Source organism: Pseudoalteromonas espejiana DSM 9414, from assembly GCF_002221525.1.
GTDB lineage: Bacteria > Pseudomonadota > Gammaproteobacteria > Enterobacterales > Alteromonadaceae > Pseudoalteromonas > Pseudoalteromonas espejiana.
Map to the genome: position 1 here is coordinate 1 of NZ_CP011028.1, position 115343 is coordinate 115343.

The following is a 115343-nucleotide window of genomic DNA, read 5'->3' on the forward strand; positions in this document are numbered from 1 at the left end:
TCAACAATTTTATAAAAATCAATCTTTTACTTGTGGATAAAGTGCCTTCATAATACGCGGTCTTGGGTCGGGTAGCCGGCCAATTGAACGCAATAAATGCATGATTTTTAATCATTATTGATGTGCGGGAATAAAAATTATACCTCTGGGAGTTTAACTGTGTATCTGTCGGTTTGGCAAAGTTGTTTATATGTATTGCAAGATGAGTTGCCTTCGCAACAATTCAGTATGTGGGTTAGACCACTACAAGCAGAAAGTACCGAAGATACCTTAACGATTTACGCACCTAATCGCTTTGTTCTTGATTGGGTAAGAGAAAAGTATTTAAACCGCATTAATGAGTTGCTCGTAGAAATTTGCGGCGATGAAGCACCCGAACTACGTTTTGATGTAGGCAGCAAGCCATTGCTAAATACACAAGCTGCACAGCCGAGTGTTGAAGCACCAGCTTCACCTAGTTCGCAAGCGCCTGCAAAGCAGCAGCCTGTTCAACAAAAAGTGGCGGTAGAGCCGGCGCCTAAGTCAGGCTATAAATCTAATATTAAAGATAACTATACCTTTGACAGCTTTGTTGAGGGTAAATCTAACCAGTTGGCAAAAGCCGCCGCAACACAAGTTGCAGATAACCCTGGTTCTGCTTTTAACCCTGTATTTATATACGGCGGTACAGGCTTAGGTAAAACTCACTTATTACATGCTGTAGGCAATGGCATTATGGCAAATAAGCCAGATGCTAAAATTGTTTACATGCATTCTGAGCGCTTTGTACAAGATATGGTAAAGGCACTACAAAATAACGCGATTGAAGAATTTAAGCGTTATTATCGTAGTGTTGATGCGCTAATGATTGATGATATTCAATTTTTTGCTAACAAAGAGCGCTCACAAGAAGAATTTTTCCATACCTTTAATGCATTATTAGAAGGTAACCAACAAATCATTTTAACCTCTGATCGCTACCCTAAAGAAATAGAAGGCGTAGAAGATAGACTTAAATCTCGATTTGGTTGGGGCTTAACGATTGCTATTGAGCCACCTGAGCTTGAAACGCGCGTGGCTATTTTGATGAAAAAAGCCCAGCAGAGTAAAATTAATTTACCGCACGAAGTTGCTTTTTTTATCGCTAAAAAATTGCGTTCAAATGTACGTGAATTAGAAGGCGCACTTAACCGCGTAATCGCTAATGCTAATTTTACCGGGCGTCCTATTTCTATCGACTTTGTAAAAGAAGCGCTACGCGATTTATTAGCTCTACAAGACAAACTTGTCACCATAGATAATATACAACGTACCGTAGCGGAGTATTACCGAATACGTGTATCTGACTTGTTATCTAAGCGCCGTAGCCGCTCTATAGCAAGGCCGCGTCAGGTAGCCATGGCATTATCTAAAGAATTAACTAATCACAGCTTACCTGAGATTGGTGACGCATTTGGTGGTCGCGATCACACCACTGTATTACATGCGTGTCGTAAGGTTAAATCACTTCGTGATGAAAGCCACGAAATAAAAGAAGATTATCAAAATTTAATAAGAACGTTGTCATCTTAGGGCTGACTTTATTATGCAAATAACCATTTCAAGAGAACAATTTTTAAAGCCATTAGTGCAAGTATCGGGCGCCATTGAGCGCAAACATACGTTACCTATTTTATCTAATGTATTGTTAGTGGTAGAGAACGGCCAACTTTCAATGACAGGTACCGACCTCGAAATTGAACTCGTTGCCGGCGTATTTGTTGGTGATGATATTGCCGATACAAAACTTACGTTACCCGCTAAAAAATTACTCGATATTTGTAAAAGCTTACCTGATGGCTCAGATCTTACATTAAGCTTGCAAGAGCACCAGTTGCTTTTAACCAGTGGTAAAAGTCGTTTTTCACTTACGACACTTGCAGCAGAAGATTTTCCTAATTTAGAGCAATGGGATGGTGAGGTTGAGTTTCAACTAACGCGTTTAGAGTTACGTAAGTTACTTGAAAGCACGCATTTCTCAATGGCTAACCAAGATGTACGTTATTACTTAAATGGTATGTCGTTTGAAGTAGATAATACTGATATTAAAACAGTAGCCACCGATGGCCACCGTTTAGCTATTGCTCAAAAAGAATTAAGCCAATCTCTAAATACACAGCGCCAACTAATCATACCGCGCAAAGGTGTACAAGAAATTATGCGCCTTATGGTAGCCGACGAAGAGTTAGTTACTATTCAATTTGGTGCTAATCACATTCGTATTATTGATGTTGAATTTACATTTACGAGCAAGCTGGTAGATGGCCGATTCCCAGATTATCGTCGTGTATTACCACGTGGTGGTGACAAAGTAATTACAGCTAACCGTGAATGGTTACGTAATGCATTTCAACGTGTGTCTATTTTATCTAATGAAAAGTTTAGAGGCGTACGCCTAAACTTAGCTAACGGCCTACTTAAAATTACCGCTAACAACCCTGAGCAAGAAGAGGCTGAGGAAATAGTAGAGGTAATGTATGAAGGCGATGAGCTAGAAATTGGTTTTAACGTTTCATATGTATTAGATGTATTAAACACCTTAAAAACAGAAGACGTACTATTTACATTAGCCGACTCAAACAGCAGTGCACTTATTGAAGGTGCCGGTGATGAAGAAGCTATGTATGTGGTTATGCCTATGCGTTTATAAGATACCTAATATAAATGAGTTTAAGTCACTTGAGCCTCAAATATTTTCGTAATATTGAGGCACTGACGCTAGAACCAGTAAACGGCGTTAATATAATTTATGGTGAAAACGGCAGCGGAAAAACCAGCCTTTTAGAGGCTATTTATTACCTTTCTCACGGCAAATCTTTTCGAACACCTAAACACAAAAGTATTATTCAACATCAGCAAGAACAGTTTGTAATACATGGCCGAAAGGCACTGCATGACTTGTCTATTCCTATAGGAATTAGTAAAACCCAAAGTGGTGAAACTAATTTAAAAATACAGGGTAAGGCAAGCAGAAAAATATCAGAACTGGCGCAGCTAATGCCTGTGCAAATAATTACACCAGAAAGCTATTCGTTATTTTTTGGTGGCCCTAAAGAGCGAAGAAAATTTTTAGATTTAGGGTTGTTCCACGTGGAACATGAGTTTTTTTATTTATGGCAGTCGTTCAATAAAGTACTTAAACAACGTAATGCATTACTAAAAAGTAAGCCTAAGAATTATTTTGACCAAATTAGGTTTTGGGACAAAGAATTTGTTAGACTGGCAGAACAAATAAATAAATTAAGAATTGCGTATATAAGTAGGTTTAAGCAGCAGTTTTTTGATAAAATGTGTGCAGAATTAACGCTTATACGCGATTTAGAAATTAACTTTAATGCAGGCTGGAAAGAGAGTGAATCTCTTAGCGATGCGTTAGAGCAAAACTTTGAGCGAGATGCTCGCCAAGGTTTTACAAGTAAAGGGCCGCACAAGGCCGATTTTAGTTTTAGTGTCGCTGGCAACAGCGTAGAGAATACGTTCTCACGTGGTCAATTGAAGCTATTGCTTTATGCGTTAAAAGTAACGCAAAATAGTTTAATTGAGTCAGAGACAGATAAGCAATCAATATTGCTAATAGATGATCTACCTTCAGAGTTAGGCGAAGATACAAAAGAGAAAGTGGGACAATTACTGGCTCATTGTAGTTCTCAAATTTTTATTTCTTCAATTTTATCTGAAAGTATTTCTGCTGTGGTGGAACCCATGCAACGAGAACTACAAATGTTCCACGTGAAACATGGCAACCTAATAACAAGATAAGTGGGATTAACCATGTCTGAGAATTACGATTCGTCGAGTATTAAAGTACTTAAAGGATTAGACGCAGTAAGAAAGCGTCCTGGAATGTATATAGGGGACACCGATGATGGCACAGGCTTACACCACATGGTGTTTGAGGTCGTTGATAACTCTATCGATGAAGCCTTAGCAGGTCATTGTGATGATATTTATGTAACGATTCACTTAGACGGTTCAGTCTCTGTTCGAGATAACGGTCGTGGTATCCCAACTTCAATCCATGAAGAAGAAGGTGTATCAGCAGCCGAGGTTATCATGACGGTACTTCATGCTGGTGGTAAGTTTGATGATAACTCTTATAAAGTATCAGGCGGCTTACACGGTGTTGGTGTATCGGTAGTAAATGCATTATCAGAAAAACTAACGCTAACTATTCGCCGTGAAGGCAAGTTGCACGAACAAACATATAGCATGGGTGTACCAAATGCTCCTTTAGCTATTATTGGCGATGCTGACACAACAGGTACCGAACTACGTTTTTGGCCTAGTGGCGAAACATTTACAAACCTAGATTTTCATTACGATATTTTAGCTAAGCGTTTACGCGAGCTATCTTTCTTAAACTCTGGCGTTAGCATTATCCTAACCGACGAGCGTGAAGAAAATAAAAGTGACCACTTCAAATACGAAGGTGGTATTCAGGCGTTTGTTGAATACTTAAACCGTAATAAAACACCGGTACACAAAGGTGTATTCCACTTTACTCACGAACGTGAAGAAGATGGAATTAGCGTAGAAGTATCTATGCAGTGGAACGATGGCTTCCAAGAAAACATTTACTGTTTCACAAATAATATTCCACAGCGTGATGGTGGTACTCACTTAGCCGGTTTTAGATCTGCGCTAACACGTACGCTTAACAACTACATGGAAAAAGAAGGCTTTAACAAAAAAGCTAAAACAACCAGTAATGCAACGGGCGATGATGCACGTGAAGGCTTAACTGCAGTTGTTAGTGTTAAAGTACCCGATCCTAAGTTCTCATCACAAACCAAAGACAAGCTAGTATCAAGCGAAGTTAAATCTGCGGTTGAACAAGCAATGGCTGAAAAGTTCTCTGACTTCTTACTAGAGAACCCAATGGACGCTAAAATTGTTGTTGGTAAAATTATTGATGCAGCACGAGCACGTGAAGCGGCGCGTAAAGCCCGTGAAATGACTCGTCGTAAAGGCGCTATGGATTTAGCTGGTTTACCTGGTAAATTAGCCGACTGCCAAGAAAAAGACCCATCATTATCTGAACTATACATAGTGGAGGGTGACTCAGCTGGCGGTTCAGCCAAGCAGGGTCGTAACCGTAAAAACCAAGCCATTTTGCCACTTAAAGGTAAAATCTTGAACGTAGAGAAAGCACGTTTTGATAAAATGCTTTCTTCACAAGAGGTAGCAACGCTAATCACCGCGCTTGGTTGTGGTATTGGCCGCGATGAATATGACCCAGAAAAACTACGTTACCACAGCATCATAATCATGACCGATGCGGACGTGGATGGTTCTCACATTCGTACATTACTACTTACATTCTTTTACCGTCAAATGCCGGAAATTGTTGAGCGTGGTTACATTTATATTGCACAGCCACCACTTTACAAAGTGAAAAAAGGTAAGCAAGAGCGTTACATTAAAGATGATCCTGCTCTTGTAGATTACCTTACGTCGCTTGCTCTTAACAATGCAGCGCTTTACACAAGTGAAGATGCAACTGCAATTGAAGGCGAAGCGCTTGAACAAATAGTACAAGATTACCAAAACACAGTTAAAGTAATTGAGCGCTTAAAACGTAAATACCCTAACACGGTAATGGAGCGTTTAATTTACCAAAGCGAGTTAAAAGTAGAAGACTTATCTAACGAAGCTAAAGTAATTGAGTGGACTAAAGAGCTTGTTGATGACTTAGTTGAACGTGATGAAGATGCGACAATTTTCCATGCGGGTACTGAGCACGACGCAGAGCGTAACTTATACTTCCCGGTTGTGAATATTCGTCAGCACGGTGTTGATAAAGCCCATGTATTACACTACGACTTTATTGCATCACGTGACTACCAACGTATTGCTGTAACTGGCACGAAGATCGCTAACATCTTAAAAGAAGGCGCATATGTTCAACGTGGTGAGAAAACAAAACCTGTTGATAACTTTGTGGATGCTTTGGAATGGTTGATCACAGAATCTAAGCGCGGGATCTATATTCAACGCTATAAAGGATTAGGTGAAATGAACCCTAGCCAGCTGTGGGAAACAACAATGGATCCTAGCGCTCGTCGTATGTTACAAGTAACAATTGAAGATGCCGTTGCTGCGGATCAATTGTTTGCAACATTAATGGGCGATCAAGTTGAGCCGCGACGTGAGTTTATTGAAACTAACGCGCTACGCGTAGTTAATCTAGACGTGTAAAAAAATATACTTAGATCGTAAAAGGAGCCTTATGGCTCCTTTTTTATTTTAACAACCGCACAAACTGCTTAAAACCTGAGTGTGCACAAGGTATACTGAGGGTAATTTTCACGCTACTTTCAAATAGTAAAAAGCCAAATATGCAAAAATATGACGTTAAAACCTTTCAAGGTTTGATCCTGGCTTTACAGGATTATTGGGCGCAGCAAGGCTGTGTCATTATTCAACCACTTGATATGGAAGTGGGCGCAGGGACATTTCACCCGCAAACATTTTTAAAATCTATTGGCCCAGAGCCAATGTCGAGCGCATATGTTCAACCATGTCGTCGTCCTACTGATGGCCGCTACGGCGAAAACCCTAATCGCCTGCAACATTACTACCAATTTCAGGTAGTACTAAAGCCATCGCCAGATAACATTCAAGAGCTTTACTTAGGCTCTTTAGAAGCAATGGGCATTGATACCCTTACTCACGAAGTTCGCTTTGTAGAAGATAACTGGGAATCACCAACGCTAGGTGCATGGGGCTTAGGTTGGGAAATTTGGTTAAACGGTATGGAAGTAACGCAGTTTACTTACTTCCAGCAAGTAGGGGGCTTAGAGTGCTCACCAGTAACTGGCGAGATTACTTACGGCCTAGAGCGTTTAGCAATGTACATACAGGGCGTAGATAGCATTTACGACCTAGTATGGGCAGACGGTCCATTAGGACGTGTAACTTACGGCGACGTGTTCCACCAAAATGAAGTAGAGCAATCTACTTACAACTTTGAACACGCAAACGTAGAAGATTTATTTGCACAGTTTGATAAGTGTGAAGCTGAGAGCCAAAAGCTAATTGAAGCTAACTTACCCCTACCTGCATACGAGCAAGTAATGAAAGCATCGCACGCGTTTAACTTATTAGATGCGCGCCATGCAATCTCAGTAACCGAACGTCAGCGTTATATTTTACGCGTTCGAGCGTTATCAAAAGCGTGTGCACAAAGTTATTACGATGCACGTGAAGCGCTTGGTTTCCCGCTGTGTAAGGATAAGTAAGCATGTCAGCAGAAAATTTATTAGTAGAAATTGGCACCGAAGAGTTGCCACCAAAAGCACTGCGTAAACTAGCAGAAGCGTTTGCTGCAAATTTAACTCAAGAACTAGAAACACTAGAGCTAGCACACCAAGGCGTAAGCTGGTATGCATCGCCTCGTCGTTTGGGTTTACAAGTAAAAGCGCTTGAAGCTAAACAGCAAGACAAAGAAGTTGAAAAACGCGGCCCTGCAACAAAAGCAGCATTTGACAGCGAAGGTAATCCAACTAAAGCGGCAATGGGTTGGGCTCGTGGTTGTGGTATTGAAGTAAGTGAAGCTCAAACACTAGAAACCGATAAAGGTGCTTGGTTGTTGCATATTGCTAAAGTAGCAGGGCAAGAAACCAAAACACTAATGAGCGACGCTATTGCAAAGTCGTTAGCTAAATTACCAATCCCTAAACCTATGCGTTGGGGCGCGAATAAAACACAATTTATTCGCCCAGTTCATACAGTAACAATTTTATTTGGTAGCGAATTACTAGAAGGCGAAATACTTGGTAAGCAAGTAACTAACCAGTTACAAGGTCATCGTTTTCATCATCCAGAAAAAATTAGTATTAACCATGCAGACGACATTTTTGATGTATTAAAATCTGCTTACGTTATTGCTGACTACGAGCAGCGTAAAGCGCAAATTCGTGCACAAATAGAAGACGCTGCAAGCGCAGTGAATGCTGTTGTTGCAATGGATGAAGACTTACTAGAAGAAGTAACATCACTGGTAGAGTGGCCAGTTACTTTAACGGCAACATTTGAAGAAGCATTTTTAGATGTGCCAGCCGAAGCGCTAATTTACACCATGAAGGACGATCAAAAATACTTCCCGTTACTAGATCAAAACGGCAAACTTTTAAATAAGTTTTTATTTGTATCTAACATCGAAAGTAAAGATCCAAGTGTGGTAATTTCAGGTAACGAAAAAGTAGTGCGCCCGCGTTTAGCCGATGCGCAGTTCTTCTTTGAGACTGATAAAAAGAAAACATTAGAAAGCCGTTTAGAGTCGCTTGATACCGTTTTATTCCAAAAGCAGTTAGGTACGCTTAAAGATAAATCTGTACGTATTAGCGAACTTGCCGGATACATTGCTGAGCAACTAGGTGCCGATAAAGACCTAGCAAAACGTGCCGGCCTATTAAGTAAAACTGACTTAATGACCGAAATGGTAATGGAATTTACCGACGTACAAGGTGTAATGGGTATGCATTACGCACGCTTTGATGGTGAAGCAGAAGACGTAGCTATTGCGCAAAACGAGCAATACATGCCACGCTTTGCAGGCGATAACTTACCTACAAACCTAATTAGCTGTGCAGTAGCTATTGCTGATAAGTTTGATACGCTGGTGGGTATTTTTGGTATAGGCCAAGCACCAAAAGGCGACAAAGACCCATTTGCACTTCGTCGTGCTGCTATTGGTGCACTGCGCATCATGGTAGAAAAAGAACTTCCGCTGGATATTTTAGACCTAGTAGCAAAAGCACAAACTCTGTTTGGCGATAAACTAACTAACCTAAATGTATCAACTGATGTATTTGACTTTATGCTAGGGCGTTTCCGTGCATGGTATCAAGACGAAGGTATTGAAGTAGACGTAATTCAAGCTGTGCTTGCACGTCGTCCTACTAAACCTGTTGATTTTGATCGTCGTGTTAAAGCCGTAAGTCACTTCCGTACTTTAGAAGCCGCAGAAGCACTTGCAGCAGCGAACAAGCGTGTAGGTAATATATTGGCTAAAAATAACATTACCACCGCAGGTAATGTGAATGAGAGCTTGTTATCGGATGATGCAGAAATAGCACTTGCTTCACAAGTTGCTAAGTTTGCCACCGAACTTGCACCGCTTTACAGCGATGGTAACTACCAAGAAGCACTAAGCCAATTGGCAGGTATTCGTCAAAGTGTTGATAACTTTTTTGACAACGTTATGGTTATGGCCGACGATGAAGCTGTAAAGCAAAATCGCCTCGCGCTATTAAGCCAATTAAGCCGACTATTTTTAGATATTGCAGATATTTCTGTACTACAAAAATAACACTGCTTAGTTAAATAAAAAGCCAGCGTTTTGCTGGCTTTTTAGTTTTCACAGAACCAAGGACACTCATTAATGATACCAATGAAACGAATTTTAACCCTTGCCATTGCCGGTTTACTTACCGCGTGTACTAGCCAAGTGTCGATTAACGATGTATTACCACAGCAAGAACTTGATAAAACAATTTATCTAAGAGGCGACTTTACACTGTGGGATGCCGAACCACAGTATCAGTTTATGCCTGTTGGAGGCGCGCTTTATCAAGCCGAAGTTAAATTTAGTACGCCAGGTAAAGTGTACGAATTTAAAATAGCTGATGCTGATTTTAGTGAAGGTTATAACTGCGGTTACAGCGATGCACAACCTGCTGGGCAAAAACTCACACTTGGCCAACCTGTGCTTGCCGACTGTAATACCATTTATAATTATTTTAGCTACTCGCCCGCAATAAAAGGCACGTACATAGTAAGCATTGATTACAGTGACTATGATGAGCCGCGAGTGACGATTACTAAGAAATAGCTGTAAGCTATAAGTCGTAAACTTTCAGTTTCCGGAGTGAACTTACAGACTTGTGACAAGGACGTTTTATGAAGGCAAAAAGATTGGAACAAAGAAATAAATTTTTACGTAGGTCGAGAGCCCACAAATATAGAGGGTTTATGAAAAAGGACATTTGGTTTAATTACTCTGTTGCTGCTGGAGCGAGTTTCGCTTATTTTCTAATACTACCTAGTTTAGGTAGCGCTAAATTAGATAGGATATTACTTCTTGTAGCTAGCAATCTATTTGGCATTAGTCTGATATTGAACACAATGTTTACTATGGTATTAAGGAAAAGTAATCAATTTTCAACATTGGCACATAGAAATTTAAGTACAAGGATGTATAAAGCAATATTTATAGCACCGTTACTTTTATTCGCTGTAGCAATAGTTGTTTTTCTTGCTTCTATATCAGCTAGCTTAGCTTTAATTAGTTCTAGCTCAGCCTTTATCTTTTTGAGCTTACATAAATATTTAGAAATTAAAAATAAATCAGAGATAGATTCATTTTTTAAGATAAATGATAAAGCGGTACTTAAAGTTCTAATTTTTATTTCAGTAACTCTGGCTGCCATTGGCTTTATATATATATTCTAGCTTAAAGCCCTTTCTTCACCACATATCTATAGGGTGCTTCTTCAACGTCTTTAGCCACCAGCGTGTGATCCATAAACGTACAAAAACTTGGAATGTCACGGGTGGTTGATGGGTCGTCGGCAATGATAAGCAGTGTTTCGCCATCATTAATTTTGCGAATAGCAGCGCGAATCATCATTACAGGTTCTGGGCAGCGAAGGCCCATAGCGTCTAATTGGTGATCGGGATTATCAAAGCTCATAAAAAGTTACCTGTAAAAATAGTCGCGGCTTGGTTAGGTCGGGTAGTTTAGCGCAAATAAACCTGTGGGTTAACTATTTTGCATATAACGAATCAGCTCAATAAAGTAATAAATAATCTGGCATAAGTTTAATACGCCGATCACATTATTTATTTTAACCAGTAAAAGCTGGTGGCATAAAAAAAGGCGAACTGATTTGCATCAGTTCGCCTTTTTAATCACCAAGATGGTTTACATGTTTAAGCTAATAATTAGTCTTGAACACGTTCAAATACAGTAGCAATACCTTGGCCTAAACCAATACACATAGTTGCTAAACCGTATTTTGCATTTTTGTCTTCCATTAAGTGAATAAGCGAGGTGCTAATACGCGAACCCGAACAACCCAGAGGGTGGCCAAGAGCGATAGCGCCGCCGTTTAAATTCACTTTTTCGTCAACTACGTCTGCTAGACCTAAGTCTTTAAGAACAGGTAGTGACTGCGCTGCAAAGGCTTCGTTAAGCTCTGCTACGTCAATGTCATCAATAGTAATACCCGCTTGTGCAAGTGCTTTTTTACTTGCTGGTACTGGGCCGTAACCCATGATTGATGGATCGCAACCGGCAACAGCCATTGCTTTAACACGTGCACGAATTGGTAAACCTAGCTCTTTTGCTTTTTCTTCGCTCATTACTAACATCGCTGATGCGCCATCAGAAAGTGCAGAAGATGTACCCGCAGTAACCGAGCCAGAAGCCGGGTTAAATACTGGGCGTAGCTGAGATAAGCCTTCAACTGTTGTTTCAGGACGAATTACTTCATCATCTTCAACTAAAATAAGTGAACCATCTGCTGCGTGACCTTCCATTGCTAAAATTTCGCGGCGGAAACGTCCTTCAACTGTTGCAGCATGTGCACGTTGATGTGAGCGATATGCAAACTCGTCTTGCTGCTGACGGCTAATGCCGTGAATAGTAGCAAGGTATTCTGCTGTTAAACCCATAGAGCCCGATGCTTGTGCAATTGATGTAGCTAAGCCTGGGTGAAAGTCGTTACCGTGGGTCATAGGTACGTGGCCCATGTGCTCAACACCACCAATCAGGTAAGTATCGCCAGCGCCTGTCATAATAGCGCGTGCTGCGTCATGCAATGCTTGCATTGACGAGCCACATAAACGGTTAACGGTTGTAGCAGGTACTGAATGTGGAATACCAGCAAGTAACGATGCATTACGTGCAACGTTAAAGCCTTGCTCAAGTGTTTGCTGTACACAGCCCCAATAAATATCGTCAATTGATGCAGGATCAACAGCCGGGTTGCGCTCTAATAACCCTTTCATAAGGTGAGCACTTAAATCTTCCGCACGCTTGTTTTTAAATACGCCGCCTTTTGAGCGACCCATTGGTGTGCGGATACAATCTACAATTACTGGATTATTCATGATATTAACCTTCCACCTTATAGAAAACACGACCTTCTTCGGCCCATTTGCGAGTTTGTTCTGATACTTGGTAAATCGCACCTAGGTGAGCATATTTGTCTGCTGATGCAACAAAGTTAGCTAAACCAGTTTGATCTAAGTAACGGAACGCGCCGCCTCTAAATGGAGGGAAACCAACGCCGTATACAAGGGCCATATCTGCTTCTTGAGGAGAAGCAACAATGCCTTCTTGTAAACAAAGTAGTACTTCGTTGATCATTGGGATCATACAACGGTCAATGATTTCTTGTTTATCAAATTCTTTAGGTGCATCAGTAATTGGCGCTAGTAGCTCAACTGCTGTTGCATCGTTTGATTTTTTAAGACGACCACGGCGGTCTGTTTCGTACTTGTAGAAGCCCGCTTTGTTCTTTTGACCAAAACGTTTTTCGTTAGCAAAAACAGTGACCGGATCTTTTTCTGCACGTGCCATACGCTCAGGGAAACCGTCTGCCATTACGCCAGTACAGTGGTAAGCCGTATCAATACCTACAACATCAAGTAGGTAAGCTGGGCCCATTGGCCAGCCAAATACGTTTTCCATTACTTTATCTACTTTTGCAAAGTTAGCGCCTTCAACCACTAATTTGCTAAAGCCTGCAAAGTACGGGAATAAAACACGGTTTACAAAAAAGCCTGGGCAATCGTTAACAACAATTGGTGACTTGCCAAGTTTAAGGGCGTAATCAACTACTGCATTAATTGTTTTATCAGAGGTTTTTGCACCACGGATAATTTCTACTAATGGCATTTTTGGCACTGGGTTGAAAAAGTGCATACCACAGAAATTTTCTGGCTTATCAAGTGCTTCTGCCAGCAAATCAATACAAATAGTCGAAGTGTTTGATGTAAGTACAGTGCCTTCAGGCATGTTCTTTTCAAGGTTGGCTAATACTGATTGCTTAACTTTAGGGTTTTCTACTACGGCTTCAACAATAATGTTGGCGTTTTGTAGGTCTGCATCGTTAAGCGTTGGCTTAATTTTGCTAAGTGTTGCCAGCATTTTTTCCATTGGCATATGGCCGCGTTTAACTTTAGCACCAAGTAGTTTAGACGCTTCACCCATACCTAAATCTAGCGCATCCTGTTGGATGTCTTTCATTATGATTGGTGTGCCTTTATAAGCTGACTGGTATGCAATACCGCCGCCCATAATACCTGCGCCTAATACAGCAGCTTGTTTAATTTCAACATCGCTGTGCTTAGCAAGTTTACGTGCTTTGCCTTTAATGAACTGGTCATTTAAGAAAATGCCAGTTTGTGCAGCTGCTTCATTAGTGCGCGCAAGTTTTGCAAAGTTAGCATTTTCGATTGCCATTGCTTCATCGCGAGTACAGTTTGCCGCTGCTTTAATGGTACGTACTGCCATAACCGGTGCAGGATAGTGGCCTTTGGTTTTACCCATTACCATACCTTCTGCCATAGCAAAGCTCATGCCTTGCTCAACGCGGTTTAATTTAAGTGGCTGTAGTTTTACGTTGCGTTTTGCTTGCCAATCTAGCTTGCCAGCAATTGCTAATTCAAGTGTTGATAGGCTTGACTCTAGTAGTTTGTCAGCACTAACTACCGCGTCAAACGCACCTACTTTAAGGGCGTCAGCTGCACGGTTTTCTTTACCAGAGGTGATCCATAACATAGCGTTATCAGCACCAATAATGCGTGGTAGGCGCACTGTGCCACCAAAACCAGGCATTATGCCAAGTTTAACTTCTGGTAGGCCCATTTTAGCTGTTTCGCTTGCAACACGATAATCGGTAGCAAGTGCCCACTCACAACCGCCGCCAAGTGCCATGCCGTTTATAGCACTAAGGGTTGGGAATGGTAAATCTTCGATAGCGTCAAAAACGTCAGTTGCGTTTTTGATCCACGTTACTAATTCTTCTTCTGGTTTAGTAAATGTAGGTAAAAATTCGAAGATGTCGGCACCAATAATAAAGTGGTCTTTATCACTGGTAAAAATCATGCCTTTGATATCAGAATTAGCGGCTAATTCTTTTAATGCTGCTGCACAATCTGAAAGAGTTTGCTGAGATAGTGTGTTTACAGAACCTGCAACACAAAACTTAAACTCGGCGATGTTTTCCTTAAGGAAGCTAACTTCAAAGGAATCGCTTTTATATAACATTATTATTCTCCCTAGTTGACGAACTAAGACTGGTACGATGAGTTTGCATTTCGACCAGTGTGCTTGCTTTAAAAATAAAATGCAACGAAAAATTTAACTCGGTTACAAACGGTTGGTTAAAATATAGCTGGTTTGGTGCTAAGGTGTACTGGAATGTATTAAACGTAATAGTTAATTATTATGAGAGCGCGTATTAATTGCCGCTCATACTTTACTAAAGGCACCATTATTACTGCACTTGTGCCCCAAGCTGGAATTTTTAACCCTGACAGGTCATTAAACCTAAAGGACATTATGAAAAAACATGTATTAAGCGCTTTGGCAGCTGCATTTATTCTTCCTTTTAGTTCTGCCCAAGCAAGCTCAGATAACGACGCATTTTTAGATGCTGAAAAAAAAGTGCGTTACGGCAGCTACCAAGACTTTAAAGAAGCACTTAACGGGCTCGACCATCCGTTAAAGCCCTATGTAGAAAAAACATACTGGCAGCGCCATCCACATATTAAATATCAAAACGAAATAGAAAATTACCTCACTATTTACGAGCATACTCCGCTGGAGTGGCCGGTGCGAAAAGCATGGCTAACGTATCTTGAAAAAAATAATAAAAAAGCGGTTTATATAAAAAATTACCGAGAAACGTCTAACGCGGCATTAACCTGTACCTACTTAGATTACCAGCTTGATTTAGGTGCGCCAGAAAAGGCTATTTTAAATCAGGTAACTGATTTATGGACTGTGGGAAAATCGCAGCCCAATGAATGCGACTCGTTATTTTCGCTATGGCGTAAAAAAGGCTACATGAATAAAGACGCTGTTTGGCAGCGTATTACACTTGCCGCAGAAGGCGGCACACAAAGCCTGTTACCTTATTTAAAAACACTCTTACCTAAAAATGAGCGCTACTTAGCTGATTTATATTTAAAAGTACGCCGCGATCCAAGTGCAGCGGCTGGCTTGTATCGATATAAAAACAAATCGGCAAAAGAAGCGCAAATTGCCATTTATGGTGTAAAGCGCTTAATTTGGCGCGACAAAGCGCTGGCTTTACGAGCATGGCAAAAAATAGAGCAAATGTTTAACTACAGCGAAGACGCTAAGGCCGATTTATATTATTCATTTGCTTTATCGCTTGCTTCAAGCGGGCATAAGCAGGCCAGCTTTTGGTTAAACAAGGTGCCTAAAGCCCGCCAAGATAGAAAGCTAATACAGTGGCAACTAGGTAATATGCTTAAAACTCAAGACTGGGAAGGTATAGCTGCATTTTTTACAGGTAAAGATGATTTAAGTTTAGGGCAACAATATTGGCTTGCTTACAGTTATGCAAAACGAGGCGAGCAGCAAAAAGCGGACGAAATATGGACCAAGGTTGCTGCTAATCGCGATTACTATGGTTTTTTAGCTGCTGCTCGATTAGGGCTGCCGGTTGATTTGAATAATCAGCCGTTAGTGGTTGATCAAAAACTAGTAGATAAGGTAGTAAATGCGCCAGGCTTTAAACGTGCTAAAGCACTTTATGAGCTAGAGCGATTTACCTCAGCGCGCCGCGAGTGGAATTACTTAACTAACACCTCTACAGAAGAAGAAAAGCTAGCGGCATCAAAAGTCGCGGCTCAAAATGATTGGCACGACAATGTCATATTCACCTTAGCAAAAATTAAAGCATGGGATTATGTTGAGCTGCGTTTTCCGTTTGCGTTTCAAGATTTATTTGAGCGTTACAGTAAACGAAGCAAAATAGACCCAGCATGGAGTATTGCCATTGCAAGGCGAGAGAGCTCGTTTGCACCCGATGCCCGCTCGCACGCTAATGCCCGTGGCTTAATGCAATTACTCCCAAGTACTGCTGAATACGTTAATAAAGCCAGAGTGTCGAGCGCGCGGTTATATCAACCAAAAACAAATGTGCGTTTAGGTACTAGTTATTTACAGTATTTAAAAAAGAAAAACCATGGCAACGAAATACTAGCAACGGCGTCTTATAATGCGGGGTATCACCGTATTAAGCGTTGGTTACCCGATGAAGCAATACCCGCTGAACTATGGGTAGAGTTAATTCCATACCGAGAAACCCGCGACTATGTAAAAAATGTATTTGCATATAGGCAGGTGTATCACACCCGTATGGGCCGAGAAGGAAATGTGCTTGCGCCACTGCTTGAGATGGAAATGGGTGGTTGAATATATGATAGCAATCGATTAGTAACTTAACACGACTGGTATCAGTATTAAGAAGGGGGATATTTACATGTTAAATATCCCCCTTTTTTGAGCGCTTAGTGTTTAAGTGGTAGACTCAAAGCAAGTTAAATTTAATAGATGGATTAACAATGGATAAATTAGCCGTTTTATACGCCGAACATATCGCTACTCTGCAACAGCGCACTCGTACAATTTGCGAGAGAGAAGGGCTCGAAGGGTTAGTAATTCACTCAGGCCAAGCTAAGCGCCAGTTTTTAGACGATATGTATTACCCGTTTAAAGTTAATCCGCATTTTAAAGCTTGGTTGCCTGTAATTGATAACCCACATTGCTGGATTGTGGTAAACGGCAGCGATAAGCCAAAGCTTATTTTTTATCGCCCAATTGATTTTTGGCACAAAGTACCCGACGAGCCTCGTGATTTTTGGGCTGATTACTTTGATATAGAGTTATTACTGCAGCCTGATCAGGTTGAAAAGCTACTCCCATACGACAAAGCTAAGTACGCTTACATGGGAGAATACCTTGAAGTAGCCCAAGCGCTTGGTTTTAGTATTATGAACCCAGAGCCCGTACTTAATTACTTGCACTATAACCGCGCTTATAAGACGCAGTACGAGCTAGAGTGTTTAAGAAATGCCAACCGTATTGCAGTAGATGGCCACAAAGCTGCACGCGATACGTTTTTTAATGGTGGTAGCGAGTTTGATATTCAGCAAGCCTACCTAATGGCTACCCGCCAAAGCGAAAACGAAATGCCGTACGGCAACATAGTGGCGCTTAACGAAAACTGCGCTATTTTGCACTACACCCATTTTGAGCCTAAAGCGCCGTTAACGCATAACTCATTTTTAATAGATGCAGGTGCCAATTTTAATGGTTATGCGGCCGATATAACCCGTACCTACGATTTTAAAAAGCAGGGTGAATTTGCTGATCTGGTTAATGTGATGACGCAAACGCAAATTGAACTTGGTAAAGCATTAAAGCCTGGCATGCTATACGGTGAACTACATGTTGACTGTCATAACCGTATTGCGCAAATACTAAGTGATTTTAATATTGTAAATTTACCCGCTACCGAGATTGTGGAGCGTAAAATTACCTCCACGTTCTTCCCGCATGGTTTAGGGCATCATCTTGGTTTACAAGTACACGATATGGGCGGCTTTATGAGTGATGACAAGGGAGGGCATCAGCCATCGCCAGAAGGGCACCCGTTCCTGCGTTGTACTCGCCTAATCGAGAAAAACCAAGTGTTTACCATAGAGCCAGGGTTATACTTTATTGACTCACTACTAGGTGACTTAGCGCAAACCGACAATAAGCAGTTTATTAACTGGGACAAAGTTGAAGCGTTTAAACCTTATGGCGGTATTCGTATTGAAGACAACATTATTGTTCACGAAGACAGCTTAGAAAACATGACTCGTGATTTAGCACTCGACTAAATCCTTATAAAGACGAGTTAGCCAATACGCGCTAAAATACATAAATACAAAGGGGCCTTTTGGCCCCATTTTTAATTAAGCGTTTACTATGTCTGAATACAAATACCCTGCCGATGACGTGTTTCATCAAGAAGAAATTAAAAAAAGTACCTTTATTGTTCATATAGCTCATACACCTGATTTAAATGCAGCTAAAGCGTTTATTAAAAGCATTGAAGAAAAATACTCAGATGCTCGCCATAATTGTTGGGCACATGTAGCGGGTAACCCCGGTGGTAGCCATGTTTATGGTTTTTCGGATGATGGTGAGCCAAACGGCACCGCAGGCAAACCTATGTTAAATGTGCTGGTGGGATCGGGGCTTGGTGAAATTACTGCCGTAGTTACGCGTTACTTTGGCGGAATAAAACTAGGCACCGGTGGTTTAGTGCGAGCTTATGGTGGCTCACTTAACAATGCGTTATTAAAATTACAAACAGTAACTAAAGTACCTAGCGCAGAGATTGTTGGCCAAAGCGAATACAGTATGCAGGGGGCAATCGAGCAGCATTTAAAAACCAATTACCAAGTGCTTAATATAGAAAAACAATTTACTGCTAATATTGAATGGGTTATTACTATTGATAGCCGCCAAGCAAAACAAGCAATTAAAGATATTTTTGATTTAAGCCATGGCGCAGTTGAGTTAACCATCAAAGAGTAAGACAATAACTTACACACTTATATTTACTAATAATAAAAGCGATAAGCTAAATGCAATTTCGTACCATCATTAAAATCCTTGGCCAACTTGTTGCGCTGTTTAGTATTACCATGGTGCCACCTGCGGTGGTGTCTTTAATCTATAAAGATGGTGGTGGTGTACCGTTTGTTTTGGCATTTATTTTTAGTGTGATCATAGGGTTAACTGCCTATTACCCTAATAGGCATGAAAACGGCGATTTAAAAGCGCGCGAAGGCTTTTTAATTGTGGTTTTGTTTTGGTTAGTACTGGGAGCGTTTGCTTCCTTGCCGCTGATATTTTTACAAGAGCCTAATCTTTCTATGGCCGATGCGGTGTTTGAGGCATTTTCGGGGCTCACCACAACAGGTGCTACTGTATTAACGGGTATCGAATACTTACCTAAGTCGGTATTGTTTTATCGCCAACAACTACAGTGGTTTGGTGGTATGGGTATAATCGTACTTGCTGTAGCCATACTGCCAATGCTTGGTGTTGGTGGCATGCAGTTGTACCGCGCAGAAATTCCAGGCCCCGTAAAAGATTCAAAAATGACGCCGCGTATTGCCGATACCGCCAAACACCTTTGGTATATTTATGTATCGCTTACGGTTACTTGTATGTTGGCTTATTGGGCTGCAGGTATGGAGTGGTTTGATGCAATATGTCATGCGTTTTCTACCGTGGCGATTGGCGGTTTTTCTACTTATGATGCTTCAATAGGGCACTTTGACAGCCCTGTAATTAATTTTATTTGTGTATTCTTTTTAATTATTGCTGCGGTTAACTTTTCGTTGCACTACGCTGCGGTGGCAAGTCGTAATATTCAGGTGTATATACGCGACCCAGAATTTAAAGTGTTTTTGCTTATTCAGTTAGCGCTGGTGGTTATTTGTTTTACTGTGCTTTCATCCAACGAAATATTTGCTGATGGCGACGAAACCCTCGATCAGGCTTTATTTCAGGCTGTATCTATGAGTACCACGGCCGGTTTTGCCACCGATAACTTTTCGGCTTGGCCGCTGTTTTTACCAATATTACTTATATTTTCGAGCTTTATTGGTGGTTGTGCTGGCTCAACGGGTGGCGGTATGAAAGTAGTGCGCGTGTTTTTGCTTTACCTACAAGGCATACGTGAGCTTAACCGTTTGGTACATCCGCGGGCTATTTATTCTATTAAGCTTGGCCGCAAGGCACTCCCAGATAAAGTAGTGGAAGCCGTGTGGGGTTTTTTCTCAGCGTACGCATTAGTGTTTATTATTATTATGCTTGCCTTAATGGGGACCGGCATGGACAACATAACTGCGTTCTCTGCCACGGCTGCGTGTTTAAATAACTTAGGCCCAGGCTTAGGTGATGTTGCTTCGCATTATGGTGCCATTACCGATGGCGCTAAGTGGCTTTTAACCATTGCTATGGTGTTTGGTCGCCTCGAAATATTTACGCTACTCGTGTTATTTACGCCGACCTTTTGGCGTGGCTAAGTGCGCCTAATTAACGCAAGGATGGGATATGCCAGCTAACTTAAATAAATTACATCAACTAACTACAGGAGGGGTGGTTGAACTAGAAATACTCACGCCAACTAGTAGTAAACGCGTTAAAACAGAGTTTATAGGCTTACTTGATAAAAAGTTTATTATATTAAATTACCCAAGTACAAAGCGCTTACCTGGCGCAAACGATTATTTGCGTGATGGCGTAATGGTAGTAGTTAGAGCTGTTATAGAAGGTGGTGATGGGCAGGTTATAGCTTTTAGACAGCAAATTATGTCTATTGCATCACACCCCGCAAGGCTTATATTTATTAACTTTCCTAAACAAGTGCAGTCATTTGAGTTGCGCTCGCAAACTCGTATTCCTACTTTATTACCAGCAAAGCTAAAGCTTGATGACGACAAAGAGGTCGGCGGTATTATTAAAGATATATCTTTAACTGGGGTTATGTTTGAGTTTAACGAAAAGCAAAGCCTAGACAATCTCAAAGATAAAGAGTGCACTGTGAGCCTTAAAAACAGCAGCAACGAAACAAAAAACTTTCAAGGGCAGCTTTGCAGTATTAAAGAACAAGGCGACTCAATGAGCTGTGGCATTAAAATTTTAGCAAGCGAAAACGAAGTAAAAGACTTCATGAAAGAGAACTTTATAGACCCATCAATACTCGGCGCTGAGTTAGATTAGTTTGGGCTTTCGCTTTATGGCAACAAAAAAGCGAATATGCCGTAAATAATTAAAGTAATTTGTTTTAATAAATAAATAGTGTTTTTATTCAGTAAGTTAAAATATTAAAAAACTTTTAAAAATTAAGCTCAGCGAGAGGTTCAGCCAAGGTTTAATTTATTTAGCCTAAAAGTCATCCACCTTTTGTGTAAATTAAATAAGTTGTAGCTATTTAATTATATTTAAATTATTGTTTTTAAAGATAATTTATAAACCCTTCTAAAGCTTGTTGCTATAAAGCAACAAAAAAGCCGACCGTTTAAGCCCCTAACTCCCCATTTTTAATGTAACTAATTAATAAATATAACCTTTTAAAAGTTGGCACCTAAGTTGTAATAGTCTGGGTGTACTGAACAAATACGTGATTTAAAGTAAAACACTTAATCGCACACACATATACTTGAAGGAATTATATTATGAAAAGCATTAATAAAACTTTAGCACTTATCGCTCTTGCTTCATCGTCAGCTGCTTTTGCTGCAACCGACTTTGACACATTAGATGTGGATGGCAGCGGCACAATTAGCCAATCAGAAGCGTCAATCGATGCAAAACTGATGAGCATGTTCTCAGAATTAGATACTGACCAAAACGGTGAGCTATCAAAAGAAGAATTTTCAGAAGCGTAATTTTCGGTTAAAAATCCTGTGTTGCCAATGACAACCTAAGTAGGCAAGGGAGCTTACGAAAAAGGATAACAAGGATGTGTAACCACATAATTTACGAATACCACTTAGTGAACTTAAGTAACTTGTATATTGAAGGATTAAATTATGAAGCATTTAAATAAAGCACTCGCACTAATGGCAATTGCCTCTTCTTCTGCAGCATTTGCGGCATCTGATTTTGACACTTTAGATGTTGATGGTAGTGGCGCAATTAGCCAAGCTGAAGCGTCAGTAGATTCTGATTTAATGGCAGAATTTACTCAACTTGATACAGACGGTAATGGTGAGCTTTCAGAGCAAGAGTTCTCTAAATTTTAAGCTTTCGCTATTAATACATACCGTTAATTTTATACAAATGGATCTTTGAAAAGGACTTCCTCTTAATTAGGAAACTACTATGAAAACATTAAATACAGCACTTGCAGTTATCGTTTTAGCCTCTTCATCAGCAGCTTACGCTGCAGTAGATTTTGCCTCTTTTGATGCCGATGGCGATGGTGCAATTTCAAAACAAGAAGCACAAGTAAATTCACAACTAGTAAAGATTTTTGATGACCTAGATGCTGATGGCAATGGTGAAATTTCTAAGCAAGAGTTTTCAAAAGTACAGTAAAGATTAAGTGTAAAGCAGGGCTGCTTTGCACTGAAAAAACATACTCCACTAAAGCCGCCTTAGTCAGCGGCTTTTTTGTGTTTGTTTATAAAAATATAGCGCTAACTTGAAAGAGCTTTTCTACTACGTTAATGTGCTTTTTATCTATTAAAAACATAATCACGTGGTCACCCGACATAATAACGGTGTCGTCGTGAGCAATGAGCACATCATCGTTACGAACAATTGCACCAATAGTAGTACCTGCGGGGAGCTTTATATCGGCTATTGCACGGCCCACTACTTTTGAGGTGTTTTCATCGCCATGGGCAACGGCTTCAATAGCCTCTGCTGCGCCTTTACGCAATGAGTACACGTTAACAATATCGCCACGGCGTACATGAGTAAGCAAAGCTGAAATAGTTGCTTGCTGAGGAGATATAGCAATATCTATTTCGCCTCCTTGTACCAAATCTACATACGCGCCGCGCTGAATAAGCACCATGGTTTTTTGTGCGCCCATGCGTTTTGCAAGCATAGCCGACATAATATTTGCTTCATCGTCGTTGGTTACGGCAATAAACACGTCAACTTGCTCTATGTGTTCTTCTGAAAGCAGTTCTTGATCTGAGGCGTCACCACAAAATACAACGGTATTATCGAGCATTTCAGAGAGTTGCTCTGCACGCTCTTTACTACGCTCAAGTAACTTAACGCTGTGGTTTTTTTCTAATGAGCGAGCAAGGCCTGCACCGATGTTACCACCCCCTGCAATCATAATTTTTTTGTAAGAGCGCTCTAGCTTTTGAAGCTCGTTCATTACTGCGCGAATATGCTTAGTTGCGGCAATAAAAAACACTTCATCGTCGGCTTCTATTACCGTGGTACCCAGTGGCTTAATTGCTTTACCTTGGCGATAAATAGCTGCCACGCGAGTTTCTACATTTGGAATGTGCTCTTTTAATGCCGATAGCGCATAACCTACCAATAAACCACCGTAATACGCTTTTACAGCCACAAGAGAGAGCATGCCATCGGCAAACTGCAGCACCTGTAATGCGCCTGGGTAATCTATTAATCGACGAATATATTTGGTTACTAACGCTTCTGGGGCAATATAGTGATCGACAGGTAAGTCATCGTTATGAAATAGCTTTTCGCGGTATTTTAAATACTGCTCTGAACGAATACGGGCTATTTTAGTAGGGGTATTAAAAATACTGTATGCAACTTGGCACGCTACCATGTTTACTTCATCAGAGCTGGTCACCGCAATAATCATATCGGCGTCTTCAGCGCCTGCGCGTCTTAACACATCTGGGTGTGCACTGTGGCCAGTAACACCTTGTAAATCGTACTTATCTTGAAGCTCTCGTAGGCGATTACCATCGATATCAACAACGGTGATTTCGTTTTGTTCGCCAACTAAGTTCTCAGCAAGCGTGCCGCCTACTTGTCCGGCACCGAGTATGATTATTTTCATTATTTACCCGAATTACTGTTTAATTAAAAAAATAGCCATTTACTGTTTAATAAATGGCTATTAATAAGTGTACGGCTATTAAGCTTTTTTAACTAGCTTAGCGTAATAAAATCCGTCGCTTTCGCCTGGTAGTAATTGCAAGCCAGGGTTTGCTTGGGTGTCGTTATCGTGCAATGGAATATGCTCAACATCGTCGTTATTAGCTAAAAAGTTAGCCACTTGCTGTTGGTTTTCTTGCGGAAGTACCGAACAGGTTGCGTATATCATGGTGCCGCCTGGTTTAAGTAGCGGCCAAATGCTATTGAGTATATCGCTTTGTAACTTAGCTAAATCTTCAATGTCTGATGCTCGGCGTAACCATTTAATATCAGGGTGGCGGCGTATAACACCAGTTGCTGAACACGGCACATCTAACAAAATACGGTCAAATTGCTGCTCATCCCACCATGTATGTGGTTGTGATGCATCTGCGCATTGTAGGTCTGCACCTAAACCTATGCGGGTTAAGTTTTGCTTAACACGTTCTAGGCGAGTGGCATCGCTATCAAGGGCTAAAACCTCGGCATCGGCAAGTTCAAGTATATGACAGGTTTTTCCGCCAGGTGCGGCACAAGCATCTAAAATGTATTCATCGGCTTTAGGTGCTAAAAAGCGTGCAGCTAGTTGCGCTGCGGCATCTTGCACCGAACACGCACCTACATCAAACTCAGGTAACGAAAATACATCACGCGGCTTGGCAAGTTTAATACCGTCAGCAAACTCTGGGTTTAAAGTGTGTTCAATATCGTTAGCCGTTAACATTTCGCTGTATTCTTGCGTACTGTATTGAGCTTGATTTACACGTAACCACATTGGGGCTTGTTGCTGGTTTTCTTCAAGCAGTGCTTCCCAGTTGTCTGGGTAGGCAGCTTGCACCTGTTTAATAAACCAATTTGGGTGGTTGTATAAACACACTGGTATTTGCTTAGCTTTTTCTTCAAGTTCGCTTTGTTGGCGCTGAAAGCTACGTAAAATAGCGTTTATTAAGCCTTTTAAGCCCAGGGCGCGCATTTGACCTAGTGCATTTACTGTTTCAGAAATTGCGGCATGCGGAGGTACGCGCATGTGCTGTAGCTGGTAAATACCTACGTACAACAAAAACTGAAAAATACGGCGTTTACCTTTAAGCGGTTGTTCCACTAAATGTTGGCAATAGTTTTCAAGGCTTGGTAGGTAGCGTAATACGCCATAACAAATTTGCTGCAACAGGGCTTTATCTTTTGGTGGTAAACCTTGGCTTGCAAAGGGGAGCTCTTGATTAAGCGAAGCGCCTTTATCAACCACGTTATATAAAGTTTCAGCGGCTAGCGCGCGTACATTTGGAACATTACTCATTGTTTTCGCCTAATACGGTGCCAGGTGTTACCCAGTCACTACGACCATTTAAAAAGTCGTTAATTGCCATTGGTTTTTTGCCTTGTGGTTGCAGCTGTGTAATACACAATGCGTGTGTACCACATGCCACTACAATGCCGTTTTTATCGCTTGATAAAACTTCTCCGGCATTGCCTGCTTGCTCAATAACGTTAGCTTGGTAAATTTTTACAGTGTGCTCGCCCATTTGAGTAAAGCAAACGGGCCATGGATTAAAGGCACGAATGTTACGCTCAATTTGCGCTGCATCCATATTCCAATCAATGTTGGCTTCATCTTTAGAGAGCTTTTTAGCGTAATTAGCCAGCTCATCATTTTGAGGCTCAGCTGTTAGCTCGCCATTGGCTAACGTATTAACGGTTTCGATAAGCGCATCAGGGCCTAGCTCTGCCAGTTTAGTGTACAAGCTGGCGCTGGTTTCGTCGGCATTAATAGGGCAGCGGCTAATATGTAGCATATCGCCGGTATCTAGCCCTTCGTCCATTTGCATTATGGTTACGCCAGTTTGCTCATCGCCTGCCCAAATTGCGCGCTGAATAGGTGCAGCACCACGCCAGCGAGGCAAAATAGAGCCATGGACATTTAAGCAGCCTAAACGAGGCGCATCTAAAATAGCTTTTGGTAAAATTAAGCCATAAGCCACTACAATCATAATGTCGGCATTTAAGCTTTTAAGCTCTGTTAGGGCGTCTTCATTTTTTAATGATTGCGGTTGAAAAACCGGTAAGTCGTGTTCAAGCGCAAGCGCTTTAACTTCACTGGCTTTTAATTTTTTACCGCGCCCAGCAGGGCGATCGGGTTGGCTGTAAACACCAACAATTTGATGCTCGCTATTTATGAGTGCTTGTAAATGGCGAGCGGCAAAGTCCGGCGTACCGGCAAATATAATGCGTAGTGGTTTTGTCACTGAGTTTTCCTAAGGTGCTTATTACTGTGCTGCAAATTTAGCTTCTTTTTCAAGCTTTTTGCGAATACGTTGACGCTTTAACGGCGATAAGTAATCAATAAATAGCTTACCTTGTAAGTGATCTAACTCATGTTGAATACAAATAGCTAAAAGCTCATCTGCATCTAATACAAACTCTTCACCGTTTTCGTTAAGTGCAGCAACGGTTACGGTTTCAGCGCGGTCTACTTTTGCGTACGAGTTAGGTACTGATAAACAGCCTTCTTCGCTAATGGTAGAGCCATCTTTTTTGATAATTTGTGGGTTAATTAAAACCAGTGGTTCGTCGCGTTCTTCTGATACGTCGATCACCACAATACGTTGATGAATATCAACTTGTGTAGCAGCTAGCCCAATGCCGTTTTCGTCGTACATTGTCTCTAGCATGTCTTTTACAATTTGGCGAACGTTGTCATCAACTTGTGCAACTTCCTTTGCTACTGTACGTAAACGTTCATCTGGGAATCTTAAAACTTCTAACCTAGCCATAGTTACCTTTTTACACTTGTGCTTAATTTAGGGTATTGTATGCTCTTATTTTAGCCATTCGCGTTCCCCTTTAACAGGTTTTGGTCAATAATAATGAAAAAACAATACAAGGAAGCCCAATGAAATCTCAATTAGCCGCAATTATATTTGCGCTGAGTGCTGCTTTTCCTGCAGCCGCTGATGTTTTACAAATAAAAAAAGATGCTCCAAAACAGTACGTTGTAAAAAAAGGCGACACACTTTGGGATATTTCTGGCATTTATTTAGACGAACCTTGGCTATGGCCTGAGCTTTGGCAAATGAACCCGCAAATAGATAACCCTCACCTAATTTACCCAGGTGATGCCCTCGCTTTGGTGTACGATGCTGATGGTAATCCGCGTTTGGTTATCAATAAAGGCTACCGCAAACTATCTCCGCAAGGGCGAATTACGCCTAAAGGCACTAATGCAATAACTACGTTGCCGCTTGAAATGATCAAACCCTATTTAAGTTTTGAACAAGCTATAAACAGTGACGACATACAAGACAAGCCTTACATTTTAGGTGCTAACGAAAATACTAAAATGCAAACTCTTGGCCATATTTTATATGCTAAAGGCGACTTAAAAGTGCACCAAGCATATGCTATTTATCATCAAGGCAAGCCATATACAGACCCTCAAACGGGTGAAGTATTGGCAAACCGCGCTTCGTATGTGGGTATGGCAAGAGCGTTTAGAAAAGGCGATGAGAGTAACGGCGTGCCATCATCATTACGTGTTGAGTCAGCTAAACGAGAGATTCGCCAAGGGGATTTTTTATTGCCAGCAATGGAAGGGCAAATGTTACCCGCGTACTTTACTATGCACCGCCCAAAACAACCTATGTCGGGTAGTATAATTGCATCCCCTCGTGATGTTAGAGAATTCAGCACAATGGATGTAGTGGTACTAAACTTGGGTGCAAATCAAAATGTAGAAGTTGGTCATATTCTTGATTTAGAACGCCAATCGCCTACTGTTATTGATGGCCCTCGTGGTCCACGTTACCCAGAAGATTCTAGCAAGTATGAAAAACTGTTATCTACTGCAGGCGAGTTGTTTGGCGCTGAGCAAGACGAAAACAGCACTACGTGGACTATGCCAAAAGAAAAAGTAGGCGAGCTAATCGTATTTAAAGTGTATGACAAAGTAAGTTATGCGCTTATTACCGAAAATCAGCACCCAATTCGCGTTGGAGATAGTGTAGTTATTCATTAAGTTGTAGCGAGTCGGTGCTCTAGGAGAGAGCATGGATCAGTCATCTGGCAAGCTAGCCCACTGGCTTGCCTTTTATATGTGTAAAGGGTTGGGTATTAAAACCCTTTTAGCACTATCTCAAACTCAGCACCTCGAATCGTTATTTGATTTATCGAGTGATGAACTACAGCAACTTGGTTTAACGCCTAACCAAGCCTCTAATTTACTTAACACTAATTGGCAACAAGTTAGTTATTACGAGCAACAAATTCAGCAGAATAATATAACTGTTATATGTATATTTGATGCGCTTTACCCCGCCGACTTAAAACAAATAGCCAGTGCGCCCTTACTTTTATTTTGTAAAGGCGATATATCGTTACTATCGAGCCCGCAAATAGCTATTGTTGGTAGCCGAAACGCCACCCCTACGGGGTTAGAAATAGCCTCAGAGCTTGCGTATCAACTAACCATAGCGGGAATAACTGTTACCTCTGGTATGGCACGCGGTATAGATGGCGCAGCCCACAAAGGCGCATTAGCAAATAACGGCAAAACAATCGGTGTACTAGGCACTGGGGTTGATATTTACTACCCTAAACGCCATAAATTACTTACAGACCAAGTATTAGAGCAAGGCCTACTCGTTAGTGAGTTTTTACCTGGCACCGCCGCAAACGCACATAACTTTCCACGACGCAATCGTATTATATCTGGGCTATCGTTGGGCGTTGTTATTGTAGAGGCTGAAATTAAAAGCGGTTCACTTATTACTGTGCGCTACGCTATTGAACAAAACAAAGAGGTGTTTGCAGTACCCGGCTCTATTAAAAATCCACTCTCACAAGCGAGTCACTTTTTAATAAAGCAAGGGGCTAAGCTAGTCGAAAATGTTACCGATATTTTAGATGAAGTGAGCTTTTCTTATCAAAGCGGTCTATATAATAATGAAGAGCCTGTAAATAAACCGTCACAATGTGAGGTGCTAAATAGTATAGGGTATGAAGTAACGAGTGTTGACGAAATTGTACGCCGCGCTCAGTGGCCAATCGATAAAGTACTGGCAAGGTTGCTCGACTTAGAGTTAGACGATGAAATAGAGCGGGTGTTAGACGGTTATATAAAGCTAAGCACAGGAAGGTAATATGTTTGATATTCTCATGTATCTTTTTGAAAACTACATTCATAGCGAAGCCGACATTTATGTTGAGGAAAATGAGCTGACCGATGAATTACTGCGCGCGGGCTTTAACAAGACCGAAATTTTTAAAGCATTAAATTGGTTAGAACAACTTGCCGATTTACAACACAGCGACGAGTCGCCTTATTTAATTACCAAACCCCACCAAGCAATGCGTATTTTTACTGACAGTGAATGTAAAATGCTCAATGTAGAGTGCCGCGGCTTTTTAATGTTTGTAGAGCAAATAGGTGTTGTTAATAGCGTAACGCGCGAAATGGTTATGGACCGGCTCGCTGCGCTTGATAAGCCTTATATTTCGCTCGATGATTTAAAATGGGTCGTACTTATGGTGTTATTTAATGTACCCGGATCAGAAGAGGCCTACGAACAAATGGAAGACCTAATATTTGACGAACCCACCGAGTTACTTCATTAAAAACCAGTACCAAATTGCTTAAACATATATGCACAGCTTGTATCTTTAAGTGGTTTGGGTATATTAGGCGAAAATTCAGCAACCCATTAGGAACTCCATGAGTAAAATCGACCATTCGCTTTTCTCGGCGGATAAACACGCCCTAGAAAAAGAATACGAAGTATGTCCAAAGTGTGGTTCTGAATTAGTGATCCGCAATTCTAAAACAGGCCCATTTTTGGGCTGCGCAAGCTACCCAGCATGTGATTTTATTCGCCCTTTAGCGCATCACGATAGTAACGAAATTAAAATACTTGAAGACTCAGCCTGCCCTGAGTGTGCAAAGCCGCTGGTGGTTAAAAATGGCCGCTATGGTATGTTTATTGGTTGTACAGGCTACCCACAATGCCACTATATAGCCCATGATGACGAGCCAAAAAAAGATGAAGCTGAGCTACCTGCATGCCCTAAGTGTAAAAAAGGGCAGCTAGTAGCAAGAAGTAACAAGTTTGGTAAAACATTTTACTCATGCGACTGTTACCCAAGTTGTAAATATACCCTTAATAATAAGCCTGTAGCGCAGCCTTGCCCTAAATGTGACTGGCCAATTGTTATTGAGAAAAAAATGGCTAATGGCACGGTGCTACAATGCCCACAAAAAAGTTGCCTGCATAAACTAACAAATACTGATTAATATTAATTTCTGGAGCGTATTGTGTCAGACCTTTCTACACTGCCTACGGCAATATCTTGCTTAGAACAAGGCGACGTTATTTTATACCCAACTGAAGCTGTTTATGGGCTAGGTTGCGACCCTGACAATCAACAGGCGGTTGAGAAGCTACTAGCTATAAAGCAGCGCCCTGTAGAAAAAGGCCTTATTTTAATAGCCGACAATTACGGCCAATTATTAAAGTATGTTGATGATGCCAAACTACCTATGGATAAACGTGCCGATATATTTTCTAGTTGGCCCGGTGCAATAACTTGGGTTATGCCCGCGGCGAAAAACACACCTAAATGGTTAACGGGTCAGTTTGATACTATTGCAGTGCGTGTAACAAATCATCCAAGTGTTAAACGCTTATGCCAACAATTAGGTAAACCCCTTGTCTCTACTAGTGCTAATTTAACCGGTCAGCCTACGGTAACAAGTATTGACCAAGCTAAGCAGCAGTTTGAAGATAAAGTAGGTTGTTATATTGATGAGCCTTTAGGTGGCAATACACAACCAAGTACAATTAAAGATGCCATGACTGGCAAAGTGTTTAGAGGTTAATATGCAAAGCGAATTATTAGAACAAGTAAAAGCCTACTTTATGGCTTTGCAAGACACCATATGCAAAGGCTTGGAGCAGGCTGACGGCAGCGCAAAATTTGAAGAAGATAGCTGGCAGCGTGCAGAAGGCGGCGGCGGTCGTACCCGTGTTACCACAAATGGTAATGTAATTGAGCAAGGTGGCGTAAATTACTCCCATGTATTTGGGGCGTCTATGCCAGGCTCGGCGACTGCTCATAGGCCAGAACTTGCTGGGCGCAGCTTTCATGCTTGTGGTGTGTCGTTAGTTATTCATCCTAAAAATCCACATGTACCTACAAGTCACGCCAATGTGCGCTTTTTTATTGCTGAAAAAGAAGGTGAAGAGCCTATTTGGTGGTTTGGCGGCGGATTTGATTTAACGCCTTTTTATCCTGTATTTGAAGATGTACAGCACTGGCACCAAGTAGCTCACGATATTTGCGCACCCTTTGGTAGCGATGTTTACCCAAAATACAAAACGTGGTGCGATGAGTACTTTTACTTAAAACATCGCGACGAAACACGTGGTGTGGGTGGATTATTTTTTGATGATTTAAATGAGCTTGGGTTTGAGCAAAGCTTTGCATTTATGCAGTCGGTTGGTAATGGCTTTTTAGATGCATACTTACCTATAATCGAACGCCGTAAAAATGATGAATTTACACAGCAACAGCGCGACTTTCAGTTATACCGCCGTGGCCGCTACGTAGAATTCAACCTGGTGTGGGATAGAGGCACATTATTTGGCCTGCAAAGTGGTGGCCGAACCGAGTCTATATTAATGTCTATGCCGCCACTGGCGCGTTGGGAATATAACTATAAGCCAACGCCCGATAGCCCCGAGGCTGATTTATATCAATATTATTTACGCCCACAAGAGTGGCTAACAACTAAACCCACCGATTTGATAGCCAGGCAGTGGCAGTTATAAATATTAAATTGAGTTAAAAAGGCGCCTAACAGCGCCTTTTTGCTAAGTAATTACAATTAGTGCTCATTAATCATATGTGTAGCAAGTTGACCAAACGATTGCTTTAAGCCTTCGCGCAGTAGTGGGTTGTCTACTTCAATATCGAGCGCTTTATTCATACAGTACATCCACTGATCGCGTAATTCTTTATTTATAGCAAAAGGCATATGGCGTTTACGCAACATAGGTTGACCATGTTTTTCTGTAAATAGGCTTGGCCCGCCTAACCATCCCGATAAAAATTCAAAAAACACTTGGCGAATTCTATCTAATGGCAGAGGATGCATATCATATAACGGTTTAGCGTATTCATCGCTGGCCATAATGTCGTAGAATCTATTAGCAATAGCACGGGCGCCAGCTTCTCCACCAATTATTTCGTACGGTGTTTTTTCAGGAGTAGGGGCTTGCTGCTCAGGAGCTGGCTTAGATTTTGAAAAAAGTCGTTTAATCATATTACTTATCATCGTTAATAGGCAGTGTTATAGCTGCAAAGAGGTTGCTTTAAAATGGACAAATATGCGGTTTTTGGAAATCCAATAAAACATTCAAAATCCCCCGCGATACATAAACAATTTGCTGTATCTTTGGGTGAGCAAATCGACTACCGCGCAATATTAGCACCTATCGATAGTTTTGAAAAAACAGTATCCGCTTTTTTTGAACAAGGCGGTATAGGTGCAAACGTTACTATGCCATTTAAAGAGCAAGCCTTTGCAATGGCCGATGAGTTAACGCCGCTTGCAAAAATAGTCGGCGCGGTTAATACACTAAAAAAACGAGAAGACGGCTCATTATTGGGAGATAACACTGATGGCGTTGGGTTTGTTAACGACTTGCTCGCTAATAAAGTAGCACTAACAAACAAGCGTATTTTAATTATTGGTGCTGGTGGCGCAGCAAGAGGCGTAATTTTACCTTTACTTGAACACAACCCTTCAGAAATCATTATTGTTAATCGCACTGCCCAAAAAGCACAAGACTTAGCTCTGCTATTTGCTGAATATGGAAAAGTTTCAGGCTATGGTTTTGATGATTTACCAGTAAGCGATTACTCACTTATTGTTAACTCTACGTCAAGCAGTATGAATAATGAACTGCCAGCGCTCGATAAAAAACACTTAACACGCTGTGATGTTGCCTACGATATGTTTTACTCACTAGAAAATACTGTTTTTATGAACTGGGTTGCACAGCATAATACAAATACTAAGCTGTTAGATGGTAGCGGCATGTTAGTAGGCCAAGCCGCACAGGCATTTTTTGTATGGCGAAATAAAATGCCAGCAATACTTCCTGTTGTTAAAGCACTTAAACAAGGCTCACTTAAATGAACCAAGCAATACAGTTTATAGACAGGCTAGAATTTAGAGAGCCCGATCATCAACTGGTTTTTTTCGCGCAAGTATCGGGTATGCTCGTAGAGTGTGTTATTGATCTACGTAACCTAGACTTAAAAGATGAAAGTCACGTAACAGAGTATTTTGATAAGTACCGATTTGATTATGAAGAATGTGCCGAGCAACTCATAGAAGATGAAAGCTATAACTCGGCAGGGCAGATAGAAGTTAATCTAGCCAATCTCGGCTAAATACTCATCTTTTAATTGCACATAGTTATCCGCAGACACTTTTAAAAAGGCAAGCTCTTGCTCTGTTAACGGGCGAGCTTGCTTCACAGGGCTACCTACATATAAATAACCAGACTCCAATCGCTTGTTTGGTGGCACTAAAGACCCCCCACCAATAATCACGTCATCCTCTACAATTACATTATCCATAACAATGGCACCCATACCCACTAGTATACGGTTTTTAAGTACGCAGCCATGCAGCATTACTTTATGACCAACCGTTACGTCATCACCTAAAATAAGCGGGTAACCTTCAGGGTTACTTTTTGTTGCACGCGATAGATGAAGTACGCTGCCATCTTGTATATTAGTGCGCTTGCCAATACGTATATGGTTAACGTCTCCGCGTGCTGCCACTAATGGCCACACACTACTGTCCTCACCTATAGTAATATCACCTACTAATATAGAAGACTCATCAACATATACTGACGAATTAAAAGAAGGAGTAATACCTTTATAAGAACGGATTGCCATATCTACACCTTTTAAATAACTGTTGTTTAGGTTTGAGTGTAACAGCAACACTCAAATAAGGCCTATAAAAGGGTCGTTTTGGTTATAAAACTACCAGTTATATAGGGGTTAGTGCAGATAATGACCGAACGGTGCTTTTTTTTAGTTTTTCTTTAAAAAAGTGCTTGCGTAAAAATCTGTTCTCCCTATAATGCGACCCCACTGAGACGGGGAACGCCAACGCATAGCGAGGCACGAGCTGCTCACAGAGTTAAGTAAAACTTCGGTTTTAATCTTCTGAAAAGAAAGTTTAAAATTAAGTGTTGACTCGAAAAATAAAGGATGTATTATACGCATCCCTAGCGACAACGTCGCGACGTTCTTTAACAATATAAAGCAATCATCTGTGTGGGCACTCGTACAGATTGAGTTCTAACAGCCAAGCTACTTAGGTAGTGAGGCAAACAAATTTAGAGTCTCAATTGAACTGAGTGACCAACAGAATAATTACTTGGGTAGTTATTCAGCACAGTCAATTCAATATCGAAAGATATTAAATAAATTCAGAATTCATTGAGCTGTTCTTCGGAACATAAAAACTTTTTAATTGAAGAGTTTGATCATGGCTCAGATTGAACGCTGGCGGCAGGCCTAACACATGCAAGTCGAGCGGTAACAGAAAGTAGCTTGCTACTTTGCTGACGAGCGGCGGACGGGTGAGTAATGCTTGGGAACATGCCTTGAGGTGGGGGACAACAGTTGGAAACGACTGCTAATACCGCATAATGTCTACGGACCAAAGGGGGCTTCGGCTCTCGCCTTTAGATTGGCCCAAGTGGGATTAGCTAGTTGGTGAGGTAATGGCTCACCAAGGCAACGATCCCTAGCTGGTTTGAGAGGATGATCAGCCACACTGGGACTGAGACACGGCCCAGACTCCTACGGGAGGCAGCAGTGGGGAATATTGCACAATGGGCGCAAGCCTGATGCAGCCATGCCGCGTGTGTGAAGAAGGCCTTCGGGTTGTAAAGCACTTTCAGTCAGGAGGAAAGATTAGTAGTTAATACCTGCTAGTTGTGACGTTACTGACAGAAGAAGCACCGGCTAACTCCGTGCCAGCAGCCGCGGTAATACGGAGGGTGCGAGCGTTAATCGGAATTACTGGGCGTAAAGCGTACGCAGGCGGTTTGTTAAGCGAGATGTGAAAGCCCCGGGCTCAACCTGGGAACTGCATTTCGAACTGGCAAACTAGAGTGTGATAGAGGGTGGTAGAATTTCAGGTGTAGCGGTGAAATGCGTAGAGATCTGAAGGAATACCGATGGCGAAGGCAGCCACCTGGGTCAACACTGACGCTCATGTACGAAAGCGTGGGGAGCAAACAGGATTAGATACCCTGGTAGTCCACGCCGTAAACGATGTCTACTAGAAGCTCGGAGCCTCGGCTCTGTTTTTCAAAGCTAACGCATTAAGTAGACCGCCTGGGGAGTACGGCCGCAAGGTTAAAACTCAAATGAATTGACGGGGGCCCGCACAAGCGGTGGAGCATGTGGTTTAATTCGATGCAACGCGAAGAACCTTACCTACACTTGACATACAGAGAACTTACCAGAGATGGTTTGGTGCCTTCGGGAACTCTGATACAGGTGCTGCATGGCTGTCGTCAGCTCGTGTTGTGAGATGTTGGGTTAAGTCCCGCAACGAGCGCAACCCCTATCCTTAGTTGCTAGCAGGTAATGCTGAGAACTCTAAGGAGACTGCCGGTGATAAACCGGAGGAAGGTGGGGACGACGTCAAGTCATCATGGCCCTTACGTGTAGGGCTACACACGTGCTACAATGGCGCATACAGAGTGCTGCGAACTCGCGAGAGTAAGCGAATCACTTAAAGTGCGTCGTAGTCCGGATTGGAGTCTGCAACTCGACTCCATGAAGTCGGAATCGCTAGTAATCGCGTATCAGAATGACGCGGTGAATACGTTCCCGGGCCTTGTACACACCGCCCGTCACACCATGGGAGTGGGTTGCTCCAGAAGTAGATAGTCTAACCCTCGGGAGGACGTTTACCACGGAGTGATTCATGACTGGGGTGAAGTCGTAACAAGGTAGCCCTAGGGGAACCTGGGGCTGGATCACCTCCTTATACGATTTAGAACTTATTTGTTCGTAGTGTCCACACAGATGATTGTTAATTGTAAAGAGAACAACACTTATTGTTTGGGTCTGTAGCTCAGTTGGTTAGAGCGCACCCCTGATAAGGGTGAGGTCGGTGGTTCAAATCCACCCAGACCCACCACTTCTTTTGAAGTGTCATAACAGACAATAAGACCAGCATATGTGGGGCTATAGCTCAGCTGGGAGAGCGCCTGCCTTGCACGCAGGAGGTCAGCAGTTCGATCCTGCTTAGCTCCACCACTTTACTTCTTAAAAATAAATATTCTTTATCGGGTAGCAACATCACCTGAGAATAGAGTGTGTTTAATTTTGAGAAGTTTTTGATTCTCTGCTCTTTAAAAATTTGGAAAAGCTGATAATAAAATTCTGATAAATATTTATATTTATCAAGAGTTTTCAAAAGTAAAAAAGAATGATAGCAGTATCATTCAGTGCCATTTAATCACTCTTATGAGTTGATTGATTGGTATCTACTTTAGTATTCAATATTAACTTCTGGCGAAGTTAAACTGTCACATAACAAAGACCCGTTTGGGTTGTATGGTTAAGTGACTAAGCGTACACGGTGGATGCCTTGGCAGTTGGAGGCGATGAAGGACGTATTAACTTGCGATAAGCCTAGTCAAGCTAGTAAAAAGCGCTTGAGACTAGGATTTCCGAATGGGGAAACCCACCTGCTTGCAGGTATCGTTAACTGAATACATAGGTTAACGAGGCGAACGCGGAGAACTGAAACATCTAAGTACCCGTAGGAAAAGAAATCAACCGAGATTCCGATAGTAGCGGCGAGCGAAATCGGAACAGCCCTTAAGCTTATTATGTGTTAATGGAAGGCTCTGGAAAGTGCCGCGATACAGGGTGATAGTCCCGTACATGAAAAGACATTTTAAGTGAAATCGAGTAGGTCGGAGCACGTGAAACTTTGACTGAATATAGGTGGACCATCATCTAAGGCTAAATACTCCCAACTGACCGATAGTGAACCAGTACCGTGAGGGAAAGGCGAAAAGAACCCCTGTGAGGGGAGTGAAATAGAACCTGAAACCGTGTACGTACAAGCAGTAGGAGCCTACTTGTTAGGTGACTGCGTACCTTTTGTATAATGGGTCAGCGACTTATATTTTGTAGCGAGGTTAACCGTTTAGGGTAGCCGTAGGGAAACCGAGTCTTAACTGGGCGAATAGTTGCAAGGTATAGACCCGAAACCCGGTGATCTAGCCATGGGCAGGTTGAAGGTTGAGTAACATCAACTGGAGGACCGAACCCACTAACGTTGAAAAGTTAGGGGATGACCTGTGGCTAGGAGTGAAAGGCTAATCAAACCGGGAGATAGCTGGTTCTCCCCGAAATCTATTTAGGTAGAGCCTCGGACGAATACTTACGGGGGTAGAGCACTGTTAAGGCTAGGGGGTCATCCCGACTTACCAACCCTTTGCAAACTCCGAATACCGTAAAGTAATATCCGGGAGACACACGGCGGGTGCTAACGTCCGTCGTGAAGAGGGAAACAACCCAGACCGCCAGCTAAGGTCCCAAAGTCATAGTTAAGTGGGAAACGATGTGGAAAGGCCCAGACAGCCAGGAGGTTGGCTTAGAAGCAGCCATCCTTTAAAGAAAGCGTAATAGCTCACTGGTCGAGTCGGTCTGCGCGGAAGATGTAACGGGGCTAAACTATGCACCGAAGCTGCGGATTCATCTTAGGATGAGTGGTAGGGGAGCGTTCTGTAAGCGGTTGAAGGTGTACCGGGAGGTATGCTGGACGTATCAGAAGTGCGAATGCTGACATGAGTAACGATAATGCGGGTGAAAAACCCGCACGCCGGAAGACCAAGGGTTCCTATCCCATGTTAATCAGGGTAGGGTAAGTCGACCCCTAAGGCGAGGCCGAAAGGCGTAGTCGATGGGAAACGGATTAATATTTCCGTACTTGGTATAATTGCGATGGGGGGACGGAGAAGGCTAAGCAAGCATGGCGATGGTTGTCCATGTGAAAGTGAGTAGGCTAGCGACTTAGGTAAATCCGGGTTGCTGTTAGGCTGAGACACGAGACGAGCACCCAAGGGTGTGAAGTTGCTGATGCCATACTTCCAGGAAAAGCCTCTAAGCTTCAGATTATACCGAATCGTACCCCAAACCGACACAGGTGGTCAGGTAGAGAATACTAAGGCGCTTGAGAGAACTCGGGTGAAGGAACTAGGCAAAATCGTACCGTAACTTCGGGAGAAGGTACGCTCCTATCTGTGATGAGACTTGCTCTCTAAGCGGACGGGAGCCGCAGTGACCAGGTGGCTGGGACTGTTTATTAAAAACACAGCACTGTGCAAAATCGCAAGATGACGTATACGGTGTGACACCTGCCCGGTGCCGGAAGGTTAATTGATGGGGTTATCCTTAGGGAGAAGCTCTTGATCGAAGCCCCGGTAAACGGCGGCCGTAACTATAACGGTCCTAAGGTAGCGAAATTCCTTGTCGGGTAAGTTCCGACCTGCACGAATGGTGTAACCATGGCCACGCTGTCTCCACCCGAGACTCAGTGAAATTGAAATCGCAGTGAAGATGCTGTGTACCCGCGGCTAGACGGAAAGACCCCGTGAACCTTTACTACAGCTTGGCACTGAACATTGAACCTACATGTGTAGGATAGGTGGGAGACTTTGAAGCAGCGACGCTAGTTGTTGTGGAGTCGTCCTTGAAATACCACCCTTGTAGTTTTGATGTTCTAACGTTGGCCCCTGAATCGGGGTTACGGACAGTGCCTGGTGGGTAGTTTGACTGGGGCGGTCTCCTCCCAAAGAGTAACGGAGGAGCACGAAGGTTGGCTAAGTACGGTCGGACATCGTACGGTTAGTGTAATGGTAGAAGCCAGCTTAACTGCGAGACAGACACGTCGAGCAGGTACGAAAGTAGGTCATAGTGATCCGGTGGTTCTGAATGGAAGGGCCATCGCTCAACGGATAAAAGGTACTCCGGGGATAACAGGCTGATACCGCCCAAGAGTTCATATCGACGGCGGTGTTTGGCACCTCGATGTCGGCTCATCACATCCTGGGGCTGAAGTCGGTCCCAAGGGTATGGCTGTTCGCCATTTAAAGTGGTACGCGAGCTGGGTTTAGAACGTCGTGAGACAGTTCGGTCCCTATCTGCCGTGGGCGTTTGAGAATTGAGAGGGGTTGCTCCTAGTACGAGAGGACCGGAGTGAACGAACCGCTGGTGTTCGGGTTGTCATGCCAATGGCATTGCCCGGTAGCTACGTTCGGAACTGATAAGCGCTGAAAGCATCTAAGCGCGAAGCAGGCCTCGAGATGATTTCTCACTAGACTTTTAAAGTCTCTGAAGGGCCGTTGAAGACTACAACGTTGATAGGCAAGATGTGGAAGTGGTGTGAGCCATTAAGCTAACTTGTACTAATTACCCGTGAGGCTTAACCATACAACGCCAAACGCGTTTTGTGACAGAAACAAGCGACAGAAGTTAATAGCTAAAGTAGATATTACTTAGAAAGACTTAAAAAATATTATCAGATATTTTCCAGATTTAGTTGGTACGTAAAAACGGACTGACGACCAAATTTGCTTGGTAACCATAGCGTTTTGGACCCACCTGACCCCATGCCGAACTCAGTAGTGAAACGAAACAGCGCCGATGATAGTGTAGCATTTGCTATGTGAAAGTAGGACATTGCCAGGCTCCAAATACGAGAAAGCCGCTTCAGAAATGAAGCGGCTTTTTTGCGTCTGTAGAAAAGTAGATTAGAGCAACTCTAATCTGCTTAGATATACCCAATAGCTTGAGTTAAGTGCTATGAACCCTTTTTATCCTAAAGCCGCAGTCGTTACGGCAATACTAAACTTTGCATGATGCAGTGCTGCAAATATTAATCGTCGAATTTAACAATTAACAAGGAAAGCGCTACTTAATTCATTTATATCATTTTGTTGCAATTTGATTCTTGGTTTAATAAGTGACCTGTGTAAAACTGTTGCGGTTATTTTTTAAATCAGGTGACATGAATGTCGAATATAAAAGCTTGGAAACTTATGAGCCTGTTTTGTTTGTTTGCAGTGCTTATGGGTTGTCAATCTAAAGAAGAACAACTACAACAAACAATTCAGGAGTCTCTTAAAAAGGCAGATGTTGAGCTAACACAGCTTGGAACTGCACTCGATAATGGGACTTTACGTAATGCTGTATTACTTAAAGAATATGGCAGCCTTCTTAAGCAGCAGCAACCAGAGCTTAGTAAAGTTGTTGATGTAATTACCCTTGATGCGACAAAGCAAGGCGCACTTTATAGCGGTTTAACACAGCGCTTAAAAGACCTCAAAGGGACTTATTTAATTCCACCCTACGAAGACACACTACACAGTATTGATTTACTGCGCGAAGCGGCAAAGCCCACTTTGTTTACAGATGCGTTAACCGATCCTATTAATATGCTTGCTGATATGTCTAAGGGTAGCCTTGCGCGCATTGGAGCTATTAGTCAGCAAGCAGAGGGTGCTGGTGAGGGCAACCAACTTGTAGGTAATCCTAATTACGGTAACTGGCAAACCAATAGTAACGGTATTAGCTTTTGGCAGTGGTATGGCATGTATCGTATTTTAGGTGATGTGTTTGATCGCGTTGAATATGGGCGCTGGAGCAGTCGCCGTAAATATAGTTACTACAATGATTATGGTCGCTACCGCTACTCAAGCCCTAAACAAATAAAAACGCAAAGTGCCCTAGAAACACGCACTCGCCAATCATACCAACGTCAAGGTAAACAGTTTACAAGCCCATATGCGAGCAAAAAAACGGGTGCCTCAGGTTTGAGCCGCAGCAGTTATACACCACCTAAAAGCCGCAGTAGTTACTCGCGCTCGAGCAGTTATAGCAATAGCTCCGGATCGGTACGTAATAGTGGCAGCAGAACCTCTCGTGGCGTGAGCCGTGGTAAGTAAAGAATAAGTTGGAGTTAGAAATATGTACGAATTTAATGGAATAACTATGTGGTCGCTACAAGCATTAGCGATTGATTTTGCAATTATTGTGTTGCTATTTGTAAGCCTTAAATACATTAAAGGCTGGGTTTCAAATTTACATGCGAATGATGAAATAACAGAGCGTGATAACTTTGCGTTTGGTATTAGCTTTGCTGCAGGCTTAGTGGCACTAGCGATTGTATTAACCGGTGTAAGCAGCGGAGCATTTGCAGCAACTCTTGAGCAAGAAGCATTGCAAATGTTTGCCTATGGCGTGCTAGCTATTGCACTTATTAAGCTTGGTCACTTTTTTCAAGATAAAGTAGCCCTACGTAAAGTAAGCCTGCACGACGAAATCGTAAAAGGTAATGTTACTGCCTCTGTTATTGATTTTGGCCACGTAGTCAGTGTTGCTATTGTTATTCGTTCTGCGCTTTTATGGGTAGCAACAGAAGGCTGGCATGGTATACCAATAGTTATTGCAGCCTTTATTATTGGCAGCGTTGCACTTTTGCTGGTAAGCCAATACCGCGTTCAGTTATTTAAGCGTACTAATAAAAGCGGTGATTGTTTACAACAAGCAATTATTGATGGAAATCTAGCAGTAGGTATTCGCTACGCTGGCTTTTTAGTTGGTAGTGCATTAGCGATTACAGCCGCGTCGGGTATTGCTCCGTATGCAGCGGATAACATTAACGCAAGTTTACTTTATTGGGCTGTTAGCGCCATTGTATGCTTAGTGGCGTTTATTATTTTGCACTTGGTGACAATAAAAATAATTTTATCGGGGTGTGATATTTCAGATGAAGTTAATCGTCAAAAAAATGTAGGTGTAGGCGCTATTTCTGCGGCGGTTTCGTTTGCTGTTGGTCTTACTATGGCAACTTTATTAGGCGCATAATCAGTGTCATCAACTCAAGCCAGCCCAAGTAAAACACGTTTACTTGGGCACGATATTTTACTTATCACTGTTATGGCCGTACTCGCTGGGTGCGGCCTTATTTATGAATACTTACTTTCGCATTACGCAGGGCGTGTACTTGGCTCTGTAGAAAGCGCTATTTACGCCATGATTGGCACTATGATAGTTGCCATGGGTTTAGGGGCTTTTTTAGCGCGTTGGTTTAAAGATGCATTCACCGCTTTTGCATGGCTTGAAAGTATAATTGCATTAGTGGGTATGGGCTGCATTTTAGCGATTGCTGGTGTAATTGCTGTAAGTTATTCGCTCCCGCATGTGTTCTCTAGTATTTTTAATTTACCTCCAGATGTGATCCTCAATGGCTATGTATTTCAAAAGCTACAAGAGTGGTCACGGTTTCTACCTTATGTGTTTGGCCTAATACTGGGTTTATTTATTGGTATGGAAATACCGTTAATAGCGCGTATTCGCCAACATGTGTACGGGCGCTTTTTAGAAAATAACGCAGGAACTATTTACGGTGCTGATTATATTGGAGCAGGTATTGGAGCTGCAATTTGGGTAAGCATTATGCTTTCAATGCCCATAATGCAAGCTGCTGCATGGACTGCACTTTTTAATATAATTGCAGGGCTGGCATTTTTATGGCGTTACCACACACATGTTCGCTTTGCTAAAGTGCTATTAGTTTGCCATTTACTGCTACTAGCGCTGTTTGCGTTTATATTATTATTTGGCAGTAGCTGGATGAACAGCCTTAGCAATGTGTTATACAAAGATAAGGTAATATATTCACAAGCCACTAAATACCAACATGTTGTATTAACCGAGCGCTTAAGCAAAAACCAACCAGAGCCAATAACCGACCTATATTTAAATGGGCGTTTACAGTTCTCAAGTATTGATGAGCAAATATATCATTCAATGCTGGTTTACCCGGCCATGTTGGCGTCTAACCGCCACGATAAGGTATTAATTATTGGTGGTGGCGACGGACTTGCCCTTAGAGATGTTTTAAAGTGGCCGGTTAGCGATGTAACACTGATTGACTTAGATGCGCAGCTGCTTAATTTATTTGGCCATGAAGACGGTAATTATGACGTACCAACACATATTAACGAGCGTTTATTAAAGTTAAATAACAACGCAATGCAAGACCCTCGTGCGCATATTATTGTGGGCGATGCGTTTTTAGAAGTCGAAAAACTGCTTGACCAAAGCAAGCAATTTGACACTATTTTAATTGATTTACCCGACCCTAATCATCCAGATCTTAACAAAATGTACAGCGATTATTTTTATAATCATGTACGTCAATTGTTAGCACCTGATGGGGCAATGGCAGTGCAATCTACCTCGCCTTATCATGCTAAAAAAGCATTTTTGAGTATCGCTAAAACGGTTAAAGCAGCAGGGTTTGATTATGTTGAGCAGTACCAACAAAACATCCCCTCGTTTGGCCAATGGGGCTGGACCATAGCCACAAAAATGGGCCAACCTGCAAGTGGGCGAATAAACGATGTGACGACTATGCCGGTACAGTCTAGGTGGATAAGCAGAAAATATTTACTAGCCAGCTTTGTATTTCCAAGCCAATATTTTGAGCAAGTGAAAAGTATTGAGATCAACAGGTTGGGGTCTGGTCAATTGTACGATTACTATCGAAATGCATGGCAAATAGAAAGTGAATTGTATAAAAATTAATAAAACATGGTTGACATAATATGTCGACCATGCGAATCTTAACTCAGACATAATATGTCAAACAACAAAAAGGCAGAGACATGGAATTAAACGAACTTTCAATTAAATTAGCTTCTTTTGAAACTGAAGGCGCTAACTTTGAGTCTTTCTTGATTGCCAATCCAGGTGAGCAAGATGTTTTACAAGTCATTGTTGATGGAAATGATGAGCTTCCAATTTTTGTTACGCAAACTCAAGAGCAGTTGTTATGTATTAGCTACTTGTTTGGCGAAGACGAAGTAAAAAGTGAATTACGCAACGAATTAAACGAAACACTATTACGTTTAAACGTGCCAATTCCACTGAGTGCATTTGCTAAAATCGATAACAAATACGCGATTTTTGGTGCACTGTCGGTAAACTCATCATTAGATGACGTTACCCACGAACTAGTGACATTAGCTGACAACGCGATAGATGCACTAGAAGCCGTGACCTTGTATTTAAACGATTAGTAATTACTTAGCGGAGTTAAGATTATGAGTATTTTAAAAAAATTATTTACAGCAGTACGTGGCGGCGCTCGTGAAGCAGGCGAAGCAATTGTAGATGCAAACGGTATTCGCATTTTTGAACAAGAAATTGCTGATGCACAAAATGCACTACACCGTGCTAAAAAAAGCCTTACAGAAGTAATGGCTAAAGAAATGCAAACTAAGCGTAAAATTAGCGCAGTAGATGCATCAATTGCTGAGCACGAAGCGTATGCAGGCCAAGCACTAGAAAAAGGTAATGAAGCCTTAGCATTAGAAATTGCCGAAAAAATTGGTGACTTTGAAGCTGAAAAAGTAGAAAACGAGCAAGTATTAGCAGGTTTTAGTAATCACATTGTAGCGCTTAAACAACAAGTTAAAGACGCTGAAAAGTCGATTAAAGAAAACCAACGTCAGCTTACTATGGTTAAAACCACAGAAAGCGTACAGCAGGCAACTATGGCTGTTAACAGCACGCTTAATACTAATAGCTCGTCAATGACATCGGCTCGTCAGTCGCTTGAGCGTATTAAGCAACGCCAACAAGATCGTAGTGATCAACTAGGTGCTGCAAAGCAACTTGAGTCAGACGTAAATGGCGACGACTTAAAAGCAAAAATGGCTGAAGCCGGTATTGGCGATACAAGCCCAAAAAGCGCTGATATTTTAGCGCGCATTAAAGCCAAGCAAAACGGCTAATAATTAGTACATTAATTACAAAAGGTAATTAAGCTTAGCTTAGTTACCTTTTTTGCTTAGGGATGCCTCATTATGTTTAATTTTTTCAAATCTAAAAAAGAACCAGAACGTCAGCTTAATCATGCGAGCGAGCTTAAAAAAGGCGATATGTTTACCGTTATAGATTCGTTTGCTTACCCGTCGTGGTTAAAAGGGCAAAGCTTGCGTGTTATTGATATTCAAACATATCAGTACCAGCACAGTAGCGACACTGAGTTTGTACTAGAGACGAACAGCGGACAGGTTGTATTTTTACAAATTGAGCAAGATGATGGTGAGCAGTTTGCTAACTTTTCAATAAAAATTCAGCGTGATGAAGTAGAGCAAATATTTGGATTAGATGACTTTGCGCGTATTTTTGATGAAGAATCACTAACTAATATTCAAGTACAAAACACACCCGAGCGTTTTACACAGTTTTTAGCTAAAAGCTATCAACAAACTGAATCGCCATACGTGTGTTACTTTCATAATAAAGACTTTCGTGGTCAGTCATTACCGCGCTATGAGCAAGAAGGTGGTGAGCCATGTGAAATGATTTGCTTAGCATCGCCTGACGAAGGGCATGGTTTAAATATCGAAATATGGGATGGTGGCGAAACAGAGGTTTCACTAACGCTTACGCGTCCAATAACCGATATCGTCGATTTATTTCCAGGAGATGCGAAGTGAGTGATGCTAAAGATAAGTGGTTACGGCAAGAACAAGCTGTGCGGGCCACGCAAATGGCATTTGATTTAAGTAGCGAAGTGCAAAAGTCGATAAAAAAACAAGCCATCGATCAAGAGCTCACACCTTCAGACATGATCCGTAAAATTTTAGGTCTTGATGTAAAGTCTAAAAAAACGCGTCAGCGTTTGTCGTTTAATTTAAATGACGAAGAAATAGCGCAACTAGCCACGCGGTTTGATGTACCAAGCGATGATAAACGAGCGGTAAAGCAACAAGTGGCAGAGTTATTAATTGCTCATACTAAGAAAGCTAAATAGGTTGGCGTTTTATTATATGAGTAAAAGTATTAACTAGTTAAAAGCAGTGCTTTTGCGTTCTTTGTATTAAGCCCTTACACTAAGAGCAACAATAATAAAGAAGTACTGTTTTGAATATAATACTGATCACCCACCTAATTATTTTTGCCTTATTTGGCACGGCTGCTAGCTACTTTGTGCGCTTTATTTATGCGTACTGGGTAAAACAAGAAATGCCAATGAAATACATTGTTAAAGCAGGTATTTGCGTGGTGCTAGTCGTGATTATTTCAGCGTTAATTCCGTTATTAAATTAACGCTCTGTTGTACTGATTAACCGTATCGCTATTTTATATCAAACGATTGGCATTGCTGGTTAATACACAGCGATTGCACTTCAAGTACTGGCGAACAATCGGTTAGGCCTTGTGCTTTGTTTTTTGCCTTTTGCTCGTCGGTGATTTGCTGGGCTACTTGTTCGGCTCGTTCTTGCGAGGTGTTAAGTGTAGAGTAAACAACATATTTACTTGGCCCACCACATGCGCGTGCCCCTACCTCTAAAACCTTACATTGAAAGCTTGCAGTACAGCTGTTATCGCTAACAATACTATTTAACTCACTGTTTAAGCCTGATAAATCCGTTTGCTGATTATTGTTTGAAGCTGGCGTGCTAGCACATCCACTAAGTAATAAAATACTGGTGGCTAAACTGGCAATAGATAGCTTAATTGCTGATGGCAAACAACTCATAATGTTATCCTTAAAATACACTTACCGCTGAGCCTTCAAGTTTAACACATTTATTTTCAACACACTGCGTGCTTGGTGTGGTTAAATGCTGACAAATACTCATCATTTCATTCTGTGCGTTGTAGTTGCTTTCAAGGGCTGTGATTTTTTTACTTAATGTCAAAACGTCAGCATCATTAGCGGTTTTAGTTGAGTAAACAACAAAGCTACTAGGGCCGCCGCACGCACGGCTACCCACAGGAGTAACTTTGCACTGTTCGTTAGTATCACACTGATTATTAGCAACAAGTGAATTTAATTCGGCTTTAACTGATTTTATATCCTCTACAGATACGCTTTTTGAGTCAGTTTTTGTAAGCGATTGCACAGTATCTTTGGTGTGTGCTTTTTTATTCTCAGGCAGCGCTGTTGCTTGTGGTACTTCTTTTAATTGATTTTCCGTGGTTTGCTTTTCATTGTTTGATGCTGTTTCTAGGCATGCAGTTAAACAAAGAGGAAGAAGTAGAGCTAATAGTGGAGTACGCATAACAAACCTTGATAGTGATGAATTATTCATCACTATCATACACGGTGCATTTTTAACGGCAATAAAAACTATAATATCAAGTAATTAAAGCCGTTATTTGGTTTGCTTTTATAAACCGCCTTGGGTGAGTTTTGTTGGGTTTAATAGCTTTTCGAGCTCTTCGCGCGGTAAATCGGTTGCTTGCTCTGCTACATCAATAATAGGGCGAGCTTCTTTGTAAGCTTGCTTAGCTATTTTTGCGGCTTTTTCGTAACCGATTACCGGATTAAGCGCTGTTACTAAAATTGGGTTTTTAGCTAATACTTTATCTATATTGCTTTGGTTTACTTTAAAGCTGGCAATGGCTTTATCTGCAAGTGCTTGGGCGCTATTAGCAAGTAGCTCAATACTTTGTAAAATATTATGCGCAATAACAGGCAACATAACGTTAAGCTCAAAATTACCGGCTTGGCCAGCAACAGTAATTGTTGCATCGTTTCCGATTACTTGAGCGCTAACCATGGCTGCCGCTTCTGGGATCACCGGGTTTACTTTACCAGGCATAATAGATGAGCCAGGCTGTAGTGCTTCAAGCTCTATTTCGCCAAGTCCTGCAAGTGGGCCTGAGTTCATCCAGCGTAGGTCGTTGGCTATTTTCATTTGTGCTACAGCAAGTACTTTTAACTGCCCCGATAGCGCGACTATGGCATCTTGTGAGCCAATATTGTAAAAAAAGTTACTGCTTGGTTTAAAGCCAATACCTACATTAGCGCTTAAGTTTTTAGCAAACTGACTCGCAAACTCTGGGTCAGCGTTAATGCCTGTGCCTACAGCTGTACCGCCTTGCGCAAGCTCGCACACGCGCTCAAGAGTATGGCGAATGCCAGAGGCTGCATGGTTTACTTGCGATTGCCATGCGCTGAGGGTTTGCTCAAACGTAACAGGCATTGCATCCATTAAGTGTGTGCGGCCAGTTTTTACTATTGCGCCAACTTCTGATTTTTTTTGCTCTAAACTTTGCGAAAGTTTTTCAAGTGATGGTAGTAGCTCATACACCACATTTATAGCGCTACTCAGGGCAATTGCCGTAGGTACAACATCATTGGAGCTTTGCCCCATATTTACATCGTCATTGGGGTGTATTGGTTCATCGCCAATACGGCTAGCAAGGGTTGCTATTACTTCATTGGCGTTCATGTTTGAACTGGTGCCTGAGCCTGTTTGAAAAATATCGACTGGAAAGTGTTCGTAATGCTGCCCATCAATAATTTGTTGGCAAGCTTGTTCAATTGCATCAGCTTTACTTTTACTTAAGTGGTTTAGTTCGTAATTACTTTGTGCGGCAGCTTGTTTTATATAAGCAAGGGCGGTTATAAACTGTTTTGGCATGGCCAGGCCACTAATGGCAAAGTTATTCACTGCACGTTGTGTTTGTGCTTGGTAAAGCGCATCGGTTGGGACTTTAAGTTCGCCCATGCTGTCTGATTCGGTTCTAAATTTGCTCATAATTGACTCCTTAAAAAGGGTTGAATTCGTGACTGAGTACGCGAGCTTCGCGCTCTAGTGTTAAAAATTTACCGGTATCGTTATGTGCATAATAAAAGCGTTTTAATGCCAATAGAGGCTTATAAAGCTGCTCTAAACATTGTTTTCTAATGGCATTATGAATAAGAGGGTCGCACATTTTATTGATAATTTCATGGTGAGTGCGTAATAAATATAGTTCTTGAAGTAGAGGATTACGTTGTTTTTCAAAGCTTTTTGCAACGTTTAAGGCGGTTTCTATGTACTGTGCAACAACCATAGGCGCATGAAGCCCTGGGCGTAAGCAGTTACAAGCAAGTTCATGATGATAAGGCTGTAATGCCTGATATGGAGACATAAAAAAACCGACTCAAGTTAACGATAATAGTTATCATTACATTTAATCGGTTTCAGTGTAAATAGTTATTATAAAAATTATTTACGGCTTTAAATTTAATATCAATTGTAGCCAAGAATGAATATTTGATCCGTTTCATGTTTTTTTAGCGCCTGTTGATTTTGGTTACAGTGAGAAAGTAAGTCGATTACAGTGGCTCTACTATCACAGGTGCTACTTGGCTTTTCGATGTTTTTTTCGGTTACCGAGACAACAGCGTCTACGGCGGTATACGGGGGAGTATGCATAATTTTATCCTCTTAATTAAATTATTAGCTAACCCTAAAGGTCAATATTATTAAAGCATAATACATACCATTGTATTAAGTTGACGCTAATGCACTGAATTACTGCGTGTTTATTTAAATTGAGTGAAACTTTAATTGTCTTGCATCATTTTTTTGCGTTAATGTTGTGCAATAAATTTCAATTATGGTGCACGGTGATGATCAAACCTTTCTCTCAAGCATGTGAAAACAATAAGGGACCTATTTTAGAGGTACTTAAAGCTGTTTTTAAAAATACGCAATCTGTACTTGAGGTTGGCTCTGGTACGGGGCAGCACAGTGTGTTTTTTGCCAAGAAGTTACCTCACTTGCAGTGGTATACCAGCGACAGAGCAATTAACCATGAAGGTATAAGTTTGTGGCACAATGAGGCGAATCTCAGTAATTTGCATGCACCGCTAGAACTTGATTTAAACTATACGTGGCCAATTAATAAAGTAGATGCCATTTTTACGGCTAATACGTTTCATATAGTAAGCTGGGAATTGGTAGAGGCGTTTTTTAAAGGCGTTGCCACGCATTTAGAAAGCCAAGGTGTAGTGTGTATTTACGGCCCTTTCAAATACCAAGGGCAATTTACCAGCGCTAGTAATAATGAGTTTAATCAATTTTTAACTGAGCGAGACCCTCACAGTGGCATTCGCGATTTTGAGGCGGTGGAGTTATTAGCTAAACAGGCAGGGCTTGTGCTTATTAGCGATACAGCTATGCCTGCCAATAACCAGTTACTCGTTTTTAAACGGCAGTAACTCAGCACACTGATCTTTATAGATATGAATGTGTTGGCGTTCTTTTTTAAGGTAATCACTAATAGCATTACTAAAGTCGCCTTCAACGATGTGGTGAGCAGAGTAGGTAAGTACGGGCTCAAACCCGCGCGCTATTTTATGCTCGCCTTGAGCCCCTGAGTGAAAGCAGCTTAAATTATGCTTTATCGCAAACTCAATACCTTGGTAATAACACAGCTCAAAATGCAGTGAATCTACCTCTTCGTTTGCGCCCCAGTATCGCCCGTAAAGTGTGCTTTCACCAATTAAACTAAGTGTTGCTGCTATTACTTTATCGTCTTTTTTGGCGAGCATAATAACGAGCTGTTCGCTCATTAGCGCATGTAACAGTATAAAAAACTCCATATTTAAATACCCTAAATGCCCAGAGCGTTTTAAATAAGTACGCTGATAAAATTCGCAAAATAACTGCATGGTTTCGGGCGTTATTTGCGAGCCTTTAAGCCATTCAATAGTTATGTTTTGCTGAGCTATTTTAGCGCGTTCTTTTTTAAGTGTTTTTCGTTTTCGCGCAGTGAGGGTTTGTAAAAAGTCATCAAAGGTTTTAAAGCCTTTATTAAACCACTGAAATTGCACACCCACTCTTTGCATTACTTGATCTGTACAAAGTGAATCTACCTGTGCTTGGTCACAAAAATTTATATGCCAGCCAGACCAACCTTGCTCAATACTGTGTGTGTTTAGCTGATCTTTTATGTAGTGATATACCAAGTTGTGATCGTTATGCTCTATAGCAATTCGTTTACCTTCAATAGGGCTAAAAGGTACACCACTTAGCCACTTAGGGTAATAGGCAAGTCCATGTTGTTCGTATGCTTCTGCCCATGCCCAGTCAAATACATATTCGCCATACGAGTGGCTTTTTAAATAACCGGGCGCAAGCGCTATAAGCTTACTGTTTTCGTAAATGGCTAAATGGTGAGGCTGCCAACCGGTTTGCTCGTTTACACATTGGCTTTGCTCTAAAGCATATAAAAATGCATGGCGTGTAAAGGGCTCATTGCCAAATAAACGAGTCCATTCATTAGCGTCTATTTGGTTAATATTATTAAACCATTGGTGGGTAAAAGTTGCCATTACTGCTTACCTTGGGCTGCTTTAAGGAGGAGGTGCACCTTAAATATTTAAGGTGCTAAAATTTTATGCTTAATTAAGTGGTGCTAGTGTGCATCATCTTCAACATACAAAGCTAAGCATTCGGTTAGCTTAACTAGTTCAAGCGGTTTTGCAAGGTGCTCATTAAAGCCAACAGCTTGTGCGTGAGCTTTGTCTTCAGGCATTACATCGGCTGTAAGCGCAATAATAGGAAGCTCTAGTTTATTTTTAAATTGCCTAATTAAAGCGGTTGCGCGGTAACCATCCATTATTGGCATTTGGCAGTCCATTAAAATTAAGTCAAAGCTTTGTGCTTTTGCAGCTTCTACCGCGGCTTCACCGTTTTCTACAATATGCGCAATAATGCCTAGTGAGCCAAGCATGGCTTTAATCACCATTTGGTTTACTGGGTTATCTTCTGCAACTAATACTTTTAAGGCTGCAAGCTTAGTACCTGAATACACTAAAGCCGCGCTTTCTTGAACGGAGGCTGCAGTAAAAGGCACATTAAACGAAAAGGTAGAGCCTACATTAGGTTCACTTTTTAATGTGACTTTTCCGCCCATTAGTTTACTTAGCTCTTTTACAACAGTTAATCCTAGGCCTGTGCCACCATAACGCCTTGAGGTAGAGTCATCGGCTTGTGTAAAGGCGCTAAATAACTTTCCTTGTTGAGAAGGTTCAATGCCAATACCTGTATCGGTTACCGTAACAGTTATTTGTACATTTTCTGCATTGATAAACTCGCCATTAAAGGAAACGGTAACTTCACCCTTATCTGTAAACTTAATCGCGTTGCTGCACAAGTTAAATACCACTTGCTCAAATCGCATTGGGTCGCCCATATACCAAGTATCAACCGGCAGGTGGCTATTTACTTGCCAGTTAATTCCTTTATTTAACGCGCTAGTTTCAAACATTGTATTAATGCGTTTAATAATGACCTGTAGGTCAAAGGCGGTGTTTTCTAATTTAAGCTTATGCGACTCTATTTTAGAAATATCGAGTATGTCGTTTATGAGGCTAAGTAAACTTTTGGACGAAGAATTTATTTTATCTAAATAACCTATGAGTGTTTGGGCGTTGTCTTCCTTACGAGCTAGCGATGAAAAACCAATAACTGCGTTTAATGGGGTGCGTATCTCATGGCTCATATTAGCTAAAAAGCGACTTTTAGCCAGATTAGCTAAATCTGATTGCTTTTTGGCTTGAGCAAGTGAGTGTGTGCGCTCTGCGACTTTACGGGTAAGCGCGATTTGCTGTTGGTTAAATAGTAACAGTACAATTAAAATTAATGCGCACACTGCAACCTGTAATGCCATAAGAAACAACGTTAGTTGGTTATTATGTGGTGCTAAAAATTTCTCTTTTAGGGCAAGAGATACATTCCACGTTTGCCCCCCAAAACTTAGTTTCAAGGGCATAATGCGGCTACCGTGAGCCATATCGAGGTCTTTGGCATAATTGCTATAAAAAGCGGGCTTATTTACGTCTTCATATAGCGCAATCGAAAACATTTCAGATTGCTGCTCATTAATTGCCTGCTCAATAATACTACGCACCAAAAATACACCTGTAGCATAACCTTCAATAATTGTTTTTTGTTGCTCTTGTTTATAAACAGGCGCAAATAATAAGTAGGCGGGTTCTGGTGTGGTTGTTTGCACCAACTGAATTATTTTAGTACTTACTGGTTGGTATTTTATTGAAGGGTCGGTTAATGACGCTTTTCTGTCAGGGTTCGAGTAAACGTTAAATCCGACCGCTTTTTGATTACCGTTAAAAGGAGCAATATATTTAACAATGACCATAGGGTCATCTGCTTCCAATGGTTCGCCCACTACTTCAAAGTCTAAGTGGTATATATTGGCAACCTCTTGTGTAAACGATTCGCGCTCAGACTGCTCAATTTTTTTGTTCCACGAAAGCGCTTTTATAAAGAAATGCTGTGCTAATAGCTCGCTGGCATAAGCGTAAAAGTCTTGTTGGTTTAAATTAGGGTTCGATTGAACTTGGCTTGCTAAGCTTTGAACTGCAATTAGGCTTTGGTTAATGTAGCGATATAAGCTGTTTTCTATAATATGGCTTTCGCGTTCTGCTATTTTAAAAGTATGTTGTCTGTTCTCTCGGTCATATAGTTGTGTAGTAAGCGCGACAGATACAAACAAAATGCTACATACAGCCAATGTAGGTAAAGGGGTAATGGCATGATTTTGCTCTTTTAGTGGTAATAAAATTAATAAAAATGGTGTGGCAATAATTACACCTAACGAGTCTCCTAACCACCAATAGATAACATTTTGCCAATGATCTTCAATTGCATATGCAGGGTTGAACTGACTGAGTGCAAACACACCAAAGTTTGCTGAAATTAAGCAAACACCAACCCCAACAATCAAAATAAAGTAAATAATGCTCGCGCGCTTTTTAAAGCGCAGCGGGTGCCCTAACCAGTATCTTAGTAAACCAGCTCCTACCATGGCCTGAAGTACTATGCCTATAGCAATGTACATAGCTTGATTAAATGTGCTACCAACAAGCACCATATCGTGAGCGGTACTATCAAAAATATTAAAATTAAACGCAAAGGCAGCTATAAATAAAGCGGGTATAAAACGCCACCACCATATAAAGCAGCCAACTAGGGCAATACCCGCAGGGATCCATACCGGAATAATTTGAGAGTTAAAGGCGAGCTTAGTAAGTGAAATACCAATTAAAAAGTACGCTAAAGAAAAAATTATGTAAAAGATAACTGAATGATATTTTGAGTTAAAAATTTTCACATAGCTCCCTGACTTTTTAAAAGTGCGTAATTTTAAATATCAGTATAGCGAACAGTAAGTTATTTGCGGTATTTTTTATAAGTGTAATTTTAAGAGGTAAGAAAAAGCTATTTAAAGAGGTATAAATAGCGGTTCTGCTTGGTGTACTTATTACGGCTGTGAGCTAAGTTGCCTTTTTTGTTGCTGTAAAATATCTATCTGTTGCTGAACAGCAGAAATTAAGCCGTTATAGCGATTTTGAATTGCAGCTGTTTTTGTTGCGATAGCATCAGCTATAGATTCAGCGCCCATACGATTAGCCTGATCTTGGTTAACATAACTCGCTTGTTGTGTTGCGTGAGCTAAATCTTCTTTATAATTTTTTATTGAGAGCTGGTGGCGCTTAATTTCGCGCTCAATTTTTTGTATCTCTATATAGTTATCAACTGAAGATGTACCAGGTAGCGATGCAGCTGAGCCATTGTTACTTTGTTTGTCGGCTATAAGTGGTTGCTTGAGCTTAATTACTTCTGCATTTTTTGCGCAAGGAGTTTGGCTAAAGGTAGCAATGCCCTTAATTGTGCACTTGTATACGGTGATGTCTTCAGCGGCCTGCGTGTTAAACGACAATAAACACGCAAGTGCTACAAATGAGCGGATCATAATTAAACTTATTTTAGTCTAAACCTAGGCTAATAATGCCGCAACTAACGAGGCGGTTCAATGTGTTTTAAAGTGAACAAAGAATTAGCTTAACTATTTACACTATAAGTATGAGTTAATTTTGGTGTGGTAGATATTTTATACCTAGGCTAAGGGCACACTACTTCTAAGCCAATTGAGGATGCTCACCCTCCTTGGGTACATCGGTTTTTAAATTTCAGGCATAAAAAAACCGCAATTAAGCGGTTTCTAAATTAGAAATGGTGGAGAAGGAGGGATTCGAACCCTCGATAGAGCTACAAACTCTATACTCCCTTAGCAGGGGAGCTCCTTCGGCCACTCGGACACCTCTCCAACGCATAACAGATTGTATTAATGGTAATAAACTCACACCATTAATTTAAATAGTGGTGGAGAGATAGGGATTTGAACCCTAGATAGGCTACAAACCTATGCCGGTTTTCAAGACCGGTGCATTCGACCACTCTGCCATCTCTCCGTGACGCAGAATAATACTTAGGTGATACCGTCGTGTAAATAGCAAATAAACTGTTTGCTTAAAAAGTAGGCGTAATTGAGGTTTTTTTTGTAAATATAGGGGAATTAGGCAGATTTAAACTAAAAATAAAGCAGTGGCAGTAAATTTAGGGAGCTAAAGAAGTGCTTTCAATAGTGTTTTATTTTTACTGCCTTTGCAAAGTATTCAAAACTTACATGACTATTTGTATTGAGCAGCGCTATTAAGCGCTAATCTTTTACCCATGCGATTTAATTTAGCAAGCATTTTAGCTTTACGGTTAGTTGGTTTAACGCTCACGTGAGAGGCTGCATTTTGGTTTAGGGTATTTATAGGGTTCATCTTTTTGCTCCAAGGTAAATGTGTTTAAAACGCGAGCATTTTGCATGTTATTTGTCTAAAAATAAAACAATATAAATTGAGTCTTAGCTATTAGTTATTTTTATCCGAAATTATAATTTTTAGTTTTAGCTAAATTTATAAAATGTGAGATATGCATAATTATTTAATAGTACTTTTTATGCTAAACCTTATTTTTATTGGTTTTAGCCTTTATTTAAATGAAACTTTTAAATTTATAATCGTTTATGTGACTAGTTATTCAGATTAAATATTTTTAACTAACTTTAAATTTATGGCTTTAGGTTGGCTATTTAGGGAGATATTACTTGCAGTTGTTAATAATTGTTAAACCTAGCGTAAAAAAACAAGCAGTAAAGCATGTTAATTGGCTAAAAAAAATCTGTAAAATTAAAAATATCGAATGTAAAACAATTAAAACGACAGGTAATTTTGAATACGACCTTTCAAAAATTAAAGTGTCTGCGCTAAACAGTCAAATTGCGGTTGCGATTGGAGGTGATGGCACCATTAATTTAGCTGTAAATGGTTTAATGCAAAGCCGTTGTAGTTTAGCAATATTGCCTTGTGGCACAGGAAACGACTTTGCGCGTGGTTTTAATTGCACAGCTAAACAGTGGCAGGACGCTGTTTTTAATGCACCTGCGCAGCAAATAGATATAGGTTTAGTTAATACGCGTTATTTTATAAACATTGCGGGTGTGGGCTTTGATGCGCATGTAATCAATAAATTAAGTTGCGTACAAAACTTATCAGCTTGGCTCTACAGCTGGACAAGTTTTAAGGCGCTTTTTAAATACCAAGCCAGTACGTTAGAAGGTGTGTTTTTAAATAAAACGTATACATATAAAAATTTAATTACTGTATTTGCCAATCATCAATACTTTGGTGGTGGCTTAAAAATAGCGCCTAAAGCTAAAATTGATGATGGTTTATTAGAGTGCTACCAAATGCCGGCAGGTAACTTATTTAATAACCTTGCTAGCTTTATTAAATTAATTTTTAAGCGCCACCACGCAATAAGTACATTAACCTACAGCCAATTAGATACAGCACATATTAAAACACCAAACTTAATTATTGAGGCTGACGGAGAGCTAGTTGGTGTGACGCCGGCCTTAGTTACGATTAAAAAACACGCGTTAGCTTTTCATAAGCCAATAAAAAAGCGCCTACAGTAGGGTAGGCGCTTTTGTGTTAGTGCGTTAAAAACGCCTCTAACTGGGGATGGAGCCATTTTTAGCGATTAAACGGTTTGCTAAATAGGCGTTAATTCTTTTTGTTGGGGTAAGTACAATGGCATTACCTAGTAACACTAAGCTAAAACCGGCAAAGGTATTTGCATGCCACTCAAAGCCTTCAAAAAAACTACTTAGGGTTACGGCTACGAGTGGAAATAACACAATGGCGTAGCTTGCTTTTTCAGGCCCTATATTTTTAAGTAGCGCAAAGTAGCAGCCAAAGGCAATAACAGTTCCAAATACCGATAAATAAAGTAATGAAAGCCAGTAGCTAGTAGGTGCATTAAAGCTTACGGTTATATCGTTTAGTAGCACATAAATAGCCAAACCTAATGCGCTATATAACATGCCCCAAGCGTTACCTTGTACAACACCAATTTGTTGATTGGAGTTACGAACGCTAATCATGTTGCCCAATGAAGCCACAAAGGTACCGCCAAGGGCAAGTAGTAACCCGACCAACGCACCATTACTCAAGTCGAATTGCTGTAAATGAGGCCAAAACAAACAAATAATACCCAAAACACCCATTAAAGCGCCGCCGTATATTCGTTTCGCAATTGGCTTACCAAAAAACAAACGAGTATTTACTATGTTCATTATTAGCAACATTGAAAATGCGATAGAGGCCATTGCTGAAGAGAGATAATTTTGCGCCCAATATAGTAATAAATAATTTAAGCCAAAGTTAGATGCAGCCAGCAAAACAAAAAAGCCATGGTCGAGTAATGTAAATCGCATATCGGGCTTTTTAATCGCAACAAATAACCACATAAATGCTGCGGCTATGGCAAAACGATAAAATAATGATAGCTCAACAGCTATGTCGCCTAGCTGAAAAGAAATAGCGAGCCAAGTAGAGCCCCAAATTAAAACGGTGGTGAGATATAGCGCTGCGCTTTTCATGGCAAACCTCTAAAAATAGATTAAGTGGTTATTTTAAAGTCTATCTGTATACTTACCATATACAGAAAAGTATAAATGTAACCTGTACAGATTTAAGGTGTGTTATGCAGCAAACAGTAACCAAGCAAAAGGCCGAATTTTTATATCAGCAAGTTATTGAGCTAATTAAAGATATGCAAGCGCAGCAAGTATTGCTCCCAGGTGAAAAGCTACCGTCGCTGCGTAAAATGGCAGATAATTTAAATATAAGTATTCCTACGGTTAAGCAGGCGTATCAGGCACTTGAAGATCAGGGGTTAGTAGAGGCACGTGAAAAATCGGGCTATTTTTTAAAGGTAATAAATACCGCTTACAGTTTGCCAAAGCGCGTAAAGCTAAGCCGTGAGCCCGTTACTGTAAATAAACAAGAATTAATAGAACAAGTTTACAGTGCCATACATCAGCCCAATATAATCCCTTTTGGTATTGCAAACCCTGTTGCTGCCGCACCCACCGATAAAGCATTAGCGCGAACGATGCGCCGAGTAATGACAATTGCAGGCTCAAGCGTTATAAATTACGGCCCAATAGATGGTTTTGCGCCATTAAAAAAGCAGCTAGTGCATCGGTATTTAGGGTTTGGCATAGGAGTAAACATAGACGAGCTTGTAATTACCAACGGAGCACAAGAAGCGCTGGCGATAGCACTTAAATGTGTAACTAAGCCTGGTGATATAGTGGCAATAGAAACTCCGTGTTACCACGGCATTATTGAGCTAATTGAAAGCTTGGGTTTAAAAGCGCTAGAGGTGCCGCTGTGTCCAGATAACGGTATTTGGTTAAACGATTTAGCGCATGCACTTGAGCAACACGATATAAAAGCGTGTTTATTCTCTACGGCTATAAATAACCCAGTTGGCAGCTTCATGAGTAATGACAGTCGCCAGCAAATGGTTGATCTTATTGAGTCTCACAATGTTGTGCTTATTGAGGATGATGTTTATGGCGATCTGCATTTTACCCCTAAGCGTGGCACACCCGCACTCGCTTACTCAAAAAAAGGGTTAGTAATAAGTTGTGCGTCGTTTTCAAAAACGGCAGCACCCAGTTATCGAATAGGATGGTTAATAGCTGGCAAATTTGCAGGGCAGGCACGTAGGCATAAACGCGCTTTAAGCTGTTCAGCCTCGCTTATAAATCAATGGACGTTATCTGAATTTATAGCCAGCGGAGAATACGACCGGAATTTAAAAGTGCTGAGACAACGTTTACGTAATAATAAAGAGCGCATGCGTTGGTGCTTGTTAAACGCCATGCCTGCCAATACCCGTATTAGTGATCCTAAAGGTGGGTGTGTTATTTGGCTCGACTTTGGACAAGGTGTAGATAGCCAAAAACTCTTTTTACTCGCTCTTGAGGCTGGAATAAGCATAACGCCTGGGCTTATATTTTCAGCCAGTAATAAGTATAAAAGCTGTATTAGATTAAGTTATGGTGTGCAATGGAGCGATGAAATTGAACAGGCTATTACTCAATTAGGCGTACTTGCCCATAACTTAAAATAAAAAAGCAGCACAGTAAGTGCTGCCAAAGGGATGTTAAATATAGTGCTGTGTATCAGTTTTGTTTAATGGTAAATAGCTCATAGCCTTTTAACTGAGGTAATTGTGCTACTAATTGTTGCTCTTGCTGGGCAATATCGGCAAAGTTATCACACAAGGCGTGAGCACGTTGTTCAAGCTTATTTGCATGTAACTCTACTTTTTCTTCTATTTGTTCACCCATGTTTTCCATGCGCTGCTCAAATGCATCCATATCGCCACCCGAACCCATTAATTCAGACCCTAGCGCAACTAAAATGCTGCCCATAGACTGCATAACGGCAGACTCAACAACAGTTTCTATTTGTTGTTCGAACTGCTGCTCAAAGTTTTCGCCAAATTGATCAAAACTCTGCTGGCCCATAACAAATGTACCTTGTTGGTAAAATGTATTTTCTACTTCAACTTTTATGCCGTCCATTAGGCCTGATAAATCATTGAGGCCATCAATATTAAATGCGTTTGCCACTTCCTCTAGCGCTACGCCTGCTATTTTTACCCCGTCTAAGGCAATATTAGCGACTTCGGGTAATTGTGTACGTAAAGTGTCTGAGTATTGGGTAAGGGCCTGGCGCTGTTCGCTATTAATTGAAACTTCTTCGCCATTTACAGTTAAATTACCGTTGTTGTTAAAACGCATAAATTGATTAGATGCAGTGAAAATTTCTAACTCGCTAGGCTTAATGCGCACGTCGTTTTTAAATTCTACATTACACTGTTCATTACTAAACGAAATGCCAGAATCATTATCGTTATGTGCCATTGCAGCCGGTGTACAAATTAAAGCGCTCACTAAAAGTAATTTTTTCATGTTTTTCTCGAATAATTGTTGATGACAGGTATGTATTAACAAGTTTGGTGCCATTATTTTATTTTGTTAAATTACAAATGCTTATGGTTTTTGGTTGCGTGCGTAATTTAATAATTAAGCTAATTTTTAGTCAAATTTACTAAATATAAATAAATGATAAATTATATTTGTCGATACGATAAAAAACTCTCACTTCCCACTTTCTTAATTTAGCGCTATTTATTCACAATACTGACATGAAGGCTATTTACGATAGTCACGTGGCTTTATTTTGGCGCTTATTTATACCTAAATTAGTGCTGAACATTTTTAATTTCACCAACGACAGCAAATAACCTGAGTTGGTCTCAAACACTTTATGGAGTGGGTTGTGGGTAAAACATTTAGTTACGATGCGCTAGATGATGATTTTGTTGAAGACGAGTACGAAATGGTCGGGCGTAATCAGCATGATAAAAAAAAGCAAAAGGTAAAAAAGAAGCTTGAAGATTACCTTGAGCAAAAACGTTTGCGTAAAAATCTAGGCGAAGACGACTTAAACGATTACATAGACTAAATTGTGCTAGTAAAAATAACGCGCCACTATGAGGGCTTTAATGTGCTTTTAAGCATGTTAAAAAGCTAAATAATGGCAATAAAGGGGCTATTTGCCTCTTTATTACTTTTAAGCGCTTAATTTATTGAGTGCTTTTTGAATGGTGGTTTCTAGCTTTTCTGGTTTAGTAAAAGGGGCATAACGCTTTATAGGTGTGCCATCGCCCGCAATTAAAAACTTAGTGAAGTTCCACTTTATTTTTCGGGTTAAAAACCCAGGTAGTGCAGACTTTAAGTATCTAAATACTGGGTGTGCGTGCTCGCCATTAACGTCTACCTTAGCGGCCATTAAAAAGCTCACACCAAAGTTAATTAAGCACCCTTGTTGTATTTGTCTCGCGTCGCCCGGCTCTTGTTTGCCAAATTGATTACACGGAAAACCAATAATAACCAAACCACTTTGCGCGTATTTAGTATGTAGCGCTTGTAGTGATTCATATTGTTTTGTAAATCCACATTCACTCGCTGTGTTAACGATAAGCACAACCTTACCTTCAAAATCACTAAAGTTAATTGGTTTACCTTGTAAGGAGGTAGCGCTTAATTGATGAAATTCATGCATGATAGAGGCTTTTTTATTATTGTTAGCAACATTCTACCCGTTGTAGGGTATTACTAAAAGCCTAATTATTAACCTGGTTATTGCTGTTAGTAATTGCAGTGCTACTAGGGCGTGTTGATCTTTGTTGAAAAAGTAAACGGCATAGCAACAAGGTATAATTGGTTTCGCCAAAAATCAAACATACCACCGAGAACGGATGTTGCTATGCCAAGAACAATGTTAACAGATAAACGCTGGTTAAAGCTCAAAGAATTAATGCTCAATAGTGGTCGAGTTTATAATAAATTTGACCACCGAATGACGCTAGAAGGTATTTTGTATCGAATGCGCACAGGAATTCCTTGGCGAGATTTACCACCACACTTTGGGCTTTGGAGTACTGTGTTTAGGCGCTTTAACTTATGGTCTAAGAAAGGCATTTTAAATACTATTTTTAAACATTTAGCCCTCATCACTGATTCTGAATGGCTATTCATTGATGGCAGTATTGTGCGAGCACATCAACATAGTAGTGGTGCAAAGAGCGACAAAGATGAGTCGATAGGTAAAAGTCGGGGTGGCTTTTCAACTAAGATTCATCTGGCCGTTGATAGCTATGGATACCCAGTACACTTTGAATTAACAGGTGGTCAGCGAAATGACTTTGTTATGGCAGAAAGCCTAATAAAACATTCGCCTAAAAGTGACTATGTGATTGCTGATAAGGGCTACGATAGCCAATCAATTCGTGACTATGTAACTGAGCATGGAAGTGAGCCACTAATCCCTCGGCGTAAAGATAACACCAAGAAAAACAATGATATGGATTGGGATCTATACAAGTATCGACACTTAGTTGAAAATGCGTTTGCACGAATAAAGCACTTCAGAGCAGTATCAACTCGGTACGATAAATTAGAAAGGAACTATGCATCAATGGTTTCATTAGCATTCGCTATTATGTGGTTATCGATGCATACCTGACTAAAATACAAACAAAGATCAACAACCCCTAGGGCGTGTTGACCTTTGTGGATTGAAATTTGTTCAATCTAGGGGCGATCTAATCGCGGCGCGAGGTTTGTAACCTAGTGGGCTAAGTAAAAACCGAGCAACAAAGAGTTAATCGTCCCTAGAAAGGATCCAAAGGGCAGCGCATGTTTGGCATTTATGCTGCGTTATCGCCTATTTATGGGGAATAACCACACTTCATAAGCTCTGTCTTGCCTAAAAACCAAACAAACTGCTGTAAAATCAACCACTAAAGGTTAGCACGCCCTAAGCTAGCTTTAATTTAAAATTAAAAACAGCCCCATACTAGCAAGTGTTGTGTAATAAATATTATGTGTTTTATAAGCAACTATAATGGCCACAATGGCTGCGCTTAAATAAGGGTTATGCCAATTTAAGTTGATACTGCCTTCATTTAAAAAAATAATCGGCACCCATATAGCTGTTAGCACCGCTGGTGCGCTAAAACTTAAAAACTGTTGCATTTTAGGGCCAACTTTAAAGCCAAGACGTTGATGTAAAAATAAATAACGAGTAAAAAAGGTGATACAGGCCATCAATAGTATAGTTAACATCATACTGAGTGCTCCTGCTTATTTGTTGCTCTTGCAGTAAAATAACCAGAGGTCATAGCAAGCAGTGCTGCACATACAAGCCAAAGCTCAAAGCCGGTACTTTTTAGCAATGTAGCACTTACCCCAGCCACGATAACGGTAACAAGTGAGGCAATATTTTTTATACCCGGCACAACTAACGCAATAAACGTAGCGGCAATAGCAAAGTCGAGCCCTAAATTGGTTAAATCAGGCAATACGCTACCTGCAACTATGCCAATCAGAGTCCAAAGATTCCACGCTATATAAAAACTAAAGCCCGCACTGAGTGCATAAATTAATCGTGGTGTGGTTTTATACGCTTTACGGTGATGAGAAAACGCAAATAGCTCATCGGTAAGTACAAAGCTAATAGGTAACCGCCACCTTAATGGCTGGTTAATAACTTTATGGCGCACAGCTAAACCATATAAAAAATGCCGAGAGCTAATAATAAATGTGGTAAATAAAATGGTTAATAATGGGGTGTTACCCGCCATAAGCTCTATAGCAACTAATTGGGCTGAACCTGCAAACACAAGTAAAGACATTGCTTGTGTTTCAAAAGCACTAAAACCATTTTGAATAGCTAAAGAGCCACATAAAATTCCCCAAGGTACGACCGCTAAGCAAAGCGGAAGCATATCAAAAAAGCCTTTTAAAACTGCGCGTTTAGTTATATTCATTTATACATAGGTGTTAAAAATGTGTGTGTTTAGTGTGCCATAAATACTGCATTATGTAATATCATTAATGCAGTGGTAGTAAAACTTTGGAATAATAGCTTTTAGTATCGTCAAGTCATTGAAAGAGCATGCTGAGTGTTGTTTTAAAAAGCGTAAATTGAGGAATTGTATGGCAAATATAAAAGTATGGGATGGCTTTATAAGAAGCTTTCATTGGTTGTTGGTGATTAATATTGCTGTACTGTATTTTAGCATTGAAGAGGGCATGATTGAGCTACATTTTGTAGCTGGTTTTTTTGCCATTGCGTTACTTGCGACACGTTTAATATGGGGTGTAATAGGAAGCCGAACGGCAAAACTAAGTGCGCTGTTTCATTCCCCAAAAGAAGTATTTAAAGAGTTTAAAAGCCCAAGTAAAAATATAGGGCACTCCGCACCTGGCAGTTATATGGTGTTATTGTTTTTTACCCTCATTATTATTCAATTAGTTACAGGGCTTATGAGTAGCGATGGAATTTTAACTGACGGACCGTTAGTTGAATATGTATCGAGTGATACAGTTGATTTTGCCAATTGGCTGCACCACCTAAACTTTGATATTTTGTTTTATGCAATTTGTCTGCATGTGGCTGCTATTTTAGTGTATAAAATTAAAGGTAAGCCGTTGGTAAAAGCAATGATCACCGGTAAACAGTCGCACCATGAGAGCACAAACCAAGTTAACACTAAATCACCTTGGTTAGCGTGGATTGTTTTTTTCGCTCTTTTGGCACTACTCGCCGTAACCTGGGGTGAAGAGCCACTTAGCTATTTGTTAAGTTAAGTATGCTGAAAAATAAAAACGGCGCTTAAATAAGCGCCGTTTTTGTAACTATTAAAATTAAAGGTATTAGTCTTTAAATTGCTTATGGCAATCTTTACAACCTTTGGCCCATGCACCAAACGCTTTACCAATTACAGCTTTGTCACCCGATTGCGCAGCTAGCGCTAGCTTATCGGCATTAGCAGCAAAGGCATTGGCTTTTTTAACGAAAGTTGCGTTGTCAGCCCATACGTCAGCAAGTGCTGCAGTATCACCTTTATCAGTACCTTCGTAAAACGCTTCCCATGGCATTTTAGACAGCGCAGCTGCATTGTTAGCGCGCATTTTAAACTGCTCAGCATCAAAAGGTACTTTACCTTTTAGCATTGCGCCCATGTCGCTAATTTGTACTGAAAGCATAGAGAATGCAGATTGACGGTATTCAATAGCATCGCCGGGCTCTTTAAATGCAGTATTAGCAGATACGCTAAGTGTACATGCTGCGAAAGCAGCCCCAGCTAAAATTTGTTTTAATTTCATGTTTGTTAATCTCTGTAATTTATTTCTCGACTACTGCTTTTGTATCTTAGCCACTGCTTTTATTCAAGCGAATACGGTAAAATTAATCAAAAGTTAATCGTTTGAATCTATATCTGCAAATATCATCCCTCGGCGCATACTGCGGGTTGCCAAAAAGACCTCGCCAAGTAACGACATAAAACCACATATTAATAAAGCCATGGCAGCAACAAAACAGCTTGCAATAGTTACCCCTAAATTAATAGATTGAATATGGGACAAAAACAGCAGCATAACTACAGCGCATACAAGTAAGGCGCTTAGCACACTCATACTAAAAGCGATATGAATGCAGCGAGAGCGCTTTAACAGTGCCCTTAACTCAGTAGCAAGCGACTTATTAAAATCTTCATCGATACTTATTTTTAGCTTTCGCTCAAGCTGGCGAGCTCGGTCAGTGATGCGGGCTAAACGGTTTGACAAAACACCTAAGGTGGCGGCAATACCGGTAATTAAAAATACGGGGGCAACGGCTGTTTGAATAACTTTGGCCATGGTTAAAATGTTTATAACGTCGTTATTCATGAGTTTTCCATAGAAAATCGGGTTTGGTTTACAGTTGTTTACAAATGCAAATTTAAATAAAAGTCTTTTAAATACATAACCCTACGATTTTATAAGGGCTTTAATATCTCTAGTTGTAAATTACTTGTAATCCCACTGTTGCTAGCATAGGTGCTGAAGTTTTATATTAAAATTGCAATTCTAACAATGTTGAATTGAGTAATTACAATAATATAAAACTCATCCTAGGGGAAATAATGTCTCATATAACAATGAAAAGAACCGCTCTTTCATCAGCTATCGGTTTAGCCATGATGTCATACGGTGCCGTTGCCGCACCTGATTTATCTAAAGGTTACGTGCCAGAAACATCTAGTGTTAAAACGTACTCTCAAGATAAAACAATTTCTACTAAAGCACGTTATATCATTCAGCTTGAAGACGAGCCGCTAGCAACTTACAAAGGTGGGATTGCAGGGCTTGAAGCAACATCTGCTGCAGTAACTGGTGATAGCAAAATAAAACTATCTTCAGCGCCAGCTTTAAAATATAGCAGCTACTTAAAAGCGAAACAAAAAAGCGTAGCGCAAGTTGCAGCATCAGTAAGTGGTGGCTCTGTATCACATTCGTTTAGCACGTTGTTTAACGGTATTGTTATTGAGGGCGAGCAAGGTCAACGCGAAGCGCTTGCTAAGCTTTCGGGCGTAAAAAAAGTATTTTTAGATACCGAGTACCATACTTTAATGGATGCCTCTATTGACGTTATTAAAGGCGTACAAGCATGGCAGGCTTTAGGAGGCCAATCTGAAGCAGGTAAAGGCATTAAAGTTGCTATTATTGACTCGGGTATTCGCCCAGAAAACCCTATGTTTTCAGATGTTGGTTTTACAGCTGCAGAATTTAGTGAAGAAGAAGCTGCTTATATAGCTGAAAATCCTGATTACTGTCGTATTGAAGGCGGTGAAGCAAATTTTTGTAATAACAAACTAATTGTAGCACGTGCATTTGGTCCAACTCCTAATGATGTTCACCCAGATGAATACATTGGATCTCCTTTAGGCTATGACGGCCACGGTACTCACGTAGCGGGTACTGCAGTTGGTAATCCTATTGAAATTACTTATCAAGATAACAACGTATCAATTACAGGTGTTGCACCAGCGGCGCAGTTAATGGCTTATAAAGCGCTTTGGCACACAGCCGATGGCCGTGGTAGCGGTACAACTGTTGCACTAATGGGGGCATTAGAAGCGGCCATTAAAGATGGCGCAGACGTAATTAATAACTCGTGGGGCGGCGGTGCTGGTGGTAACCCTTCAAGCAGTGCATACAGTGATTTATTCACCGCAGCTGAAGAAGCGGGTGTGGTAGTTGTAACTGCTGCAGGTAATGATGGTAACGGCGCACAAACTATTGGTTGTCCTAGCTGTATTGAATCTGGGATAACAGTTGCGAATACGCAAACGGGTCGATTCTTTTCTCAGCAAGTTGAAGTTGCTGGCGAAACATATTTAAGTCTTGAAGGGAGCAATGGTTTATTAACAGACCCTATTTCACTTCCTATTATTTCTGCGCAGGTGATTGCCCCTGATAACTTTGAAGGCTGTGAAGAGTTTGCAGAAAATATATCATTTGCTGACTCTGTAGCATTAATTTCTCGTGGTAGCTGTGCATTTTCAGCTAAAGTTGCAAATGCTGAGAAAGCAGGTGCAACAGCAGTAATTATCCACAACAACGTTGCTGGTGGCGCAATGGGCATGTCTATGGATGATGCTACAATCCCAGCCTCAGCAATTAGCCAAGAAGATGGTTTAAGCTTAGTTGAACTTTTAACTGATGCTGAAGAGCCGATTATTGCTTCTTTAGATCCGAGTGTTAAAAGAACTATTCAAGAGAAATTTACTGATGCAGTAAATTCTTCAAGCTCGCGCGGACCTAATGGAGAGCCTAGCTTCTTAAAACCTGATATTGCAGCGCCAGGTACCGATATTCTTTCTGCGTACTCTCCAGATGAAGGTAATGGGATTTCCTTTAATGCAATTTCGGGTACAAGTATGGCAAGCCCTCATGTTGCAGGTGCAGCAGCATTAATGAAACAAGCTCACCCAGAGTGGAATGCAGTACAAATTAAAACAGCGCTAATGAGCTCATCTAAAATGGATGGTTTACATAAAGAGGACTTAGTCACCAAAGCTGATGCCTTTGATGTAGGTGCTGGCCGATTAGATATGCCAAGTGCACTAGACGCTGCACTTACATTTAGCCATGGCTCTTACGCTGACCCGAGTTGTTTAAGTGTTTGTAGCTTTTCTAACACAGTTCAAAATATGACAGACATTGCTGGCGAGTGGACTGCAAAAGTAGTAACCGATATGGAAGGGGCTGAAATTACAGTTTCTCCTAGCACTGTTATGCTTGGCGCACATGGTTCTACTTCAACAGATGCAGAAGGTACAGAAACAAGTACTGATGTAGCTGAGTTTAACCTTGATATTGACTCAACGTTTAATGATGTTAAAGGCTGGAACTTTGGTCATGTGGTATGGACTCACAGTGAGACAGGACAAGTAGCGCATTTACCATTTGCTGTTTATGATAACGAAGCAACCAATAGCAGTGTATTTAGCGCAACAGTAGATGCAGATTCTTTAAACTCTTCTACTCCTGCAAAAGTAGGTGTGCGATTTAATAATACTCTATTTACCGATGAGCTATCAGTAAATGTGAAGCTTGATGAAAATGCTGAGTTACTAACTGGTGCGGCTCCTGTAGTTGAAGTAACAAATGGTGCTGGTGAGGTAACATTAAGTGAAGACAATAAAGAGTTAACTTGGACTGGTACACTTGGGGCAAAAGAATTTGCTATTAACAGTAGTGACTTTTTAGATACATTATCACTTGCAGATGAAGGCTTTGAGCCACAATCTTGCCCTGATGGATGTGATGAGATAACGATTACTGTAGAAGCTGACTTTATTTTTGATGGTAAAGAGTACTCAGCATTTACAATCTCAGATAATGGCTTTATAGCTGTTGGTGCAGATGTAAATACTGATGGATCTTATGCGCCCCAAGCAATGCCAAACTCAAAATCACCAAGTGGTGTAATTGCTCCATTATGGGCTGACTTCGACTTAGCGGGTGGAACTGGTGGCGGTGAAATATATGTTGCGCAGTTTGAGAGTGGTTACGTAGTAGTTGAGTGGCATGATGTTGAGCTTTGGAATAGCGCTACTGGCGATAAGTACACGTTCCAAGTAATTCTCAAAGAAGGTACAGATGAAGTACGTATAAATTACATCGATGTTCCTGCTTTACCAGCGCCGTATTCTGCGGGTGTGGAGTCTGCTGATGGTAATGTCGGCGCAATGCTAGACACTGTCCCTACAGGAACAGGTATTGGTAGTGGTTACCTAGTTGATCAGATTAAAGGCGGAACTGTTGATATTCAGTACCAAGCTTTTGCAAAAGATCGTAGCCATTATACTGCTGCAGACTCAGTGGAAGTTGATGAAGAGCAAACTATTAATATTGATGTGTTAGCTAACGATATGGCTGAATCTCGTTTTGTGTTTGATGCAGTTGCATCATCAGAAACAGAAAATGCGGAATTCTCTGCGCATAAAGGTGTAAGAATTAAGGGGAGTCTTGTAGCGTCGACTGTTGAAGTTGTATCTGCACCTGCAAATGGTTCAACAGCAGTAAAAGAAGATGGCACTATTGACTACACACCTAATGCACAGTTCTCTGGTGAAGATAGCTTTACATACACAGTACGTGAAGCATCGGGAACTACTGCAGAGGAGACAACAGTATCAATCGTTGTTAACGATACGATTGCCGACCCTCAACCAGTGACTCCAACGCCAGAGCCTGAAAGCAATGGCTCTTCTGGTTCACTAGCATGGTTAACTTTACTTGCTGCGCCGTTTGCATTTATGCGTCGTCGTAAACAAAAGTAATTTTATAACTACTTAGTTATTTTAAAGGGAGCTTCGGCTCCCTTTTTACATAGCTTCACAAACTAAATTTCACCACGCTTTTTTATTAGGTATATTTAACAGTACAAATAATAAAAATGACCGAGAGTTTAAACATGATCCGTTCTTCATTCACACTAGCCGCATTATCACTAGCTGTTTTAGTTGGGTGTGACAAAGCACCACAAAGTACATCTACCGACACTTCAACAACAAACACTATGCAAACACAGCAAGCACCTAAAACAGTTAATGCAGTGGCGCCTATCGCTAAAAAAGTACCTCACGAAATGACGATTCATGGCGACACGCGTATTGATGATTACTACTGGTTACGAGATGACGAGCGCAAAGCGCCAGAGGTTATTAGTTACCTAGAAGCTGAAAACACTTACACAAACACCATGCTCGCGCATACTAAAACCCTGCAAAGTGAGTTATTTGAAGAGCTAAAAGAGCGTATTCAAAAAGATGATGACTCAGTACCAGTAAAAAGAGGCGACTATTTTTACTCATCACAAACCCGTGGCGATAACGAATATCCAACCTACGTACGCAGTAGTGACTTTAAAGGCGCTGATCAACAAGTTATTTTAGATGTGAACGAGTTGGCAAAAGCGCACGATTACTTTGCTGTAAGTGGCTTATCAGTAAGTACAAATAATAATTTAATGGCATACGGTGAAGATACGGTTAGCCGTAGAATTTACACCATAAAAGTAAAAGATTTAAGCACCGGTAAATTATTAGAAGACACGCTTGAGGGCACAAATGGTGGTGTTATTTGGGCAAACGATAATAAAACTTTTTATTACATTAAAAAAGATGCGCAAACGTTATTAGGCTATCAAGTTTACCGCCATACATTAGGCACACCACAAAGTGATGATGAACTAGTTTACGAAGAAACCGATACCAGCTATTACACGGGGATTAGTAAAAGCAAAGATGGTTCACAGATTTATATTTGGCACAGCAGCACAAATGCATCGGGTATGTCGGTACTAAATGCTGATGATAGCAAAGCAAAACCTGAGCGCTTAATTGAGCGTGAGGACGACCTTGAGTACAGTGTTTCAAAGCTTGGTAATACGTATTACATAGTGACTAACTTAAACGCGGTTAACTTTCAGCTAATGAAGGTAGATGTTGATAAAGCGCATGATAAAGCCAACTGGCAAACGGTTATTGCCCCGCGTGATGATATTAAGCTAGAAGGCATTGATTTATTTAAAGACTACCTCGTTTACCAAGAGCGTGAAATGGGTCAGTCTCGTCTTATAGCGCGAAGCCTTACAACCGGCGATGAACAAACACTTAGCTTTAATGACAGTGCGTACACCATTGCAAGTTATGGTAACAACGAAATGGATACCGACATGCTGCGCGTTTACTATACCAGCATGACTACCCCAGGCACGTCGTACGATATTAACCTTACAACAGGTGATAAAACACAGCTTAAGCAGCAGGCAGTATTAGGTGACTTTAATGCCGATAATTATGCGTCTGAGCGTATTTTTGTAGAAGCGCGCGATGGCATAAAAGTACCGGTAAGCATAGTTTATAGAAAAGATGCATTTAAAAAAGATGGCACAAACCCATTACTACAATACGGTTATGGCTCGTATGGCGCCACCATGGATCCTACTTTTTCAAGCTCGCGTTTAAGTTTGCTAGACCGTGGTTTTGTCTATGCTATTGCCCATGTACGCGGCTCGCAAATGTTAGGTCGCCCTTGGTATGAAGATGGTAAATTACTAACTAAAAAGAATACCTTTAATGACTTTGTTGATGTAACTAAAGCTTTAGTGGCACAAGGCTATGGCGCTAAAGATGAAATATTTGCTTATGGTGGTAGTGCTGGTGGCTTATTAATGGGCGCGGTAGCAAACCAAGCTCCTGAGCTTTATAAAGGTATGGTTGCCGCCGTACCGTTTGTTGATGTAGTTACCACCATGCTTGATGCCAGCATTCCGCTTACCACCAATGAATATGGCGAGTGGGGTAACCCAAATGAAAAAGAGTACTACGACTATATGCTTTCGTACTCGCCATACGACCAAGTATCTAAGCAAGCATATCCAAATATGTTAGTGACAACCGGCTTGCATGACTCACAAGTTCAATACTTTGAGCCAGCTAAATGGGTTGCTAAGCTGCGTGATTACAAAACAGATGATAATAAACTGCTGTTTAAAATAGATATGGAAGCAGGGCATGGCGGCGCATCGGGTCGCTTTAAGCGCTTAGAAGATACTGCGTTTAATTATGCTTTTATGCTTGATTTAGCGGGTATTAAAAACTAGATAACCCGCCCTAATAACAATAAAATTAAGTAATGTTTAAAGGTATAGCCAATGGCTATACCTTTATTTTTTGTGGCAAGTTAAAGCTAAACATAGTGCCTTTGCCCAGCTCACTTTGTACATTTATTTCGCTGTCCATAAGTTTTAATAAGCCCTTACAAATAGCAAGCCCTAAGCCACCTTGTTGCCGGCCTTCGTTATTAGAGTTTGAAGCCTGATAATGCGGATTAAAAATAGCGTTTAGCTCATCATGCTTAATACCCACACCAGTATCAGAAACCTGCACAAATAACTGCGCTTTATCAATATGCTTAACGTGTACCGCTATACTGCCGCCTTTAGGTGTGTGCCTTATTGCGTTATCAATTAAATTACTCAATACACGCTCAAGTTTTGCAATATCGGCTACAACAGGGAAATCGCAAATTGCCGGTTTTACTGTTAAGTTGAGGCCTTTTTTCTCGGCGGTAAGAGAAAACTTAGCAATGCAATCGTAAATAAGCTCACCTAAATTAAAGGTTTCTTTGTGTATGCTTATTTCACCGTTTTCTAAATGAGCAAGCTCAAAAATTTGCTCAATAAGCTGTTTAAGTTGATCGCAGTTATTAAGAGAAACATGCAAGTACTCTCGTTGTTCTTTAGCGCTTAACTGTGCGCCTGACTGATTAAGCACTTCTAAAAAACCCTGCAAAGAGGCAAGGGGCGTACGTAAGTCGTGCGATAAATGGGTAAGTAGCTCTTTGCGCTGTTTATCGCTTTGCTCTAGTGCTTTAAATTGCTCGTCAATGCGGGTAATCATAGCTTGAATACTGCGGCCTAAACTGTGCACTTCGTTGCTTTTTTGGGTTGAATAGTTACTGAGCTTTGTATCGGTAATACTGTAATTAGCCGCTTCAATTTTACTTACATCGCGCGCTAATCGCTGAATCGGGTTAGTAAAAAAGCGCAGTAAAATTAGCATAGCAATCAATAAACAAACTAAGGCGGCCCCAAGCCACAGTGCGGTAAGCCAAAGCTGGTCGTTGTTTTTAATTGTATTTAAAGATGTATCGTATGCTTCACCACCAATAATTACATATAAATAACCTTGCAGGGACTTTTGGTTATAAACCGGTGCAACAGAAAATATTTTTTTACCTTGAGTGTTACGCGGATCGTCGCCATAAACCGGAGCGCTTTTAGGATTAATTATAAGCTGTTTAAGTGGGTCTAAATTAATATGGCTTCGTTTTACTTTTCCGGGTTTTGCAGAGTAGGTTAATATTTTTCCGGTTTCATCTACAAAATAAAACTCAAACGCTGGGCCTAGTAACATTAAAGTATGAAATAGATTTTCCAGTGCTTTGTAATCGTAAACACCTTCTTTTATTAACGGGTTATCTTGAACCAGATGCTCGGCAAGTTGCAGGTGGAGGTTTTGCTCCCCATGATGCTGCGAGGTAAGCTCAAGCTGTTTACTCCAGCTATAAACTAAGGCGCAAATAATGCCAAAAATAACCATAATAGAAAGCGCAAGCTTTTGATACAGCGATAAGTTCATTAAGTATATTACCCAAGTTGGCTTGGGTTAAGCTTGTAGCCTACACCCCAAACGGTTTCAATAAATGGCGCTTGGTGGTGCTGTTCAAGCTTGGCGCGTAAGCGGTTTATATGCGAATTAACGGTATGCTCGTACCCGCTGTGTTGATACCCCCATACTTTGTCGAGTAATTGCTGGCGGCTAAAAACATGGTTTGGATGGCGAGCAAAATAAACCAGTAAATCAAATTCAGTGGCGGTGAGGTTAAGCGCTTGTTCGTCTAAATAAACTTGGTGTGAGCTAAATTCAATATTGAGTGAGCCTATATTTAGCGTTTGTTCATTGCATGGACTGTCACTTTCGTTATTTTGAATTGCTAGAAGCTGTGAGCGATGGCGTAATTGTGTTTTAACGCGGGCTTGCAGTTCGCGAGCAAAAAAAGGTTTGCAAATATAGTCATCAGCGCCCATTTCAAGGCCAATTACACGGTCCATATCGCTACTCAACGCGGTAAGTAAAATAACGGAGATGGTAGGGTAGTGCTCTTTAATTTTACGGCATAGGCTTAAGCCATCCATTAGTGGCAGGTTTATATCCAGTAAAATAAGCCCGTATGGTTGTTTTGATATTTTTTTTAGTGCTAGCTCAGCGCTTACAACATGATCAACATGCAAATTTAACGAAGCAAGTTGAGTTGTTATTAATTGCCCTATTTCTCTGTCGTCTTCTACTACCAGTATTTTTTCGTGCCGCATAGTTAACCTCGTAAAAAAGGGACATCCGTGTCGCCTCACTTCCCCATTACAAGCTGTTTTACTGTGTACGAGTAATCACGATTTTCGATACTGGGTTATCAAACTTTTGTTCAGCACCTAGTGCAGAGGTTGATAAGCCATCTTGATTAGACACAATGCCTGGGTGCATTGTGATTATATCGGCAATATCGTCGCGTATTTCGTTAAACCCTTCGCCGCCAGCTGCGGGACCAGGCACAGTGTCAGCTGTTTCTGTATTTGCTTCCGTACCTGCATCGTAAGCAGGCGTTGTTCTTGATATTGAACTGCCTACTTCCAATGTTGATACATCTACAGAACTAAGACCGGTAAAAGCGTCATTTGTATTCCCAAGCATTGCAGCAAAAGATAAATTAAGCATATCTTGTGCATCAACTAAGAGCGTTACAGAGGTTGTTTCGCCAGGGCCAATACCGCCTTCAGCCGAGACTGAAGCAAGTGCATTTTCGTCGCTCAAGTACTGCTCATTAGCGCCGCTTTCTGCAATCATTTCTAAACCGACAGAAGCCGACTCACCAAACATCCATGGTGGGGTTTCATCAAATGCAATTACAGATAGGGGAGAGAGCGGTTGACCGGCCGTTAAGTTACTAAAAGTGATAGTAAATTCATAAACAACAGGCTCAGGCTCAACCACCACCACAGGTTCTTGATCTTCAATAGGGTCGCTATTGTCGTTGTCGCTACATGCAGCTAATGAGCCGGCTAACATTAAAATAAGGGCGCTTTTTTTAAAATTAGAAAGAGATGACATAATTAACTCTCCTATTTAACCGTCACAGTTAATTTTGCAACTGGGTTTAACCATCTGTGTACAGTGTTATTTAAATCACTATTTCCACCTTCTAGGTCATCATCGCCTAGGGCACCTGGGTGAATGTGCACCATAGTATTTGTATCGCCAGTTGTAATGCCTGTGCCGTTAGTGCCTGCTTGGCCGCCTGGTGCTGCAGGAATACCTAATACACCAGGTGCACCAGACCCATCTACAACGAGTTCGTTATTTTCTTCTGTACCAGCATCATAGCCATTTAAGTAAACAGTATAGGTGCCAGCTTCTGTTGGGATTTTCCAGCTATCTAGGCCTACAAATCCGTCATTAGTTGGTAGTAGCATAGCCGTTACAGATAGGTATTCGTTGCCATCGGTAGTTGTTAATTCTGCTGTTGCAGACGCTGCTGGTGCTAATAAGCCCTCAGCTGGATTTTCTGCGATATCGCTGCTCGACGCTGACGCTTGAGTAACAAGTGCTGATATATCGCCGCCTTCAGCCATTGCCTGCAATGCCGCAGAGGCTTCGGTTGCTACTTCAAAAAGTTTATCTTCGCTATCGTGTGCTGTTATTAGTACTGGTGTAAAGTAAAGGCCTTGAGTAAGGTTAGTAATTTCTACATCTAGCTCTGCTGCCACTGTTGATTGGCTAGCGACTGCTAAAAGGGTTGCAACTGTAAATGCTGAAGCTTTCATTATTATTTCCTGTAAGTGATGATTCAAGGTAAGTATTGAATACCGAGCTCAAGAAACTCTCACAAAGTTATCACTTTTTTATCACAGCAGTTTTGAACGCGATTTAATTTATAATATGTTTGTTTTATGGACAGTTGCTGCCTTTGCAGGCACTATAATTAAAACTAAAAAGGAGAATGTTATGGACGAAAATCAACAGCTTGAACCAGTTAATAAAGATGATAGAACATGGGCAATGCTCTGTCATTTAAGCGCCGTAGCAGGGTTTGTTATTCCCTTTGGCTCTATACTTGGGCCATTAGTGGTATGGCTAATTAAAAAAGATGAAATGCCAATAGTGGACTTACATGGTAAAAAATCGCTTAATTTTCAAATTACTATGGCTATAGCTTACTTTGTGTGTTTTTTACTAGTCTTTGCCGTAATAGGCTTAGTTTTATTACCTTTAGTGGCTATCTTTTCTTTTATAATGGTTGTGTTAGCAAGTATTAAAGCCAACGAAGGTAAAGAGTTTAACTACCCGTTTAGCCTAAATTTGATAAAATAAAGCGTCAGCTATTATTCTGCAAACCCAGCTATAAGCTGGGTTTTTACGTTTAGCCTAAGGGCATTATGCTTTATTTAACTTTATTTATTAGTGCGTTTATATCGGCCACTTTATTACCAAGCTCTTCAGAAGTTGTTTTAATAACGATGATTACCCAAGCAAAAGCAAACATTTGGCTTTTATGGTGTGCAGCTACGCTTGGAAATGTATTGGGCAGTTGTGTGAATTACTGGTTGGGTACGCAAGTATTACGCTTTAAAAATAAAAAGTGGTTTCCGGTATCGGCTAAGGGGCTTGAAAAAGCGCAAAATCAGTTTAATAAATACGGTGTGTATAGTTTGCTGTTTGCATGGCTGCCCATTGTGGGCGACCCACTCACCGTGATTGGTGGCATATTTAAAGTACGTTTTAGTGTGTTTTTATTACTAGTAACACTTGGCAAAGGCGCACGCTATTTAGCGGTTATAGCCCTTGCCATAGGTATAGATAAAATAATTTAAGTTATTTAACCCAATCAAGCGTGAGTGATACCGAATCGGCAAAACGCAGCGCATGTGGCTTATCTACACGTGCTTTGGCGTAATGCACGCTTGGGTGTTTATGGCAAACAGCAAGAATTTCCGCAACGAGCTTTTCAAGTAATAAAAAGTGCCCTTGCTCTACTAAGTTAATTACCTCTTTGGTGATCACTTTATAGTTAAGCGCTTGCTCTACTTCATCAGTTTTACACGCATCGTCAGCAGGGTAATGAATCTCTAAGTTGATCACTACATCTTGCTTTTTTTCACGTTCATCAGGGTTAAAGCCAATAAATGTACGCAGGCGTAAATTAGTTACGTTAATAATTGCGTTAGCCATAATTAGTTAGCCCTTAATAAGCTGTAAAAACTCGTTGCGTGTTTTAGAGTCGCTTCTAAAGTTACCTAGCATTACAGAGGTACGCATGCTTGAATTTTGCTTTTCTACACCGCGCATCATCATACACATGTGTTTAGCTTCAACAATAACACCCACGCCTTTAGCACCTGTTACTTCTTCAACTGCTTTGGCAATTTGGTGAGTAAGTTGCTCTTGAATTTGAAAGCGACGAGCAAACATATCAACAATGCGCGCGAACTTAGATAAACCAAGTACTTTGCCATCTGGAATATAAGCAATATGGCAGCGACCAATAAACGGCAATAAATGGTGCTCACACATAGAGTAAAGTTCTATATCTTGCACCAGTACCATGTCATCAGCGTCAGAGGTAAATACCGCATTGTTAGTAATTTCATCAAGCGTTTGACGATAGCCTTTAGTTAAATATTCCATTGCTTTGGCTGCGCGCTTTGGTGTGTCTAATAAGCCTTCACGATTAGCATCTTCGCCTACAGCAGTAATAATGTTTTGGTAGCTTTGTTTTAATTCGTCATGCATAAATTTCTCAGTCTAGTGTGTTCTACTTTAAATGGCGTCCGCCATCTACGGGCAAAGCGCGGCCTGTGATGTAGTGGCTTTGCAGTAATAAATCAATACTATTAATAATCTCTTGGCAACCGGGCTCAATACCCATTAATGATTTTTTCAGCGTTTTAGCGCGATAAGCTTCATCGTCATGTTCATTAAAAATGATTAATGATGGTGCTACCGAGTTTACTTTTATATTAGGCGCATATTTAGCACTAAATGACTTTGTGAGGTTATCGAGCGCAGCTTTACTTGCGGCATAAGCAATGTGTTTAGGGCTGCCTGTTTCTACTACGTAATCGGTTAAATGAATAATATCAGCAGGGGCTTTAGACGCTAATTGGTAAGCAAGTAATAAATCTGCGCATTTGTTATTAATTAAATACGGTGTTTTGGCATGAATGCGCATCATGTTATCGAATAACGCCTCAAAGTCAGGGTTATTTGCTTCGCAATCCCAGCTAGAGGCGTTGTGTACTATCGCGCGCAATGAATCCGTATGTTGCTTAAGTGCATCTATAAAAGTAGAAATGCCGGCATCAGTACTAAAATCGGCATAAATACATACCGCACCTTGTTGCTCGAGTAAATCAACAGCGCGGTGGCGCGTGCGATAGGTAATAATAATTGCTTGGTCTTGCGATAAAAAATGTTTAGCAAGTGCAAGGCCGATGCGTTGTCCTGCACCCGTTATTAAAATAGGCGATGTCATGTAATGCTGTTATCTCTTTGGCAGGCGTTAAATTTAACTATAAATCAATTCAATAGGTTTACGTAATTAAGTAACAATTAGATCAGCAAGTGCAGGGCTGCACTTGCTGTTAACGCGTTTATAATTCGTCGTAAATAGTCGGTATTGGCTGGCGCTTGTGCTGAGTGCGTATATATATGTCAGTAAGCTTTTGCTCAACCTCGGCAGATACAGGTTTACCTTCTAAAAAGTCATCTATTTGTTCATAGCTCAAGCCTAAGGCTTCTTCGTCAGTAAGGCCTGGACGGTCGCTTTCTAAATCGGCGGTAGGCGCTTTTGTAACGAGTAAGTCGGGTGCACCTAAAGCGCTCGCAAGTGCGCGTACTTGGCGTTTTGATAAGCCAAATAACGGCGCTAAATCGCAGGCACCATCGCCAAATTTAGTGTAAAAGCCAGTAATGTTTTCAGCGCTGTGGTCGGTACCTACAACTAGGCCTTGGCAAAAGCCTGCTATTTCATACTGCGCTACCATGCGTTGGCGCGCTTTTACATTACCCTTAACAAAATCTACTTTAGCTTGGTCGGGCAAGCTTTCGCCACTACCAACAACCGCGGCCATGGCTTGCTCATGAAGCGCATCGGCAGCCGGTTTTACGTTTACGGTCATACGTTTGCTTGGCTTAATAAAATCAACGGCCATTTGCGCTTCATCTTCATCGGCTTGTATACCGTATGGCAAGCGTACCGCTATAAATTGATATTTGTCGGTACTTTGTTCGGCATTTAGCTCATCTACCGCCAACTGACATAAACGCCCGCAGGTTGATGAGTCAACACCACCGCTAATACCAAGCACAAGCGAGACTGAATGAGCTGCCACTAAACGTGCTTTGATAAAGCTAACTCGACGGGTAATTTCGGCGTTTACATCTATAGTTGGCTGAACTTTCATTTCAGCCATAATTTCGGCGCGCATGGCCAGCTCCTCATTATTTAATAATCTGGTTTAAATACAGTTATATTATCTGGTTTCGTTATTATTTATTAAAGCCCTAAATGTGCTTTTATACGGCTTAGTTCGGCTTTTAGCTCCTCAATTTCTGCAAGTAGTTCGTTAATTTCATCATTTTTAATTTCTTCTACTGCAGTAGTGGGTTGGCTAGTGGCTTCAATGGTTAAATCGGCAAAAAGGTGCATATAGCGGCTTTCACGCTTACCTGGTTCGCGGTCTAGTTTAATTACATAATCATCGTTTGCTAAACCATCAAGCGCGGTTTCAACTTCGCTTACGTTGTTAAATTCGGCTAGGCGTGAGCTGCGCGTTCTAAGCTCCCCTGGAGTTTGTGCGCCGCGCAATAGCAGTAAACAAATAATAGCGCGTTGTTGACTGCTAAACTGCAAATTACTAAATTCGGTGTTGCAAAAACGGTGGTCGTATTTATTTACACGACCTGAAAGGCCTTCATCAAGGGTTACTAAACGCAAGCTTACAAGCTCATCTAGTGCCGATTGAACTTCACTTTCGCTAAGGCTTAGCACTGGGTCGCGGTTAGATTTTTGATTACACGCGTTAGTTAATGCGTTTAACGATAGCGGGTAATGCTCTGGCGTTGTGCTTTGTTTTTCTAAAAGGCAGCCAATAACGCGCTGCTGATTTGCTGATAATTGCATGGCTTTTCTTTATTAATAAACAGTGTTTTTAGCTTACACCTTTATTGTGTGCCAAGCCATTGTTGTAATTTAGGTTCAAGTGCAGCTAAATCAAGCGGTTTGGTTAAATAGTCATTCATACCAGCATCTAAGCATTTTTCTTTGTCTCCTTGCATGGCATTGGCAGTAAGGGCAATAATAGTAATGTGCTTGTTATGTTGGCCAGCTTTGCCTTCTCTAATAGCATGTGTGGCTTGGTAGCCATCCATTTCGGGCATTTGGCAGTCCATTAAAATCAGCTGGTATTTTTTTTCTTGAACACTGTTGAGTTTATCTATGGCGTCTTTGCCGTTTTCTGCAATATCGAATGTAAGTCCAATTTGCTTTAATAATGCAGATGCAACTACCTGATTAACTTTATTATCTTCTACTAGTAGCACTTGTGCTTGCGCTGAAATTTCTTTTTCTGCTTCAGTTAACTTATTTTGTAATTGCGCTTGGCGCTGTTGTTGCTCAATGTATTTGTCATTGGTGAGAGAATCAAATAAATCAGACGGTGTTAACGGCTTAAATATGAGGCAATCTATATTTATGCCTATGTTGTTATGCTCTTTTGAATAGCTCATAGGTGCCATAACAACGAGTTTACTCTGCTTGCTAATTACTCTATTTTTTAGGGCGTTAACTTGAGGATGAGCTGCCTGTTCAAAAAAGTGATAATCAACGAGTAATGCATCTGGTGGGTTATCGCAGTGATCAAAATAATTAATTATATCGCTGTAATCATTTAAAATATTTACGTGCGCACCCCATACTCTTAATTGTTTTGCTGCAATATTGGCATTAAGTGAACACGTATCAATAATTAAAATATGCTTATTGTTAATTAAATGGCTTGGTAAATCTTGCGCTTTAGTAAGGCGTGGCTGTATTTTAATTGAAAACGAAAAAGTACTCCCTTCATCAAGCATACTGGTTACATTTACTTCGCCTTCCATAAGCTCACAAAGCTGCTTAACAATTGCAAGCCCTAAGCCTGTGCCGCCAAATTGTCGCGTTGTTGAGGTGTCAGCTTGCGTAAATGAATCAAACAATGTTTGCTGCTTTTGAGCATCTATTCCTATTCCTGTATCTATAATTGAGCAAAGTAAAAAGCTGCCATCGGTGGTTTCATCAATTTGTGCTGTAACAAGAATTTGCCCATCTAAGGTAAATTTAACTGCGTTACCAATTAAGTTGTTTAGTATTTGGCGTAATCGGTTAGGGTCACTAATTATTTCGCTAACCGTTATTTGTGTGGCATCTAAAATAAGGTTGGTATTGTTTTGCTCAACTTTTAAGGCAAACGATTCAACAACCTCACCAAGTAATTTAGGTAAGTTAAATTGTACGTTTTCAATATCGAGCTTACCGGCTTCAATTTTAGAAAAGTCTAAAATATCGTTAATAATATTTAATAACGATTGCGCCGATGACTGCGCTAACTCGATGTGGTGCTCTTGTTGCTGATCAAGCTTGGTGCGTTTAATAATATTAAGCATGCCAAGCACACCGTTCATAGGGGTTCTTATTTCGTGACTCATGCTGGCTAAAAATTCACTTTTAGCCATAACGGCTTGTTCGGCTGCTTCTTTGGCGGTAACTAGCTGCTGCTCGGTTTCTATACGTTGTTGGCTGGAGTACAAGCTACCAATAAGGGCTGCAACTGCAATTAAAAAGCTTTCTTCATTGCGTGACCAGGGGCGCATAGATTTACATTGCTCAGCACATAAAATACCTATCGTGCCGTTGCCTGCTGGAATAATAACGCACAACATGGCATTTATATTTAGTGGTGCTAAATAACTCGCTCGTAGTGGTTTTAATAAAGGGTGTTTTTGGGCATCTGTAACGCTAAAAACAGCTTGTTTTTCTATGGCTTCAAAAAAGTCAGGGGCGTCTTCTCTTAACCAAATTGCATTGTTATTACCCACGGCGTTATGAGTATTATGTGAGGCTATGGGGCTAAGTTTACTTTTGGCAGAGTTAAAAAACCAAATACTTGCTTGTTCAATATTTAAAGCATTGCAAATAGACTCAGTAATTATTTGTTTAGACTGACTTAGTTGGCCACTTAAAATGAGTTCATTAGCTGTTAGCGAGGCCAAAATTTCGTTATGTAATGCTATTTTACTATTTTCGAGCTCAATACGTTTACGGGCATCAATGTTTTGTAGTGAGCCAAATATTCTTATGCATCGGCCATTTTTTTGCTCTGCCTCACCATGAACAAGCACCCACATTTCATGCCCTTCAGAGTCTATAACTTCTAGTTCTGCCTCGTAACTTTTACCTTCTTTTATTGCTTGTTCGACCAATTTTGTTATGAGGTTTCTGCTTTCACCGGCTTTAAAATAGTTTAAATTTAGAGGCCAAGAAGGTTGTTTATTTAATGGGTATTTAAATATTTTTTTAGTCATTTCTGACCAATATGCTTGCTTCGTCTCTAAGTTAAATGACCAAGCACCAATTTGTGCGAGATCACTCATCGCTTCTAGCATTTTTTCATTTTGCTGCTGGCGATTGAGCATTTTTAAAAAGAATAAAAAAGCCCACACAAGTAACCCACAAATAATAAAAATAGCAGCACGTAACGGCCATATTGTAGAAGGGGCTGGGTCCCACCCTTGTTTTGGTGCTACGTATAATTGCCAGTTCCCACCTTGAAAGCTCAGGGTGAATTCAAGTGGTTCTTGCTCTGTAATATTTTGAGAACCATAAAAAAACTCGCCTTTTTTACCTAAACCATGGCGCCCTTGTAAGGCAACATTATATTCATTTTCGAGCTCTTTAATGCCTGAGTTTTTATATACTTTTCCAATATCAAGCACTACCGAGAGCAACCCCCAAAAACGATTTTCAGGAGGTATGTAAACAGGTACCCGTGCTATTAAAGCTATATCACCTTGTACTAACTTTAACGGCCCAGCCATGACTATTGAATTAGTATCGCGCGCTCTAATTGCATCTTCGCGTTGGTTTTTTGCTTCTAAAAAGTTTAAGCCGAGTGCTTTTTCATTGCCTTTAAGCGGGTAGGTCATACGAATTACCATATCGGGTGCGCCGCCAATATTGCGAAGCTCGTTCGAGGTTTTAAATAAAGGCTCGGCAATTTGCTCAAAGCGATCTTGTTGTAAATTTGGCTCTGCTGAAACAGCCACAGCTAAGCCCCTTACAAGTTGAATATTAGAGACCAAGGTGGCTTCTAGTTGAGCGCGGTAGGTGCTGACCTCAGATAAAATTTGTAGGCGGTGGGCGTCTTTGGCGCGATTATAGTTAATCCTATCCAATACAATACTGACTAATATTATTAGCGTAAGCGAAAGCCAAAAGGTTAGCTTAAAGTTATCAACTTTATTTTTTTTATTATTCTCTGGCGGCATTTATAGGTATCGTGCTGTTATTTTAGGCATATTAACTATAGCCAATTAATTGCACAAATAAAAATGGCGCTAATAAATTAGCGCCATTTTATTTTTATAATTAGTAGTTTAGCTATATTAGCTCAACTATTAGTATTAACTATCGGCAACTTCACGTGCCCAGTGGTTTTGCTTAGCTACATGTAACTTACGGTAGCCATCAAGTAAAGCTGCGTGCTTTTTAAAGCCTTCAAGCGATAAACCAGGGAAGGTTAAACCATTAAATAATTTACGGCCTTCGGCAATTTCAATTGCAAGCGTTACGTTGTCGCTACCAAACATTAAACCAAGTGCATCTTGGTAGTCGGCGTATTCACGCTCGTCATCGTATTTAATTTCAAGAATGGCTTTTAAGCAGCGGAAATGGCGCATTGCCTCTTCGTTTACTTGGCCTGTATGTAGTATCCAATCAACCCAATCGATTGCTTCTTCGCTGCCTGCGGCTAAACATAGGTGCGCTTTAAGCTCACCAATACGCAGTGTGTGCCAAGGTGTATCGGCATCAGTTGCAAGGCCAATAAACTCTGCTGCGCGAATAATATCACTGTGGCCGGCTTCTTCTAGGCTGTCGTAAATATCCATCCATTGCTCAGCATCGTACTGATCAAGCGATAGGAATGCTTCACGGAATTTAGCGCCTTCGTTGTTGTTACGCCAAATAAGCTCATCTACTGGGTAAATGTCTGACATGCCCGGTACTAAAATTCGACATGCATACACGTTTAGGTGCGTGTAATCCATAATATAAATGTCGTGGTTCATGCTATGAATTAAATCTGTACAGAAGTTGTATTCTTGCTCTGTTGTACCGCTAAAGTCCCAGTGTACAAAGTCAAAATCTGCTTCGGCACGGAAGAAATCATGCGAAATCAAACCGCTAGAATCAATGAAGTGCAGTTCAATGTTTTCAGGCGTTGCTACTTCGTCGTTATCGAACGTGGCTGGTTGGAACACATCAAGCTGATCAAGGCGACGACCTTGTAGTAACTCAGTAACAGTACGCTCAAGGGCTACTTCAAATGAAGGGTGAGCACCAAACGAGGCAAATACAGAGCCATCTGTTGGGTTAATCAGCGTTACGCTCATTACTGGGTATTTACCGCCTAGTGATGCATCGGCAATACGTAAATGAAAACCATGGCTGCGTAGTTCTTCACATGCTTCGTGAATTTGTGGGTACTGTTTAACAACGTCTTCAGGCACGATTGGTAAACAAATACCTTCTGCGATGATGCGGTTTTTTATAGCGCGTTCAAATACTTCTGATAAACCTTGTACACGCGCTTCAAACTTGGTGTTACCTGCGCTCATACCGTTAGATACAAAAATATTACCAATCACGTTTACCGGAATGTACACGTCTTGATTATCGCGTTGGCGCGTGTATGGCAATGTACAAATGCCGCGCTCGTTATTACCTGAGTTAAAATCAAAAAGGTGTGATGCGTTAAGTTCGCGCTCTGGGTCAAAATAATCCCACAGGCTTTCGTCCATTATGCCTTCAGGCACTTCTTCACCTTCAACTTTAAACCATTTTTCGCTTGGGTAATGAGTAAACTCGCCGTTGGCAAATTCTTCACCTAAGTAAAAGTCAGCAAAAAAGTAGTTACAGCTTAAACGCTCAAAGTATTCACCTAGCGCAGAGGCAATAGATGCTTTATCGGTTGCGCCTTTACCATTGGTAAACATAACACCGCAGTCGCTGTCTTTAATATGAACCGAATAACAGTTAGCTACAGGATTAAGCCAAAGCGCTTCCTCAACGTTAATGTTAAGGGCTTTAAGCTTGTTTTGCATGGTAGAGATTGACGATTCTAGGTCGCGGTCTTTACCTTTGATAAATGTTTTTTCAGTCATATTAATCTCAACTAGTTCTGCACATGATGTGGAAGCGACATTATCGTGGATTTTGATGTTTATTTCACCCTTTGTGAGCAAGAACATTATTATTTAATAAAACTGTGGTTATTATATGCTCATACTGCGTAGTATAAATTTTTATAGGGAAGGTTGATGTTTAGAGTAATCAAACGGTTATTGTTATTAATTGTGATTTTAGCGCTTGCAGGCACAGCGGTAGTATATGGTGTGCTGACTTTGAGCCTGCCTGCACTTGATGGCAAAGGTCAAAGTAGTCACGTAAGTAATAACGTTAAAATATCGCGCGACTTACTAGGCCAGGCTGTTATTAATGCCAATAATAGAAACGATGCCGCTTATGGATTAGGTTATGCGCACGGACAAGATCGATTTTTTCAAATGGATTTATTAAGGCGCAACGCCGCAGGTGAGCTAAGTGAGTTATTTGGCAAAGTGGCCCTTGGGCTTGATAAAAAAATGCGCTTTCATCAATTACGCAAACGCAGCCGCGCTATTTTACAAACCCTCACAAAAGCCGATAAGCAATTATTAACAAGCTACGCACAAGGCGTGAATGAAGGGTTGGCACAAGTAGGGTATGCAAGCTTTGAATACCTACTAACAGGCGGTGTGCAAAAACCTTGGCAAAGTGAAGACAGCTTATTGGTTATATTTAGCATGTATCTTGATTTACAAAGTGCAACGTTTGAGCGTGACCAAGCGCTAATACAGATTGAGCAAGCTTACGGGCAAAAAATGGTTGAGTTTTTAACGCAACCAAGCCAATACCAAGCGGCGCTTGATGGCAGTAAACTTACGCCTTTTACAGATGATATACCTACACTTCCAGCGCAAGCACAACACCCGGTTAAAAATATTCAAGCAAACGAAGAGCGCGGCAGTAATAACTGGGCCGTAACCGGTGCGCATACGCAAACGGGTGCAGCAATGCTCTCTGACGATATGCATTTATCGATGGCGGTGCCGGTTATTTGGTACAGAGCACAGCTTAATTACACGCAAAATACTAAGGAATTTCAAATAACAGGCGTATCGCTGCCTGGTGCACCCGCTATTGTGGTGGGTAGTAATAATAAAATTGCTTGGGGCTTTACTAATGGCTACATAGATACCGCTGATTGGATAGCGCTAAATGATGAGAGTAAAACATGGCAGGTAAATGAGCCAATAGCGTTGCCAAATGATGAAGTTGAAAACTACCCATTAACGTTAAGCGAATACGGCCCAGTAAAATACATTAATAAAAAACCCTACGCACTTAGTTGGGCGGCGCATCAGCCTTACGCCGTTAATATGGAATTAGTAAAACTTGAACAATCAAATACGGTTGATGATGCATTAGCAATAGCGAGCAGTGTGGGTATTCCGGTGCAAAACTTAATGGTGGTTGATAATAAAGGCAGTGCAGCGTGGAAGCATATGGGCGGCATACCTGCACGTAAAACCCCAAGCGAATTAAGTGTAAACACAAAACAATATTCTACGCTTTTTGAGCAAAATGAAAATGAACGCCCGTTTGTTAAAAACCCGCAAAATGGGCGATTATGGACAGGTAACTCACGTGTTGTATCGGCCATAGATAACAGCCGGTTTGGTAACGGTGGTTATGCACTAGGGGCACGTTCAAGCCAAATACGCGATAGATTATTTGAAAAACAAACCTTTGCTGAAAGCGACTTTTACGCGCTACAGCTTGATAACCAAGCCCGCTTTTTAATGCCTTGGCATACATTAGTACTTAATCAGCTTAAAAAAGATAAAAGCAAAAATAAGCAATACATTAGCGAGCTTGAAAACTGGCAGCAGTGCGCATGTGCAAGCTCTGTAGGTTATACCTTAGTTAAGCGCTATAGAAGTGCATTAATAAATACTGTTTTTGCAAGCATGGAGAATAAGCTCAATGAGCAAAGCGGTACACTTAAATACGTAAAACGCGATCTTGAGCCGGCAATATGGCAGCTTATTAATACACGGCCCGATTCGTGGGTAAACCCTGAGTATAAAAGTTGGGATGAGCAGTTATCAGGTGCATTTAACCAAACAGTGACAGCGCTTAGGGCAGAGTATGGAGATAACTTACAAAATTGGCAGTGGGGCAAAGTAAATGCGCTTAACATTGAGCACCCGTTTGCTAAACAAATACCAATACTGGCTAAGTTTTTAAATATGCCAATAGCGCCTGGGTTCGGCGATAGCTACATGCCCGCAGTGCAAGGTAAAAGCTTTGGTGCATCGCAGCGCTTTATTGCCCAGCCTGGGCATTTAGAAAATGCCATTATGACAGTACCGGGTGGGCAATCGGGGCATCCTCTATCTGAGTTTTACCGTGCAGGCTTTAGTGATTATGTAGAGGGTAAACACACGCCTTTATTGCCACAAACGCTTATACATCAAATAATAATAGAGTCCGCTCAATGAACTAAAATATAGCTAAATACGTTCTTTATTTATTAATTCATATAACAGGTAAAAAATAATGAAAAAAATACTACCCGCATTAATCACAGGCTTATTACTAAGTAGTACAGCGCATGCAGATGAAAGCCCAGTAACCGCTGAAAAGTTAAGTGACCACGTATACGTATTATTTGGGCAAGGCGGCAACATTGCAGCAAGTGTTGGGGACGATGGTATTTATATTATTGACGACCAATTTGCCAAGTTATCAGACGAAATTAAAAAAACCATTAGCGATTTAAAACCCGGTAGCGCAGAGTTTGTAATTAATACGCATCATCATGGCGATCATACTGGTGGTAACGAAAACTTTGCCAAAGCCGGTGCGCATGTTATTGCGCACGACAACGTGCATAAGCGATTAGAAGAAAAACACGGTGCAAACTCAGATTACCTGCCACGTATTAGTTTTGGCCACGATTTAAAGCTGCATTTTAATAACGAACATGCGCATGTAGTGCATTATGCGCATGCACATACCGATGGTGACTCGGTTATATTTTTTAATAACGATAACATAGTACACATGGGCGATATTTACTTTAACTTTGGCAGCTTGCCGTTTGTTGATGTAGATAGCGGTGGCAGTGTTGACGGAATACTAGCAGCCGTAAATGACGTTATTAAGCAAATAGACGAGCGCACCATAGTGATACCCGGGCATGGTCCGGTAAGTGACCGTTCAGGGCTAGTAACGTATGCTAAACTTGTTCAAAAAGCTAAAGGTTTAATGTTAAATGCAATGCAAAATAACGCAAGCCTAGAGCAAGTAATTAAAGCCGATCCATTGGCAGAACTTGGCCTTGAATACGCAGGCTGGTTGCCAAAAGAGAAAGTGACTACACTTTTTTATCGCAGCTTAAAGTAGTACGCGTAACGTAAAAAACATGATACAAAGCTGAGTGTACTTTAGCGTACATTCGGCTTTTATTTATTATGCCCAAAGGAGTTGTGTATGTCGGCAGAAAAAACCCACCTAGAAATTTGTAACTTAACAAAAGAGCAGTATCCGCAAATTAAAACCTTGATGGATCAGGCTTATCCCGATTTAGGTGGCGCATGGCCAAGCCATACTATTTTTAGATTGATAGATCAGTTCCCTGAAGGGCAAATAGGCATAGTGGATGATGGTGTGCTTGTGGGCTTAGCGCTGAGCGTACAAGTAGACTACACGCGTTTTTCAAACCCACATACCTACGAAGACATAGCCGATGGCCATGATCGCGTATTTAGCGATACCGATGGCGATGCTTTATATGGCTTAGATGTTGCTATTAGCGAAACTCACCGAGGCATGCGTTTAGGGCGTCGCCTTTATGATGCCCGTAAAGAATTGTGCCGCCAATATAACTTACGCGCTATTTTAGCCGGTGGCCGTATTCCACGTTATTACAATCACAGCAGTGAAATGACGCCAATGGAATACATTGAAAAGGTTGACCAAAAAGAGCTTTACGACCCAATTTTAAGCTTTCAGCTTTCTAACGACTTTCAGGTAAAGCGGTTACTTAAAAAGTATCTGCCGGAGGATCAAGAGTCTGTAGGTTACGCCACGTTACTTGAGTGGAATAACATAATGTATGAGCCAACCGATACGGTGCTCGAATCTACTAAATCAATCGTGCGTATAGGCGCGGTGCAATGGCAAATGCGCTGCGTTGAGTCGGTTGAAGAAATGCTAAAGCAGGTTGAATACTTTGTAGATACGGTATCTGACTACAAAAGCGATTTTATATTATTTCCTGAGTTTTTTAACGCGCCACTTATGGGCTTAGGCGATCAAAATAATCAAACCGAAGCAATCCGCTATTTAGCGGAATATACCGAAACGTTTAAAAACGCGATGTCGCGTATGGCAATAGAATACAACGCCAATATTATTACCGGTTCTATGCCGCTTGCCGAAGACGATAAAATTTATAACGTAAGTTACTTATGCCACCGTAGCGGTAAAATAGACGAGCAGCGCAAAATACACATAACCCCGCATGAGCAAAATGATTGGGTTATTCAAGGCGGCGACAAAATTGCCGTGTTTGATACCGATGCTGGGCGTGTAGGTATTCAAATTTGTTACGATGTAGAGTTTCCAGAGCTTTCGCGCATACTAGCTAAGCAAGGGCTTGATATACTCTTTGTACCGTTTTGGACCGACACTAAAAATAGTTATTTACGGGTTCGCCATTGTGCGCAAGCGCGCGCAATCGAAAACGAATGTTATGTGGTTATTGCAGGCTCAGTGGGTAACTTACCTGAGGTAGAAAGCTTAGACGTACAGTACTCGCAATCGGCAGTATTGACCCCGTCTGACTTTTCTTTTCCGCACGATGCAACATTAAATGAAGCCACACCTAATACCGAAATGTTATTATTTAGCGACCTTGATATGGATAAACTAAAAATTCTTCATAGCGAAGGTACGGTGCGCAATTTAAAAGATCGCCGCGAAGATTTATACGACGTAATTTTGAAAAAGAGAGATGTTTAATGGCATGGGTTTATTTAGTCATTGCAGGCCTGCTTGAAATAGGCTGGCCAATTGGTTTAAAAATTTCACAACAACCCGATACTCGCTGGCAGGGTATTGCAATGGCTGTGGCGTTTTTAACAGCCAGTGGCTTTATGTTGTGGCTTGCACAAAAGCAAATATCAATGGGTACTTCCTACGCAGTATGGACCGGCATTGGCGCTGCAGGAACGTTTTTAGTGGGTATATTATTTTACGGTGATGCAGCCACGTTTGGCCGTATTGCAGGTGTACTCATGATTATTTGCGGTGTGATAACGCTAAAAATTAGCTCTTAAAAAGAGCGCTTAAAACTCGCTTTAAAAGTTATAAGCAGCTTTATAGTAGCGCAGGATTAAAAGCCTGCGCTTTTTTATATTCTCAATTTGGCAGCATCACTAAAATAGCGGCAATGGCTATTAGGATTAAGCCTGCGGTGTCTGGCTTTTTGAGTGGTTGCTTTAGCCAAAGTACAGCAATTAGCATAGTAAAAAATACTTCAACCTGCCCAAGCGTTTTAACATACGCCACGTGCTGTAAACTCATTGCACTAAACCAGCCAATAGAGCCCACACAACTAAAAATACTAATCGCTGTTGTAATGCCTTTATATTGCCAAAGTTTACTAAGAGTATGCGGCTCTTTTAGTAATAAATAGCCAAGTAATATAAGTGTTTGTAGGCTTATTACAAACAGTAAAACCCATGCAGCCGAGTGCGGAAATAATAACCCTGAATTTAAACTCGCTTCACGTACCCAAAGGGATGTAAGAGCAAAGCTTGTGCCGCAGGCAAGGCCAAGTAACGCTGTTTTAGCATCAAAGTGTTTTACGCTGGTTATACCGCTAAGTAAAAGCACTGCTATGGCCCCTAAAAATACCCCTAACCAACCAAATACACTAAGCGCAGAGCCAAAAAATAATACCCCTAAAATAGCCGCGACTAACGCCTCACTTTTAGCAAGTCCTGCACCTACGGCGTAATTATTCATTTTAAATAGCTTTACCATTAAACTCGTGGCAAGTATTTGCATAACGCTTGCGCCAAAAATAAATCCCCAAAAGGCATTATTAAATGTAGGCATGGCTGTATCTTGATATTGATAAAGGCCATATAAATAAACTGCAGCAATGGGGCCTGCTAAAATAAAACGTGAAAGGGTTACGCCAGCAACACTTACATTGTTACTTAATTTACTTTGCAGAGCATTACGCCAGGCTTGCATAAAGGCGGCTAAAAAAGTGAAAAAGATCCAAGTCATGGTATTCGTCGATTAAAAATAAGGTCTTTAAGTTAACAATCTTTAGTTATTAATGCGATGCATTAAGGGTGATAGTGAATATTCATCATCTGCGATATTATGCCGCACTGCTTTATGAGTAAACTTAGCTATAGTCAATATGATGTTATTGTTTAGCCGCCAGCGTATGTCATAAAACGTTTGGGCGGCTTTTTTTATGCGTGTATGTTATATGTATTGCTCAAATAATCAGGATTTATAATAAGAGAATAAATTATGACAACATTAGTGGTGTGTGCATTATTAGCTGTATTAATGCCTTATTTTGCAAAAGTACCCGTGGCCGTTGCGATGGCAAAGCTTGGACGGTACGACAATAAACACCCACGTTCACAACAAGCAAAACTAACGGGTTTTGGTGCTCGGGCGCTCGCTGCTCATCAAAATTGTTTTGAATCACTTGCAGTGTTTGCCATTGCTATTGCTGCTGTACTTGGTACTAACTCAGTAAATGCAGTAACCGAAACCTTGGCGGTTACTCATATAGTTTCGCGAACTTTGTATTGTATTTTTTATTGGTTGAACCTAGATATTATACGTTCGCTTGTATGGTTTATTGGCTTAGGTACTGCCATTGCCATTATTATAGTGAGTATCTAATTTATTGTTAAAACCACAAAGCAAGCGGCCTAAAAGGGCGCTTGCTTTGTGCTCTTGTATAACTTAATAGCATAACTCAATAGTATTAATGCGATACTTTAATTCGCTCGATTAAATCGGTATTAGCAACCTCGCTGTTTATAGCAAAGTCTAACTGTACGAGTACATCATTAAAGCCTGCCTCAGACATTTTATATTCCCACTTTGCCAAGGCTTCCTTCGCTGATTTATCAAAAACGTCTGATGGCTTAGATTGAATTACGCTAATGTTTTTTGTTCTGCCATTGGCGGCAATATCGTATTTTAATACTACCGAGCCGCTAATGCCTTGCTTAGCTGCTTGGGCAGGGTAGACAGGTTCAATGCGTATTGTTGGTGAAATATGATCCTCTTTCGTTATTTCAGCTTGGGGCTGTTTTGCAATGGCTAAACCGCTAAGCATGCTTGCCGCTATTAGCAGTAAGCCACCTTTGGCAAAGCGAGAGTGATTACCACTGTGCTTTATATTGGTAAGTCGTTGTAACATGGTTTTTTTATCTCCGTAGTGTGAATAAGCCATTAGGCCTGCGGGAGTTGCTGCCGCGCAGTTAACTAAGGCTTTGCTGTATAAAATGTGTTGGTGTGTGGTTTTATTGGCAAGTACCCGTTCATCACAAGTCAGCTCTTGTAATCGGCGCATGCTTGCGTAACAAAACCAAGCAAGTGGGTTAAACCAAAGTAAAATAGTGGGTAGTAGCATGAATGCGTTTGTTAAGTTGTCTTTGCGTTTAATGTGTACGTTTTCGTGCTCTAAAATAAGCGCCAATGTGGCTCTATCAAACTGGGTATTATAGTTGCTCGGCAGCACTAGTTTACTGTTTAAAATACCCACCACCATTGGCGTGGCTACATGTTGGCTGATATAAGTTTTAGCACTTGTAGTAAGTGTATGGTTAAAGTGTGTTAGCTCTGTTAGCTGCAGGCTTTTAACAAAGCGAGTATGTGTAATAAAGCTGGCTATTAATAACCCCGCGGTAATAAGTACATACATAAGTGCCCAGCTAATACCCATTTCATGTGTAAAAGGCTGGTTAGGGGTAATTAAGTAATGGCTAATGTTGCTATTTTGCAGTGGTTTAATCGCATTGGGTAAATTAGCGATAACTAATGCCGCAGGCAATAACCACGCTAACTTGTATACAAACCGCGCGCCAAGGATTTTTAAACCAAATCGCTCGAGTAAAATAAATCCACAAAACAAAATACTTAATAGTAGTTGTTGCTCAATTAACCAATTAAACCCAGTTTGAATAACCATATTAATCCCTTACTTTTGGTTTTTTTCCCAGTCATCAATGACTTTTTTAAGCTCGTTTATATCTTGCTGAGAAAGCTGCTCCGATTTAGCAAAACCGCTTACCAGCGGGGCTATGCGACCACTAAAAAAGCGCTCAATAAAGTTTTGGCTCTCTTTTAGGGTGTAGTCGGCGCGCTCCATGCAGGGGGTATAAATATATTGGCGACCGTCTTTTTCAAACGACAGTGCGCCTTTTTTAACTAATCGACCCAGTAAGGTTTTAATGGTTTTTTCGTGCCATTGCTTATCATCGCTTAAGCGCTCAATAATTTGGTTGGCGGTTGCTGGGTAATTAACCCAAAGTGCATCAAGTACTTCAAATTCTGCTTTTGATAACTCAATCATTTTATTGCCTACAAATGTAATCTTTAATTTAAGACTACACCTGTAATCTATTTTTGCAAGGTTATTTTTTAACTTTTTTATGCGCTATTTAAACGAAGGTTAGATTTTTGAAATATCAGTTTTATTAATTTGTATGTAGTGGTTTTCAGGGAGGTTTAGTTTTGAAAGAGCGAGTTCGCTAAATTGCACTCTAAATAAATCAGTTACTTTAAAGCCGCAGTAATGCGCCATTTTACGTATTTGCCTGTTAAGCCCTTGCTTTAAAATAATACTAAACTGGTTGTCAGCTATTTTAGTTACTTCACACGGCAAGGTTACTTGCTTATCTACAGGCACCCCAGCGGCCATTATTTCACAAAACTCATTATTAATAGGTTTATTTACCGTCACTAAATAACGTTTGGGCTGGTGGAAGTCAGGGTGAATAAGTTGATTACAAAAATCACCGTCGTTGGTCAAAATAAGTAAGCCCCGAGAGTCTTTATCTAATCGGCCAATAGGATAAACACGGGTAAGTGTAGGCAAATGGTGAATAAGGCTGGCAGGGTCATCTTTATTTAATTTGCAGTCAATACCTACAGGTTTGTGGTACGCAAAATAAACTAGCTCGGCTGCGCCTTTAACTGCTTGGCCATTAACTATTACTAAGTCTTGCTCATCAACGTGATCAATATGATTAGCAGGGCGATCATTTACCGTTACTACCCCTTCATCTATTAAGCGCGATGCCTGTTTGCGTGAGCAAACACCGGCGTGAGCAATGTATTTAGCGAGTCGAATTTTATTGCTCATAAGCTTAAAAAGGCAGTGATGTAATAATTTGATCGCGATTATAGCAAAGGTGCGTATCTATAAAGTTACTTTTTATAAAAAGGCGATTGTTATGGGTATGAAATTTTCTGAACTAAAAAAACACGAACCATTACAAAAAGTGGTGGCGCACTCCCTAGAAATGGCGCTCTATCAGGTGTCTGTCATTATAAATAACGTAGAGTATTATATTACTGAAGAAAATGGCGAATTTGTAAAAGCGCTCAGCCCGCTGCATATTCAAAAACGTTTTGAAAAAATAGCCTACGCCGAAATGGTGCTACGACACACGAGTGCCTACGACGAAATGTGCGGCCAACCCGAAAAAACAAGCAGCAATTTACTAGAAGTACCTTATGGTAAAAATAACCTTTTTTAATTAAGTTAGTTTGCTAGTATCTGCTTCTTTAAGGGCGGTACATGTATCAATTTAAAGCAGATAATACCGATGCGTTAAACTCAGCGCTTCGCACTAAAATAGTTGAATTTAACGCGCAGCACTTTGATGCGCAAAGAGTGCCATTAGGCTATAAATTTGTTGATGAGCAAAGTAAGGTTGTTGCAGGTATTAGTGGGTGTGTGTTTGGAAATTGGCTGATGATTAGTTGGCTTTGGTGTAGCGATGTAGCGCGAGGTCAAGGGCTTGCAGGTAAGTTACTAACGGCACTTGAACAATCAGCTGTTGAACTAGGTGCAACGACCGCTCAGCTCGATACGCTTGATTTTCAGGCTAAGCCATTTTACGAAAAACGCGGGTATGTGGTTAAGTATCAACTTAATAACTACCCGCGCTCTGGTACGCGCTACTTTATGGAAAAGTCGCTTTAATTTTTGCTGACTATTTTGCTTTTAGCGGCTCGCCTTCAAAAGTAACCCCTAAAAATGGCGTTGCCTCTGGCGCTAACATAAACGTGCGAATGTTCATGTGATCATCGCCCTTAGGGTTTTGTAGTACGTCTTCACGGTAAAACTTACCAAAGCAATCTAATGTATTTTGTTTACTTAAATCGTTTAATTTAGCAAACGCAAAAATTTTACATGAACCGTTGTTTTCACTTGCTGAGCTAAGCAACCCGTGGTTATTAAAGCCACATGCAGTAAAATTGTAATTAGCTTCAATCACCGCCATTGTGTCGGTAAATTGAATGCTTTTTGGGTTATCTGCAAGTTGCTGTAAAAAATCTAGTAGTAACATTTTTATCCTTTTTAATATAAAAATATAAGGGATTAGTAATCGTTGCTAGTAAGCTCTGCACTTAAAAGCTTTCCATCATAAATATAAAAATAACCATCCCAGTACTGTGATGTAAATTCTGCTGAATCAAAAAACTCATCGTAATTGCCTAACTTAGCAAGGCTTGAAACAGGGTCGTTATATTTCACACCTGAAAAATCCCAACTGTGTCCTTGCTTAAAGTAATTGGCTAATGCCGAGAGTTTTATATTGTTAGTAGAGATAGGTTCAAAAAGTTTTAATTTGGCAATAAAGTCAGCTTTTTCATATAAGAACTCGCTGCATGGAGTAACACTGATATTGTCTTCAGATGAACTGATTAGCTTTAAAGATATATTTATATTTTTATTAAGATTACCATCAGTTTTGGCGATAAAGCTTTTAATGCAATGCTTATTAAATGCGATTTTGTCTATTAGCTGCCCTTGAGCAATTCCTATTAGCCTTTGATCTACTTCAGTGTCTGATGACTTATAATATGCGGTTTCAATATCTGCAAACTCTTTATTTAATGCCGTTATTTGTAAAGGCGTTATAGGGGTGGCTGCTTCTACAATCTCATTATTACTAAGTTTGATCTTAAGCTTTTTATTTTCCAACGTGAGCACATTATTAATTTGCATGGGTAATAAGTTTAAATGGAACTGATAGCCTACTAGTTGATTATTAACAAAGTGAAAAGCATGGTGCCTACCATATACACGTATTCTTTTGCTTTCATTTTTTAGTTCAAGGCTGTGTAACCCCAGCAGTTGAGTTACTTCTTGTGTGCTTTGTCCAAATTTGGTGCCAAAAAAGTACTTTGATATAATTAACTTACTATCAAATTTTTTGAATGCAGGTCGGTCATCATTATTTGAAAGAATTGTTATCTTTTTTTCATTTGATTTCAAAACTCTGAAGGTATGCTCCCCTGTAATAAAAGTAGCTTCAGACATTGCTTGGTTTTTATTGCAGTTTTTGGAAGGTGTGAAGTGAGCGGTATAAAATAAACGTTTTTTAATTGAGTTAGAAGAGGTCGATTCTTGGTTAACGTCTCTATCCATAACGAACCTCTCCTTAACATAGATTTGAGAGTTAGCAGCTAATGATTTTTTAACTTTTTTGTACTCAAATAAAGCTTCGGATCTTAAGTTTTTCTGTGCTTCAACTTCACTATCTAGCTGAAATAATGACATTTGAGTCTTAATTGTAAATTGCTCTGAAATAGCCTCACAGCTTTTGTCTTTTACAAAATAATTTGTTGCCAGAGCACTACATTGCCAAAAACAAAGTAGTGTAAATAGTAGTGCACGCATAAACTTCCTTTTATTATTTTTGTTTATTTAGCACTCAACTCTAACTCATTTGTTTGTTGATTTATATTAAATTTAAATCGCGATAAAAAGTTCATTCCTAACAAACCTTGGCTGCGGGTATTGTCGATACTGAGCACTTCAAAGCCATAAATAATTTGCATCCCCACTTTAAACGACTCAATTTGATAACGCTTAACTTTAATTTGCCCATTTGCAGTGTTTACGGTTACATCGCCTAAATAAAGTGGCCTTGGTGAAAGTTGGCTAAGCACATCACTCGAAAGAGAAGTAATACTTGCACCGGTATCTATCATTAGTTCGCTTTGCAGTGAGTTATTTAGCTCGCTACTAATTAAATAATGCGCGCCGTAAGGGGTTAGGGTAATAAAGTCATCTTGCGATTGCGCCTTATTAATTAGTGTTTTTAGTGTATTTACGTCTGTTTTAAGAGGGTTATTACGTGGCATACGCTCAAGAGTGGTTATTGCGCTTATAAAGTCATTTTGCTGGTAATAGGCATAAGCAAGTGCGTATAAAAAGTGACTATTGTCGTTTTGATAATCGAGCCAAATTAGGGTTTGTTCGATAATTGCTTGCCAATTTTGCTGCTCACTTAAACTGTGAAGCTCGTTTTTGGTCAAATTTTCCAACCGCACATTTTCGGTGTGTTGCTGTGGCTCATTTAACAACGGGTATAGTTCAAATAAAGCAATAATTGCATTTTGTATTTGCCCACTATTTATTAAGTAATCGACCTGCAGTGTAAGTAGCTCTGTATTGTAAGGGTCTTGATCTAATAGTGTGTTTAACAATGGTTCGCTAAGAAATAAGTTAGTATTTAGCCATGTTTTTAATTGCAAAACCCACGAAGAGTAAAGTGTGCGAGCAAGGGTTGGGGAGTGTTGCTTTAGTTGCTGGTAAGTATTAAACGCCTCGTCAAATTGGTGTTGCTCAAATTGTTGTTTAGCCTTAGTAAGTAGCTCATTATTAGGCGCTTTAATTGGTTTTGCAGAGGTTTTTTGGATTTCTTGTTTGCCAACAACCGCGACTTGTTCTGGCCATAGCAGGTAAGCATTGAGGCTAAGTGAGCCAATTAATAGTAAGGTTATTAGCTTGGTATAATGGCTCATTGCAACCTCGTCGTTGTATTCTAGGTTATTTAATAAAATGTGCTAAGGCATGAATATTCGCAATTTCAACATCGGCAAGCCCTTTGTAGGCATAGGTAGCGCCTTGATCGTTTAGCCATACCGATTGGCAACCAGCATTATTAGCGCCTTGTACGTCGGTATCTAGGCTATCGCCAATGTGTAAAATTTTACTTTTAGGGATATCTAAATGCGTCGCGGCTTTATCAAATAATGTTTTATGAGGCTTTGCTTTACCGTGCATGCCTGCTTGTAACACGAGCGAAAATTTATTGTGTAAATTAAAGCGTTCTATTTCCACATTACCATTAGTGATAGCAACAAGCGTAAAATGCTGAGCTAAGTTATCAAGTAGTTTTAGTACGTCGTCACTAACTACTATTTTGCTACGTGCGTCAGCAAAAGCGTTATACGCTGCATTTGCATGGTGCTCTACATCATCGGCGTTTAAATCTAATTTAGAAAGCGCTAAACGCAGCGTATGTTGGCGCCATTTGGTCACGTTATCGGCAAGCTCAGGTGATTGTAATACTGCTTCGTTACGACATTGCTGCCAATATTTTGGGCCTTGCTCTAGGTAGCTTGGCAGTGCACTTAAGTAATCTTGCTGCGCTTTAACCGCCGCTTTTATTATTGGGTGGTTGTTGTACAAAGTGTCGTCTAAATCAAAGCTCATCACAGAAAAAGGGCGAAGAGCACGATTAAATCGGATCATAGTTATTCTCCTAATCAGTTTGCTTTTTAGCGCGCGGGTGGGTGTTGTCGTACACCTTGGCTAAATGCTGAAAATCTAAATGCGTATACACTTGTGTAGCCGACAAACTACTGTGCCCTAATAGCTCTTGTACGGCACGTAAATCGCCAGAGGATTCTAAAATATGAGATGCGAATGAATGGCGTAATTTATGTGGATGAACCTGCGAGCTAATACCTTGTTTTATTCCCCACTCTTGCATACGTAGGCGAACCTGACGCACCGAAATACGGTTTTTTTTGCTACTTAAAAATACGGCTGTTTCGTCAGGTTTTGCAAATTGACCGCGTATATTAAGCCAATTTTGAAGTGCGCTTAATGCTTTTTTTCCAACCGGAATTAAGCGCTCTTTATTCCCCTTACCTTTAACTAATATTTCACCACTGGATGTGTTAATATCGCGTAAGTTGGTGCCAACTAACTCGCTAATGCGTAGCCCCGATGAGTACATTAGTTCCATCATGGCTTTGTCTCTTATAGCTAATGGGTCGTCATCGTTAATTTCTAGCAGGCTTGCCATTTGATCTACATCGAGATTTTTAGGTAAAGGCTTTGAAAACTTTGGTCCTTTAATGCCTTGGGCGGGGTTATGGTAATGTGCTTGTTGAGTAATGTTTTTGGCTTTCAAAAATTTGTACAAACTACGGATGCAGCTTAATTTTAAGCTAATTGTTCGCCCGCTTAATTGCTTTGACCTAAGGGCCATACTGTAGCGACGAATATGCTCGCCTTGTACGCCAAACCAATCGTCACATAATTTATTAAAATAAAGTGCGGCAAAATTAAGCTGGCTCACATACTGATTTACCGTATGCTCAGAATACTGCCTTTCGTACTTTAAATATTCGCTAAATAAATGAATGGGCGTACGCCAATTATCGCTTAACTGCTCAGTATTAGGCGTAGCGTCTTCGCTCATGCCAGTTCCAACAGCCTTAGTTGCAGGGCACGCACAAAATCAAGTACAAAGAGATTGTCTTGTGCGGGTTCAAAGTGGTTAGCATCGTTACTACCAAAGGCTAAAATAGCCACTGGCTTTTTGCTATCACCAATTAAATAAATAGCTGCCGACTGGGTTTCATCGCTAAATAGTAGCTCGCGTTCTTGTTGATTAATGCGCCCTAAATAATGCGTAGAATGTGTAAGGCGGTGCTCAATAAGGCTTTCATACTGTGCTGTATATTTAACTAACTTACAGTTGCTTATGTTTGGACTTGTACAAATTATATTGGTTAAGTTACTGGCAAGTGTATTGAAGTCGTAATTGCTCCAAAGCTGGCTATGGCATTGGCTAAATAACCTATATACAAGCTCGTTTTGTGTTGCATGTTTGCTCATGCTCTCTATTTGATTTTTTAACAGTGTGTTGTGCTCACGTAGCTGGCGCTGCTGAATATGCACCAGTGAAGTAGCACCTTGCTCTTTTTGTTGAAGCTCAAGCTTTGCAAGTAAGTGTGGTTGCTCAATTAAAAAATCAGGGTGCTGTGTCAAATACTCAGCAACTTGTGCTTTGGTTAGCTCGTTCATAATGCTACTTGCCCATCAAATACATGCTCGGCTGGGCCGGTCATGCGTACAGGGTGGCCTTCGCCGCTCCAGCGAACTTGCAATGTACCGCCAGGTAAATCAACTTGTACCGTGGTGTTTAGTTTGCTTTGAATATGGCCAATAACCATCGCTGCACATGCGCCAGTACCACAAGCAAGGGTTTCGCTAACGCCACGCTCCCATACTCTGAGTTTTATATGATCTTGCGACACTACTTGCATAAAGCCGATGTTGGCCCGATTTGGAAAGCGTTCGTGGTTTTCTAGTAGTGGGCCTAGCACATCAACTTGTGCGGTTGTTATGTCGTCAACTTCTAACACGCAATGCGGGTTACCCATAGATACAGCGCCACTAAATACAGTGTGCTCTTGCGCTCTTATAATATAGGTTAGTTCACGCTTGCTGGCTTTGAGCGGTATTTTGGCCGGCTCAAAATTAGGGTGGCCCATGTTTACTGTAACTTGGCCATCTTTTTCAATATACAGTGTTAAGTTACCTGATTTAGTCGACACGCTAATTTTATGCTTATTGGTTAGGCCCTTCATGCGTACAAAGCGGGCAAAACAGCGTGCGCCGTTTCCGCATTGTTCTACTTCGGTGCCATCGGCATTAAATATACGATAATGAAAGTCGAGATCGGGAGAATAAGGTGCTTCAACCATGAGTAATTGGTCAAAACCAATACCAAAGTGGCGATCAGCCAGTTTTTTTATTTGATCTCGTGATAAAAATACATTTTGTGTAATGTTATCAATTACAACAAAGTCGTTGCCTAAGCCGTGCATTTTGGAAAAATTAACTAACATAGCGCTCTAATTCGGGTTTGCTCTGCGCTAATCATGCCACAGAGCAGGAGTTGACAAAAACGTTTATGGTAAAACTTTTTCACCTTGATAAAGACTTTCTATTGTTTCGCGTTGGCGAATAAGGTGATGCTGCTCGCCATCTACCATTATTTCTGCAACACGTGGGCGTGAGTTATAGTTTGAGCTCATTGTAAAGCCATATGCTCCCGCACTACGTTGGGCGAGTAAATCGCCTTGCTTAAGAGCAAGTTCGCGGTCTTTACCTAAAAAGTCGCCGGTTTCACATACTGGACCAACAATATCAAAGTTATGCGAAGGGGTGTCGTCGCTGCGCACCGATACCGGAATAATCTTTTGCCATGCTTGATAAAGCGAAGGACGCAGCATGTCGTTCATACCTGCATCTACAATGGCAAAAAACTTATCTTGGTTTTGTTTAATAAATTCAACTTGGGTTACTAAAATGCCAGCATTGGCTGCAATAGCGCGGCCAGGCTCAAAAATAAGCTCAAGGTGTTTGTAATTAGCTAAACGCTCAGTTACTTGTGCAGCATATTCACTTGGGTGTGGCGGTTGCTCGTTGTTATACGGCACACCTAAGCCACCACCAATATCTAAATGCGTAAGCTCAATACCGCAGGCTTTTAACTCATCAATTAGTGCCATTAATTTATCTAGCGCTTCTAAGAATGGCCTTACTTCTGTTAGTTGCGAACCTATATGGCAATCAACACCGGTAATTTTTAAGCCCGGTAAAGACGCTGCATGTTGATAAACACTCACAGCTGTTTGAATATCAATCCCAAACTTATTTTCTTTTAAACCGGTAGAAATATACGGGTGCGTTTTAGCATCTATATCCGGATTAACACGAATAGAGATAGGCGCTTCTAAATTTAGCTCGCAAGCCACCTCAGAAATACGCTCAAGCTCCGATACCGACTCAACGTTAAAACATTTAATGCCTAGTTTTAGTGCATAAGCTATTTCGTCAGCGGTTTTAGCCACACCTGAAAAAACCACTTTATTGGCATCGCCACCGGCTTTTATTACACGCGCAAGCTCGCCCTTTGACACAATGTCAAAACCTGAGCCAAGGCGCGCTAAAATATTTAATACTGCAATATTAGAATTTGCTTTAACGGCGTAACACACCAAACTTTTGTGGTTTTTAGTCGCATTAGCAAATGCCAAATAGTGACGCTCAAAAGTAGCACGAGAATACACATAACACGGTGTACCATATTGTTGGGCAATAGCGGCAACGCTCACGTCTTCGGCAAATAATTGGTTGTTTTGGTAGTTAAAATAATCCATTTATTGCTCCTGACTTTGCTGTTTAATGGCCTGTGTTGATGGCGTTGGTTGAGCTGTATTTTGTGGTTTATTTTGCTCAGCCTGCTGCTCTGGTAAATAAAGAGGGCCGCTTTGGCCACAGCCAGCTAATGCGCTTAGTAGTAAAGTACTTATAGATAGTCGTTTTAATTGTAAGGTATGTGTCGCTTTCATTAGATTAATACGGTTGCTGGCTTTATAATCGCAGAGTAACAGAATATCTAAAAAATGCAGCTATTCGCGGATGATTTTATTCCTGTTACACTAGCTGTATATAAACCGTACCCAATACTAGGCAGCTCGCCTGCAAAGGAAAATTACAATGACTGAACACGAATATCACCAATTAGCCGAAGCTCTTATGTTCACTATTGAAGAGCAAGTTGATGATTGCGAAGCAGATTTAGATTATGAATCGGCAGAGGGTATTTTAGAAATTATTTTTGCTGATAAAAGTAAAATTGTAATTAACAAGCAAGCCCCTTTGCACCAAGTATGGGTGGCAACTAAATTTAATGGTCATCACTTTGAAATGCGCGACGGCCAGTGGATTGACAACCGCTCGGGCGCTGAGTTTTGGGAATTTATGAACCAAGCGTCTACTCGTCAAGCTGGTCAAGAAGTTAAGTGGCAATCAAGTTTATGAGTTTGGAATTTGTACAATACCCAGCACAATCAGAGCACAAAGCAACGGTAATTTGGTTACATGGTTTAGGTGATTCGGGGGATGGTTTTGCTCCAGTTGCCCCGCAGCTTAATTTACCGAGTGAGCTAGGTATACGATTTGTATTTCCGCATGCGCCTATTCAACCGGTCACCATAAATGGTGGCATGGAAATGCGCTCTTGGTACGACATTAAATCTATAGAATTAGATAAACGTGCCGATGAACAAGGTGTTAGAGATTCTGCAACAAAAGTAGAAGCCCTTATTGAGCAAGAAATTGAAAGTGGTATACCGGCAAATAAAATTATTTTGGCTGGTTTTTCGCAAGGTGGCGTAGTGTCGCTACATTTGGCGCCGCGTTTTGAGCAAAAGCTCGCTGGTGTAATGGCGCTTTCTACTTATATGTGTGTGCCTGAAAAGCTCACTCATGAAGCAAAGCATACCGATTTAAATGTATTTATGGCGCATGGTAGCCAAGATAACGTAGTGCCGCATAGTGCGGGAAGAAGTGCGTTTGAAGTATTAACAGCACATAACATGGATGTAAGCTGGCAAGAATACCCAATGGCACACCAAGTTTGCGCAGAAGAACTGCAAGCTATTCGCCAATGGTTAATTGCCCGCTTAAGCTAATTTTGGAGCCGCTGAGGTCAATATGAGTCAAAAAATAGTTATTAAAGCAAATGTAAAACGCGAACCACAAAATAGTGTACCTAATGTAAGCTACGAGTGGCATTGGCGTCGTATTGCGAGTGTTTCTATGTTGGTAGCAATGACCTCGGCAGCTGTTGTTTATGGGCTTACCACATCGGTTAACGCAGAGCAGGGCGAGCACCCTAATGAGCAAGAGCAGTACTTAAGCTTTGCCGATAACAACATTCAAAATAATGATGCACTAATTAGTGACCCTGTTATTAATGAGGCACCAAATGACGAAGCTGTTAATAGTAACGAGCAAGTAAGCGAAAGTGAATTAGCGCGCACTGCTCTTTTAACCGAGCTACCACAAGCAACCGATGATGCCCCTTTAAATAACGCTCCACTATCTACAAATACAGCGCCAACCGAGTCGATTGAAGCAATAGATAATAACAGTGCTGAGGTTATCAATAATCAGCAAAGTAATGTTGCTAGTGAGCAAGTTAATGAACAACCTAGTAATCAACCGCTAAATGCCTCTCCTAGTGAACTACTTGCAGAAATACAAAGCGATGATGGTGTACTTACGAGTAGCGAAGGGTTTTCAGCTAATGCTCACATTGCAAGCGTTGCACTTGGCGCGCAAATTGATACTAGTAAAATTAGCCGTGCGGTACTTACCCGTAAAGTAAGTAAGCGTGAGCCAACTAATGTATTTGCTGCTGACATTCGTTTAAATCAGTTTGAAGAAGCACTTTCGTTTTTTAGTGAACTTAAAAATTTACAAGGCCAGCAGGTTAAGCATGTGTGGTCTTTTGAGGGCGAAACCATGGCTGAAATTTCGCTCAATGTAACTTCGCCTCGTTACAGAACGTACTCAACTAAAAATATTATGGACACACAAACAGGCCACTGGCGTGTAGATGTTGTTGATGAGCAAGGTAATTTAATTGCTCAAAAAGAATTTAGAATTTTAGCTGATTAAGCTTAGCTATTCAGCAGTAACTATTTGGATACCCCTATGACAGAAAAAACAAAGTTAGTACGCATTGCAACTCGTAAAAGTGCTTTAGCACTTTGGCAGGCTGAATTTGTAAAGGCACAGCTTGAGCATTTTCATGATGATGTACGCGTAGAGTTAGTCCCTATGTCGACTCAAGGGGATATTATTTTAGATACACCACTGGCTAAAATTGGTGGCAAAGGCTTGTTTGTAAAAGAACTTGAGCAAGCTATGTTAGATGGACGTGCCGATATTGCCGTACACTCTATGAAAGATGTGCCGGTTGAATTTCCAGAAGGTTTAGCGCTGCATACTATTTGTGAACGTGAAGATCCGCGCGATGCATTTGTTTCAAATAACTTTGCTAATTTGAGCGAGTTACCTAAAGGCGCCATTGTAGGTACTTCTAGCCTTCGTCGTCAGTGTCAAGTGAGAGCGCTGCGTCCAGATTTAGAAATTCGTGACTTACGCGGTAATGTAAATACACGTTTAGCAAAATTAGATGACGGCCAATACGATGCTATTATTTTAGCGGCTGCAGGGCTTATTCGTTTAGAAATGGGCGAGCGTATTGCCGATTATATTGAGCCAGAAGTATCGTTGCCTGCCAATGGCCAAGGCGCTGTAGGTATTGAGTGTCGTATTGACGATGACGTAACAAAAGCATTACTTGCGCCGCTTGAGCATACGCAAACACGTATTCAAGTAAATGCAGAACGTGCTATGAACCGTCACTTAGAAGGCGGCTGCCAAGTACCAATTGGTGCTTATGCATTAGTTGATGGTGAGCAAGTTCATTTACGTGGTTTAGTGGGCGCCGTTGATGGCAGCACAATTTTACATGACGAAGTAACCGGCCATATTAATGATGCAGAGAAAATAGGGGTTGAGCTTGCTAAAAAATTATTAGCTCAAGGCGCCGACAAAATTTTAGCCGAAGTTTATAGAGACGCATAAATGACACATATCCTGATAACTCGGCCCGAAGGAAAAGGCGCAGCCCTTGCTCAGCAACTTGAGCAAGCGGGTTATCAGGCGTCGTTGTTTCCTGTTTTAAAAATCACGCATTTCACCCCTTCTAGTGCCGAGTTAAGCCCGCTTTTAAATGCTGATAAAATTATTTTTATATCGCAAGATGCGGTAGTTGCACTTGCTCAATTAAAACCGAATATAAACACTAAAGCGCAATTTTATGCGGTAGGCCAGCAAACGGCAGATACCATTTATGAGCAATTTGGTGTGCGAGCCGCTGTACCTAAGCAGTACGATTCTGAAGGGTTGTTAGCACTAAAGTCGTTAGCCGAAGTTGATGGCAGCAACATAGTATTAGTGAAAGGCCAGGCTGGGCGCCCCGATATTGCAAAAACACTTAAAGAGCGCGGTGCTTTTTTAAATAATTGTGTGGTGTATAAACGCGAGCCAATAGCCGCTGAAAAAAGCAACTGGACAGACCACTGGCAAAGCCTGAAAGTACAAGGTATAGTCATTACCAGTAATGCAGCAGTAGATGCAATATTTAATAACCTAACTGAAAAGCAATTACAGTGGTTACAACAGTGCCGATTTTATGTTGCTAGCGAGCGCATAGCCGCTTATTTACAGCAGCAACAGGTAAGTTTGGCTAATATACACATTGCAGCAGGGGCAAGCGATGACGCTATGTTTTCCTGCATAAAACAGCAAGGTAGCAACATGAGCGAACAATCAAAGCCAGTAACGGCAGATAATAAAACCCCAGCTAAACCAGCTGCACCTTCAAATAAAAAAGAACCTGCAAAAGCAGCGGGTGTGGCAAATAATAACAAGCAAAAAATAAGTAAAGTAGCGGTTGTTGCGCTTATTATTTCGCTTATTGTGGCAAGTGGTGTTGGTTACGAATTTTACCAAAAGTTAAACGCACGTAAGGCGCAAAATGTTGCAGTTAACGAGCTAAGTGAGCAAAACAAGCTGCTTACCCAAGAGCTACAAGCACTTAAATCTGCGCAATCTAATTTGCAGCAAGCACTGTTCAATAGTGAGCAAAAAGTGGCGGCTGCGCTTAGTGAAAGTGCCGAGAATAATCAGCAGCAATTAAAAGCGGCTTTGCAGCAAGCTCAACAACAAGGCGCATCGCTTAACCCGCAAGAGGTTACCAGCTTGCAACGTATGGCTGAATTTAAACTATGGGCTGAAAAAGACTATCAAGGCACACGTGCTGTACTTAAGCGATTAGACGCACTGCTAAGTGAGCACCCAGGTACGGTAGAAGTTCGCCAAGCAATTACGCAAGATATTCAAACGCTAGATAGCTTAAAGCCAATTCCAACAGAGGCTATTTATTTAAAACTTAATAGCGTTTTAACCAATATAGACAACTTAGCTTTTAATGCGGTAAACATTCCTGAAGAAGCTACTCAAGTTGATGAAAATGCATTAAGTGATGATGTAAATGACTGGCAACAAAACCTTAGCAATAGTTGGAATAAACTAGTCGACAGCTTTATCACCATTCGCCAGCACGAAGGGGTCGCTATAGAGCCGTTGATAACCGATCAAGAGCGCCACTTAATTAATCAGCGTATAAAGCTTAATGTAACTCAAGCGCAAGACGCACTTATGAGCAAGCAAGCAAGTATCTATTTTAATGCCTTAAGCGAAGCTAAACGTTTAGTTACTGAGTACTTTAAGCAAGATGATGATGCAACAAAAGTAGTTATTAAAGCACTTACTAGCCTTGAAAAAGAGCCGTTAAACTTTGATCCTAAAGTTGACCTTAAAAGCACTCAGCAAGTGAAGGAGTGGGCACAATGATAGGGCTTATCATATCAATTGTTGCCATTGTTTTAGTACTTGCGGTTACACCGTTTGTACTTGACGAAAAAGGCTATGTATTAATTTCGTTTAACAACACCACGATTGAAGGCACTATTGTGTCGTTTTGTATTATGGCGGCAATTATCGCGGCCGTTTTATACTTAACCTATAAACTCGTGCGCTATTTATTATCAATTTATCATAATACTAAACACGGCTTTTTTGCGCGTAGCGAAGAGCGTAAGCAAGCCGCCATAGAGCAAGCTTTGTGGAGTGCAATTAACGATGACTATGAACACGTAGAAAAAGCATTATCGGGCAATAGCGTGCCAAGTAAGTTTGAAGACATTCGCTTAGCATTACTTGCAAAAGCAGCGCTTACAAATAACCAAGTCGATAAAGCACTGGAGCGTTTGTTTGAAATTAGCCCTGATAACCAATTAAAAGTCGCCAAGTTATGGTTAGCCAGTGGCGATAGCAGCGCAATAGAGTCGCAAATGCGTGCCAGCGTAGAGGCAAAAAAAGCCACTGAACTTGAGCTCAAACTATACGCTGAAATACTTGTACAGCAGCAGCATTTTAGTGCGCTTGAAGAGTTTTTACCGCGCTTACTGCGCAAAAAAGCATTAACTGAGCCGCAGTGGATTCAGTTATTTAGCGCTTATTTTAATGCGCAAAACAGCGATAAACTAACCGAAAAATACAAGCAGTTACCTAAAAAATTACAGGTTCATGCGCATACTGCTTATTTAATGCAAATGGCTAAAGTAGGGCAGCTAGCGGCTATAGAAAGTGATTTAATTAAAATGGTTAAGCACAACGACCAACACACACAGCTCGCCAGTGTTTTAAGCAAGGCTACAACAGCCGAAGCGGTAAAACTGCAAACAAGTATTCAAGAGCGCTTGAAAAAAGACGACACCAACAATGCACTTTTACTTTCGCTTGCTTGTTTAGCTAATGCACAAAGGGATTACGAACTAGCCGCAAAAGTGTTTGATAAAGCGCTGAATAGCGATAATAAAAAGCAATTTAGTGAGCAAGCTGCATTAAGCTACAAAAATACTGCCCAAGCTGATAAAGCCCTCGTTTTGTATCAATAAAGGCTACACTCATTATTTAGCAGCTTTGATGTTCGGGAGCATAGGCGTTGAAACATTTTTTTATTCTTACTTTTAGTTTGGCGTGTGCATATTTTTTTACCGGATACTTTAGTAATTCTCTTTTAGCAATCGACGGCTATGCAGTTGCTGCATGGCCGCCTTCGGGTATTGCGCTGGCGAGCTTTTTAATTTGGGGTAGAAAGTCTCTTTTAGGCTTAGTTTTAGGTGCTTTTTTAACGAATTTAATTCACCTAGAAAACGCTTCAGCATTATTTCAGTTAAGTGTATTTATGCACGCTGCGGGTGTTACCTTTGCGGCTACTTTTCAGGCATGGATAGGTAGCCAATTAGTCACTAAAGTGATTAAAGCGCCACTTGATTTATCTTCTTTAAAACACTGTATTCAAAGCCTCGTTGTTGCCGGACCATTATGCTGTGTTATAGCTGCAGGTGTAGGCACAAGCTTATTACTTTTTAATGGCGTGATCCCAAGTTATGCTGGTTGGGATACCTTTGTGGCATGGTGGATTGGCGACAGTATTGGCGTGCTTGTATTTACTCCTCTTATGCTGGCTGCATTTAATTATTCTCAAGTAAATTACCGCTTGCAGGTGATACTCCCTTCTCTTTTAATTTATGTGTTAATTAGCATTAGCTTTTATGGTGCGGCCAGTGTAAAAAAAGAAAAAAACATACAAAAAGAAGAAGTTAAAATTTTAGCTACGCAAGACGCGATAAATAATAAAATTAATGAAATAACAGCGCACCTAGCGCTTTTAGCTACATTTTTTTCTAGCAGTGATGATGTAAGCTTTACGGAGTTTAAGCAATTTACCTCTAAACAACTTAGCTATAGCCAAGATATTTTGGCGTTTGAATGGGTTCCATATTTACCTAATAAACGCGTTACGCAATACGTGGAGGCTAATAAAGGTTCCGAGCTTGCTAATTATTACCTTAAAGAAAAAGCAGCAGACGGAGGTTGGCAGCCTGTTACTGCGCGAGATTTTTATTACCCTGTTAAGTACGCGTATCCTTTTAAGGGCAATGAAGATGTAATTGGCTTTGATTTAGCATCTAATAAAGTTAGGCGCTCAGCATTAATTAAGGCCAAGGTACTGAATGAGTTGGTATTAAGTGAACCCATTAATCTAGTGCAAAATGAATCTGAGCGAGGGGTGTTATTTTTTCATCCTGTGTTTGGTAACAATATAACAGAAGATGATTTTAAAGGTTTTGCAGTAGCCGTAGTTAGTTTAGAGCGGTTATCTGAATCGCTTTTGATTGAGCAAAATAATAATGTTGCAGTGAGCTTTACAGACACTACGTCCGAGGATAACGCTCAACCTATTTTTACTGCTAACCACCAACAAATGTTTCCTTTAAAAGATTATAAGTTATTGGTAGGTAAGCGAGTATGGCAGGTCGAGTTGTATCAACCACAGCAAAGGGAGTCGTGGTTTATATATTGGCTAGCGCAAATAGTAGGTATGCTCTTTGTTTGGCTACTTATTACGTTTTTAATATCAGTAACTAGCACTAACATTCGTATACGCGAACAAGTAGCCAAACAAACTAAAAGCTTACGTTTAGAAAAACAAAAAGCAGATGAAGCTAACCAAATTAAAAGCCAATTTTTAGCGAATATGAGCCACGAAGTTCGTACCCCAATTAACGGTATTAAGGGGCTACATTACTTAGCTTTGCAGCAAAGTGATTGGCAACAAGCTCGCAGCTATATTGAACAAGCCGATGGCGCACTTGGCGTATTGCTTAGAGTGTTAAATGATGTGCTCGATTTTTCAAAAATGGAAGCAGGCAAACTCGACCTAATTCAAGAGCCAATAACGGTAAGCTCGCTTACCGAGGAAGTGGCTAATTTACTGCAGTTTGATATTGAGGCTAAGTCACTAGAATTTAATATTGATTACGATACATCAAGTAACTTAGTAATAGACACCGATCCGATTAGATTAAAACAAGTACTGCTAAATCTAATTAACAATGCAATTAAATTTACAGCTAAAGGCAGTATAACGCTCAAAGTATGGCAATCTAAAAAGATGACCTATTTTAGTGTTAACGATACGGGCATAGGTATAAGTGCAGAGGCACAAAAACAACTATTTAAGCCATTTTCACAAGCCGATAGCTCTACATCACGCCAGTATGGTGGAACAGGTTTAGGATTAAGTATTTGCAAAAAATTGGTTGAATTAATGGGTGGTGCTATCGATTTAACAAGCCATGAGGGTCATGGCTCTACGTTTACATTTAGCCTGCCAATTTACTCTCCGTTACCTAAAGCAGAGCAAATAAAGCAGCAGTACGATGATATAGATGTAAGTACGTTATCGTTTGAAAACTACACACTATTACTCGTAGAAGACAACCCATTAAATCAGCATGTAGCGAGCGCTATTTTAAAAACCAAAGGTTGCATTGCGGATATTGCTAACGATGGCTTTGAGGCAATTGAAAAGCTAACAGAAAATACTTACGATTTAGTGCTTATGGATATACAAATGCCAAAAATGGATGGCCTTGAAGCAACCCGAGTGATTCGTAATGAGCTTGGTTTGGTCGACCTACCAATTATTGGGTTGTCGGCCAATGCGCACGATGACGATGTAAAAAAAGCGGTTGCTTGCGGCATGGATAATTATATTACTAAGCCAATTGAAGCAAATACGTTATTTAAAACCCTGTGGCACCACCTCTCTTATAAAAATAAGTGAATACGCAGTTAGCGCAGCGCGAGCTAATTTAGTTCACTTTTTGAGTAAAAAGCAGACATATGACCGCTAATATATTCTTTAACTGCTCTACACTTGAAAAATAACTGTACCTGCGTATCATGCGCGCAATTTTAACCTAACCGAGTAGCTATTATGATAAATAAAAAATTACCTCTGCTAGATATCCATCGTCATTTAGATGGCAATGTACGTGCGCAAACCATATTAGAGCTTGGTCGTCAGTTTAATATAGAGCTACCCGCAGATAACGTTGATGCGCTTATTCCTCATGTGCAAGTGATTGATCCTGAGCCAAACCTGATGGCTTTTTTACAAAAGCTAGACTGGGGGGTTACTGTTTTAGGTGATTACGATGCATGTAGACGTATAGCCGTTGAAAATATAGAAGATGCTCAAGCCCAAGGGCTTGATTATGTAGAACTTCGTTTTAGCCCATACTATATGGCACAAAGCCAAAGTTTGCACCCGCAAGGTGTTGTTGAAGCTGTGGTTGATGGCATTAAATCAGCAACGCAGGGCGCTAATATTAAAGCTAATTTAATTGGTATTTTATCGCGTACTTACGGTGTTAAAACGTGTCAGCATGAGCTTGATGCATTACTCGCTTTTAAAAATGATTTAGTGGCAGTTGATTTAGCCGGTGATGAAATAGGCTTTCCTGGAGAATTATTTGTAGATCACTTTAAACAAGTTCGTGATGCTTATTTAGCTTCAACTATTCATGCGGGTGAAGCGCTAGGTGCGCCGAGTATTTGGCAAGCAATTAACGAATTAGGCGCAAGCCGAATAGGCCACGGCGTAAAAGCCATTGAAGATGCTAAATTAATGGATTACTTACGTGATAACCATATTGGTATAGAGTCGTGCTTAACCAGTAACATTCAAACAAGTACTGTAAATGATTTAACTAAGCATCCGCTTAAACAATTTTTAGACCACGGTATTTTAGCGTGTATTAATACAGATGACCCAGCGGTTGAAGGTATCGAAATTGAACACGAGTACTTAGTTGCAGCGCCAAAAGCGGGACTATCGCAAGCCGATATGGAAAAAGCGCAGGTAAATGCACTTGAAATAGCCTTTTTAAGTGACAGTGAAAAAAGTGCATTAAAAGAGAGTGCTGCAACACGATAAGCCTCATTTATTGTTTAATTGGCGCTTAATTTTATTGCGGTAAAATTTGGAGTTAATAAGGAAAAAAGTTGTTATTTACTTACTCTATTTAAGGTGCTGTAACGCAGTTAGTGCCTAGTTGAGCCACCTAAAATAGTTATGATTAGCTCGAACTACTATAAATATAAACAAGTAAAAATGCCGCTATAAAGCGGCATTGTTAGTATTTGTTAGCTTACTTTTGTTTGGCAACTAACATAATTATCAAACAGGGCTTTTAAAATATCACTTCGGCCTATAAGGCCTATTACGGTGTCACCTTCTACAACAGGGTAGTTTTTTGGCTTTCCTGTTTTCATTTGTTCGGCAAGCTCAATAATATTGGTATCGGCATCTACGGTTACTACATTGGTTTGCATAAGCTGCGACACTTTAACTACTCCATCACAAAAGTAGCTGCTTTGCATTAATGGTTTTAATAACTCCTGCTCCGATATAAATCCGACAAGCGATTTATTATCGTCAAATACTGGTGCGCCTAATAATTTAAACTTTTGTAGTTCACTAATAGCGGTTGTCATTTCTGTATTTGGGGTAATGTGTGGCAACTTACGTTGCATAAAATCTTTTACTTTTGTATTTAGCATTAGGGTCTCTCCCGCTGATGTTCTATACAAAGTATGGTTTATAGATTGGAATTTAGGAAATTGTTTATATTGATGAGTTTAATAGGTTTAGCCAATTGAATATTTTATTCTGATAATAAAAAAGGCACATTAAGTGCCTTTTTTTATTGCTTTGCTTATTTTATAAAGGCAAATGCATCGGCGTACATATTTTCACGAATGGCACCGTGAGCAATAAAGTCATCGCGCACTATGCCAATCATATCAAAGCGACCAGCCATATAAATATCATAAGGTTCAAGGGATACAATATCTTCCATCACTGCTTTGTGAACAAAGCCTGTGTGACCTTGCCATTTAGCCGACGGGTTTTCTACTACAGGAATAAACTCAAAGTGTTCGTTGCTGTCGGCCCAAGCTTGCATTTCTGTGTGAGCATACAGCGCAGATTCTTCTTTTACACCCCAGTAAAATAATACTGGGCGGTCGCAGTTAATTTCAGCTAAATGATCGGCCATTGATTTTGCGTAAGAAAACCCTGTGCCGCCAGCCAGTAAAATAATTGGGCGTTCGCACTGTAGGCGTAATTGCGATACGCCTAAACCTGCTTCAATATCTATAGGAGTATTATTAGCATGGGCACTACGAAGGTGTTCAAGCGATTGCATAGCATATGAGTCAGCACCTGATGCGCCAATGTGAAGTTCTATCTCGTCACATTGTGATGGGCGGCTTGCAATTGAAAATGCACGTTTATCTTTTTCACCTAATACAAGTTGCATGTATTGGCCAGCTTCAAACGTAACAGGTTGTTGAGGCTTTAAAATTACTTTATGAACAAATTCTGTAAGTGGGCTGATGGCAACAACTTCAGCTTTTAATGTTTGCATTTTTTACCTTTTAGCAGCGTTTTCGCAGATATGCAGTTAAGTGGAGCAATATTAACATATCTGCGGGGTTATTTTATAGCCTGTTTATACTGAGGTATAAACGCTTAAAGAATATCAAGACTTTGCCAAATTTCATCAACGCGATCTTTTGTCGCTTTATCCATAACAATAGGCTCGCCCCATTCTCGGGTGGTTTCGCCAGGCCACTTGTTGGTTGCATCCATCCCCATTTTTGAACCAAGCCCTGATACCGGCGATGCAAAATCTAGGTAATCAATAGGGGTGTTTTCTATTAATGTAGTGTCGCGTGCTGGGTCCATACGAGTTGTAATAGCCCAAATTACATCTTCCCAGTCGCGTGCATTAACATCGTCATCGCATACAATTACAAATTTTGTATACATAAACTGGCGTAAAAATGACCATACACCCATCATTACGCGTTTAGCGTGGCCAGGGTATTGTTTCTTCATGGTAACCACGGCCATACGGTACGAACACCCTTCTGGTGGTAAGTAAAAGTCGACTATTTCAGGGAACTGCTTTTGTAATATAGGCACAAACACTTCGTTTAATGCTACGCCTAAAATGGCTGGCTCATCTGGCGGGCGGCCGGTAAAGGTGCTGTGGTATATAGGGTCTTTTCGGTGAGTTAAATGGGTAACCGTCATCACTGGGAAGTCGTCTACTTCATTGTAGTAACCGGTGTGATCGCCGTACGGCCCCTCTGGTGCCATTTCACCCGGCATTATATAACCTTCAAGTACAATTTCGGCGCTTGCAGGTACTTGTAAATCGTTAGAAACAGATTTTACAACTTCGGTTTTACTACCACGTAATAAGCCTGCAAATGCATATTCGCTTAACGTATCGGGCACCGGTGTTACTGCGCCTAAAATAGTAGCTGGGTCTGCGCCTAATGCCACCGATACAGGGTAAGGCTCGCCTGGGTTTTCTTCACACCATTCTTGAAAATCAAGCGCGCCACCACGATGCGATAGCCAGCGCATAATAATTTTGTTTTTACCTAATAGCTGCTGGCGGTAAATACCTAAATTTTGACGCTTTTTATAAGGACCTTTAGTAACCGTTAATCCCCAAGTAATAAGCGGTGCAGCATCACCTGGCCAGCAATGCTGAATAGGTAATTTAGTTAAATCAACCTCATCACCTTGTAAAATAACTTGCTGGCACGGCGCTTTTTTAACTTCTTTGGCCGGCATATTAAGCACTTGTTTAAAAACAGGGAGTTGGCCTAATGCTTCTTTAATCCCTTTTGGTGGCTCTGGCTCTTTTAAAAAGGCGAGTAACTTACCTACTTCGCGAAGTTCGCTGACATCTTCTTGGCCCATTCCCATAGCTACTCGTTTAGGTGTACCAAACAAGT

The 115343-nt window shown here is 40.8% G+C and carries 109 protein-coding genes, 4 tRNA genes and 3 rRNA genes (1 of these 116 running past the window's edge); 62 read left to right on the top strand and 54 right to left on the bottom strand.

The window, feature by feature from the left end:
* The first annotated feature begins 159 nt into the window (after nt 1–159).
* The 8 genes from dnaA to PESP_RS00040 all read left to right on the top strand — a co-directional run bounded on the left by dnaA (nt 160) and on the right by PESP_RS00040 (nt 10473).
* A complete protein-coding gene (gene dnaA, locus PESP_RS00005) occupies nt 160–1551 on the top strand; it encodes a chromosomal replication initiator protein DnaA (RefSeq protein WP_089349054.1) in 1392 nt (463 codons plus the stop codon).
* Between the two features lie 13 nt (nt 1552–1564).
* Nucleotides 1565–2668, top strand: coding sequence for a DNA polymerase III subunit beta (gene dnaN / locus PESP_RS00010; protein ID WP_089346222.1), 1104 nt, complete (start codon nt 1565–1567; stop codon nt 2666–2668).
* A gap of 14 nt (nt 2669–2682) precedes the next feature.
* Entirely contained in the window at nt 2683–3777 is a 1095-nt protein-coding gene (gene recF, locus PESP_RS00015; protein WP_089346223.1) for a DNA replication/repair protein RecF, read from the top strand.
* Nucleotides 3778–3789: 12 nt separating this feature from the next.
* Nucleotides 3790–6216, top strand: a complete 2427-nt coding sequence (gyrB, locus tag PESP_RS00020; RefSeq protein WP_089346224.1) for a DNA topoisomerase (ATP-hydrolyzing) subunit B — start codon at nt 3790–3792, stop codon at nt 6214–6216.
* Nucleotides 6217–6356: 140 nt separating this feature from the next.
* The gene (gene glyQ, locus PESP_RS00025) at nt 6357–7259 is read left to right on the top strand and encodes a glycine--tRNA ligase subunit alpha (RefSeq protein ID WP_008130780.1); all 903 of its coding nucleotides are present in this window, start codon (nt 6357–6359) and stop codon (nt 7257–7259) included.
* Between the two features lie 2 nt (nt 7260–7261).
* Nucleotides 7262–9331: a glycine--tRNA ligase subunit beta gene (gene glyS, locus PESP_RS00030; RefSeq protein WP_089346225.1), complete on the top strand. Its 2070-nt coding sequence runs from the start codon at nt 7262–7264 to the stop codon at nt 9329–9331.
* A gap of 72 nt (nt 9332–9403) precedes the next feature.
* The gene (locus PESP_RS00035; RefSeq protein ID WP_089346226.1) at nt 9404–9853 is read left to right on the top strand and encodes an early set domain-containing protein; all 450 of its coding nucleotides are present in this window, start codon (nt 9404–9406) and stop codon (nt 9851–9853) included.
* 68 nt (nt 9854–9921) lie between these two features.
* On the top strand, nt 9922–10473 hold the full coding sequence (locus tag PESP_RS00040) for a hypothetical protein (RefSeq protein ID WP_089346227.1): 552 nt from the start codon (nt 9922–9924) through the stop codon (nt 10471–10473).
* Between the two features lies 1 nt (nt 10474).
* Here the strand turns inward: PESP_RS00040 and tusA are convergent, their stop codons facing one another.
* From tusA to fadB, 3 genes are all read right to left on the bottom strand, one after another.
* A complete protein-coding gene (tusA, locus tag PESP_RS00045; protein ID WP_055016202.1) occupies nt 10475–10714 on the bottom strand; it encodes a sulfurtransferase TusA in 240 nt (79 codons plus the stop codon).
* 251 nt (nt 10715–10965) lie between these two features.
* Nucleotides 10966–12135 (bottom strand): acetyl-CoA C-acyltransferase FadA, encoded by a 1170-nt coding sequence (gene fadA, locus PESP_RS00050; protein ID WP_004588050.1) that lies wholly within the window; start codon nt 12133–12135, stop codon nt 10966–10968.
* A 4-nt stretch (nt 12136–12139) separates the two neighbouring features.
* Nucleotides 12140–14299, bottom strand: coding sequence for a fatty acid oxidation complex subunit alpha FadB (gene fadB / locus PESP_RS00055; protein WP_089346228.1), 2160 nt, complete (start codon nt 14297–14299; stop codon nt 12140–12142).
* Nucleotides 14300–14593: 294 nt separating this feature from the next.
* Between fadB and PESP_RS00060 the strand changes: the two genes are divergently transcribed.
* The 8 genes from PESP_RS00060 (at nt 14594) to PESP_RS00095 (ending at nt 22174) form a co-directional block, all read left to right on the top strand.
* Nucleotides 14594–16480 carry a transglycosylase SLT domain-containing protein gene (locus tag PESP_RS00060; protein ID WP_089349055.1) on the top strand — a complete coding sequence of 629 codons (1887 nt, stop codon included), beginning with the start codon at nt 14594–14596 and terminating at the stop codon, nt 16478–16480.
* 149 nt (nt 16481–16629) lie between these two features.
* The gene (pepQ, locus tag PESP_RS00065; RefSeq protein WP_089346229.1) at nt 16630–17952 is read left to right on the top strand and encodes a Xaa-Pro dipeptidase; all 1323 of its coding nucleotides are present in this window, start codon (nt 16630–16632) and stop codon (nt 17950–17952) included.
* A gap of 88 nt (nt 17953–18040) precedes the next feature.
* Nucleotides 18041–18655, top strand: a complete 615-nt coding sequence (locus tag PESP_RS00070; protein WP_089346230.1) for a YigZ family protein — start codon at nt 18041–18043, stop codon at nt 18653–18655.
* 50 nt (nt 18656–18705) lie between these two features.
* Entirely contained in the window at nt 18706–20157 is a 1452-nt protein-coding gene (locus PESP_RS00075; protein WP_089346231.1) for a TrkH family potassium uptake protein, read from the top strand.
* Between the two features lie 28 nt (nt 20158–20185).
* Nucleotides 20186–20854 carry a flagellar brake domain-containing protein gene (locus PESP_RS00080; protein WP_089346232.1) on the top strand — a complete coding sequence of 223 codons (669 nt, stop codon included), beginning with the start codon at nt 20186–20188 and terminating at the stop codon, nt 20852–20854.
* A 455-nt stretch (nt 20855–21309) separates the two neighbouring features.
* Entirely contained in the window at nt 21310–21522 is a 213-nt protein-coding gene (locus tag PESP_RS00085; RefSeq protein ID WP_089346233.1) for an EF-hand domain-containing protein, read from the top strand.
* 144 nt (nt 21523–21666) lie between these two features.
* Nucleotides 21667–21879, top strand: coding sequence for a calmodulin (locus tag PESP_RS00090; RefSeq protein WP_089346234.1), 213 nt, complete (start codon nt 21667–21669; stop codon nt 21877–21879).
* Between the two features lie 79 nt (nt 21880–21958).
* Nucleotides 21959–22174 (top strand): EF-hand domain-containing protein, encoded by a 216-nt coding sequence (locus PESP_RS00095; protein ID WP_089346235.1) that lies wholly within the window; start codon nt 21959–21961, stop codon nt 22172–22174.
* A gap of 85 nt (nt 22175–22259) precedes the next feature.
* On the opposite strand, the gene trkA is transcribed toward PESP_RS00095, so the two are convergent.
* The 4 genes from trkA to def form a co-directional block, all read right to left on the bottom strand.
* The gene (gene trkA / locus PESP_RS00100; RefSeq protein WP_004588040.1) at nt 22260–23636 is read right to left on the bottom strand and encodes a Trk system potassium transporter TrkA; all 1377 of its coding nucleotides are present in this window, start codon (nt 23634–23636) and stop codon (nt 22260–22262) included.
* A 78-nt stretch (nt 23637–23714) separates the two neighbouring features.
* A complete protein-coding gene (gene rsmB / locus PESP_RS00105; protein ID WP_089346236.1) occupies nt 23715–25010 on the bottom strand; it encodes a 16S rRNA (cytosine(967)-C(5))-methyltransferase RsmB in 1296 nt (431 codons plus the stop codon).
* Complete coding sequence (fmt, locus tag PESP_RS00110; protein WP_089346237.1) at nt 25003–25956, bottom strand: methionyl-tRNA formyltransferase; 954 nt, start codon at nt 25954–25956, stop codon at nt 25003–25005. The genes rsmB and fmt overlap by 8 nt, the downstream gene beginning before the upstream one ends.
* A 21-nt stretch (nt 25957–25977) precedes the next feature.
* Nucleotides 25978–26484 (bottom strand): peptide deformylase, encoded by a 507-nt coding sequence (gene def, locus PESP_RS00115; protein ID WP_089346238.1) that lies wholly within the window; start codon nt 26482–26484, stop codon nt 25978–25980.
* Between the two features lie 119 nt (nt 26485–26603).
* Here def and PESP_RS00120 point away from each other — a divergent pair, with 119 nt between their 5' ends.
* The 6 genes from PESP_RS00120 to hemF all read left to right on the top strand — a co-directional run bounded on the left by PESP_RS00120 (nt 26604) and on the right by hemF (nt 31533).
* On the top strand, nt 26604–27725 hold the full coding sequence (locus PESP_RS00120; protein WP_089346239.1) for a LysM peptidoglycan-binding domain-containing protein: 1122 nt from the start codon (nt 26604–26606) through the stop codon (nt 27723–27725).
* Nucleotides 27726–27756: 31 nt separating this feature from the next.
* Nucleotides 27757–28848: a DNA-processing protein DprA gene (dprA, locus tag PESP_RS00125; protein WP_089346240.1), complete on the top strand. Its 1092-nt coding sequence runs from the start codon at nt 27757–27759 to the stop codon at nt 28846–28848.
* A 1-nt stretch (nt 28849) separates the two neighbouring features.
* The gene (locus tag PESP_RS00130; protein ID WP_089346241.1) at nt 28850–29323 is read left to right on the top strand and encodes a DUF494 family protein; all 474 of its coding nucleotides are present in this window, start codon (nt 28850–28852) and stop codon (nt 29321–29323) included.
* A 97-nt stretch (nt 29324–29420) separates the two neighbouring features.
* Nucleotides 29421–29996, top strand: a complete 576-nt coding sequence (locus tag PESP_RS00135) for a DNA topoisomerase family protein (RefSeq protein ID WP_089346242.1) — start codon at nt 29421–29423, stop codon at nt 29994–29996.
* A 21-nt stretch (nt 29997–30017) separates the two neighbouring features.
* The gene (gene tsaC, locus PESP_RS00140) at nt 30018–30581 is read left to right on the top strand and encodes an L-threonylcarbamoyladenylate synthase type 1 TsaC (RefSeq protein WP_089346243.1); all 564 of its coding nucleotides are present in this window, start codon (nt 30018–30020) and stop codon (nt 30579–30581) included.
* A 1-nt stretch (nt 30582) separates the two neighbouring features.
* Complete coding sequence (gene hemF / locus PESP_RS00145) at nt 30583–31533, top strand: oxygen-dependent coproporphyrinogen oxidase (protein ID WP_089346244.1); 951 nt, start codon at nt 30583–30585, stop codon at nt 31531–31533.
* A 56-nt stretch (nt 31534–31589) separates the two neighbouring features.
* Here the strand turns inward: hemF and PESP_RS00150 are convergent, their stop codons facing one another.
* A complete protein-coding gene (locus PESP_RS00150) occupies nt 31590–32027 on the bottom strand; it encodes a group II truncated hemoglobin (protein WP_089349056.1) in 438 nt (145 codons plus the stop codon).
* A 54-nt stretch (nt 32028–32081) separates the two neighbouring features.
* Between PESP_RS00150 and aroE the strand changes: the two genes are divergently transcribed.
* Both aroE and PESP_RS00160 read left to right on the top strand, forming a co-directional pair.
* Nucleotides 32082–32906, top strand: a complete 825-nt coding sequence (gene aroE / locus PESP_RS00155; protein WP_089346245.1) for a shikimate dehydrogenase — start codon at nt 32082–32084, stop codon at nt 32904–32906.
* Nucleotides 32903–33163, top strand: coding sequence for a DUF1488 family protein (locus tag PESP_RS00160; protein ID WP_089346246.1), 261 nt, complete (start codon nt 32903–32905; stop codon nt 33161–33163). Before aroE ends, PESP_RS00160 begins: the two co-directional genes overlap by 4 nt.
* Here PESP_RS00160 and PESP_RS00165 read toward each other — a convergent pair.
* Nucleotides 33146–33682, bottom strand: a complete 537-nt coding sequence (locus PESP_RS00165; protein WP_089349057.1) for a gamma carbonic anhydrase family protein — start codon at nt 33680–33682, stop codon at nt 33146–33148. The genes PESP_RS00160 and PESP_RS00165 overlap by 18 nt on opposite strands.
* A 583-nt stretch (nt 33683–34265) precedes the next feature.
* Here PESP_RS00165 and PESP_RS00170 point away from each other — a divergent pair.
* The 13 genes from PESP_RS00170 to PESP_RS00230 all read left to right on the top strand — a co-directional run bounded on the left by PESP_RS00170 (nt 34266) and on the right by PESP_RS00230 (nt 45958).
* A 16S ribosomal RNA gene (locus PESP_RS00170) occupies nt 34266–35801 on the top strand.
* Between the two features lie 76 nt (nt 35802–35877).
* Nucleotides 35878–35954 (top strand) — tRNA-Ile (locus tag PESP_RS00175).
* Between the two features lie 43 nt (nt 35955–35997).
* Nucleotides 35998–36073: transfer RNA gene (locus PESP_RS00180), tRNA-Ala, on the top strand.
* Nucleotides 36074–36375: 302 nt separating this feature from the next.
* Nucleotides 36376–39262 (top strand): 23S ribosomal RNA (locus tag PESP_RS00185).
* A 143-nt stretch (nt 39263–39405) separates the two neighbouring features.
* Nucleotides 39406–39520 (top strand): 5S ribosomal RNA (gene rrf, locus PESP_RS00190).
* The 16S, 23S and 5S rRNA genes sit together here with 2 tRNA genes alongside, the layout of an rRNA operon.
* 323 nt (nt 39521–39843) lie before the next feature.
* A complete protein-coding gene (locus tag PESP_RS00195) occupies nt 39844–40776 on the top strand; it encodes a hypothetical protein (protein WP_089346247.1) in 933 nt (310 codons plus the stop codon).
* Between the two features lie 22 nt (nt 40777–40798).
* Nucleotides 40799–41698: a DUF350 domain-containing protein gene (locus PESP_RS00200; protein ID WP_089346248.1), complete on the top strand. Its 900-nt coding sequence runs from the start codon at nt 40799–40801 to the stop codon at nt 41696–41698.
* 3 nt (nt 41699–41701) lie between these two features.
* Complete coding sequence (locus PESP_RS00205; RefSeq protein WP_089346249.1) at nt 41702–43423, top strand: polyamine aminopropyltransferase; 1722 nt, start codon at nt 41702–41704, stop codon at nt 43421–43423.
* 80 nt (nt 43424–43503) lie between these two features.
* Complete coding sequence (locus PESP_RS00210; protein ID WP_006793818.1) at nt 43504–43917, top strand: YjfI family protein; 414 nt, start codon at nt 43504–43506, stop codon at nt 43915–43917.
* Between the two features lie 24 nt (nt 43918–43941).
* Nucleotides 43942–44634: a PspA/IM30 family protein gene (locus PESP_RS00215; RefSeq protein WP_089346250.1), complete on the top strand. Its 693-nt coding sequence runs from the start codon at nt 43942–43944 to the stop codon at nt 44632–44634.
* Nucleotides 44635–44706: 72 nt separating this feature from the next.
* Entirely contained in the window at nt 44707–45345 is a 639-nt protein-coding gene (locus tag PESP_RS00220) for a DUF4178 domain-containing protein (RefSeq protein ID WP_089346251.1), read from the top strand.
* Nucleotides 45342–45662: a hypothetical protein gene (locus PESP_RS00225; protein WP_089346252.1), complete on the top strand. Its 321-nt coding sequence runs from the start codon at nt 45342–45344 to the stop codon at nt 45660–45662. Before PESP_RS00220 ends, PESP_RS00225 begins: the two co-directional genes overlap by 4 nt.
* Nucleotides 45663–45772: 110 nt before the next feature.
* The gene (locus PESP_RS00230; protein ID WP_089346253.1) at nt 45773–45958 is read left to right on the top strand and encodes a hypothetical protein; all 186 of its coding nucleotides are present in this window, start codon (nt 45773–45775) and stop codon (nt 45956–45958) included.
* A 28-nt stretch (nt 45959–45986) separates the two neighbouring features.
* Here PESP_RS00230 and PESP_RS00235 read toward each other — a convergent pair whose 3' ends face one another.
* The 5 genes from PESP_RS00235 to PESP_RS00255 form a co-directional block, all read right to left on the bottom strand.
* Nucleotides 45987–46391: a hypothetical protein gene (locus PESP_RS00235; RefSeq protein ID WP_089346254.1), complete on the bottom strand. Its 405-nt coding sequence runs from the start codon at nt 46389–46391 to the stop codon at nt 45987–45989.
* A gap of 10 nt (nt 46392–46401) precedes the next feature.
* The gene (locus PESP_RS00240) at nt 46402–46917 is read right to left on the bottom strand and encodes a hypothetical protein (RefSeq protein ID WP_089346255.1); all 516 of its coding nucleotides are present in this window, start codon (nt 46915–46917) and stop codon (nt 46402–46404) included.
* Between the two features lie 108 nt (nt 46918–47025).
* A complete protein-coding gene (locus PESP_RS00245) occupies nt 47026–48402 on the bottom strand; it encodes a class II fumarate hydratase (RefSeq protein WP_089346256.1) in 1377 nt (458 codons plus the stop codon).
* A gap of 10 nt (nt 48403–48412) precedes the next feature.
* The gene (locus PESP_RS00250) at nt 48413–48778 is read right to left on the bottom strand and encodes a hypothetical protein (protein ID WP_245852113.1); all 366 of its coding nucleotides are present in this window, start codon (nt 48776–48778) and stop codon (nt 48413–48415) included.
* 101 nt (nt 48779–48879) lie between these two features.
* Complete coding sequence (locus PESP_RS00255; protein WP_089346257.1) at nt 48880–49065, bottom strand: hypothetical protein; 186 nt, start codon at nt 49063–49065, stop codon at nt 48880–48882.
* A gap of 197 nt (nt 49066–49262) precedes the next feature.
* On the opposite strand from PESP_RS00255, the gene PESP_RS00260 reads away from it, so the two are divergent.
* Entirely contained in the window at nt 49263–49853 is a 591-nt protein-coding gene (locus PESP_RS00260) for a DUF938 domain-containing protein (RefSeq protein WP_089346258.1), read from the top strand.
* On the opposite strand, the gene PESP_RS00265 is transcribed toward PESP_RS00260, so the two are convergent.
* From PESP_RS00265 to PESP_RS20415, 6 genes are all read right to left on the bottom strand, one after another.
* Nucleotides 49830–50969, bottom strand: a complete 1140-nt coding sequence (locus tag PESP_RS00265) for a GNAT family N-acetyltransferase (RefSeq protein WP_089346259.1) — start codon at nt 50967–50969, stop codon at nt 49830–49832. The two genes, PESP_RS00260 and PESP_RS00265, sit on opposite strands and share 24 nt — an antisense overlap.
* An 83-nt stretch (nt 50970–51052) precedes the next feature.
* On the bottom strand, nt 51053–53773 hold the full coding sequence (locus tag PESP_RS00270) for an ATP-binding protein (protein ID WP_089346260.1): 2721 nt from the start codon (nt 53771–53773) through the stop codon (nt 51053–51055).
* A gap of 150 nt (nt 53774–53923) precedes the next feature.
* Complete coding sequence (locus tag PESP_RS00275; RefSeq protein ID WP_089346261.1) at nt 53924–54415, bottom strand: RNA-binding protein; 492 nt, start codon at nt 54413–54415, stop codon at nt 53924–53926.
* A 261-nt stretch (nt 54416–54676) separates the two neighbouring features.
* Nucleotides 54677–54769: transfer RNA gene (locus PESP_RS00280), tRNA-Ser, on the bottom strand.
* Between the two features lie 54 nt (nt 54770–54823).
* Nucleotides 54824–54914: transfer RNA gene (locus PESP_RS00285), tRNA-Ser, on the bottom strand.
* 219 nt (nt 54915–55133) lie between these two features.
* Entirely contained in the window at nt 55134–55274 is a 141-nt protein-coding gene (locus PESP_RS20415; RefSeq protein WP_164504398.1) for a hypothetical protein, read from the bottom strand.
* Between the two features lie 326 nt (nt 55275–55600).
* Here PESP_RS20415 and PESP_RS00290 point away from each other — a divergent pair, with 326 nt between their 5' ends.
* Nucleotides 55601–56473 carry a diacylglycerol/lipid kinase family protein gene (locus PESP_RS00290; RefSeq protein WP_089346262.1) on the top strand — a complete coding sequence of 291 codons (873 nt, stop codon included), beginning with the start codon at nt 55601–55603 and terminating at the stop codon, nt 56471–56473.
* A gap of 36 nt (nt 56474–56509) precedes the next feature.
* On the opposite strand, the gene PESP_RS00295 is transcribed toward PESP_RS00290, so the two are convergent.
* Nucleotides 56510–57439, bottom strand: coding sequence for a DMT family transporter (locus PESP_RS00295; RefSeq protein ID WP_089346263.1), 930 nt, complete (start codon nt 57437–57439; stop codon nt 56510–56512).
* 104 nt (nt 57440–57543) lie between these two features.
* Between PESP_RS00295 and PESP_RS00300 the strand changes: the two genes are divergently transcribed.
* Nucleotides 57544–58983 carry an aminotransferase-like domain-containing protein gene (locus tag PESP_RS00300; RefSeq protein WP_089346264.1) on the top strand — a complete coding sequence of 480 codons (1440 nt, stop codon included), beginning with the start codon at nt 57544–57546 and terminating at the stop codon, nt 58981–58983.
* Between the two features lie 52 nt (nt 58984–59035).
* On the opposite strand, the gene PESP_RS00305 is transcribed toward PESP_RS00300, so the two are convergent.
* A complete protein-coding gene (locus tag PESP_RS00305) occupies nt 59036–59830 on the bottom strand; it encodes a YggN family protein (RefSeq protein ID WP_089349059.1) in 795 nt (264 codons plus the stop codon).
* Between the two features lie 370 nt (nt 59831–60200).
* Here PESP_RS00305 and PESP_RS00310 point away from each other — a divergent pair, with 370 nt between their 5' ends.
* Nucleotides 60201–60386 (top strand): PA3496 family putative envelope integrity protein, encoded by a 186-nt coding sequence (locus PESP_RS00310; protein ID WP_004589020.1) that lies wholly within the window; start codon nt 60201–60203, stop codon nt 60384–60386.
* Nucleotides 60387–60494: 108 nt separating this feature from the next.
* On the opposite strand, the gene PESP_RS00315 is transcribed toward PESP_RS00310, so the two are convergent.
* On the bottom strand, nt 60495–60986 hold the full coding sequence (locus tag PESP_RS00315) for a glutathione peroxidase (RefSeq protein ID WP_089346265.1): 492 nt from the start codon (nt 60984–60986) through the stop codon (nt 60495–60497).
* Nucleotides 60987–61190: 204 nt separating this feature from the next.
* On the opposite strand from PESP_RS00315, the gene PESP_RS00320 reads away from it, so the two are divergent.
* On the top strand, nt 61191–61949 hold the full coding sequence (locus PESP_RS00320) for an IS5 family transposase (protein WP_089346266.1): 759 nt from the start codon (nt 61191–61193) through the stop codon (nt 61947–61949).
* 305 nt (nt 61950–62254) lie between these two features.
* On the opposite strand, the gene PESP_RS00325 is transcribed toward PESP_RS00320, so the two are convergent.
* Complete coding sequence (locus PESP_RS00325) at nt 62255–62554, bottom strand: AzlD domain-containing protein (protein WP_089346267.1); 300 nt, start codon at nt 62552–62554, stop codon at nt 62255–62257.
* Nucleotides 62551–63255, bottom strand: coding sequence for an AzlC family ABC transporter permease (locus tag PESP_RS00330; protein ID WP_089346268.1), 705 nt, complete (start codon nt 63253–63255; stop codon nt 62551–62553). Before PESP_RS00330 ends, PESP_RS00325 begins: the two co-directional genes overlap by 4 nt.
* A 169-nt stretch (nt 63256–63424) precedes the next feature.
* On the opposite strand from PESP_RS00330, the gene PESP_RS00335 reads away from it, so the two are divergent.
* The gene (locus PESP_RS00335; RefSeq protein WP_089346269.1) at nt 63425–64078 is read left to right on the top strand and encodes a cytochrome b/b6 domain-containing protein; all 654 of its coding nucleotides are present in this window, start codon (nt 63425–63427) and stop codon (nt 64076–64078) included.
* 66 nt (nt 64079–64144) lie between these two features.
* Here PESP_RS00335 and PESP_RS00340 read toward each other — a convergent pair whose 3' ends face one another.
* Both PESP_RS00340 and PESP_RS00345 read right to left on the bottom strand, forming a co-directional pair.
* On the bottom strand, nt 64145–64597 hold the full coding sequence (locus PESP_RS00340; RefSeq protein ID WP_089346270.1) for a c-type cytochrome: 453 nt from the start codon (nt 64595–64597) through the stop codon (nt 64145–64147).
* 93 nt (nt 64598–64690) lie between these two features.
* Nucleotides 64691–65161, bottom strand: coding sequence for a DUF2721 domain-containing protein (locus tag PESP_RS00345; RefSeq protein ID WP_089346271.1), 471 nt, complete (start codon nt 65159–65161; stop codon nt 64691–64693).
* Nucleotides 65162–65397: 236 nt separating this feature from the next.
* Here PESP_RS00345 and PESP_RS00350 point away from each other — a divergent pair, with 236 nt between their 5' ends.
* Both PESP_RS00350 and PESP_RS00355 read left to right on the top strand, forming a co-directional pair.
* Nucleotides 65398–69102: a S8 family serine peptidase gene (locus PESP_RS00350; protein WP_089346272.1), complete on the top strand. Its 3705-nt coding sequence runs from the start codon at nt 65398–65400 to the stop codon at nt 69100–69102.
* Between the two features lie 134 nt (nt 69103–69236).
* Nucleotides 69237–71429, top strand: a complete 2193-nt coding sequence (locus PESP_RS00355; protein ID WP_089349060.1) for a S9 family peptidase — start codon at nt 69237–69239, stop codon at nt 71427–71429.
* Between the two features lie 55 nt (nt 71430–71484).
* Here the strand turns inward: PESP_RS00355 and PESP_RS00360 are convergent, their stop codons facing one another.
* The 4 genes from PESP_RS00360 to PESP_RS00375 are packed head-to-tail and all read right to left on the bottom strand — an operon-like array spanning nt 71485 to nt 75209.
* Nucleotides 71485–72969 (bottom strand): sensor histidine kinase, encoded by a 1485-nt coding sequence (locus PESP_RS00360; RefSeq protein ID WP_089346273.1) that lies wholly within the window; start codon nt 72967–72969, stop codon nt 71485–71487.
* Nucleotides 72970–72977: 8 nt separating this feature from the next.
* Nucleotides 72978–73703, bottom strand: a complete 726-nt coding sequence (locus PESP_RS00365; protein ID WP_089346274.1) for a response regulator transcription factor — start codon at nt 73701–73703, stop codon at nt 72978–72980.
* A gap of 58 nt (nt 73704–73761) precedes the next feature.
* Complete coding sequence (locus tag PESP_RS00370) at nt 73762–74496, bottom strand: spondin domain-containing protein (RefSeq protein WP_089346275.1); 735 nt, start codon at nt 74494–74496, stop codon at nt 73762–73764.
* A gap of 11 nt (nt 74497–74507) precedes the next feature.
* A complete protein-coding gene (locus tag PESP_RS00375; RefSeq protein ID WP_089346276.1) occupies nt 74508–75209 on the bottom strand; it encodes a spondin domain-containing protein in 702 nt (233 codons plus the stop codon).
* Nucleotides 75210–75390: 181 nt separating this feature from the next.
* Here PESP_RS00375 and PESP_RS00380 point away from each other — a divergent pair, with 181 nt between their 5' ends.
* Both PESP_RS00380 and PESP_RS00385 read left to right on the top strand, forming a co-directional pair.
* Nucleotides 75391–75756 carry a DUF4870 domain-containing protein gene (locus PESP_RS00380; protein ID WP_089349061.1) on the top strand — a complete coding sequence of 122 codons (366 nt, stop codon included), beginning with the start codon at nt 75391–75393 and terminating at the stop codon, nt 75754–75756.
* A gap of 65 nt (nt 75757–75821) precedes the next feature.
* Nucleotides 75822–76256 (top strand): YqaA family protein, encoded by a 435-nt coding sequence (locus PESP_RS00385; protein WP_089346277.1) that lies wholly within the window; start codon nt 75822–75824, stop codon nt 76254–76256.
* A gap of 1 nt (nt 76257) precedes the next feature.
* Here the strand turns inward: PESP_RS00385 and folX are convergent, their stop codons facing one another.
* The 7 genes from folX to ycaO form a co-directional block, all read right to left on the bottom strand.
* Nucleotides 76258–76614 (bottom strand): dihydroneopterin triphosphate 2'-epimerase, encoded by a 357-nt coding sequence (folX, locus tag PESP_RS00390; protein WP_058547727.1) that lies wholly within the window; start codon nt 76612–76614, stop codon nt 76258–76260.
* Between the two features lie 6 nt (nt 76615–76620).
* Nucleotides 76621–77175, bottom strand: a complete 555-nt coding sequence (folE, locus tag PESP_RS00395) for a GTP cyclohydrolase I FolE (RefSeq protein WP_055015863.1) — start codon at nt 77173–77175, stop codon at nt 76621–76623.
* A gap of 22 nt (nt 77176–77197) precedes the next feature.
* Nucleotides 77198–77917, bottom strand: a complete 720-nt coding sequence (gene folM / locus PESP_RS00400; RefSeq protein ID WP_089346278.1) for a dihydromonapterin reductase — start codon at nt 77915–77917, stop codon at nt 77198–77200.
* Nucleotides 77918–78035: 118 nt separating this feature from the next.
* Entirely contained in the window at nt 78036–78872 is an 837-nt protein-coding gene (nadE, locus tag PESP_RS00405) for an ammonia-dependent NAD(+) synthetase (protein ID WP_089346279.1), read from the bottom strand.
* A gap of 68 nt (nt 78873–78940) precedes the next feature.
* Nucleotides 78941–79567: a YceH family protein gene (locus PESP_RS00410; protein WP_089346280.1), complete on the bottom strand. Its 627-nt coding sequence runs from the start codon at nt 79565–79567 to the stop codon at nt 78941–78943.
* A 41-nt stretch (nt 79568–79608) separates the two neighbouring features.
* A complete protein-coding gene (locus PESP_RS00415; protein WP_089346281.1) occupies nt 79609–82968 on the bottom strand; it encodes an ATP-binding protein in 3360 nt (1119 codons plus the stop codon).
* A gap of 135 nt (nt 82969–83103) precedes the next feature.
* Nucleotides 83104–84864, bottom strand: coding sequence for a 30S ribosomal protein S12 methylthiotransferase accessory factor YcaO (ycaO, locus tag PESP_RS00420; RefSeq protein WP_089346282.1), 1761 nt, complete (start codon nt 84862–84864; stop codon nt 83104–83106).
* 156 nt (nt 84865–85020) lie between these two features.
* On the opposite strand from ycaO, the gene PESP_RS00425 reads away from it, so the two are divergent.
* The 4 genes from PESP_RS00425 (at nt 85021) to PESP_RS00440 (ending at nt 90150) form a co-directional block, all read left to right on the top strand.
* On the top strand, nt 85021–87306 hold the full coding sequence (locus tag PESP_RS00425; RefSeq protein ID WP_089346283.1) for a penicillin acylase family protein: 2286 nt from the start codon (nt 85021–85023) through the stop codon (nt 87304–87306).
* Nucleotides 87307–87364: 58 nt separating this feature from the next.
* Nucleotides 87365–88213 (top strand): MBL fold metallo-hydrolase, encoded by an 849-nt coding sequence (locus PESP_RS00430; protein ID WP_089346284.1) that lies wholly within the window; start codon nt 87365–87367, stop codon nt 88211–88213.
* An 87-nt stretch (nt 88214–88300) separates the two neighbouring features.
* Complete coding sequence (locus tag PESP_RS00435) at nt 88301–89833, top strand: bifunctional GNAT family N-acetyltransferase/carbon-nitrogen hydrolase family protein (RefSeq protein ID WP_058403712.1); 1533 nt, start codon at nt 88301–88303, stop codon at nt 89831–89833.
* Complete coding sequence (locus tag PESP_RS00440) at nt 89833–90150, top strand: DMT family transporter (RefSeq protein WP_058547718.1); 318 nt, start codon at nt 89833–89835, stop codon at nt 90148–90150. The genes PESP_RS00435 and PESP_RS00440 overlap by 1 nt, the downstream gene beginning before the upstream one ends.
* A gap of 82 nt (nt 90151–90232) precedes the next feature.
* Here PESP_RS00440 and PESP_RS00445 read toward each other — a convergent pair whose 3' ends face one another.
* On the bottom strand, nt 90233–91111 hold the full coding sequence (locus PESP_RS00445) for a DMT family transporter (RefSeq protein WP_174694364.1): 879 nt from the start codon (nt 91109–91111) through the stop codon (nt 90233–90235).
* Between the two features lie 255 nt (nt 91112–91366).
* On the opposite strand from PESP_RS00445, the gene PESP_RS00450 reads away from it, so the two are divergent.
* On the top strand, nt 91367–91750 hold the full coding sequence (locus tag PESP_RS00450; protein ID WP_089346286.1) for an MAPEG family protein: 384 nt from the start codon (nt 91367–91369) through the stop codon (nt 91748–91750).
* A gap of 85 nt (nt 91751–91835) precedes the next feature.
* On the opposite strand, the gene PESP_RS00455 is transcribed toward PESP_RS00450, so the two are convergent.
* The 3 genes from PESP_RS00455 to PESP_RS00465 form a co-directional block, all read right to left on the bottom strand.
* Complete coding sequence (locus tag PESP_RS00455) at nt 91836–93047, bottom strand: M56 family metallopeptidase (RefSeq protein WP_089346287.1); 1212 nt, start codon at nt 93045–93047, stop codon at nt 91836–91838.
* Between the two features lie 9 nt (nt 93048–93056).
* Complete coding sequence (locus PESP_RS00460) at nt 93057–93431, bottom strand: BlaI/MecI/CopY family transcriptional regulator (RefSeq protein ID WP_089346288.1); 375 nt, start codon at nt 93429–93431, stop codon at nt 93057–93059.
* Between the two features lie 99 nt (nt 93432–93530).
* Nucleotides 93531–94223, bottom strand: coding sequence for a pseudouridine synthase (locus tag PESP_RS00465; RefSeq protein WP_089346289.1), 693 nt, complete (start codon nt 94221–94223; stop codon nt 93531–93533).
* 91 nt (nt 94224–94314) lie between these two features.
* On the opposite strand from PESP_RS00465, the gene PESP_RS00470 reads away from it, so the two are divergent.
* Entirely contained in the window at nt 94315–94620 is a 306-nt protein-coding gene (locus PESP_RS00470; RefSeq protein WP_089346290.1) for a DUF6482 family protein, read from the top strand.
* A gap of 41 nt (nt 94621–94661) precedes the next feature.
* Complete coding sequence (locus PESP_RS00475; protein WP_089346291.1) at nt 94662–95069, top strand: GNAT family N-acetyltransferase; 408 nt, start codon at nt 94662–94664, stop codon at nt 95067–95069.
* A gap of 10 nt (nt 95070–95079) precedes the next feature.
* Here the strand turns inward: PESP_RS00475 and PESP_RS00480 are convergent, their stop codons facing one another.
* From PESP_RS00480 to lptM, 9 genes are all read right to left on the bottom strand, one after another.
* Entirely contained in the window at nt 95080–95436 is a 357-nt protein-coding gene (locus tag PESP_RS00480) for a HopJ type III effector protein (protein ID WP_089346292.1), read from the bottom strand.
* A gap of 32 nt (nt 95437–95468) precedes the next feature.
* Nucleotides 95469–96773, bottom strand: coding sequence for a hypothetical protein (locus PESP_RS00485; RefSeq protein ID WP_089346293.1), 1305 nt, complete (start codon nt 96771–96773; stop codon nt 95469–95471).
* A 23-nt stretch (nt 96774–96796) separates the two neighbouring features.
* Nucleotides 96797–97903, bottom strand: a complete 1107-nt coding sequence (locus tag PESP_RS00490; RefSeq protein WP_089346294.1) for a retroviral-like aspartic protease family protein — start codon at nt 97901–97903, stop codon at nt 96797–96799.
* 25 nt (nt 97904–97928) lie between these two features.
* Complete coding sequence (locus PESP_RS00495) at nt 97929–98636, bottom strand: HAD-IA family hydrolase (RefSeq protein WP_089346295.1); 708 nt, start codon at nt 98634–98636, stop codon at nt 97929–97931.
* A gap of 10 nt (nt 98637–98646) precedes the next feature.
* On the bottom strand, nt 98647–99594 hold the full coding sequence (locus PESP_RS00500; protein WP_089346296.1) for a tyrosine recombinase XerC: 948 nt from the start codon (nt 99592–99594) through the stop codon (nt 98647–98649).
* Nucleotides 99591–100202 carry a DUF484 family protein gene (locus PESP_RS00505; RefSeq protein ID WP_089346297.1) on the bottom strand — a complete coding sequence of 204 codons (612 nt, stop codon included), beginning with the start codon at nt 100200–100202 and terminating at the stop codon, nt 99591–99593. The genes PESP_RS00500 and PESP_RS00505 overlap by 4 nt, the downstream gene beginning before the upstream one ends.
* A complete protein-coding gene (dapF, locus tag PESP_RS00510; protein ID WP_058547704.1) occupies nt 100199–101029 on the bottom strand; it encodes a diaminopimelate epimerase in 831 nt (276 codons plus the stop codon). The genes PESP_RS00505 and dapF overlap by 4 nt, the downstream gene beginning before the upstream one ends.
* Before the next feature lie 63 nt (nt 101030–101092).
* On the bottom strand, nt 101093–102346 hold the full coding sequence (lysA, locus tag PESP_RS00515; protein ID WP_089346298.1) for a diaminopimelate decarboxylase: 1254 nt from the start codon (nt 102344–102346) through the stop codon (nt 101093–101095).
* A complete protein-coding gene (gene lptM, locus PESP_RS00520; RefSeq protein ID WP_089346299.1) occupies nt 102347–102538 on the bottom strand; it encodes an LPS translocon maturation chaperone LptM in 192 nt (63 codons plus the stop codon).
* Nucleotides 102539–102686: 148 nt separating this feature from the next.
* Between lptM and cyaY the strand changes: the two genes are divergently transcribed.
* From cyaY to add, 8 genes are all read left to right on the top strand, one after another.
* Nucleotides 102687–103010 (top strand): iron donor protein CyaY, encoded by a 324-nt coding sequence (gene cyaY, locus PESP_RS00525; protein WP_089346300.1) that lies wholly within the window; start codon nt 102687–102689, stop codon nt 103008–103010.
* The gene (locus tag PESP_RS00530) at nt 103007–103663 is read left to right on the top strand and encodes an alpha/beta hydrolase (RefSeq protein WP_089346301.1); all 657 of its coding nucleotides are present in this window, start codon (nt 103007–103009) and stop codon (nt 103661–103663) included. The genes cyaY and PESP_RS00530 overlap by 4 nt, the downstream gene beginning before the upstream one ends.
* 22 nt (nt 103664–103685) lie before the next feature.
* The gene (locus PESP_RS00535) at nt 103686–104654 is read left to right on the top strand and encodes a DUF2914 domain-containing protein (RefSeq protein WP_089346302.1); all 969 of its coding nucleotides are present in this window, start codon (nt 103686–103688) and stop codon (nt 104652–104654) included.
* A gap of 36 nt (nt 104655–104690) precedes the next feature.
* Nucleotides 104691–105629, top strand: a complete 939-nt coding sequence (gene hemC, locus PESP_RS00540; RefSeq protein ID WP_089346303.1) for a hydroxymethylbilane synthase — start codon at nt 104691–104693, stop codon at nt 105627–105629.
* Nucleotides 105630–107462, top strand: a complete 1833-nt coding sequence (locus PESP_RS00545; RefSeq protein ID WP_089346304.1) for a uroporphyrinogen-III synthase — start codon at nt 105630–105632, stop codon at nt 107460–107462.
* Nucleotides 107459–108568 (top strand): heme biosynthesis HemY N-terminal domain-containing protein, encoded by a 1110-nt coding sequence (locus PESP_RS00550; protein WP_089346305.1) that lies wholly within the window; start codon nt 107459–107461, stop codon nt 108566–108568. Before PESP_RS00545 ends, PESP_RS00550 begins: the two co-directional genes overlap by 4 nt.
* A 47-nt stretch (nt 108569–108615) precedes the next feature.
* Nucleotides 108616–111306, top strand: coding sequence for a CHASE domain-containing protein (locus PESP_RS00555; RefSeq protein WP_089346306.1), 2691 nt, complete (start codon nt 108616–108618; stop codon nt 111304–111306).
* A 153-nt stretch (nt 111307–111459) separates the two neighbouring features.
* Nucleotides 111460–112461 (top strand): adenosine deaminase, encoded by a 1002-nt coding sequence (gene add / locus PESP_RS00560; RefSeq protein WP_089346307.1) that lies wholly within the window; start codon nt 111460–111462, stop codon nt 112459–112461.
* Nucleotides 112462–112670: 209 nt separating this feature from the next.
* Here the strand turns inward: add and PESP_RS00565 are convergent, their stop codons facing one another.
* From PESP_RS00565 to ubiD, 3 genes are all read right to left on the bottom strand, one after another.
* A complete protein-coding gene (locus PESP_RS00565) occupies nt 112671–113087 on the bottom strand; it encodes a CBS domain-containing protein (RefSeq protein ID WP_089346308.1) in 417 nt (138 codons plus the stop codon).
* 155 nt (nt 113088–113242) lie between these two features.
* Nucleotides 113243–113956, bottom strand: a complete 714-nt coding sequence (gene fre, locus PESP_RS00570; RefSeq protein WP_089346309.1) for an NAD(P)H-flavin reductase — start codon at nt 113954–113956, stop codon at nt 113243–113245.
* A 104-nt stretch (nt 113957–114060) separates the two neighbouring features.
* On the bottom strand, nt 114061–115343 hold the 3' portion of the coding sequence (ubiD, locus tag PESP_RS00575) for a 4-hydroxy-3-polyprenylbenzoate decarboxylase (protein ID WP_089346310.1). 184 nt of this gene lie beyond the right edge of the window; only the last 1283 of its 1467 coding nucleotides appear in the window; the start codon falls outside the window, past its right edge; the stop codon is at nt 114061–114063.

Bases quoted from the DNA above. Each gene is read 5' to 3' on its own strand.
- dapF (WP_058547704.1), bottom strand. From the start codon at position 101,029: ATGTTAGTTAATTTTTCCAAAATGCACGGCTTAGGCAACGACTTTGTT.
- PESP_RS00380 (WP_089349061.1), top strand. From the start codon at position 75,391: ATGGACGAAAATCAACAGCTTGAACCAGTTAATAAAGATGATAGAACA.
- trkA (WP_004588040.1), bottom strand. From the start codon at position 23,636: ATGAAAATAATCATACTCGGTGCCGGACAAGTAGGCGGCACGCTTGCT.
- PESP_RS00090 (WP_089346234.1), top strand. From the start codon at position 21,667: ATGAAGCATTTAAATAAAGCACTCGCACTAATGGCAATTGCCTCTTCT.
- pepQ (WP_089346229.1), top strand. From the start codon at position 16,630: ATGGATAAATTAGCCGTTTTATACGCCGAACATATCGCTACTCTGCAA.
- PESP_RS00450 (WP_089346286.1), top strand. From the start codon at position 91,367: ATGACAACATTAGTGGTGTGTGCATTATTAGCTGTATTAATGCCTTAT.
- PESP_RS00340 (WP_089346270.1), bottom strand. From the start codon at position 64,597: ATGAAATTAAAACAAATTTTAGCTGGGGCTGCTTTCGCAGCATGTACA.
- PESP_RS00075 (WP_089346231.1), top strand. From the start codon at position 18,706: ATGCAATTTCGTACCATCATTAAAATCCTTGGCCAACTTGTTGCGCTG.
- PESP_RS00455 (WP_089346287.1), bottom strand. From the start codon at position 93,047: ATGGTTATTCAAACTGGGTTTAATTGGTTAATTGAGCAACAACTACTA.
- PESP_RS00485 (WP_089346293.1), bottom strand. From the start codon at position 96,773: ATGCGTGCACTACTATTTACACTACTTTGTTTTTGGCAATGTAGTGCT.
- folX (WP_058547727.1), bottom strand. From the start codon at position 76,614: ATGGCTAACGCAATTATTAACGTAACTAATTTACGCCTGCGTACATTT.
- PESP_RS00150 (WP_089349056.1), bottom strand. From the start codon at position 32,027: ATGATTAAACGACTTTTTTCAAAATCTAAGCCAGCTCCTGAGCAGCAA.
- PESP_RS00495 (WP_089346295.1), bottom strand. From the start codon at position 98,636: ATGATCCGATTTAATCGTGCTCTTCGCCCTTTTTCTGTGATGAGCTTT.
- rsmB (WP_089346236.1), bottom strand. From the start codon at position 25,010: ATGAGTAATGTTCCAAATGTACGCGCGCTAGCCGCTGAAACTTTATAT.
- PESP_RS00250 (WP_245852113.1), bottom strand. From the start codon at position 48,778: ATGTCTCCATATCAGGCATTACAGCCTTATCATCATGAACTTGCTTGT.
- lysA (WP_089346298.1), bottom strand. From the start codon at position 102,346: ATGGATTATTTTAACTACCAAAACAACCAATTATTTGCCGAAGACGTG.
- PESP_RS00565 (WP_089346308.1), bottom strand. From the start codon at position 113,087: ATGCTAAATACAAAAGTAAAAGATTTTATGCAACGTAAGTTGCCACAC.
- PESP_RS00360 (WP_089346273.1), bottom strand. From the start codon at position 72,969: ATGAACTTATCGCTGTATCAAAAGCTTGCGCTTTCTATTATGGTTATT.
- PESP_RS00370 (WP_089346275.1), bottom strand. From the start codon at position 74,496: ATGTCATCTCTTTCTAATTTTAAAAAAAGCGCCCTTATTTTAATGTTA.
- PESP_RS00430 (WP_089346284.1), top strand. From the start codon at position 87,365: ATGAAAAAAATACTACCCGCATTAATCACAGGCTTATTACTAAGTAGT.
- ycaO (WP_089346282.1), bottom strand. From the start codon at position 84,864: ATGACTGAAAAAACATTTATCAAAGGTAAAGACCGCGACCTAGAATCG.
- aroE (WP_089346245.1), top strand. From the start codon at position 32,082: ATGGACAAATATGCGGTTTTTGGAAATCCAATAAAACATTCAAAATCC.
- PESP_RS00470 (WP_089346290.1), top strand. From the start codon at position 94,315: ATGGGTATGAAATTTTCTGAACTAAAAAAACACGAACCATTACAAAAA.
- PESP_RS00330 (WP_089346268.1), bottom strand. From the start codon at position 63,255: ATGAATATAACTAAACGCGCAGTTTTAAAAGGCTTTTTTGATATGCTT.
- PESP_RS00500 (WP_089346296.1), bottom strand. From the start codon at position 99,594: ATGAGCGAAGACGCTACGCCTAATACTGAGCAGTTAAGCGATAATTGG.
- PESP_RS00530 (WP_089346301.1), top strand. From the start codon at position 103,007: ATGAGTTTGGAATTTGTACAATACCCAGCACAATCAGAGCACAAAGCA.
- fadA (WP_004588050.1), bottom strand. From the start codon at position 12,135: ATGAATAATCCAGTAATTGTAGATTGTATCCGCACACCAATGGGTCGC.
- fadB (WP_089346228.1), bottom strand. From the start codon at position 14,299: ATGTTATATAAAAGCGATTCCTTTGAAGTTAGCTTCCTTAAGGAAAAC.
- PESP_RS00535 (WP_089346302.1), top strand. From the start codon at position 103,686: ATGAGTCAAAAAATAGTTATTAAAGCAAATGTAAAACGCGAACCACAA.
- PESP_RS00040 (WP_089346227.1), top strand. From the start codon at position 9,922: ATGAAGGCAAAAAGATTGGAACAAAGAAATAAATTTTTACGTAGGTCG.
- add (WP_089346307.1), top strand. From the start codon at position 111,460: ATGATAAATAAAAAATTACCTCTGCTAGATATCCATCGTCATTTAGAT.
- PESP_RS00275 (WP_089346261.1), bottom strand. From the start codon at position 54,415: ATGATCCGCTCATTTGTAGCACTTGCGTGTTTATTGTCGTTTAACACG.
- folE (WP_055015863.1), bottom strand. From the start codon at position 77,175: ATGCATGACGAATTAAAACAAAGCTACCAAAACATTATTACTGCTGTA.
- PESP_RS00545 (WP_089346304.1), top strand. From the start codon at position 105,630: ATGACACATATCCTGATAACTCGGCCCGAAGGAAAAGGCGCAGCCCTT.
- dnaN (WP_089346222.1), top strand. From the start codon at position 1,565: ATGCAAATAACCATTTCAAGAGAACAATTTTTAAAGCCATTAGTGCAA.
- PESP_RS00350 (WP_089346272.1), top strand. From the start codon at position 65,398: ATGTCTCATATAACAATGAAAAGAACCGCTCTTTCATCAGCTATCGGT.
- cyaY (WP_089346300.1), top strand. From the start codon at position 102,687: ATGACTGAACACGAATATCACCAATTAGCCGAAGCTCTTATGTTCACT.
- glyS (WP_089346225.1), top strand. From the start codon at position 7,262: ATGTCAGCAGAAAATTTATTAGTAGAAATTGGCACCGAAGAGTTGCCA.
- PESP_RS00425 (WP_089346283.1), top strand. From the start codon at position 85,021: ATGTTTAGAGTAATCAAACGGTTATTGTTATTAATTGTGATTTTAGCG.
- PESP_RS00060 (WP_089349055.1), top strand. From the start codon at position 14,594: ATGAAAAAACATGTATTAAGCGCTTTGGCAGCTGCATTTATTCTTCCT.
- hemF (WP_089346244.1), top strand. From the start codon at position 30,583: ATGCAAAGCGAATTATTAGAACAAGTAAAAGCCTACTTTATGGCTTTG.
- PESP_RS00475 (WP_089346291.1), top strand. From the start codon at position 94,662: ATGTATCAATTTAAAGCAGATAATACCGATGCGTTAAACTCAGCGCTT.
- PESP_RS00315 (WP_089346265.1), bottom strand. From the start codon at position 60,986: ATGCATGAATTTCATCAATTAAGCGCTACCTCCTTACAAGGTAAACCA.
- PESP_RS00260 (WP_089346258.1), top strand. From the start codon at position 49,263: ATGATCAAACCTTTCTCTCAAGCATGTGAAAACAATAAGGGACCTATT.
- PESP_RS00070 (WP_089346230.1), top strand. From the start codon at position 18,041: ATGTCTGAATACAAATACCCTGCCGATGACGTGTTTCATCAAGAAGAA.
- PESP_RS00505 (WP_089346297.1), bottom strand. From the start codon at position 100,202: ATGAACGAGCTAACCAAAGCACAAGTTGCTGAGTATTTGACACAGCAC.
- PESP_RS00305 (WP_089349059.1), bottom strand. From the start codon at position 59,830: ATGAAAAAATTACTTTTAGTGAGCGCTTTAATTTGTACACCGGCTGCA.
- PESP_RS00130 (WP_089346241.1), top strand. From the start codon at position 28,850: ATGTTTGATATTCTCATGTATCTTTTTGAAAACTACATTCATAGCGAA.
- lptM (WP_089346299.1), bottom strand. From the start codon at position 102,538: ATGAAAGCGACACATACCTTACAATTAAAACGACTATCTATAAGTACT.
- PESP_RS00245 (WP_089346256.1), bottom strand. From the start codon at position 48,402: ATGAGCAAATTTAGAACCGAATCAGACAGCATGGGCGAACTTAAAGTC.
- PESP_RS00435 (WP_058403712.1), top strand. From the start codon at position 88,301: ATGTCGGCAGAAAAAACCCACCTAGAAATTTGTAACTTAACAAAAGAG.
- PESP_RS00440 (WP_058547718.1), top strand. From the start codon at position 89,833: ATGGCATGGGTTTATTTAGTCATTGCAGGCCTGCTTGAAATAGGCTGG.
- PESP_RS00240 (WP_089346255.1), bottom strand. From the start codon at position 46,917: ATGCGTACTCCACTATTAGCTCTACTTCTTCCTCTTTGTTTAACTGCA.
- PESP_RS00195 (WP_089346247.1), top strand. From the start codon at position 39,844: ATGTCGAATATAAAAGCTTGGAAACTTATGAGCCTGTTTTGTTTGTTT.
- fre (WP_089346309.1), bottom strand. From the start codon at position 113,956: ATGCAAACATTAAAAGCTGAAGTTGTTGCCATCAGCCCACTTACAGAA.
- PESP_RS00415 (WP_089346281.1), bottom strand. From the start codon at position 82,968: ATGCCGCCAGAGAATAATAAAAAAAATAAAGTTGATAACTTTAAGCTA.
- PESP_RS00215 (WP_089346250.1), top strand. From the start codon at position 43,942: ATGAGTATTTTAAAAAAATTATTTACAGCAGTACGTGGCGGCGCTCGT.
- PESP_RS00220 (WP_089346251.1), top strand. From the start codon at position 44,707: ATGTTTAATTTTTTCAAATCTAAAAAAGAACCAGAACGTCAGCTTAAT.
- nadE (WP_089346279.1), bottom strand. From the start codon at position 78,872: ATGCGCGCCGAAATTATGGCTGAAATGAAAGTTCAGCCAACTATAGAT.
- PESP_RS00410 (WP_089346280.1), bottom strand. From the start codon at position 79,567: ATGCAATTATCAGCAAATCAGCAGCGCGTTATTGGCTGCCTTTTAGAA.
- PESP_RS00085 (WP_089346233.1), top strand. From the start codon at position 21,310: ATGAAAAGCATTAATAAAACTTTAGCACTTATCGCTCTTGCTTCATCG.
- PESP_RS00235 (WP_089346254.1), bottom strand. From the start codon at position 46,391: ATGAGTTGTTTGCCATCAGCAATTAAGCTATCTATTGCCAGTTTAGCC.
- def (WP_089346238.1), bottom strand. From the start codon at position 26,484: ATGGCTAGGTTAGAAGTTTTAAGATTCCCAGATGAACGTTTACGTACA.
- PESP_RS00365 (WP_089346274.1), bottom strand. From the start codon at position 73,703: ATGCGGCACGAAAAAATACTGGTAGTAGAAGACGACAGAGAAATAGGG.
- PESP_RS20415 (WP_164504398.1), bottom strand. From the start codon at position 55,274: ATGAACCCTATAAATACCCTAAACCAAAATGCAGCCTCTCACGTGAGC.
- PESP_RS00080 (WP_089346232.1), top strand. From the start codon at position 20,186: ATGCCAGCTAACTTAAATAAATTACATCAACTAACTACAGGAGGGGTG.
- PESP_RS00165 (WP_089349057.1), bottom strand. From the start codon at position 33,682: ATGGCAATCCGTTCTTATAAAGGTATTACTCCTTCTTTTAATTCGTCA.
- PESP_RS00335 (WP_089346269.1), top strand. From the start codon at position 63,425: ATGGCAAATATAAAAGTATGGGATGGCTTTATAAGAAGCTTTCATTGG.
- PESP_RS00095 (WP_089346235.1), top strand. From the start codon at position 21,959: ATGAAAACATTAAATACAGCACTTGCAGTTATCGTTTTAGCCTCTTCA.
- PESP_RS00120 (WP_089346239.1), top strand. From the start codon at position 26,604: ATGAAATCTCAATTAGCCGCAATTATATTTGCGCTGAGTGCTGCTTTT.
- PESP_RS00355 (WP_089349060.1), top strand. From the start codon at position 69,237: ATGATCCGTTCTTCATTCACACTAGCCGCATTATCACTAGCTGTTTTA.
- PESP_RS00200 (WP_089346248.1), top strand. From the start codon at position 40,799: ATGTACGAATTTAATGGAATAACTATGTGGTCGCTACAAGCATTAGCG.
- PESP_RS00160 (WP_089346246.1), top strand. From the start codon at position 32,903: ATGAACCAAGCAATACAGTTTATAGACAGGCTAGAATTTAGAGAGCCC.
- PESP_RS00445 (WP_174694364.1), bottom strand. From the start codon at position 91,111: ATGACTTGGATCTTTTTCACTTTTTTAGCCGCCTTTATGCAAGCCTGG.
- glyQ (WP_008130780.1), top strand. From the start codon at position 6,357: ATGCAAAAATATGACGTTAAAACCTTTCAAGGTTTGATCCTGGCTTTA.
- PESP_RS00385 (WP_089346277.1), top strand. From the start codon at position 75,822: ATGCTTTATTTAACTTTATTTATTAGTGCGTTTATATCGGCCACTTTA.
- PESP_RS00550 (WP_089346305.1), top strand. From the start codon at position 107,459: ATGATAGGGCTTATCATATCAATTGTTGCCATTGTTTTAGTACTTGCG.
- PESP_RS00265 (WP_089346259.1), bottom strand. From the start codon at position 50,969: ATGGCAACTTTTACCCACCAATGGTTTAATAATATTAACCAAATAGAC.
- PESP_RS00345 (WP_089346271.1), bottom strand. From the start codon at position 65,161: ATGAATAACGACGTTATAAACATTTTAACCATGGCCAAAGTTATTCAA.
- folM (WP_089346278.1), bottom strand. From the start codon at position 77,917: ATGACATCGCCTATTTTAATAACGGGTGCAGGACAACGCATCGGCCTT.
- PESP_RS00490 (WP_089346294.1), bottom strand. From the start codon at position 97,903: ATGAGCCATTATACCAAGCTAATAACCTTACTATTAATTGGCTCACTT.
- PESP_RS00320 (WP_089346266.1), top strand. From the start codon at position 61,191: ATGCCAAGAACAATGTTAACAGATAAACGCTGGTTAAAGCTCAAAGAA.
- PESP_RS00480 (WP_089346292.1), bottom strand. From the start codon at position 95,436: ATGTTACTACTAGATTTTTTACAGCAACTTGCAGATAACCCAAAAAGC.
- PESP_RS00460 (WP_089346288.1), bottom strand. From the start codon at position 93,431: ATGATTGAGTTATCAAAAGCAGAATTTGAAGTACTTGATGCACTTTGG.
- hemC (WP_089346303.1), top strand. From the start codon at position 104,691: ATGACAGAAAAAACAAAGTTAGTACGCATTGCAACTCGTAAAAGTGCT.
- PESP_RS00210 (WP_006793818.1), top strand. From the start codon at position 43,504: ATGGAATTAAACGAACTTTCAATTAAATTAGCTTCTTTTGAAACTGAA.
- gyrB (WP_089346224.1), top strand. From the start codon at position 3,790: ATGTCTGAGAATTACGATTCGTCGAGTATTAAAGTACTTAAAGGATTA.
- PESP_RS00375 (WP_089346276.1), bottom strand. From the start codon at position 75,209: ATGAAAGCTTCAGCATTTACAGTTGCAACCCTTTTAGCAGTCGCTAGC.
- PESP_RS00325 (WP_089346267.1), bottom strand. From the start codon at position 62,554: ATGATGTTAACTATACTATTGATGGCCTGTATCACCTTTTTTACTCGT.
- PESP_RS00300 (WP_089346264.1), top strand. From the start codon at position 57,544: ATGCAGCAAACAGTAACCAAGCAAAAGGCCGAATTTTTATATCAGCAA.
- PESP_RS00465 (WP_089346289.1), bottom strand. From the start codon at position 94,223: ATGAGCAATAAAATTCGACTCGCTAAATACATTGCTCACGCCGGTGTT.
- PESP_RS00255 (WP_089346257.1), bottom strand. From the start codon at position 49,065: ATGCATACTCCCCCGTATACCGCCGTAGACGCTGTTGTCTCGGTAACC.
- PESP_RS00295 (WP_089346263.1), bottom strand. From the start codon at position 57,439: ATGAAAAGCGCAGCGCTATATCTCACCACCGTTTTAATTTGGGGCTCT.
- tusA (WP_055016202.1), bottom strand. From the start codon at position 10,714: ATGAGCTTTGATAATCCCGATCACCAATTAGACGCTATGGGCCTTCGC.
- recF (WP_089346223.1), top strand. From the start codon at position 2,683: ATGAGTTTAAGTCACTTGAGCCTCAAATATTTTCGTAATATTGAGGCA.
- PESP_RS00135 (WP_089346242.1), top strand. From the start codon at position 29,421: ATGAGTAAAATCGACCATTCGCTTTTCTCGGCGGATAAACACGCCCTA.
- PESP_RS00035 (WP_089346226.1), top strand. From the start codon at position 9,404: ATGATACCAATGAAACGAATTTTAACCCTTGCCATTGCCGGTTTACTT.
- dprA (WP_089346240.1), top strand. From the start codon at position 27,757: ATGGATCAGTCATCTGGCAAGCTAGCCCACTGGCTTGCCTTTTATATG.